The following is a 115,343-nucleotide window of genomic DNA, read 5'->3' as shown; positions in this document are numbered from 1 at the left end:
GATAACCGGTTGTGAAGATGCAAAAACAGTTACGGTCTGTAGTGTAAAGCATTTTCCAGTTTTCAGTTTCACCCAGTATACCCCGATTCCTACATTGCTGATGGTTTGCGTAGTGGCACCGGTGCTCCATTCGTATCCATCAAATCCAGGTCCTGCATCTAATGTTGTTTTAGCTTCGGCACAGATCGTTTTGTCTTTTAGAACTGCAGATTTTACAGGTGGAAGAACTCTTAATGTGATTTTGGCAATATCATAACACTGATTAGCGTTGGTCACTCTTACATAAACTTCAGTACTTGTTGTAATGTAAGCATCCGGATTCGCAATAGGATTCGTTTCGGCTTTGGCATCGTTTAGTGTTTTATAGAATTTACTTGTTTGTCCTGCTATTGAACCTACGTTAACTTTTGTAAGGTCAAATTTAGCCTGCAGGATGTCGTTTTCTATATAACATTCTTCAACCAGTACATCTCTTAGCGTGACTACCGGATGGAATGATAATGTAATATTTCCTACAGCAGTACATCCAAAAGCAGAAGTTACTTTTGCATAAACCGTCTTCTGAGCAGAAATATAATTGGTAGGACTGGTGATCTCGTTGGTATCAGCATTCAGATCAGCCATGGTCGGATAGTATTTTTTTGTACCGCCGGTGAATACATCTGCCGTGGTAAGGTCAAACTTTCCGGTTCCCTCACCGTCATTATTACAGGCAAAAATTGTAGCATTCCTAGCCGTGATGCTGGCATTTACAAATTTAAACTTCCCACTGATGAAGCATTTATTGACCACATTGTTAGGGTCGTCGGGATCCAGATATCGGATTCTGTAGTAATAATCGGTTGTTGCATTTACCGTTGCAGTCGTTAGAGGATTATTCCCTGTTACCACATCATTGGTGTCGTTATGGTAAGTAACTTTAAAGTTAGGGCTGTTTCCATTGATGATACCTGCAGTAAGGGTATTAAAATTAAATTGTGAAGGAAGTCCGCATACCATCACCGTTGTAGGATCGGTTGGGGTAGCTCCCGGAATTCCTGGTGGAATAAATGGATTAGGAGCCAGAGTTGGATTGTTAAATGCAGAGCTCAAGGTAGCAGTACCACCCCAGATTAACCTAAACCCATCATCAGAATTTCTGTGATTGTCTATAATAAGATAATAGGTTTGTCCTGCGAGTACGTTCATGTACGGGCTCCATTCTCCCTGGTTGCCTCCGGTTCCGTTTCCATTGGGAGTTGCAGGTGGTGGCACGGTCAGGCTTAGTCCGGTATTTCCACTGGCAACAGTACCCGTATAGTTACATCTAAGGGGTGTTACAAAAGCGTTGCCGGATTGTAGCGAGGTGCATCCGTTGGAAGTTGGGCCGTATACTGCAAAATCGTAGTCGTCAGAATTCACGTTGGCATCAATCACAAATGTTAATGTTCCAGGTGTTGCTATCGTAAAAGTATACCATACTGAGCGATTTTCATTGATGGCCAGACATCCGTTTGCCGACAGATTTTCAGCAATATTTCCATGATCCAATGGGGTATAGTTGATGTCCGAGTTTCCACAGAGCGGAATAGCTGTAACGCAGTCGGACTGTGCATAAAACACCTGCGCTACAAATAGAATTAAAAGAAGTAATGTTTTTTTCATGTTTAAAATGATTTTTGTGAAACAAGATTTGAGAAAAATATAGTTATCAGCATTTATGTTGAAAAAAAACCGCCCCGTAGAGCGGTTTTCTGTTTTTTATAATGATTATTCTCTGTTTTTTACCATTACCCATCCTGAAAACTTGAATGGTGTATTCTTTTTATCATTTTCATTCCACGTTACAGAGTACCAGTAAGTTCCGGTAGGAATCTTTTTCCCGGCTACGGTTCCGTCCCACTTATATCCGTTAGACTTATCCGCCTGATGGATTTTTGTACCATATCTGTCAAAGATACTCAACACAAGACTTTGTTTTCCTGATAATGCTGAATAATCTATCACATCGTTTACGCCATCTCCGTTTGGAGTAATCACGTTGATAAGGTTTGGAACCAGAACTGTAATATCAATCGGCTCGCAGTCATAAGCATCTTTTACATATACTTTGTGGTCACCTCTTGAAATATTGGTGAATACATTAGAGTCTTGCCAGTTGATATTATCCATAGAATATTTATAATCTGGAGTTCCTCCTATAACATTCACTGTGATTGTAGTGTTTGAAATATCAATGCTTGATACCACAGGTTGCTCAGAAGCATATATTTTTACTTTCTGCAGTGTGATACAGTTTCCGGTTTTTAATTTAACCCAGTAAGTTCCTACAGCTGCATTATTAATAGCCTGTGTAGTAGCTCCCGTGCTCCATTCGTAACCGCTGAATCCAGGTCCTGCATCCAGTGTCGTTTTATCCTCGATACAGATGATTTTATCCTTTAAAACGCTTGAATAAACTGGACCCATTACAGTCAGTGTTATTTTTGCAATATTATAACATCCCTGTGCGTTAAATACCTTCGCATACACTACGCCTGTAGGAGCTGTATAGGTAAGGAAGTTTAAAATTTCGTTCGTTCCGCTTACGGCATCTGCTACAGACGGGTAATATTTTTTCGTTGCTGTTCCTGCAGTTACCGGCGCGTTGTTAAGGTTAAATACGCCCAGTGAATGATTGGCTTCAATGAAACACTCTCTTAAAGAAGCATCAGTTACCGCTACCAACGGATGGAATTTCAGGGTGATTTCAGCAGTTGCCGTACATCCGAATTCATTGGTGGCTTTTACAAATATTTTTCCTTCCGCAGATACAAACTGGTATATAGTAGGGCTTGTAATTTCATTCGTTCCTGCATTTAGGTCGAACATCGTAGGATAATACTTTAACGTATGGCTGGGTAAAGCGCCAATCGTAGCAGTCGTAAGATCATACATTGCTGTTCCTGAGTTATTATTACTGCAACTTGTAAGCGTAGCATTGTTTAAAGTAAAGCTTCCGTCCTTGAATTTGAATTTGCCTGTAATAAAACAGCCGTTCATAGGATTTGTAGGATTCGTCGGATCCTGATAGGCAATCCTGTAAAGGTAAGTGGATGTAAAGTTGACGATCTCCGAAGTAACAGGGTTTGCTCCTGTAATCACATCATTGGTTGTTTTATGATAGCTTACTTTGAAGTTGGCGCTGTTACCGTTAATAATTCCGGCGCTAAGTGCCGTAAAGTTGAAAGGGGTAGCCAGTGAACATACTGCAATTTCATTCGGGTTAGCAGGGTTTGCTGCAGGCTGTCCTGGTGTTACAAACGGAAACGGAGCTAAAGCCGGATCGTTGAATGCAGAGCTTAAGCTTGCAGTACCTGTCCATGTCAGTGAGAATCCATCCGGTGAACTTCTGAAGTTATCTACGACAAGGTAGTAGGTCTCGCCGGCCTGTACAACCATATGAGGGCTCCATTCCAGCTGGTTTCCTGCGCTACCATTGGTGTTGGGAGGTGGCGGAGGAGGTATCGTTAGAAGTAAGCCTGTGTTTCCCTGAGAGGCACCTGTACCATTGTAATTACACCTTAAAGGCGTTACGAAAACGTTAGCGTTGTTCAAAGAAGTACAACCGTTTGTCGTGGGGCCATAAACCGCAAAGTCATAATCATCGGTGTCTATGTTAGGGTTAATGACAAACGCTAGCGTTCCTGAAGTTGCTGCTGTAAATGAATACCATACTGAAAAGTGTTCATTTTCAGTGTCATTCAAACATGAGTTGGCACCAATACCTTCGAGGATAAGTCCAGGTCCGGAAGGGGTATATGATATGTCTGAGTTTCCGCAGACAGATATTGCACTAATACAATCTGACTGAGCATATAAGATGCGCGAGCAGATGATTAGAAAAACGAGTAATGCTTTTTTCATAAAGGGGGATTTAAAAAAGACAAATATAAAAAATTATTAAAGTTAATTTAAAGATTTTGTGATATATTTAATAGAATGAGCATATTATTGCCTAATAATTCATTTTCCTCAGCTTGGGATTGGTACTTGCTACTAAGAGTGCTACGAGTACCGTCATGCTTCCCCCGAACACTACAGACCGCACTACGCCTAGTAACTTTGCCATCAGCCCACTTTCGAATTGCCCCATTTCATTACTGGACATGATGAATATAGAATTTACGCTCAGTACACGGCCTCTGATGTGATCCGGAGTTTTCAGCTGGACAATAGTTCCTCTGATGACCACCGAAATTCCGTCCAGCATTCCGCTCATCACAAGAAATATAAATGAAAGCCAGTACAGCTTTGATAATCCGAAGCCAATGATGCAGAGCCCGAATCCGGCTACAACAACCAGAAGGATTTTCCCCTGGTTTTTTCTTAACGGAACCACAGCCAGAAGAGTGATAATACACATAGAACCTATATCGGAAGCTGCATTCAGAAGCCCGAAACCTTCCGCTCCGGCATCCAGAATGTCTGTGGCAAATACCGGAATCATGGCAACAGCTCCTCCGAAAAGAACAGCAAACATATCCAGACATAGAGCACCCAGAATTTCTTTCGTCTTAAAAATATAGGAAATACCCTCACGCATACTTTCAACCACATTCACTTCCTCTTTCTTATACTCCGAATGTTGCTGTTTCAGCTGCCAGAAGAATAAAGAAGCGACAAATATTAATGAAATAATAACGATCAGTGTCCATTTTACTCCAAAGAACCCGATAAGAAGTCCGCCAGCAGCATGTCCGCATACCGAAGAAATAAGAAAGGTAGCCTGGTTCAGCGTAACCGCATTGGGAAGATTTTCTTTCTTTACGATTTTTGGAATCATCGAAGGGACGATTGGGCCGATAAATGCCCGGGCAATTCCTGTGAAAAATATGACTCCATATATAAAATAGGTGATCTCGTGTCCGTTGAAGTGCATTTCTACATTGAAAAATGCAGGAATCAGCAGCAGACCGATTAGAAAAATATAAGCATAATTACAGATTAAGAGTAGTCTCTTTTTTTCGTTCATATCGATCACATGGCCCGCATAAAGGGCACAGCTTACCGCCGGAATGACTTCCGAGAGACCGATTAGGCCTATTGAAAACGGATCTTTTGTTAATTGATACACCCACCATCCTAATAAAGTAGCAAGCATTCTGAAGGCTAAAACAATAAAAAATCTTCCGGTAAGAAGATTCCTGAATTCAACATTTTGCAATGTTTTTAACGGCGTAAAGGAAATCATGCACAAAAATAGCCCTAAATATTTATTTAAGGCTGTTTATATGCTGTTTTTTTAAATGATAAATCAAATAGGTTCCGAAAGATAAAATCTATTTTAGTCCGCTCTCAGTGAACTGATCACGATCGCTGCAACACCAGCCGCTCCAATGACGGTAGCACCCGCTGTAACTCTTGCTTTGCTTCTGTCTTTTACCGCAGCAACGTTGGATTTAGGAATGATTACCTCTGTACTGTCTTTTTTACCGGCAGTTCCGATAAGGTTTTCAGCATCCGTGTTTCGGAAAAGCATCTTCTGTTTTTTGGAACCATCTTTCATGGTAACTACGTAAACCTTTCCGGCTTGAAGATTAGAATAATTGTTTTTTGAAATGTCATCGCTGTACTTGGTCGTCGCGCAGGATGAAATCACAAATAAAGATGTTAGTAAAGATGATTTTAAAAGTACAGATGCTCTCATTATTATTTTTTATTTTTCCAAATTTATAATTTTTTTCGAATATATGTTTTTTGAATTGAAAAAATATCTTTAAAGTTTGTAAATTTCTAATAGATCTGCAATTTTTCTGTCATTCGCAAGTCTTGGTGTTTTGTTCTGTCCACCCAGTTTACCCTGAGATTTTGCATACTCATGAAACGCATTCTTTTTCAGCGGACTGATATGAAGCGGCTGAAGAATATTTCCCGTAATGAGATCATCATAGTACGTATTTCTCTTGCGGAGTTCAGTGTCCAGCTCATTTCTGAAGGATTCTAAATTTTCAGGTTCCTTTTCAAATTCTATCAGCCATTCATGATACGGAAGTCCCTCAGCCGGGTTCACCTGCGGGGCAAGATGAAATTCTGTAATTTGGGCGGGATGTTTTTCCAGAGCAGCTTTCATCGCTTCTTCCACTTCGAAAGCAATCACATGTTCTCCGAAAGCAGACGTGAAATGCTTCGTTCTTCCACTTACCAGAATTCTGTACGGATTTTTATCAATAAAACGTACGACATCACCTATTGAATAAGCCCATAAACCTGAATTGGTTGTAAGAAGCAAGGCGTAGTCTTTATTAAGTTCCACCTCTTTTATCGTTAATCTTCTGGCTTCCGGGTTCCCATATTCTTCTAACGGAATAAACTCATAGAAAATTCCATGATTCGTTAAAAGAAGCAGCCCTTCTTTGGTATAGTCGTCCTGAAAGGCGAAAAAACCTTCAGATGCAGGAAAGGTCTGGATAATATCAACTTTTCCACCCAAAAGATCCTCCATTTTATCGCGGTAAGGTTCGTAATTAACACCTCCAGTTACCAAAAGCTGGAGATTCGGGAAAAGCTGTTTGATCTTTTTACCATGTTTTTCTGTAAGTTTTTCAAAATACATGATCAGCCATGGCGGAATTCCCGAGATCAGGGTCATATTTTCATGTTCCGTTTCTTCAATGATCTTGTCCACTTTGGCCTCCCAGTCTTCCATGATATTGGTCTTCCAGCTTGGAAGTCGGTTTTTCTGAAGATAAGCAGGAATGTGATGGGCGACAATGCCTGAAAGTCTTCCGGTTTTGATGCCGAAAACTTCTTCCATTTCCGGACTTCCCTGAAGAAAAATCATTTTTCCGTTCACAAAATCGGCATTGTCTTTTTGCGCGATATAATGGAACAGCGCGCTTTGAGCACCGGCAATCTGAAAAGGCATTCCTTCTTTTGAAATGGGAATGTATTTTGAGCCTGAGGTGGTTCCCGAAGTTTTGGCGAAATATTCCGGAGTGTCTGTCCATAGAATATTGGCCTGTCCTTTTTTTACCCTTTCGATGTATGGTTTCAGATCTTCATAGTCGGCGACAGGAACTTTTTCCTGAAATTCCCGGATGGAATGAATGTTCTCAAAATTGTGCTCCCTTCCGAAAAGAGTTTTCTGAGCCGTCTTTACAAGAGACAGTAAAAGGGCTTCCTGATTTTTCTCTGAGTTTTTTTTGAATTCCCCGGTTTTCTGAACATGTTTTTTTGCCCAGACCAGTGCCGCGTTTTTCTTGAAGAAATTTAACATGCCTCAAATTTATAAATAAGTAAGTTCAGTCTCAAAACTTTGGGAATAAAATAAAAAATAAATACAAGTGAATCTATAAGGTTTCGCTGTCTTAAATATGTCTTCAGATTTTTTTAAGCAACAAAAGAATGTTTATAATAATGACTTCTCGCAAATGCTAAGGATAAAGCAGATGAGTAAAAGTAAAAATCTGCATCATCTGGTTAATCTGCGTGAAATTTTAAAATCATGTGATCTGGGATTAATCTCAAAACTTTGGGAGTAAAATAAATACAATCAAACCTATAATAGTTTGTTTAAAATTGACCTTAATTTTCTTAACTTCAATAAACTTTAGTTCATTTTGATCCGGATATAGCATAAAAAAAACCGGCGAATGAGTTTCACCGGTTCTTCGAAATTTGATTATGAAAATAACAACTATATGTTAAAGTTTACTTGTTGGCTTTGTACCTCTTGTCTGGAGTACCGTCTTTTTTAAGATTTTTGTTTTCTTTATACCTTTTGTCCGGTGTTCCGTCTTTTTTCATTTTGACTGCAGGTTGAGCAGGTTGGGCTGGTTTAGCCGTTGCTGCTGGCTGAGCCGTTTTAGCGGCCGGAGCTTTTACTGTTTTTGGCGCGTGATGAGGAGCTGCGGTAGTTGCCGGAGCAGTTTGCTGTGCAGTTGCAAATCCTAGTCCTAATGCTAGTGACATTGCTGTTAATAATTTTTTCATGAGGGTGTATTGTTTATTTTTTCTTGAGTAAAGATATACAAAAAGCGGGCTGAAAAACTGAGATTTAGAACCTTAACTAAAGTTTATTACTGCTTAAAAAAAACTTAAAGCAAACGTTTTGAAAAAAAAATAAGCCTGCTTTCATAATGAAAACAGGCTCAATTGTAAATATGAATGTTGATTTATCGTGTACAGTTTGCAGTCCACGTTTTGCCATCCTTGATGTATAAGATTTTTAATTCATTATTGTCAATTCTTATATATGATGTAGCACTGGCGCCGATCATCACAAGGGTATGGTCACCTGACTGCTGAAATTCCACTCCGTTAAGATCCGGAATACCATTCGAGAAAGCGAAATTATATTTCGTTCCACTGGCGATTTTTGTTACAAAAACACTTCCGTTATCTGTACTGTTGTTGGTAGATCCGTCATTGTAAGAGATGCTTCCTTTGTAGGTTCCTGCGAAGAAATCATTGTTTACAGGATCATCGTCGTTACTGCATGAGGCGAAAGATAATGTGGCCACAAATACCAGCATAAGTACGCCTAAGATTCTGATTGCTTTTTTCATAATACTATTTCTTTAAAAGTTTGATGAGAGTAAAAGGCCAAACACTATGCCATGCAATAAAATGAGAATTTTTTTAACTTTTTATTAGATAAGTTTGTAAAAAATTAAGATTTGGGTATGTATTTAGTTGTTTTGTGTATGTTTTGGTAAAATAAGACTTATCCTGTGAAGAAAAAATTATCCTTACCTTTGTTGAGCATCAACGGTTTCGGAACACTCCCGAAATCGCTTTTGTCGTTTTATACCATTACTATTTATGCAGCTAAAACCTATTCACGAAAAGTTTCTTCCCGATCTTCTTCAGAAAGAATTTGGAAAGGAAATCTTTACTCAGTTAGAAAGCAGCCAGCATATTTCCGTGAAGGGAAGTGCAGGTTCATCGGTTTCCATCTTTGTTGCCGAACTTTTTTTAACGCAGAAAAAAACTGTTCTTTATCTGGTAGATGACAAGGAAGACGCCCTGTACGCCAATACAGAAATGGAAGATTTGCTTGGAAAAGAAAAGGTTTTGTATTTTCCGGCCACACATCTTGAACCCTATCAAGTGGAGAAAACTCAAAATGCCAACCTCGTACTGAGAACGGAGGTTTTAAATAAAATCAATTCCGGGAAGTCACCTAAAGTGATTGTGGCGTATGCAGGAGCATTATCTGAAAAGGTATTAAAGAAAGAAGACTTTAAAGCGATCTCCCATCATATAAAAGTAGGCGACCAGCTGGATTTTGATTTTGTTGATGAATTGCTGAATCATTATAACTTCCAGCAGGCAGATTTCGTTTCAGAACCTGGAGAATTTTCCGTGAGAGGAGGAATCGTTGATGTATTCTCTTACTCTTATGAAAAGCCGTACCGTCTTACGTTCTTTGGAAATGAAGTGGAAAATATCAAAACTTTTGATATTGAAACCCAGCTGTCCATAGACAAAGTAAAAGATTTCCAGTTGGTTTCCAATATGAATTTTTCGGTAACCGGAACACGTGTTTCTCTGCTTCAGCTCCTGCCTAAAGAAAGTTTTGTAGTTTCAAGAAATGGAGCTGTCGGGATGCAGAAGATCAGATCATTTTACGAAAGATCTCTGGAGAAATACGAAACATTAAATAAAGATATTGCCCACAGAAGGCCTCAGGAGCTTTTTATTTCAGATCAGGAATTTCTGTTTGATTTTAAAAAGTTTAAAACCGTTGATTTTGCAGGCACTTCCATGGAAGGGCTTAAAGAACTCACTGAGATCAAAGTGGAGCAGCTTCCACAGCCTTCCTTCCATAAAAACTTTGAACTGCTGATTGAGGACTTGGAAGAAAAGCAGAACGAAGGTTTTGATACCTGGATCTCTTTTTCTACAGAAAAACAGAAAGAAAGATTGGAATCCATATTCGAAGAGCTTGAAAATGAGCTTCCTTTTAAAAGTTTCAGATCTGAGCTGCATGAAGGTTTTGTAGATCATGTACACAAAATTCTGGTCTATACCGATCACCAGATTTTTGACCGTTACCAGAGGTATAAAGCCAAAAATACCTTTGCAAAATCTGAACAGCTTACTCTGAAAGATCTGATGTCTCTGAAAATTGGAGACTACATCGCCCACATCGATCATGGAATCGGGAAATTCATGGGACTGGTTAAAGTAAATAATGACGGGAAAATCCAGGAATGTTTTAAGTTAACCTATAAAAATGGAGACTTGTTATATGTAAGTATCCATTCACTTCATAAGATTTCAAAATATAACGGCCCGGACGGAAAAGAAATTGTATTAAGTAAACTCGGTTCCCCGGCCTGGAAATCATTAAAACAGAAAACAAAAGCGAAAGTAAAACAGATTGCTTTTGACTTGATAAGATTATACGCCGAAAGAAAAACGGCAAAAGGGTTTTCATTTACACCGGATTCTTACCTGCAGAACGAACTGGAAGCAAGCTTTATATATGAAGATACTCCGGATCAGGAAAAAGCAACCATTGATGTAAAAAGAGATATGGAAGCAGATACTGTGATGGACAGGCTTGTTTGCGGAGACGTAGGTTTCGGTAAAACGGAGGTGGCCATTCGTGCAGCATTTAAAGCGGCAACAGACGGAAAACAGGTTGCTGTATTGGTTCCAACAACGATTCTTGCATTTCAGCATTTCAGAAGTTTTAAAGAAAGACTGAAAGATTTTCCGGTGACTGTTTCTTATGTCAACAGATTCAGAACAGCCAAACAGAAAGCAGAAGCGCTGGACGGACTTAAAAACGGAAAAGTAGATATTATTATAGGAACCCATCAGTTAGTAAGCAGCTCGGTTAAGTTCAAAGATCTTGGCCTGCTGATCATTGATGAGGAACATAAATTCGGTGTATCCGTAAAAGATAAACTGAAAACCCTGAAAAATAATGTAGACACACTTACCTTAACCGCGACTCCAATTCCGAGAACGCTTCAGTTTTCACTAATGGCAGCGAGAGACCTTTCGGTGATCAAAACCCCACCGCCGAACAGACAGCCCGTGGATACCCAGCTGATAGGGTTCAGCGAAGAAATTCTTAGAGATGCTGTTTCTTATGAGCTTCAGAGAGACGGGCAGGTTTATTTTATCAATAACAGGGTGGAAAACCTTAAAGATATTGCAGGATTGATCCAGAGACTGGTTCCTGATGCGAGAGTTATTACAGGACACGGACAAATGGAAGGCAAGCAGCTGGAAAAGAATGTCCTTGATTTTATGGAAGGGAAATATGACGTTCTGGTTGCGACCACCATTGTTGAAAGTGGAGTAGATGTTCCCAATGCCAATACCATCTTCATCAATGATGCCCAAAGATTCGGGATGGCAGATCTTCACCAGATGAGAGGAAGGGTAGGACGAAGCAACAGGAAAGCATTTTGCTACCTGATCACACCTCCCTATGACATGATTACTTCTGATGCGAGAAAGCGTCTTGAAGCCATCGAGCAATTCTCAGATTTGGGAAGTGGTTTCCAGATTGCGATGAAGGATCTTGAAATCCGTGGTGCCGGAGATCTTCTGGGTGCGGAACAAAGTGGATTTATCAATGAAATGGGCTTTGAAACCTATCAGAAACTGATGCAGGAAGCTTTGGAAGAATTAAAAGATGACGCAGACTTTGAAAACCTGTTCGATAATGAAGAGGACAGACAAAAGCTGTTTAAATCTGTAAAAGACGTCAATATTGATACTGATCTGGAACTGATGCTTCCCGATTTCTATATCTCAAACACGGAAGAACGACTTTTACTGTACCAGAAAATTGCTGAAATTGATAATGAAAAAGATCTTTATCAGTTTGAACTTGAACTCATCGACCGTTTTGGAGAACTGCCGAAAGAAGCTGTCAATTTATTGAAAAGTGTTGCGCTGAAATGGCTGGCGGCTGATATAGGATTTGAGAAGATCGTTATGAAGAACGGAGTGTTTTTAGGATATTTTCCGGCTAACCCTCAGGATAAATTTTATCAGACAGACAGATTCAGACATATCATCAGTTATTTAACACAAAATCCTGCAGAAGCCCAATTGAAAGAAAAGATCGGGAAAGAGGGAAATCTGCTGATGATGAGAAAAGAAAAGGTGAAAAATGTAGATGAGGTGAATATACTTCTGAAGACTATTATAGGACATAATTAGAACAAACGTACCACATTTTTGTGCTGATAAATTAAAAAGAGATCTGAATTTAAGTTTTCAGGTCTCTTTTTTCGTTAAAAAAGTTTGACTTAAAAATCAAAAAAATGTGGTACTACGCAGGTTTTAACGTGTTTTAAAATCACAGTATAATGATAAAAAATAGTGCTGTATCTACCATTATTAAGGAGTTTGGAGACTGTCGGTCTTTTTAAACGTGAAAAAAAGTAAAGGTTTGTAGTAATAATTCTACTTTTTTGTACAATTAATTCTACACTGTAATCACTTTATTTCTACGTGTTTAAAGGCTTATAAATGGTTTTTTATGAATAAAATCCATACCTTTGCAGCCCTTATTATGAAAAAAATTATCTATTGTTGCGCGACCGGTTTTTTATCGCTTTGCGCCAACGCGCAGGTGGGAATTGGGACAGCTTCTCCTAAATCTACTCTCGATGTCAACGGGAAAATCACCTTAAGAAAAGAACTTAGAGTAGGCGGTACTTCAGATCAGGCAGGAAATGCAGGACTGAACGGCCAGGTTTTGGTTTCACAGGGAGAAGGTTTGCCTCCTGTCTGGAAATCATTGAATGTTTCCTTTATGGAAGAGGGGCAGTACAAATTGATCAATTCGTACCTGTCATCAGATCAGGCAGGTATTACAGACCTTTCAAACGGTATACAGGCAGACAATATTTATAAAAATAATGTAGGTGATGATATTACAGATGTGACAAAAGGAAAGTGGTCTAAAATAGCCGGTCTTGCCAATAATTTTGTCATCAAGAATGGTAAAAACAGACTGACGTATCAGTTTCAGACGGGTATAGAGATGAAGGCTCCGAATTCAGGAACGTCTCAGTCTGTCACCTTTACCTGTGGTGTTTTCAGAAACGGAAAACTGGTAGCAGTACGTCCTGATAAGGTGGTTTCCAATAACAATACTGAGAAATCCGGTATTCAGGATTATATTTTCACCCTGAACTATACAGAGCAGAATGTTCCTGTAGGAACTCAGAAACTTGAAGTGGCGTGTAGAAAAATCAATACTTCCAATCTCAATTCACAGTTTACGGTCGGACGTAATGTTTCCGATACCAATACGGTTTCCAATGCATTTACCCTTGAGTCTATCATGAAAATAGATGTTATTGAATACGTAACTTATAAAAGCAATTAATTGATGAAAAATAGTATATCAATCCTGTTGGTCATGGCAGGACTGTCTCTTTCTGCTCAGGTGGGAATCAATACAGGTTCACCGAAAGCAAAGATGGATGTCAATGGTGATGTCAATTTAAGAAATAAAATCGTTGTTCTGAACGCTCAGGACAATACCCTTTCTCAAGGGAATAATGATCAGATCCTTGTTTCTCAGGGAGTAGGTTATGCACCCATCTGGAAAAGTCTTCGTATTCCGGAATATGAACCGAACAAGTTTTATCTGATATTCAATAACTCCTTTTCAGACAGAGTAGGAGTGAAATTTACCAGCGGAGAACAGTCTACGATCACTGCAAAAAATACAGCTTTTACTAAAGGTGCTGATATTTCCAGTCTTCCCGGATTTAAGAAAATCGCTGGTCTGTCACAGCCTATAAGTGTATTCAGTACAGACAGTAAGACGTATTTTCAGTTTGAAACGGTGGTACAGGCCAATCTTCCGGCCAATGGAACGACGGATATTTCTATAGATTATGCATGTGGTATTTTTGTGGATGACAAACTGGTGAACCTTAGACAGAGAAACTTAAAAGCCAGTAGCGCAACCAGTACTTTCATCACGCATAATCAAATCGGGGTTGTAGCCAATTTGTCTAAAGGACAGCACACGGTAAGTGTTGCCTGCTCAAGGCTGGCCTCTTACAGAACGGACAATGATGTGGTGCTGGCGGTGGGAATCAATGCGGATACCAATATCAACAGCTTTATCGCCCAGTCTTCCCTCAAAGTGGATGTGTATGAGATTCCTCAGGTATTTAACCCAATTATAAATTAATCCAGGCATGAAAAAAATTATTATCATACAATCTTTGTTATGGGCTGTAGTGGCCACTGCGCAGGTGGGAGTCAATACGCCCAATCCTGTTAATATGCTGGATGTAAACGGGGATATCAATGTAAGAAAAGAAGTAAGAACAGGAGGAACAAATCTGTTGAAAGGATCAGCCGGAGCTGCCGGAACTATTCTTCACAACAATTCTGAAATGAATACCAATGACTGGAAAAGTATTAAAATAGCAGACGGGCAGGGGAGTATGTCTGTATTTTCACTGAATACGGTGGCAGATCAGACCGGAGCGGTGTTTTCTTCTCCGAACGGGGTTACCACTCCTTATACGGAGGGTGCGGCTCTTACCAGTGCATGGACGGTTCTGCCCGGAACAAATGATACTTTCTCTATTACGAATGGTGTAAATAAAGTGGTTTTTACTTTCCAGACGACAGCGCAGAAAACAGGGAACAATAATTCATCTTCAGGTTTTGCCTGCGGTGTTTTTGTAGATAACACCCTGAGAGCAGTGAGAACAGATGTATTAATCGGTTCCGAGGGAAGCTACAAGATCTTTAATCTTAATGCTACCCTGACTAATCTTACCCCAAAGAACAATTATACTGTAAAAGTGGCCTGTACCAAGAGAAACCTGAACTCAGGAACATTGGGGATAGGAACAGCAGTCAATGATGAATTTCTGAATAATGAAATGTCACAGTCTGTTTTAACGACTTCAGTATTGCAGCCTTATTAATTTCATAATACAACCTATATAAAAACCTAAAAGCATCATGTTTTTAGGTTTTTTTTGAAAAAAGATATAGATTATTACGAATTTGTTGAATAAGTAAATGTTTTCATCGAAAAAATGAATTATATTTGTAAACTCACTAAAATATTTTTTCATGGGAAAAAACTATCTTTTTAAAGTCATGACCGGAGTGTTTTTCGGACTTCTGGTTTCTTGTGACAATTCTTCTTCAGACCAATTCGAGCCTAGTGCCAATGATGGCGGAAACAATGGAAACACAACACCTCCGCCTGCCAGAGTTCTGGAAAAGATCACTTTAAATTCCAACATTCAGGAGGAATATACCGTTAGCGGATCCGTTTTTCAAAAGGGAATGTTAAAAGATGGTACGACCAATAACTATTATACAGGTACTGCTACGTATATCAATAATAAAATCGGGAAAATAAAATTTGTCGGAAGCCTTACCGGCAGTACGGTTTACGATTTCAGTGTAAGTGAAAACAGCAACGGCTATGTATACAGTGCAACATGTACTGCGACAGCTGCTGTGGCACTGGATTCTTTTGTAAGCGACTATGTTTTCACCTATGATACGGCGGGCAAAAAGCTTGTGAAAATCATGGAAAAAAGAAAGGTAGCTGGAAATACGGCATACAGCCTGTTTACAGAAAGTACCTTTACTTATATGGGAGATAATATCTTCAAGGCAGAATGTCTTAAAGGAACCCTTACAGGAACTGGAGATCCTAATATGGCAACCGCTAAGAAAACGGTTTACAGCTATCAAAACTATGATTCAAAGATCAGCCCGTTCTCTACGCTTCCCAAGTCTTTCTTTACAGCGTGGAGTCTTCTGCGTCCTGAGAATTTCTACAGAATCTCACCGAACAATCCTACATCGGTATTTGTAATGCCTCCATCTCCGGCACCGGGTGTGGATACTCCGATGACGTATCTGTATGATGCCTATAATTATCCTGTCTCTGATAAGAACCAGGCACTTAAATATGTTTACAGAACTTTATAAGCGGATTTGATTATCGGTTTTACTTGAATATAAATAAAAACATAACTTTTATTCAGAAAAAAGTTATATTTGTCAAAAAATAAACAATTACCTGGAAATGAAACGACTTTTCTACTTTATTTTATTAATAGCAGGGTTTTCTTCAATACATTCCTGCAAAGACATGTTAGACGAAGACGGGGATCCATTATTGGATCTGAATGATACTGGAGGATTGAACGGTCCAAGAGGTTTATACAGAGAAATTACAAATAAAGATACGTTAGCAGAATATCACTACAGTGGGCTTTTGGTAACAAGAGTGATCACAGACAGTGCTTCTATTACAGATATTGCTTACAGTGGAAACAAAATTAGCCAGGTTACTTTCAACGGATTTTTAGATCTTGACGGTAACGGGAAACTGGATAAAGACAGTGTTTCTTACAGTCAGTTGTTTACTTATGGACCTAACGACAGACTGGTAACCGTTTCTGAGAACCGTTCTGTTTTCAGAAGACCTCCGCCTGTACCACCGGCAACCAATCCGGGGCCTCAGACCCTTTTAAGAAAGGCAAAGACACTTTATGATGTAAAGTATAATGCTTCTACGGCCAAGATGGATTCTATCATCATGAAAACCGGCCCGGATGTTTCAGGAACTACTTTTGCCTTTACAAATTATTCCAGAACAGGTTATACATATCTAGGAGACAATGTTTCTAAAGTGGTAAGACATTATGGACCTGCAACAGGACCTGTGACGGCACCGGTATTCGGAAGACCTACTACTAAATTTGCCTATGAATTCTTTAATTACGATACCGAGATCAGTCCATTTACACTGCTTCCTTCAGTATATAAAATTTCAAGACTTTTATCTACGGAAATTAATGACAGGGAAAGTCACATCCTTTCTCCGAACAATCCTAAGAAAGCTTCTGTAACAGATCTTTTACCTCCGATACCTTCACCGGTGATCAGAACAACCAACTACAACTACGATCCTCAGACCTATATGACAAGAGGGTTTGGTGTAAACTACATTTATAAGCCTTTCTAAAAAGAATCTTTATAATATACAGGCCCAATCTTCATAAGATTGGGCTTTTTTATTTTTTATCTCTTAATTTTGCAAAAAATTTCTCAATGAAATATTTAGTAGTCGGTCTTGGAAACAAAGGCCCGGAATATGAAAATACACGCCACAATATAGGATTCAAAGTTGCAGAGAAAATCGCGGAAACGCTTGATGCTTCATTTAATACCACCAATTTCGGATGGATGGCGGAAGGAAAGTACAAAGGAAGAAAAGTATTCGTTCTGAAGCCTGACACCTATATGAATCTTTCCGGAAATGCAGTGAGATTCTGGATGCAGAAAGAGAATATCCCTTTGGAAAATGTGCTGATCATTACCGATGATCTTGCCCTTCCGTTTGGTACCCTGAGAATGAAAATGAAAGGTTCCGATGCCGGTCACAACGGACTGAAAAGCATCAATGAAATGTTGCAGACCCAGAATTATGCAAGACTTCGTTTCGGAATTTCTGCAGATTTTTCAGAAGGCCGCCAGGTAGATTATGTTCTGGGAACATGGACAGAGGAAGAAAATGAAAAGCTTGGTGAAAGAATTGAAAAATTCTCTAAAGCCAGTCTGTCCTTTGTTTTCGCAGGAATCGGGAATACCATGTCTGCATTTAACGGGAAGTAATTAAGGCTGGAAGCTGGAAGAAGGAGGCTGGAAGTTCCTACACATCAATATAAAAACAAAGACCACCGAATACCGGTGGTCTTTTTGTGCTTAAAAAATCAATTTCCAATCTAACTATAACATGATTTTTTAGGTATGTGTAATAAAAAAATGCGCAAATTTTTATGTCTTACAACCAGGTTACAACTCCGGTTTCAACATCATAGTTCGCTCCAACTATTTTAATCTTACCTTCATCTTCAAGGTTTTTAAGGGTTGAACTTTGGGTACGAATATCTTCGATTGCGCTTTTTACATTTTGCTGATTCAGCCTTTCCAAAAGCGAAGCGTTTTTTGATGAACGGTCTTCACCCTCTTCAATGATTTCATTGATGATCGGGTCGAAATGATTGATCAGGTGGTTCAGGTTATCCATTCCCATTCCCTGGATTTGTGCTGCATCCAAACCTCCTTTTAAGGCACCGCACTTCGTATGTCCTAAAACGACAACAAGCTTGGAACCGGCAACGTTACAGCCAAATTCCATGGAGCCTAAAATATCCTGATTGATAAAATTACCTGCAATTCTGATACTGAAAACATCGCCTAATCCCTGATCAAAGATCAATTCTGCAGAAGTACGGCTGTCTATACAGCTTAAAACAACTGCAAAAGGCCATTGTCCTTCACGTGTTGCATTCACCTGTTCTAAAAGATCTCTGTTTGCCTTTAAATTATTGACAAATCTCTGGTTTCCATCTTTTAGGAAATTCAGTGCTTTTTCAGGTGTAATTGTAGATTGAGTTTCAGAAGTATGTGCTTTCATATGATTGGTTTGTTCTTGTTAAAATTAATAAAATTATTGGAATGTGAGCTTACATTGCTCTTTTGTGTGTGATTAAGATGTGAGAATCTTCATCGGTTTCATAATCTTTGTATGACGTTTTGAAACCTAATAGTTCCACATTAATGTCTTCTTCTTTTGCCCTGATATTGGCGAAATCCTGGATCATTTCCAGTACGTCGGTCGCAATATATGAGGTTCCTCTTGCGTCAATGGTTACCGTAGAATTAGATTTAATGTTTTTTAATGTCTTTTTGATTGCTGCCTTATTTAAGAAAGAAACTTCTTCGGCAAGCTTGATATTAATTCCGTCTGCATCATCCAGCTTTTCTCTGCTCAGATAATAAGCACGCTTCATATTTCCCTGAAGGATATAGAATACGGAGATCGCCAGACCGATACCTACCCCTTTCAGAAGGTCAGTTGCCACTACAGCTACTACGGTCGCTACGAACGGAATGAACTGGAATTTACCCAAATGCCAGAAATGTTTGAAGGTCGCTGGTTTTGCCAGTTTATATCCTACAAGAATCAGTACTGCGGCAAGGGTAGCCAGCGGTATAAGGTTAAGAATAAACGGAATGGTCAATACGCATACCAGTAGAAGTACACCATGGATCATTGCAGAAAGCTTTGAAGTAGCTCCCGCATTGGCATTGGCAGAACTTCTTACCACTACAGAAGTCATAGGCAGTCCTCCGATGAATGAGCTGATCAGGTTACCGATTCCCTGTGCCTTAAGCTCAAGGTTGGTATCCGTAATTCTTCTCTGCTTATCCAGTCGGTCAGAAGCTTCGATACAAAGCAGGGTTTCAATAGAAGCTACAATGGCAATCGTTGCTCCTACTATCCATACCTTAGGATTGGTGAATCCTCCAAAATCAGGCATCGTAACAAGATTTTTGAAGTCATCCAATGACTTGGGAACGGGTAGTGAAACCAGATGCTGTGTACCAATAGCTAATGAACTTCCGGACAGTTTGAACAGTTCGTTAAGAAGTATTCCTGCCACTACTGCTACCAGTGCTCCCGGAAGCATTTTCATTCTTTTTAAAGCCGGAATTTTATCCCAGGCGATAAGAATACCTACCGAAAACAAGGTTACTACAATAGCGCCCATGTGTATGGCTCCGAATAATTCTGTGAAATATCCGAAATTCAGACCGTTGTCAAATATAGATTCATGCCCTTCGTAATCCTTGTCGAACCCCATGGCATGAGGAATTTGTTTTAAAATAATGATGATCCCAATGGCGGCAAGCATTCCCTCGATAACATTGTTCGGGAAATAATTGGATATACTTCCGGCTCTGATAAATCCTAAAATTAGCTGGAGAAGTCCCGCAATGATTCCTGCGCAAAGGAAAAGTTCGAAAGCGCCAAGATCTGTGATCGCTGTTAAAACAATCGCGGTAAGACCGGCTGCCGGACCTGATACCGATATATTGGAGTTACTTAGAAATCCTACGACTAATCCTCCTACAATACCGGAAATGACTCCGGATAAGGGTGGTGCTCCTGATGCTAAAGCGATTCCGAGACATAATGGAAGCGCTACTAAGAATACAACGAGTCCGGAAGGGAAATTCTCCTTGATTCCTCCTATGAATGATGTTTTTTTCATAATGTTTCTTGAAAAATACTATAACCGACTGATCTATACGCAGATGATCAGTTATAAAAGATTGGAAATTTAAATTTAAAAAGCACACGTATCCTATATCAGTTTCTGATATGAATACTATTAAAAAAAATCTAACTATACTTTAAATTTAGGCTTCCGGAGGCGGAGAAAATATGGTAAGTAAAGGTGACAGATGAAAGGAATCATCTATCAGCACAAAAGAAACGCCCTGAAGGTCAGGCTCGGAAAACTTCACATAATCGAATACGTCCAAGGTTTTCGGAAGCGTTTTTTCATAAACAATAAAAGAGGATGGGTGAGAATGCGGCTCTTCTTCATTGATGATCACATTGGTCCTTGCGATATCCCAGCCAGCTATCGCAGCAATGCCAGGCAGTGCTGTGAAGTTGAGAAAGAAGGTCAATACAATAATACTCCAGAATTTCATCTTACATTCATTTTTAGAAAAACTACGTCGTTTTTCTGCTCATTACCCAATCAGAACTTGTAAGGTTATATATTTTTTGGATGTCTTTCAGGATTTTCTCGAAATCGATATCCAAATCTATGATTTTACCCGTTCTAAGGTCAAAAACCCAGCCGTGAACAGTAGGATATTCTTCTAATATATATCTTTCCTGTACGCAGGCCATTTTGATCACGTTGATGCACTGCTCCTGAACATTAAGCTCAACAAGTCGGTCATAACGTTTTCCCTGATCTTCAATAGAATCTAATTCTGTCTGGTGAATTCTGTAAACATCACGAATGTTTCTCAACCATGGATTCAGTAACCCTAAATCCTGAGGAGTCATCGCTGCTTTTACGCCACCGCAGTTGTAATGTCCGCATACGATAATGTGTTTTACCTTAAGATGTTCTACGGCATATTGAATAACCGCTGTGGAACTCATGTCTAAAGTGTTGACTACATTAGCAATATTTCTGTGAACAAAAACATCTCCCGGTTTTGCTCCCATGATTTCTTCCGCTGTCACCCTGCTGTCCGAGCATCCTATGTACAGATAATCGGGGTTTTGGGTTTTGGCTAGCTCATGGAAAAATTCAGGATCTTTTGAAATTTTAGATTCTACCCATTGTCTGTTGTTTTCGAAAATATCTTTATACGATTGTGACATAATTTTAAATACTAAAGGTTTACAATTATTTATTTCGTTTAAATTATTTTCAAATTCAATAGATCAAATCAATAATTATGCAAAAATATAATTTTTGCGGAAAATGCAATCACTTTTAACAATATTTAATATTAAAATATGCTTAAAATCATGTTTAAAATCACTGATAGATACAGTTTCCGGATGAATTGACCTTAAAAATTAATAATCCAAACTCAAAAAAGCTATCTAAATTTACAAACTATAAACGATAAAATTAAAAATAGAGATTAAAATATTATTAATTCTACAAAAAAACCGCCTCAAAAATTGAGACGGTTCAAATTTTACTTTGTTTTAGTATTATTTCTTGATAATTTTCACTATCGTTTCAGAATTGTTGATTCTTACTAGATAAGCGCCCGATATCAAAGAAGAGAGATCCGTACGGTCATTTTCAAACTTCCCGGATTTCACAAGCTGGCCGGAAAGGTTATAAATCTGATAGTAATAGTCTTTTGCTCTGTCGTTTCCTTTGATGTACAATACACTTTTCACAGGATTAGGGAAGAACTGAAGCTTATTCTGAGCTACTTTTTCCTCAATCACTGATTTTGCAAGGATATCTTTTGCTTTAGCCAAAGCATTTTTAGGAACCGGAATCGCGAAAGGTTCATATCTTCCGATTTCGTTTCCATTGGTGTCATACTTGATTTCTGCACAACGGCATGACATCGCGGCCTGCGGACGGAAACCAAATGTTGGTGTTAAATAATACAGTTTATCCGTAGCTCCAACAGTTTGGGTGATGACCGCATTAAACAACATTCCCAGAGAAGAACCGGCACCACCCTGATTGGCGGCTGTCCAGATTCCTGACTTCATAAAGGTATCAGGATTTCCTCCCAGTTTGGAAGCGTCTAATGCATTTCCTCCATTGAATCCTCTTATTCCGTTGTTCGGGAATGTTCCGATATTGTATTCAGGTCTGTTTAAAATGAATCCATATCTGAATGAACCCGTACCTGCTGCATTTCCATATACAAAGCCACCCAGATAGTTCATTTTGTTGATGTCATATGCTTCATTGCTTACATAGGTGTTGTCTTTACCTGGATCAATTCCGTAAGAATTTGTGAATTTTGCATTGTAGAACCATGGCGTATTTCCTTTTGAGATAAGGTTTCCAAGGATAACACCGGTAGACACACTTTCCATATCCACAATTCTCCAGCCTGCCGGACAAGGGTCGTAAGCCGATTTTTCAGTGGCATGTCCCCATCTTTCAGGCATATTGCCGTTTTCGTCCGAAACCCAGTCCAGTTTTGTAGCATCAGACTGATACAGATAACTTAAAGGATTGGTAGCGGAATACTTCACTACTTTCTTCAGTTTATCAGCTTTAGAATCAGATGGTGAAACATTCGCTGTTGCAGAATAAGTGGTGTAAGGCTGGGTATAGCTCGTTAAATATTCAGGCTCCAGCATATTGTTCGCATACGGAATAGCTCCTGTAGTGGCATTGGCATGGTTATTCTGTCTGTACACAAAATAGTCATTGAATGGTCTTTTACCGCTCACAAAATGATTATAAAACATTCCCGGATTGTAAAATACAGGCAACGGATCTTTTCTTCCCCACTGGAAATGAAGACCGCCGCTGTCATGCATTTGGTCCAATCTGGCCACTGCAGTAGGATTATTGTTGTTATAAGAACCTAACGGTCCTGTGTAAGCAGCGGTATTGTATCCGTAAATATGTTCGCTGATGAAAGGGAGTTTTGCTCCTAAATCCCTGTCCATAAAGGTAGTTTTCATAGGAACGCCCGCACTGGTCATTGGGTCTACAAACTGATCGTTAGCAGGAATAACTCCACCATTGGCCGCGTTTTCCGGATCAAATGTGTAGGTTTCAATAACAGATCTTGGCGCCCAGATATGCCAGCTCCATAATACCGGATCATTGTGCTTGTTGGCTGTCCATGTACCGCTTCCTACGTGAAGGGCAACCACGGCATTCCCTGTAGCATTAGGATTTAAAGTAACCTTTAAGATGGCAGTCTCTATCGGGCCATCTACAATTTCCATCTTTTGGATCAGGCTCGTATTGTTGGTCCATACCACGGAAGAAGACTTTGTACTTTCTGCCGGGAAAGAAAAATCTGTACTTAAATGCAGCTTGTGCATCGCGTAGGCTTTTCTTATTGGAATTTCAATGATCCTGTCATTATCCTTATTGGGATCTACTTTGTTTCCATTCGGATTAGGAGTTACCAAAGCAGGATTGGTGTATTCTACATAACTGTTGGGCAGTTTAGTCCATGATTTTACAGTTTCCGTAGAATAGGTTTCCGTAGTTGAAGCCACGAATTCCGTTTCAAAAGCTGCCGGCATAAAGGCACTGTTAGGATCGTATATACAACGAACACCACCACTGCTGCTGTAAGCACTTGTTGAGAATCTGTGCCATCCCGGTCTTGGTTTGGAACCGCTTAACGGATCTGAAATTAAAGTTAAACCTGCAGCTCCAAATGAAGGATATCTTACCTGATTTATTACTTCAGTTGCCGTCATAAATGTTGCTGTTAATAAACCACCATCTGCACTCTGATCCTGGAAATTAACCACCGGAGTGATCCATCCTGTTCCGTATTTTAAAGAACTGGTACCGTTTGGATAGTTTTCATAATTTCCGTTGATAGGGAATTTACCCAGATTCATTCCGGAAACGCCTGAAAAGTCAAATCCGAACTGAGGATAAACTTTGATACCCGGATAATCCGCATTTAAAGCCGTAGCATTGAATTCAGGATCAACCGTATTTCCGGTATGTTTTCCCCAAGGGCTGTATCTGTTTTCATTTGGCATTGGAGTACCGGAATTTCTTCCTCCTGAAAAGTAACTTGAAGGAACTCTCCAGTTACAAGGACAAGGGTCATATGGTGATTTCAGCGCGTATCTTGAACTGGCTTCTCCCACCGAGGCATCATCAATATCTGAATAATTCCCCTGGCGGGTATCTCCCCAAAGATCCCATGCAGCTATATTTTCGCGGTAAGGAGGAAGGTATTTTTTGTATTTCTCCTTTGAAAACCACGTGGTGATGCCGACCTGTGTCCAGCTGTTATTGTCATTCTGTTTTAGGAAATCTTCACCGTCGTTTAATAGAGCTTCCCCTTTTTTAGCGACAAACACCGGTGTTGCGATAAAACTTATCGGGTTTTGTATAGAAAATCTGATATTTCCGTTAGGCGTATCTGTTCCCGTATTGATCTGGGTAGTATATTTACTTCCCCTTACTTTTATGAATTTAGACTGAAAAGCAGGATCTGTATAAGATAAATTGATCTCCCCATTGATCGGGTAGAGGCTTAAATCCTTAAGACCAAATGATGGGAATGGGTCTTTTCTTCCCCACTGATATTGCAGCCCGGCAGATTTATGCCAGTCGTTGCCTACAAAATTCGCGCTGGTGGCACCTAAGTTTCTGTCCATCCACTTCCAGTTGGTAACAGGATTACCATCTTTGTCTTTTTCGAAACCGTGATGGTAAGTGCTTCCGTTTACAGAAGGATCGTCCGTTGCCCATACGTGCCATGTCCAGTAGATCTGGTCATTCACTTTGTAAGATACGACAGCGTTACCTTCTTTTATTTTATTGATCAGAACTTTGATCTTAGCATTTTCTCCTGTTCCTTCCAGGGTAACAGATTTGATAAGTCCCGGTTCATCTTCCCAGTATAATCCTGCTTTAGCGATGCCATCAGGGATTTTGGTGTAGACTCCGTTGTCGTTCTTCATGAAATCGCCGCCTTTAGCCCACATTTCGTATGCTTTTTTAACGGGGATATACAAACCGTCTACCTGACTTCCGTTTTTATCCTTTCCTGTGAAGACATAACTGTTGGGAGCTTTCGTCCAGTCTGTAACAAGCGTTGGCTGTGCTCCCGGATTAATGGTGTAACAGTTAACAGAACATTCCGATGCTTCATTTTTATACGCAGCAGTATTTCCAAAAATACCGGTATACTTAATGAACTTGGAAATCTCCCTTTCTATATCCTGTAATGATCTTTTGGTCTGATAGGACGTATTTACATCATTTCTCAGTGCTCCTACACCGTAGAGAGTCATTTCATAGGTATCGGAAATCAATAAATTTTCAGATCCGGGTCCTCTTCGAATTCCCAGTCCGTTGGTATACCCAAAATAAGGACCGCCGTAATTACTGGTTGTATTCGGATTTAAGTCAATATAAGTTCCATCATTTTTATAAACTCTTAAACCTGTTGCAAGACTGGATACAATCACTACAGGCTGCTGATCAGGAATGATTTCAGATAAATTTTTCCATGTTCTGTTATAGAGATTGAAATATCTGCTTTCCAAACGGGTCGGATCCTTGAAATTGAAATATCCCGGACCGTCAGGTTCTCCCGGCCACTGACTGAACTTCATGAAAAATCCATTGGCTGAAAATTTACCGGCAAAAATATATACCGGATCATCGTAGCTGTACAGATACGGAATAGGGTGTCCGGCTGCTTCATTGTATATAAATTCAGGAGTTGATCCGAGTGCGTTCGTAATGGCTTCCGTATTAATCAGTTTTACAGATTTGGTATCATTCGGTTCTGTTATAATGTCTGATGGGTTGGTTGGTGAAAAAACGACATCGTTTTTTTTATTATCCATTAAAACATTACTCAGTTTGTTCCAGGAATAGGCTGAAGTTACCCTGTCTTTGATTCCTGTAGCTTTTCCATTAGCATCTGTGATCAGTGTACCTGCTTTTTTAGGGGTTAAAAGCATGGTGTATTCATTTTCATCCAGTTCACAGTTGCCGATAGCATAATCTCCCTGTTTGTAATGGTTTACCGTTTTCCCCCAGACTACACTGCTGAAATTGGCAGTACCAGAATCGGAGCTTAGTTCAACTTTTACATTGTGATTGGGATTTACAGAGGCGGGCAATTCAAAAGTTGCTTTTAAATTTTCGTTATACTGATTGTACGAGTATAAGGTTTTACACCAGCCGGTTACCCATTCTCCCTGAGCATTCTGATACTTAATGGAAAGCAGAATATTGCTGTCGGTAAAGGGTTTGGAGAGTTGACCGTTCATAACGACCAGTCCTTTTTCATTCACATTTTGTGAAATGATTAGAAGAGGATCCAGATCATAAACGCCGGGTGGTGTTGGCGTTTTAAGTCTGGACCCACTGGGTTTCTCATCTGGTTTCAGGATAGGAATGGTCCCCGAAAATGCATGAGACGCTGCCATACAAAAGACTGCAGCAAAAATCTTTAATGTTGATTTTTTTTTCATACGTATTAAAATTAAAAGTGTTTTTACGGAAAGTAAGGCGCTGTAAATGGTTAACAATCAGCAGATAAAAAGTAGTGAAAATCTCTATAATCAATGCTGGTTTTAATCCCAACCTGAGTAATAGAAGATGGAAATTTTACAACTGAAAGCTATTGCTGTTTATTAATTTAAAATAGATCAGTGACTTGATGGGATTTCTGAAGCAGTGCTGCTTTCAAAAGTGAAGAAAATACAGCATCATAGAAGAATGCATGATCCTTAGGAAGTAATCTTTTTTTCATGGGGTGTGTTTTTAAGTTATTGTGTTTTGTTTTTTTTGAATGATTAAAAATTTTAACCAGAAAGTTTAGTTTTCAAAAATTCTCTAACAAAAATCGACAAAAAAACTTTTTCCCACAATAGGGACATGGATTTTTTCAAGGAAAAATTTCCAATATCGATATAAATCTATGGATAGATTTCTTACACCTTATGGTTGATGTAAGCTTCTGTAGCTCTTTCGTTTGGGTAAATGGTTCCCGGATTTCCCATGACTACAGAATTGGGAGGGACATCAAAATTAACATATGAATTGGGAGCAATCAGTACATTGTTTCCCACTGTAATTCCGCCAACAATAACGGCATTGGCTCCGATCCAGACTTCATCACTGATGGTAGGAAACCCCTGAAGTTTACCACGGTTCTGTTGCCCGATAGTCACCCCTTGCGCAATATTGCAGTTTTTCCCGATTTTAACCTTAGGATTAATGACCAAACTTCCCCAATGGCCCAGATAAAAACCTTCCCCGATTTCAGTTTCAGGATAAATCTGATACCCATATTTGATCTGATAATGTCTGAGAACAAATTTCCAGAATACTCCCAGAATAGGCTTGTTGCGGTGCTTCTGGGCTTTTCTTAAAACATAAATAAAATGCAGATTGGGATTGATACATTTTTTCCAGATCTCAAATGAAGAGAGCCATTGTCCGCTTTCCCGGTAAAAATCTTTTTGTATAAGTGTATAACCCATTCTTAAACTATTTATAATTCATCGATGATTTCCTGAAGCTGTGCCACAGACTTCTCCAGTACAAAAGGCAGATCTGCTGCTTTAATTTCGTTTTCGTAACGGCTGACAAGCTCCCTGTCGGTAAGGAATTTCTTCATTCCTTCGTAGATTCCGTCTTCAGAATTGGGCATAATCAGTCCTAATTTTCCATCCTGCAGAAGATCTTTGATTCCGGAAACATCGGTAGATACCACCGGTTTATTCAGGATCAGTGCTTCGGCGATAATGGTTGGGAAACCTTCATGTCTGGAGGACATCACATAAAAATCAGCCTTTTTTAAATATGGATAAGGATTGCTTCTGAAGCCTAGCATTTTTACAGTTTCCTGAAGTCCAAGCTCATTGAGTTGGGTTTGGGTTTTCTCAAATTCAAAACCGTCACCAATGATGATAATCTGATGTTTCAGTCCTTCATCAATCAGTTTTTTATGAACATCCAGAAGCCTGTCGTAGCCTTTCTGTCGATAAACCGTTCCGATGGTAATAAACGTGGGAATGTCATTGGAAAAAGGATAATCATCAATGGCTGTGTTCGCCTTTTTTAACGTGTCCTGTTTATCAATAGGATTGAAAATTTTCACCACTGCTTGTTTCTCCCTGTCGTTTTGTGCAACTTTCTGCATTTCTTCTTTCAACTTATTGGAAATAACCAGTATTCTGTCGAATTGGAAAAGCTGTCGGATGACATCCTGTGTATATTCTTTAAGGTTGAAAATATCATTCTGAATCCAGATGATTTTCTTTGAATCCTTTTGCGGGCTGGATAACAGTTCTCTGTACATCCCATGGATGGCACCTATTTCTACGTCGTATTTTTTATCTTTTAAAACAAATTTATAAAGCAGGGAAGGGAACCAGAGAAACATTTTCTGATACAGCACCCTGAATGCTTTCACCGGAATTTCATGAGGTTTGTTCGTGGTGATCATCTCTCCCTTCAGAAGATAATGAAGTTTCACCCATGACGGAACTTCTTTGATGTACATACCTGTATAAAGGTTGATGAGTAAATCAACTTCGTATTTGTCTTCCGGAAGGTTTTTGAGAAAATTGATCAAAACTTTTTCTGCACCACCATGTCGGAGTGAACCGATGCGTATCAGGATTTTCTTTTTTGCAGCCATTATCTTACAGGTTTATAACTGTGTGGAAGGTGTTCTTTGATATACGCTTCTAATTTTGGACGATCTAATTCAAGTTCCCGTGGATACATGACATTATTTTTAAGGGCTTTGTCTCCATATTCCTCAATGGTACAGATGAATTTGGCAGGAACACCGGCAAAAACACTGCCCGCAGGCATAGAAGTCGTCAGGATAGATCCTGCTCCTAAAACACAGTTATTACCCATTTCCACGCCCAGCATAATCGTAGTATCTGCCCCGATTAAGCATTGTTTGCCAATTTTTATTCTTCCGAATGCTCTTACATCTTTATATTTTTCAAAGAAATGTAGGGCATTATAGCCTCCGTCATGATTAATAAATCTCACATTATTTGAAAAGGTAGTTTCGTCACCTATTTCAATTAAAAAAGGTTCCGTTCCGAATTCAGGAACATCTACGAAACGTACATTTTTTCCTACTTTCAATCCTTTTGCAATATTGACTTTAAGGTAGATTTTTTGTATCATCAGCTGATAAGTAGTGTGGATTTTTAATATAATCCGGAATAGGAAAATCATCATTTGAGTAATCTGCTTTTTTGTTTTACTTTTACAAAGAAAAAGAATTTCTATGATAAAAGTTTCCAAAATAGAATATTATTTGCCGGGCCATGTTCTCACCAATGAGGATCTTGAAAAAGAATTTCCGGAATGGAGCTCCGATAGAATTCACGAGAAAATAGGGATTAAACAGCGCCATATTTCCTCAGACAGCGAGACCGTACTGGAGCTTGCCGTAAAGTCCTCCGAAAAGCTTTTCGAAAATTACGACAGGAACAAAGTAGATTTTATTCTGTTCTGTACCCAAAGTCCGGATTATTTCCTTCCTACGACGGCCTGTATTCTTCAGGACCGGTTGGGGCTCAGAAGGAATATAGGAGCTACAGATTTTAATTTGGGATGTTCTGGATTTATTTATGGACTGGCTTTTGCTAAAGGATTAATCATGTCCGGGATTGCGAAGAGTATTTTACTGATCACCTCAGAAACGTATTCGAAGCATATCAACCCGAAAGATAAAGCCAACCGAAGTATATTTGGGGATGCATCAGCCTCTGTGATTATAGAGAAAGATGAAAATGCAAAGGACTTTCAATTCAGTCTGGGAACAGACGGAAGTGGTGCAGAGAATCTTATTGTAAAGAAGGGAGCTTTCAAAACGGATTTTGAACTGAATCCTGACAATGAGTTTGAGCCTGAAAATCTGTACATGAACGGACCTGAAATTTTTAATTTCACGATTGAAAATATTCCGGGGCTGGTAAAAGAAACTCTGGAAAAGAATGGGTTGACCATGGAAGATATTGATCATTTTGTGTTTCATCAGGCTAATTCTTTTATGCTGAATTATTTAAGGAAAAAGATTAAAATTCCGGCAGAAAAGTTTTATATTGATATGGAAAACACAGGAAATACGGTATCTGCAACCATTCCAATTGCGTTGAAGAATATGCTGGATCAGGGAATGCTGAAAAAAGGAGACCGTGTATTAATGGCAGGTTTTGGAGTAGGATATTCATGGGGAGCAACCGTACTGGACATTTAAAAAGTATAAAAGCCATAAAATAAAAGATATATGAAGACATCCGTTTTTTTAGAGAAATTACAGGAAGAATTAGAAGAAGATGAAACGCTTACAGTGGACACCAATTTAAAGAGTCTGGAAAGCTATGACTCCATCAGTCTGCTTTCAGTGATTGCATTTGTTGATGAAAATTTTGATAAGAAAGTTGATACAAGGCACTTTAAAGATGTAGAAACCGTTTCTGATCTTATGAATGTAATTGGTAAAGAAAACTTCGAGGATTAATGAATCAGTTTTCTTTAAAAGATAAAATAATTCTTATTACAGGGGCTTCTTCCGGCATCGGGAGAAGCTGTTCTGTAGAATGCAGCAGGAGTGGAGCTAGTCTTATTCTTATCGCAAGAAACGGAGAAGAGCTTCAGAAAACAGTTTCTATGCTGAATCCTGATACCAAGGCAGAAACCATTATTGCAGATATCACCACGGCAGAAAACCTTGAAGAGCTGATTGCAGAAAAAGTGCCTGTTTTAGGGAAAATCTCAGGGTTTATTCACTGCGCAGGCATTGAAAAAACGCTACCCTTGAAAAAGCATACTCCTCAATTATACAACGATATTTTCGCCGTCAATGTGATCTCCGGTTTTGAAATTGCCAAGATTTTATCCCTTAAAAAATATAAAACCGAAAACTCTAGTTTTGTCTTCATTTCCTCAGTGGCAGGAATGGTGGGCGAAATAGGAAAAACAGCTTATTCAGCGAGTAAAGGAGCTGTAATTTCAGGTGCACGTTCTCTGGCGATGGAACTTTCAAGAAGTGGCATCAGGGTTAACAGTGTGAGTCCGGCTATGGTCAATACACCCATACTGGAAAAAATGTTCGAAAACATTGGAGAAGAAGCTGCCGAAGAAATCCTTAAAAAACATCCACTCGGAATAGGGCAGCCTGAAGATGTCGCCAATGCCTGTATTTTCCTGCTTTCAGATGGAGCAAAGTGGATTACAGGATCTAATCTTGTGGTAGACGGAGGATATTCCGCTCATTAATTCTTTTGGTAAAGGTCTTCAAGAATTCCTTCTACTGCATCAAAAATTTTCTGATTGTCAAACTGGTCCTCTATGGTTTCCAGGTTTTTTCTGATTCTGGCAGTCAGCTCAGGATCCGTTAGAAAAGTCTTCATAGCATAATACATTTCCTCCGTTTCATAATTGATAAGGTAGCCGGTTTCACGGTCTTTGATCATCATCGCGACATCTCCTGTATCGGTAGCAATAATAGGCTTCTGAAGGATTAATGCTTCAGCAATGACCAGGGGCCAGGCCTCAGATTCAGAAGGAAGAATGAAATAATCTGCATTTTTAACATACGGATAGGGGTTCATTTTGTTACCTGCTAGAATAAAAGTCTCCTGAACATTGTTATGACGGATTTGTTCGGTAAGGTTTTTCTGTTCTTCGCCGCTTCCTAAAATCATAATCGTATGATGGAAACCTTCATCGATCAGTTTTTTGTGGGCATCAATCAGTTTATGATAGCCTTTTCTGTCGTGAAGACGTCCCACAGAAACAAAAAGAGGTCCTTCGGGAAGAGTTTCTATTTTTTCTTCCGCTTTTCTTTTGATTTCGTCAATAGGAATAGCGTTGATTACTACACTTTCGTGCGGATATTTCAAATCCGGGTAATACAAATGCATCATATCTTTGATCTTCTGAGAACAGTAAATCATATGATCGAATTGCGGGAAGTTTTTAAGGATATCAGGAACCAGTGGCTGTAATTTAGGGACATTGATTTCAGAGTGAAACCAGCCCAGTTTTCTGGAAGCAGCGTTGCTTGAATTGATAACAGATGAAAATGTAGAATAACTGGGGGCGATCTCGATATCGAATTTTTTATTTCCTAAAAGACGGTCAGAAATCTTATGATCTTTCTGAGAACGGGAAAGCTTCAGCCTTCTTCGGAACAGCTGCAGTTTATGGATCAGCGGATTTTTAGAAAAATCTTCTTTGCCATCCGTGATGTATACTTTTTTAACATGTTTGGGAAATTCATCTCTCAGTTCGCCCTGGTTCAGATTCAGGCAGACTGTGATATCAAATTTTTCAGGATTGAGATTATTGAGGATACTGAGAATCACTTTTTCCACGCCGCCCATCTCCATGGAACGGTGTCTGAAAAGGACCTTGATTTTATTATTCTTCATCATGAACTAAAGATTTGTTGTGCAAATATTTTTAGCTTTTTCTTTATTCTAAAACTTATGGAGCTTTGATATTCCAATAAACTATAAATTTCGGCTGAGTTGTTATATTCATTCGGAACAGGCTTACCATTGACTGTTTTAAGATTTCTCCGATGCATGGCATTGAAAATCACCTTTGCAAAATACTCGCGGGACTTCGGTCTGTTATCATTCTGAGAAATCCCTCCGGAATGGGTTCTGTAAAGATAGTTGGCTTCATTGATAAACTGTACTTTTCCTTTTTCGTACATCTTTAAGTACAGATCCTGATCTTCGGCAATTTTCATCACGGTATTGATCTTTTCCGTCTGCTCATAAACACTTTTTCTGAAGCTGACAAAGTGAACAATATGAACCGGACAATTAAAAAAATATGGATCATGGTTCGGAACACTCATCGTCAACTTGGGAATTTCTATCGGATCAAGGTTTTCGTCACATTTTACGAATTTAGAATAGGTAAGGACTACTTCTTTATTTTTTGTGAAAATCTCAACGCTTGAAAGCAACGCGTTGGGTGTAATGGCATCATCAGGATCTACAAAACCGCAGATGTCTCCGGTTGAGAACTCAATAAGTTTACTTTTTGTAACTCCTACACCGCTGTTTTCTGCGTTCTCATACAGTTTGAAGCGAGAATCATTTCCTATGATCTTTTTGATGACTTCCAAAGAATCGTCGGTAGAGGAATCATCCAGAATGACAGCTTCCCAGTTATCATAAGTTTGCGCAATAATGGAATCGTAACAGGTCTTGAAAAATTTACCATTATTGTAATTGGCAATCAGGATAGAAAACTTCATTGGACATCTTGGTGTTTTTGATAAATAAATTTTCACAAAGATAAAAATTAAACATTACAGAAAAATAATTATTTTTGTGGACTAAACTTTAACACAGTGAGTGAAATAGCAAGAGTTCTCAAAACTTTTATCGGATATCTGAAAAGGCCCGATCTCTATCCGGAATTGGGCCGGAAAATTATCAAAAATACAATAAACAGAAGCAATTCTTTTAAAGGTAAAGATAAAACCAAATCATGGGCTGCAGCAAGGTCTGTTTCCCAAAAAGAAGCCGTTTCAAAGCTGTTTGGCCTTGAAATAGAGGAGTTCCGAAAGGACTATGCAGATGTTCTGAAAACTTCTGAACAAAAGGAAAAAGCATGTCCTGTAAAAATGGGCGGTCCCGGAGCACTGGAACTGATGTATTATGCATGTGAATTTACCAATGCACAGAACGTGGTGGAAACCGGTGTGGCATACGGATGGTCTTCCCTGGCTTCCCTGTTGTCTCTGGCAAAAAGAAACGGAACGCTGTACAGTTCAGATATGCCATATCTGGCACAGGACGGTGATCAGTATGTAGGTTATGTAGTGCCGGAAAGTCTGAAACCCAATTGGAAATTATTCCGTTTTGCGGATAAAGAATCTTTGCCGAAGATTTTTGCTGAAAATTCAGTTTTTGATGTTCTGCATTATGATTCGGATAAGAGCTACAATGGAAGGATGTGGGCATACAATGAGCTGTACAAACATCTGAAAAAAGGAGGCGTATTCATCAGTGACGATATTGGTGATAATTCCGCTTATCAGGATTTCTGTGAAAAAAATACTATAGAAACAACAGTAGTGGAGTATGAAGGAAAATACATTGGAGTTTTTATAAAGTAATTTCTGTACTTATTACATTAAAGAAAACTCTATGCTCTTTAATTCTATTGCCTTTCTCATTTTTCTACCCATCATTTTTATTTTATACTGGTGTGTATTTAATAAGAACTATAAATTCCAGAATATGCTTTTGCTGGCAGCCAGTTTTTACTTTTACGGCTGTTGGGACTGGCGCTTTCTGTTTCTTCTCGTGTTTTCCATTTTGCTGGATTATTTTTCAGGGATTCAGATTGAAAACAGTAAAACGAAAAGGCAGGCTACTTTCTGGCTTGTTTTAAGTATCGGGATCAATCTCGGATTTCTGGGTTTCTTTAAATATTACAATTTCTTCATCGAGAATTTTGCTGAATTATTGAAAACATTCGGGTTTGGGGTCAATATGTGGTTGCTGAAAGTAATTTTGCCGGTGGGTATTTCATTCTATACGTTCCACGGATTGTCTTACGTTATCGATGTGTATAAAAAAAGAATTCCTGCAGAGAGAAACTATGTAGATTATGCCGTTTTTGTGAGCTATTTTCCGTTATTGGTTGCAGGGCCTATTGAAAGGGCAACCCACCTTCTTCCGCAGATCCAGTTTAAAAGATCTTTTGATTATGAAAAAGCAAAAGACGGAATGGCGCAGATCCTTTGGGGATTCTTTAAAAAGATGGTGATTGCCGACAACTGTGCCCCGATCGTCAATGAAATATTCACCAATTACCATACGGAAAGTGCCAGCAATCTTATGCTGGGAGCTATTCTTTTTGCATTCCAGATTTATGGGGATTTCTCAGGATATTCCGACATTGCGTTGGGAACATCCAGATTATTTGGTATCGAATTATTAAAAAACTTTTCCTATCCGTATTTTTCAAGAGACATTGCGGAGTTCTGGAGAAGATGGCATATTTCACTTTCTTCATGGTTCAGAGATTATCTGTATATCCCTTTAGGAGGAAGCAAGGGCGGATTGTGGATGAAGATCAGGAATACTTTTATCATCTTCCTTGTAAGCGGTTTCTGGCATGGTGCCAACTGGACTTTCATCATTTGGGGCGGTCTGAACGCTGTGTTTTTCCTTCCATTGCTGATTGCTGAAAAAAACAGACATCATCTGGAAGTCGTAGCGATGGGGAAAATCATTCCTTCGTTCAGAGAAGTTTTCAGCATTCTGCTCACTTTTGCACTGACCTGTTTTGCCTGGATTTTTTTCCGTGCAGCGAGTGTTTCGGATGCAATAGGATATATCAAAGGAATTTTCAGCAAAAGTTTATTTTCATTTCCCACAGCATTTCACCCAGTCTTAGCAGGATTGATTATTTTCATGCTGGGAATGGAATGGATGAACCGTACCCATGATTACGGATTGAAAATTCAGGAAAGGAAATGGTGGATACAGGCAGTTATCTATATTGTGGTAGCCTATCTTATCCTGAATTTTGCGAATTTCGGGAGTAATGAATTTATATATTTTCAGTTTTAAATGAAAAGATTTCTTTCCATATTGTCTCTGTTTGTAGCCGTAATGTTTGGTATTGGCCTGATCAAGCTTGCGCTGAGCCCGAACAGCAATTATTCCTATCCGTTTTTAAACGCGAAAAAAGAATATTTAAAAAAACATCCGGAATACAATCTTTATTTCATCGGCAGCTCAAAGATCAATAACCAGATCGACTGTCAGCTGATTGATGGGCATATTCCCGGTTTAAAATCGTACAATCTGGGAGCCAATGCAAGTTTCAATCTGGAAAACTTCCAAACCCTTGCATCCGTACTTGAAGACCCTTCTTTCCAACCGAAATATATTGTTCTTGAACTTCAGGATAAAATCAATATCACCAGGCTGAATCTGAAAACAGAACGGAGTTTTGGTGCTTTTAATTATGAAAATACCTTGTTTGCAACACACTTCCAGATAGACAATGGTAATTATAAACAGGTAGGTCTGTCGTGGGCTTCATTTGTTCTGAATGTTTTTCGTTTTAATAAGCACTGCGATGAAAAAGCGGTTACAGAGAATTATAATAGTTTTGTCTATAAAAATCAGGGATTTTCACCACTGGAATACAGTAAGGTTCCAAGAACGGAGGAAAAGACACTGAAGAACGTTATTAAAGACAGATTGGACCGTTATCATGCAGATCATGAAAAACACAATCCCAATAAAGCTTTGGTTGAAAAAATCAATGAACTTGCCGATCAGTGTAAAAAAAGAAATATTGAACTGATCATGTTGATTCCAGGTCCTGCGGAACCTGATGCGAAAAAGCTTCTGGCCTATCAAAATGCATTCAAAGTGCCAGTCATAAGTCTTGTCAATCCCGAAGAATATCCTGAATTTTATCAGTATGAAAACCGATGGGATTACGGACATTTAAATGAAAAGGGCTCAAAAATCCTTTCAAAGAAATTAGCACCTCTCTTGAAAAATATTTTGGATAAAAAGTAGAAGCTCAAACGATATAAATGCTGTTGAACAGCTTTGATGAATGAAGATCAACCAGATTACCTTTACCCGATTTCTTGCCGCCATCGCCATTGTTATTTCTCATTTTAACAAAGATATGTTCGTTTATAAAACAGACTATATCGCGGATATTTTTTTGAAAGCGAATGTGGGGGTGAGCTATTTTTTTATCCTTTCCGGGTTTATCATGATCGTGGCTTATCATAAGAAAGAAAAGATTGGTTACCTTGAGTACTACAGGAACAGATTTGCGCGGATTTATCCGCTCTATGTGGTGGGATTACTGCTTTATCTTGTGACGAGATATTCAAACTTCAGCATTGGCAAAGCTTTTCTGTATCTGTTCGGCCTGCAGAGCTGGATTCCCGGGAAAGCGATGATCTTAAATTTTCCGGGATGGTCTATTTCCGTAGAATTTCTGTTTTATCTGATCTTCCCGATGCTTTATAATTATTTTTACTCTAAAAAGAATAAAAGCATCTGGGTAATAGGCATCGTTTTATGGATTCTCACTCAGGTGTTTTCCCATCTTTATGTGGGTTCGCCTTCTTATAAAGGACCGCACACAGAAAGCCATGAGTTTCTGTATTACTTTCCGCTGATGCATGTCAGTGAATTTTTAGTAGGAAACCTTACCGGACTATTTTTTGTCAGTCATTTTAAACAGAAAAACTACGATATCCCTGTGATTCTGATCTTTGCCGCCATTATGCTGGCGTTAATCTTTGTTCCTCTTTTTTATCACAACGGGTTGATGGCAGTGCTCTTTATTCCGCTTATTATTTTACTCTCATGGAATAACGGATTTGTCAGTAGGCTGTTTTCATTAAAACCTCTGGAATATCTCGGCGAAGCGAGCTATGCGGTTTATATTACCCATATACCTGTTCTTTATATCCTGAGAGAAATACTTAAAGGACAGGATTATAAGTTGGATATTAACAGCGTATTCTGGATTTATCTGGCCGTTTTGATCATTGCTTCGATGGTGTTTTATCAATTTATCGAAAAACCACTCAGAGATTATCTTAAAAAAGTAAATATCAGATAAAATCTTTATTTTTGTAACCAAACAACACAAAGAAAAAATGACAAACACTCCCATTACCTATCTGCACAGCGAAAATTCCGGCCTTCGGGAGACCTGTAAAACGAACAATAAACAACAGACAGAATTGTGAGCCGGTACATTCATATTTTAATACAATAAAAGAATCTATGTACAAAACGTTTTCAGAACTGAAAAAAGAACTCCGCAGAGAAATCCCTCAGCTTAAGAAGATCAAAATCGCATTACTGGGAGACACCGCCACACAGTTTCTCAATGTAGCTTTGAAAGGCACCGCTGTGAATGAAGGCTTTGAATTTGAAATTTTCGAGGCAGATTTCGGACAGATTTCAAGACAAATCCTGGATCCTTCTTCAGAGTATTATGAGTTTAATGCAGATTACACCATCATCTTTGAGTCTACCCATAAATTATTAAGCCAGTATTATAAATCATACGATTCACAGATTGCTTTCGCAGAACAGAAAATCTCCTATATTGAGGATTTGTACCGCACGATTCAAAGCAGAACCAAAAGCAGGGTGATCTACTGTAATTTTCCGGGAATAGACAATCAGGTCTTTGGAAACTTTGCCGGTAAAGTAGAATCTTCCTTTGTTTTTCAGCTGAATAAACTTAACTATCTGCTGGCTGCACAGATTGCTATGCACCATGATAATTTCTTTATTGCTGATCTTCTTTCAATCCAGAATAAATGGGGGAGAGACTTTATGTTCTCACCAAGTATTTATGTGAACACCGAAATGGTGCTTTCACTCGATGCGCTGCCCATTGTAGCTCATCATATCACCGGAATTATTTCCTCTCTTGAAGGGAAGTTTAAGAAATGTCTGATCCTCGATCTGGACAATACGACCTGGGGAGGAATCATCGGAGATGACGGACTGGAAAAAATACAGATCGGAAGTCTGGGGATTGGAAAAGCATTTACTGAGTTTCAGTACTGGATCAAGGCCCTTCAGAGAAGAGGTGTGATCCTTGCGGTGTGTAGCAAGAATGATGAAGATAAGGCCAGAGAGCCTTTCGAAAAACATCCGGATATGGTCCTTAAAATGGAAGATATTGCTGTTTTCGTAGCCAATTGGGATAACAAAGCGGATAACATCAGAAAGATCCAGAGCATCCTGAATATCGGATTCGATTCTATGGTTTTTCTGGATGACAATCCGTTTGAAAGAAATATTGTTAGAGAAAACCTTCCCGAGGTCTGCGTTCCGGAATTACCGGAAGATCCTGCAGGGTATCTCGAGTATTTATATGGCCTGAATCTTTTTGAAACGGCGAGTTTCTCAGAAAATGATTCCGAAAGAACAAAACAGTATCAGGTAGAAGCGCAAAGAGCAGTGGATCTGGATAGTTTTACCAATGTGGAAGATTTTCTGAAGAGCATGGATATGACCTCTGATGTAAGAGCATTTGACAGTTTTTCAAAACCAAGAGTTTCCCAGCTGACCCAACGTTCCAATCAGTTTAATCTGAGGACGGTAAGGTATACGGAACAGGATGTAGACCTTCTGATTAAATCTGATGATCATTACACCCTATCATTCAATCTGAAAGATAAATATGGAGACAATGGCTTGATCTGCGTGATCGTTCTGGAAAAGAAAAGTCCGGAAACCCTGTTTATCAATACATGGCTGATGAGCTGCCGGGTCCTGAAAAGAGGAATGGAAGACTTCACCCTGAACACCATCGTAGAAACGGCAAGAAAAAACGGATATCAATATGTAGTAGGAGAATATCTCCCGACGGCTAAAAACCAGATGGTCAAAGACCATTATGAAAGACTTGGGTTTTTAGCGAAGGAAGATCAATGGATTTTAAACGTAAATGACTATCAAAATAAAGAAGTTTTTATACATCCCAACCTATGAAAATAGAACAACTCATTGAAGGAATTGCAGCTAAAAATACCATTCATGGTAAAAAGCTTCAAAAGAATTTTTCTTTACTGAAAGAGGAAGAAAATTATATATCCGATTATACTGTTTTTATCAATAAGTATAAAGGAATTCTTGAAAAAGAAAACCTCACATTTGATGACTCTATCAATTATTATCTTAAAATGATTGGTGATTTTAATGAGGAAATGCTGGATTTCGTGAGAACCGGAAAATACAGAAATACTTCATTCGATGATGTGAACAGGGCGATGTACAACAATCCTGATGTGATGGTTTCTCATATGCACGGCTTATTACTTTCACAGTTTCTTTGGAAACATCATTATTCTGTTTATCAGTATTTTAAAAACAATATTCAAAAGTATACACCCATAAAAACGTATCTCGAAATCGGTGCCGGACACGGTTTGTATTTTGAGGCTGCGATGGAAAAAATTGGGGACGACTGTACTTTTGAGGCCCTGGATATCAGTGAATCTTCATTGGAGCTTACCAAGAGCCTTATAAAAAGCGATAAAGTTCTTTATCATCTTAAAAATGTATTCGATTACGGTGATGATGAAAAGAAAGATTTTATTACCATGGGTGAGGTTCTGGAACATGTGGAAGATCCTTTATCGTTATTAAAGAAAATCAAAAATTTAATAAAACCGGAAGGAACCATCTTTATTACAACGCCTACGAATGCACCTTCAATGGATCATATTTATCTTTTTAATACCGTTCAGGAAATCAGAGATCTGATTGATGAGGCAGGTTTAGAGATCGTGAGTGAAAGCTATTTTGTAAGTGAAGATGTCGATCTGGAAAAAGCAGAAAAAAGAAAGATTGCTACATTGTATGCATCATTTTTAAAAATAAAAAATATTTAAGCACTATGAATAAGAACGAAATTTTATCAAAACTGTCAGAAATTTTCCGTGAAGAATTAGACAACGAAGAAATTACTTTAACCGCTGAAACTACGGCAAACGATGTAGAAGAATGGGATTCTCTTTCTCATATCCAATTAATCGTGGCAGTGGAAAGAGCATTTGGAATTCGCTTCACCTCTTCAGAGATCCAGACCTGGAATAATGTAGGAGAAATGGCAGACTCTGTTTCTGCAAAGCTGTAATGAAGTTTCACCACATAGGAGTTGCCTGTAAGGATTTACAGGCAGAACTCCAGAATATCAGAAAGCTGCACACCATCATAGAAGAAACTCCCGTTGTTTTTGATCCGAAACAGGAAGCAGAATTATGCATGATTACGGTTGAAGACGGTCTTAATATTGAACTTGTTTCCGGAAAACCGGTAGAAAATCTTTTGAAAAAAAGAATTTCATACTACCACATCTGCTATGAAGTGGAAGATATTGAAGCCACGATAGAAGACCTTACGGAAAAAGGAGGAATGCTGATCTCACCGCCAAAAGAAGCCATACTTTTCAATAACAGGAAGGTCGCTTTTTTAATGCTTTCTTATGGAATTGTTGAACTTTTAAACAGTAACTGACAATGCAGTTTACCTCATTAATATTTGTGCTCTTCTTTTCCGTTTTTTTTGCCATGTATTGGTGGGTTTTAGGGAAAAATCTTAAAGCACAAAATATATTTCTGCTACTGGCAAGCTATATCTTTTATGCGTATTGGGACTGGAGATTTCTCACACTTCTGATAGGAAGTTCTGCTATCGTTTATTTTCTGGGCTTAAAAATTGCTGAAAAGGGACCTAAGACAAAGCTTTGGGTCAACCTCGGCTTAATCTTTTCTATCGGAACATTGTTATATTTTAAATATTTCAATTTCTTTATTGAATCTTTTACCGACCTGTTTGGAATTAAAAATGATCTGACCTTAAAAATCATTCTCCCGCTTGGGATCAGTTTTTATACTTTTAGAATGATCAGTTATCTGATCGACATCAAGAATAATAAACTGAAAGCTGAGACCGATGCTTTGGCCTTCTTTAATTATATTTCTTTTTTTCCAAGCATGACTTCCGGACCTATTGATAAAGGTGGATTATTGCTTCCTCAGCTTAAAAAAGAAAGAGTTTTCACGTTAGAAAATGGCTCGGATGCCGCAAGACAGATTTTATTCGGGGCCTTTAAAAAATTAGTGGTTTCCAATACCATTGCTCCTATAACCCAGAATATTTTTGCCAATTACGAACATCTTTCAGGAAGTACCGTTGCTTTCGGGGCTATACTTTTCCTTTTTCAGATGTATGCGGATTTTTCTGGGTATTCAGATATGGCCATAGGTTTTGCTAAACTTTTAGGCTTCAAAACAACCAAAAACTTCGCCTTTCCTCTTTTCGCTCAGAATATTGCGGATTACTGGAGAAAATGGCACATTTCTCTGACCTCATGGCTTACAGAATATGTTTTTACCCCTTTGGTCATTGCGTTTCGTGATTATGATAAAAAGGGATTGCTGCTCGCTGTATTTCTCAATTTTGTCATCATAGGTTTCTGGCATGGTGCGAATTGGACGTTTATCTGCTATGGCGCACTGCAAGGACTGTATTATATTCCTTTGGTGGTTAATAATCAGATTAACAAGAAGAAAAAGTTGTCTAAAAACTTTCCTACATTTAAAGAATTAGGGAATATTTTTTATACTATGGCTTTAGTTTGTTTCGCCTTAATTTTATTTGTGGCTCCAAATTTAAGTGAAGCTTTTGGGATGTACGGAAAGATCTTCAGCTTATCGCTTTTTTCGATCCCTCAGTTTATTAAAATAAAAATTTTAGCTTTAATAGCCATCGTCGTTTTAATTGACTGGATCAATAAAGATCAGGAACATGGGCTTGATATCAAAAGGCTGAATCCTTTGGCAAGAAGAGCCATGTATGTTTTTCTGATCTTCATTATCATGTATTACGGAGTATTTTCCAACGGTAGCTTTATTTACGAACAGTTTTAATATGGGAAAATTTTTATTTAAAATATCATTCTATATCATCGGAATTATTGCGGTGCTGATGCTTCTGGCTTCTTATGCAGACGGTAATACAGATGACAATTATATGCACTTTGCAGTGGAGAGACCGAAGAATATTATTTTAGGAGATTCCAGAAGTGTGCAGGGAATTGTGCCTGAGGTTTTGAAAGATAAATTGTCCACTCCTTTTGATAATTTCTCGCTGAACATTGCCCAGTCTCCTTATGGCGAGATCTATCTCAATGCTTTAAAAAGAAAACTGGATCCGGATACCAAAAACGGAATTTTTATTGTCACCGTCAATCCATGGAACCTGTCGTTGAAAAATGATGTATTCACGAAAGCAGATTATCCTGAAGAGAAATCACCGTTTAAAAACATGTATTTTTATAACATGTCACCCAATTATGAATACCTTCTTAAAAATTTAAATAAGAGTTGGTTCAGAATATACCTGGACAGGGAAGCCGTCGTAAAGTCCAATACATTCCTTCATAAAGACGGATGGATGGAAGTAAATATTGATATGAATAAGGATTCTGTAAACGCAAGAATAGCTAAGAAAACACAGGAATATCAACTGATGCTGAAGGATTACAAACTGTCTGAGGTAAGGATGAAAGCGCTTAATGAAATCATAGACTATTTGCAGCCTAAAGGAACCGTCTATCTGGTTCGGATTCCTGCTAATCAAAGCATTATGAATCTTGAAAACAAGAGATTCCCTGAATTTAGCGGACTGATGAGAGATCTTTCAAAGAAAAAGAATATTAAATTTTACGACTTTTCCGGACACTGTAATGATTTTGTGTATACAGACGGAAATCATATGTACAAAGAATCCAGTAAGGTGCTTACTGCACAGATCGCAGATTCTGTAAAGGCAGACCGGAGGTAATTAAAATAAAGCGGGTTATAAGTTTTTGAATTTTGAATTATGAGTTATGAATTTCTGGTTTAAACCACGAAACCCTAATCCTGAAACGTAATGAACTGTTCCAATTCCTGGAAAAAATCTCAAATTTCATATCTGAAATCTGATATCTAAAAAAATTCTTAACCCGAACTCACGTTAAAATAAGCGGTCCCTGAAATTAATGTTATAAAGTCCTGAGCGAATGCTTTTATAATCTGTTACCAGATATTTCAGGATCATTCCCCATTTATTCACTGTGGATGCATTGGCAATCTGAAAACTTCGGTGCATTCTGCTGATGTGCTGTTTGACATCGTCCGGCATTTTTTTCTCATCATCGGCCCAGTTTTCAACTTCTTTCCATAATAGAACCCTTGTGCTTGCTGGGTTTATTTTCTTTGAGTCTACCAGGGTGATGCGGTTATTTTCATGTACACCTCTTACGGCTACAGCTTCATCCAGAATTCCCGGATAAAGATCAAGGTAGAAAGAAAGGCGGAAAAGAAAATCTGTGTCCTGGTGAAGTCTTAAACTGGTCCTGAACAGGACTTTCATTTTTTTCATCATCGGCTCTCTGCGGATGGTAAGAGCATCAATGCTGAAAAGGCCAAAGCTTCCCAACATATGAATCTGGCCGAGAAAGACATCTTTCGGGCTGTATCTTTTGTAAACTGTGGTAAGCTTATCTTCAAACAAAGAATAATACTGTTCTTTAGCTTTTTCCGTATAGTAATGTACCCCGAGAGCGCCATATACACCTTCTACATCAGGATTTTTGAAAAGTTCTCTTTCCGCATCAAATCTATTGGGAAGGTAGTAATCATCGGCATCCAGAAAAGCAATAAAATCTCCCGCAGACTTCTCTATTCCCAGATTTCTGCTGGGTCCAGCTCCGTGGTTGCCTTTGTCCGGATGCTGATAGAGCCGTACCCGGTCATATTTTTCAGCAAGCTGCTGACACACTTCTAAAGCGTTATCAGGAGATTTGTCCTCTATCAGAATCACTTCGTAAACATCATCAAACTGAAGCGCAGATTCTACGGCCTGAGAAACAAATCTTTCAGCATTGTATATGGGAATTATTACTGATATTTTCATGTTTTTGTTAAAATAATTAACTACAAATATAGTGAAGCATAAAACTTTATAGGTGTTTAGTTTCATGCAGTTATAGATTTTTTATTATGTTAACCTGAGCTAGGAATAAGAACTGTTTTTTTTTAATACGGTGAGGAAGTGTGAAGCTATTAAAATATAAGTGATTCACCCTATCAAGATTTTGAACTTTGACATGGTTAGCCGAAATTTCCATCAGCCTTTTCTCATTTGTATCATCCAAATTTTCTTACCCCGGTCTAAGGTCTGGTATCTTTATTTTTACCCTTTAAAAAATTAAAGAATGTTTAAAGTTGATATTATATAACCCTGACCGGATACTTCTGTAATCCGTAAACAGATATTTGGCCACCATTCCCCATTTTTTTAATTTGGGAGCTTTGGCTATTTCAAAGCTGCGGGACATTCTTTTGATATGAAGCTTTACTATTTCAGGCATTCTATCTTCTGTTTGGGCCCAATCATTGACTTCTCTCCACAATAGAGCTCTGGAAATCGCCGGATTTATTACGCGGGTATCTACTTTAGTGATTCTGTTATGCTCATGCACACCCCGGATGGCAACTGCTTGATCAGTGCTGCCGGCATACAGGTTAAGATAGTATGACAGGCGGAAAAGAAACTCGGTATCTTCGTGAAGCCTTAAATGAGTCTTGAAGAACACTTCCATTTTTTGCATAAAAGGTTTTCTGCGGAGTGTCAGGGTATCAATGCTGAACAGGCCAAAAGCTCCCAGCATATGGATTTGTCCGAAAAAAACATCTTCAGGACGGTGTTTTTTGTATACGGTGGTAAGTCTTTCCTTGAATATACTGTAATATTGCTCTTTAGCTTTTTCAGAATAATAATGCACTCCAAGTGCACCGTAAACGCCTTCCACTTCAGGGTTTTTGAAAAGTTCTTTTTCTGCATCGAAACGGTTGGGAAGATAATAATCATCGGCATCCAAAAAAGCAATAAAATCTCCGGAAGCTTTTTCTATCCCTAAATTTCTGCTGCCTGAAGCACCATGATTACCTTTGTCCGGATGTTGATAAAGCTTCACTCTTTCGTGTTTTTCAGCCAGCAGCTGGCATATCTGAAGCGCGTTGTCCGGAGATTGGTCCTCAATCAGAATGACTTCATCAACCTCGTCAAACTGAAGTGCCGATTCTACGGCATGAGATACAAATTTCTCCGCATTGTAAACGGGAATGATTACTGATATTTTCATCTTTGGGAACGGTTAAAAAAATATTTGTGTTTTATTTTATACTGTCGTATTCTAAGCTTTTAATTTCAACTTTAAATACCCAGTTATTTTTTTCTCTACAAAATAATATAAAAATGCGGCAAGGCCAATGACTATAATTAATTTTAATATGAAGTAGGGGATATTGAGATATCCTTCTACCTTAAATCGTCTGAAAAACAGCTCTACAAAGGGGTGTGAAAGATACAGTGAATAGGAAATATCACCTAGAAAAATAAGCAGTCTGTTCCCTTTGAAATGGAGCGTGTAATCCAACAGTAAAAACGATAACACGAATAAAGATACAACAAATAATACCAATACACTGTCTGATATGGCTATAAAATTAAAGAAGAAAGCTGAAAATAATAGGATGCCGGCGGTACACAATACCAGAGCCCACTTTTTGCTGATAGAAATTTTGTCCAATAAAAGAGCAAAAAGAATTCCCACCACAAAATATAAGTTGAGGTGACTGGAAACCATTTTCAGATAAGCATTTTCCGTTGGAAATAAAAGTCCAGCTATATACGTAGCGATGAAAAATACAGAAATAAAAATATACCGTCTTTTTTTGAAGAACAGAGACAAACCGAATATCAGGTAAAAAAACATTTCGTAATTAAGGGACCAGCCAAGATAAAGCACGGGGAATGAGTCCTTTTGGGGAAGAAATAAAACGGAATAGATGAACCTTTTTAAGCCTTCACCATGAAAATAGTACATCAGCGTTCCGCCAATCACCATCCATCCTGCGGAAAGCAAAAAATAAAGTGGTACAATCCTGATGATTCTCCGTTTGTAGAATAGCTTGATTTCCTTAGACGTATTCATACTGAAGTCTTTTTTTAAAGTCGTGAACGCCATGATAAATCCGCTGATCACAAAAAATATACTCACCCCAATGCTTCCTTTTCTAAACAGAATATCACCAATGGGAAAATCTTCAAAATTGATATACTCTCTGAAGTGAAAACAGCAAACCAGCACAGCGGATATACCTCTTAATATTTGTAAATTATTGAGTTTCATGATGGGTGTACGTAAATCTGTATTTGGTTTTTAGAATATTGGGATCTTTAAGAATAGCGGCAAAAAAAGTCTTCGCTTTGGGAAATCCTTTTTTTACAGAAAGTTCAAAAGCTTTTTTCTGCAGACTGATATGCTGCTTTGCATCCTGGTCCAGTATATGGTTCTGAGACCATTGATAAAGCGAGTTCCAAAAAAGAAACTGCCTTTGATTATACAGTGTAGAATATTTTTTGATCTTGGTGATCCTGTTATCATCATGAATACCTCTTATAGCAACAGCTTCATCTATGATTCCGGCTTTGAGATAACAGTGATACGCCAGTTTGATAATAAAATCGGAGTCCTGATGAACCCGTAAATCTTCGTTGAATGTTAAACGGCTTTTCTCAAGAGCTGATGTTCTCACGGTAAGTGCATCCAGTGTGAAAAATGTACCGAAAACTTTTGAGGTCTGCCCCAGTAATCCTTTAAAAACATCAGTTCCTTCCGCGGGATAGTTGACGGTCAAAAGATAATCATCAGCAATATGAGATAGAAACTCTTCTTTTCCTTTTTCCGTTAAAAATTCAGTGCCTATAGCATTGAATACACCATCTACTTTGGGATCGTTAAAAAGTGTTTTTTCTGCATTGAATCTGTTCGGAAGGAAATAATCATCGGCATCCAGAAATGCAATGAAATCAGCTGTAGATTTTTCAATACCCAAATTTCTGCTGGCTCCTGCACCATGGTTACCTTTGTCCGGATGCTGGAAAAGTTTTACCCTTTCATCTTGTAAAGCAAGCTGCTGACATATTTCTAAGGCATTATCAGGAGACTGGTCCTCTATGAGGATCACTTCCTTTACTTCCTCTAGCTGTAAGGCAGACTCTACTGCTTTGGAAATGTATTTTTCCGCGTTGTATACAGGAATGATTACTGAGATTTCCATGATTATCTGTTGTAGTAAGTAAAGCGGTATTTCGTCTTTAGTATATCCGGGTTTTTCAATATTTCCAGAAAAATACTTCCATATTTGGCCAGTCCACTTTTTAAAGACAGGTCAAATGATTTGTAAATTAAATAAATTCTCTTCCTGTATTCGGGAGCGATCTGCTGAGCAACAGCCCAGTCATTCATAGATTTCCAGAAAAGAAACTGCCTCTGGTTATATTGAGGAGTATATTTTATGATTTTTGTAATTCTGTTGTCATCATGAATTCCCCTTATCGCAATCGCTTTGTCGATAATCCCGGTTTTCAGGTGGCAATGATAAGCCAGCCTGATGATCAGTTCAGAATCCTGATGAACACGGAGCGTTTCATTGAAACGGATATGGTTACGCCTCAGAGAATCCCTTCTTACCGTAAGTGAATTCAGGTGAAATGATGTACCGAAAGTTTTAGGGGTTAAACTTAAAAGCCCTCTGAAAACTTCTTCTCCTTCCGCAGGATATTCAACTGTACTCAAAGACATCTCCTTGAATTTAGACTGAAATTCTTGCTTTCCTTTTTCGGTTAAATATTCTGTACCGATCGCGCCAAAGATACCTTCAGTTTTTGGATCTTTGAAAAGCTCTTTTTCCGCATCAAATCTATTGGGAAGGTAATAGTCATCGGCATCGAGAAATGCTATAAATTCAGAGGTTGCATGGTCGATACCCAGATTTCTTGAGGCTCCGGCACCGCGGTTTTCTCCATTCGGATGCTGAAACAGTTTTACCTTAGATATTTCTGCAGCCAGCTTTCTGCAGATTTCCAGGGAATCATCGGTAGATTGGTCTTCCGCCAGAATGATTTCTTTTACTTCGTCAAATTGTGCCGCAGAATGAACTGCTTTTTCAAGAAAATCAGCGGCATTGTAAACGGGTATGATAACAGAGATTTCAATCATTACAGAATATTATAATACAGATTGATTATTATCCGCCCAAAGGGCCAGCTGTAACAGGTTCCAGTGTTTTTCATCCTTATTCAGGAACTGCTGGGTTGCTTTATAATCAATGAAATTAAACACTTTATGATTAGGGTTATTAAGCAAATCATTCGAAAGATTCATCAGGTTTTCTTCTGCAAACCAGTTTTTCACTCCTAGACCGAATCCCTGCTTATGACGTTGTCTGATGGTTTCCGTCCAGTACGATCCCATAGCTTCACGAAGGATGATCTTATCGTTTTTCTCATCCAGTTTAAGCTGATCCGGGAGCTGGATACAGAATTCTGCAAAATCAAGGTCGAGGAACGGTGTCCGTACTTCCAGTGAATTGGCCATAGCCATTCTGTCTGATTTTACCATCATATTGGCGGGAACATAATTTTCCAGATCCACTCTCATAATGTCATTAAGAGAATCAGGATCAGGGGTAAAACTATAATCCTGAAGATAATGGGCTGTAACACCCAGAAGACTTCGTTCTTTTTTGTTGAATGCATTTCTCACCTCATTCAGGTGGAAATCCATGATGGAGGAATGTTCTAGGTTTTTCTGTGTGAGATAAGATGTAGGTCTTATTTTCTGATAAAGGTTCAGACCAAACTGGGCCACTATATTTTTATAGCTGAAATGTTTTTTTAATTTATTTTCAACGGTATAGAAATGGTATCCGCCGAAAAGTTCATCTCCCACATCTCCCGATAATACAACGGTCAGATTTTGTCGGGCATATTTGCAGATCTCATAATGCGGGATAAATGAGGCATCGGCGAAAGGTTCATCAAAAAACGGAGTAATCTTCAGCAAAGAGGCAACGAGGTCTTCTTTTTTTTCGTGAACTTCTATATGGTTGGTGTTATATTTATCGGCAATTTCTTTGGCATATTTCAGCTCATTGTCTTTATGGTCATACCCGAAACTGATGGTCGTCTGATGAGGCAGAAATTCGTCTACCAAAGCGACTATGGATGAAGAATCAAGGCCTCCGCTCAGGAAACTCCCAACCTGTACATCTGCAATAAGCTGTTTTTTTACTGCATTTTTCAGCAGATACAGAAATTCTTCCTTAGCATCAGAGAGGCTTAAGGTTCTGTCTTTTGCCGGAAGGCTGTAGTAACGGGAAACCGTAATTTTTCCGTCTTTCCAGATCAGCTGATGAGCGGGTGGAAGGGTGAAAATATTACTGTAGATACTTTGGTAAGTGCTTACATATCCGTACTGAAGATAATGGGAGAGAGCTTCAGAACTTACTTTAGGCTGTATCAGTCCGGAGGCTAAAATAGCTTTGATTTCTGATGCAAAAATAAATTCATTGTTGTTTCCTATCGCGTAGTAAAACGGTTTTTCCCCGAATCTGTCTCTGGCGCAGAACAGCTGCTGTTGCTGATCGTCCCAGATGGCGAAAGCAAACATCCCGGGAAGATCATGGATGAGGTTTTCTTTTTTTCTCTGGTACATCGCCAGAATAACTTCCGTATCTGAACCTCCGTGAAAAGGGTATTCTCCGTATTTTTTCTTAATATCCTGATAGCCGTAGATCTCACCGTTCAGGACAATACATTCGTTTTTGGTACTTGAGAACATGGGCTGTTTTCCATTTTCAGACAGATCGATAATGGAAAGCCTGCGGTGGCCCAGAGCCGCATGGTCATAAAATTCATAATGCGAAGAATCCGGGCCGCGGTGTATCATAGAATCCGTCATTTTCCGGATTTCCTCCTGATAGTTTCTGGCATTGCTGCTTATGATTCCTGCTATTCCACACATAATATTGTATTTTTCATCATTTATTTTTCGTTTATGTTCAGGCTAATTTACGACAGATTAAGAAAAGCCGGACCTTTCTGCATCACCTGATTTCTGAAACTGCTTAATTTTGCACTGTCTGAAGAGATTTTCTTATACTTTTTTGACAACTTTTGATAGGTGTCAAAGTTTCCGGTAATGATATTTTTAAACATGCTCTGTATAAGAGATTTTTTTTCAAGCTGAAGACCATTGGGAAGGTTGGGATTCATCGCGTTGATCTCTATTCTTACATCTTCATACTTTGTAAAATCTATTTTATGAAGCAGCTGAACACCGTCATGTACCACTTTACTCCCCGGAACCAGGATCACTTTCATGTTGTGGAAATGCACGCGGTTGACATATTCATCATCTTCTCCGTAATGGAAAAAATAGGGATTGAACCCGCCTACAGATTCTATTGTTTTTCTCGGGAGAAGCCAGTGGGCGGCATTAATAAAATTGATCTCATACCAAGGCTTCAGCGTTTGAAAATACAGATCTGAAATCATCCTGGTCTTTTCGTAGTTCTTGGCAATATACTGATCCAGGAAAATGTCCATGTACTTTTCTGTGCCGTCAATATGGATGGGGCTTATGATTCCCACTTCTTCCTGACGGGGATGGTTGTGGAATACTTCCAGCATTTTTTCCATGCTGTCTTCATACAGCCATGCATCCTGATTCATCAGGTAAAAGAAATCTGCTCCGTTTTTATATGCTTTTTCGATGCCTATATTATTGGCTTTTCCAAAACCCAGATTGGTTTCAGACTGGGTAAAATCTACTTCAGGAAAGTTATTTCGGATGTATTCCTGCGTGCCGTCCACAGATCCGTTATCTACCACGATGCACTTCACAGGAACCGAAGATTTTCTCAGGCTTGTAAAGCAGCGTTCTGCCCATTTCATGGCATTGTAAGTGACGATTATGATATGGATTTCGGGTATTTTCATGCAGGCATTAATTGATCAATATATTATGAATTTTGTAGTAAATAAAATAATATACTTTCTTAAGTAAAGAATCAAGAGCCGGGAAAGTTAGGAAGCCTTCCGTCTTCAGCATCATCGTCCACGAAAGATTAAACAGGATCAATAGAAACGTCATGATTTCCTGTCTTCTGGTAAGGATGGATTTCTGGTCGGTGACAATAAATATAGTCAGAAGAGAAAAGAAAATGTTGATCCATCTTCCCCAATCCAAAGCCAGATAAAATAAAGGAATTAAAAAAGCAGTCTGTACCACCAAAAAAAGGGCATTGATTTTCACTTTATTCAATTTACAATAGAAGTAAAAGGTAAGGGCACCAATCAGTATGCTAATGATATAAGTTTGATAACTGTATAAATTTTGTTTGTAAAAAGCCAAGACATTGTAGTTAGGGTCATATTCATAAATTCCCAGTTCATCCAATATCAATCCATGGTTCTTTAAAAATAATACGGAATTCTCTGTATTGATGCTAATCCCGAATTTATAAAGAATCAGCATAACAATGGTAGCGGGAATCAGTTGATAAATGGTTATTTTTTTTACTTTATCCAATAATGAACCATCATTTTTCACAAAATACGTGAAGCTTACAAATGGAATATAAAAGTAGGCTGCTTCATGGGTTAAAATAGCAATAAGAATGAACAGGGTGATGACAAAATCCTTCACAACGATTTTGGATCGAAGGCAAAGGATATACATCAGGTAGAAAAGGAAGAATATAATTTCTTTTTTTGATGCAATGGAAGGATCTTTTACCATCATCCCGAAACCTGCCGGCAGCAGGACAAGCGCAAGAACCAGAAGATTGTTTTTTTCCTTCCAGAACAGCTTGACCAATAAATAAAAGAATAGCGTATACACTATAAACAGAAAGGCGAATATGATGTACTCCAGATTTATTTTAGAGATCTCATTAATCGCAATAAACAGGGTGCCGAAAAAGCCTCTCCGTTTGAAGCCTCCGTCCTGATAGTTGATCAGCCATTCTCCAAGATACCATCCTCCTTTATTCTCTACGATAAGCGAATAGGTGGTTTTTATACTAACAAAATAATAAATTGCTAGCACGATGCTGATTATATAAGTAACTGGTTTTGGTTTCATCCGTGAAATAGATTAAAATATAAAAAATAGTACACTTTCTTTATCATGACATCAAGCAGCGTAAAGCTTGAGAACCCCTGATAAAAGGCCATCATTGTCCAAAAAGAATTAAAGATAATTAATAATATTGCAATACCATCTTTTTTGAGATTGCTTACCAATTGCTTTTCCCCAATGATAAAAAGGGTCAGCAAAGAAAAGAAAATATTAATCCATCTGCCCCAATCAAAGCCCTTAATAAATAATGGAATCAGGAAAATAACCTGTATGATGAGAAAAATTGGATTGATTTTAATCTTATTCAGTTTACAGTAAATGAATACAGTAAGGGCACCCAGAAATAGACTGATGCTGTAGGTCACATAGCCATACAGATAGGTTTTATAGATGCTGGACACATCAAAATCAGATTGATAATAATCGTATATGTTTAATTCTTTTAACAGATAACCATGATCTTTAAAAAATAATACGGTGTTTTCCGTTTTGATGCTGATCCCGAATTTATAGAAGAACAGCATGACGAGAGTAGCCGGAAGTAACTGATACAGAAGTATTTTCTTTATTTTATAAGTCGTTGGTTCACTGTTTTTTACAAAATAGGCAAGGCTCACGAAAGGCAGATAAAAAAATGCAGCTTCGTGGATGAGCATAGCTATGAGTATAAACAAAGTGACCACATAATCTTTGATCACTATTTTAGACCGCAGACATAGAAGATACACAAGATAAAAGAGAAAGAATATAATCTCTTTTTTAGGGATAATGGTGTGATCTTTTAAAACCATTCCCAGACCTGCGGGGAGCAGCAAAAGACTTATGGTTAAAAGGGTATTCTTATTCGGCCAAATGAATTTTATTAAAAGGATAAAGAAAAGCGTGTAAATGATGAACAGGAAAACAAAAACTATATTGGCCAGATGAACTCCGGTTAGCTCATTGATGAAGACAAATAAACTTCCGAGAAGCCCTCTTCGTTTAAATCCTCCATCCTGATAATTGATCAGCCATTCTCCAAGATGCCAGTCATTTTTATTAACGACCAGCTGCAAATAAGTATTCTGCAGATATACGCAATAATAAATGGCTAATAATAAACCAATTAAATAGTTAATTATTTTCGTTTTCATACATTAATCAATAAAAACCTCCTTAAAGGTATCCATCACAGGATGCGGCAGGAATTTCCGGAATAATTCTTCTGCGGACCGACTCAGATCTGCATCCAAAAGAATATCTCTAAGTTCTTTTTCATTATGGTAATAATAGGCCTGATCTCCCAAATGGCTGATATGTGCTTTCTCAGGAGGATCTGCAAAAGCGACCACCGGTTTTCCTTTAATGGCAAATTCTGCCACCGTAATTCCGAAAGTTTCTCCTCTTTCACGGGCATGAAGCAAAGCATTACAGGTATTGATGAATTTTTGTTTCATGATAATATCCGAGCTTGGCGGCAGGAAAATAATATTGGAAGGAGCAGATTTCCACCATCTTTTTTTCACAAAAGAATCTACGCCCATAAAAATAAAGTAAACATCTTTATATTTTGAAGCTATTTTTTCGATGGTCTGCTGCGCAAATAGGATGTTAAAGCTGGCATGACCGCCATAGTAACCAAACACTTTTGCATGCGGAGGAATATTAAGGTCTTTTCTGAGATCCTGATTGGTTCCTTCTTCAAAATTAACCATGTGCGGAACAAAAGGATATTTTGAACCTGTCATTTCATGGCTCAGCCACTCGGAAACGTAGGCGTACACATCTCCGTGAGGTTCAAAATGCTTGAAGACACTGTGGATGCATGTTTTGCATTCTTTGGTTTCTATATGATCGATATCGCCGTTTTTAATGGCATAAAACAGGTCTATATTATTTTTACTGATGAGGTCATCCACTTCTTTAAAGTCAGAATAGCCAATCACATTAAAGCGTTTGGCAAATTTCTCGATACCCAGCGGGTGGTTGGTTGTCGAAGTTTTATCATATACAATCAATGATTCGTTTCCCAGATATCGTTCATTGAAATCTGCATAATCATATAATGCGATGGAAGTCCCTCTGTAGTTGAGTTCGTTCTCATGGAAAAGAATTTTCATTCTGTACGGTTTATTTAAATTTATTTTTCAATTTACTAAGTATTTTCCGAATGATGCTTTTCTTCGGGTACTTGGTAAGATCATTGTGTTTGAAAAGACCTTCGCCCTGTGCAATTTTGAAATCCTGCTTCACCCACCACGCGGCAATATTTCTTTCAAGTGATGCCGTTTCCCCTGAAAAAGGAATGATGGTACCCAACAGAAAATCCTTTCGGACAAGATAAGGGTTATTCGTCCAGTTGGCCCAGCGGGAAGTGGTTACAAAATAGTCACCCTGCTTCTGTATTTTGTCCGGAAATTCTTTCGCAGGATCCAGCCAGTGCAGAGATTCCAGAAGGTGTGGCGAGGTACATTCATGCCAGTCGTCATAATAATCAAGCTCGTTGCCTTTATGTCTGATGGAGATCAGCGGATATCCGGGAGTCTTCCTGTTCCGGTAGCGTATAACATCAAATCCCTGATCGAGAAGTTCCATGCCGCTTTTAAGCTGTGAAAGGGTAGCTGTCTGATCTTCAATAAGCTCCCAGTCGTGTTCCAGGAAAAGAATGTTTTCAGATGAGGCGTTTTCAGCCAGCAATTTCATTCCTTTTCCGATTCCGATATTTTCATCCAGTCCTATGTATCGGATTCCATACTTTCCGGCCGTCTTTTTATCCTGCTCACTTACTTCCTGAAAAAGAATGACAATATCATCCGTCATCTCAAGAAGACCGTGTTTTTTATAGGATTTTAACGTGTTGTTCAGCGTTTCTCCGGTTTTCCAGGAGAGAATGCAGATGCTTATTGGTAATTTTTCCATAGGAATTCCTTAAAGATTGAGAAAAGGATGTTGGCCTGTCATTGAAATCTTTCTTGCCGCTTCGATCTCTTTAAATTTCTTTGAAAAGTACTGATACTGTTCCAGATAAAATTTTGATTCGTTGATATTTCCTTTAGCACTTAATTTTAAAATATAGGAAAGGATCGCCGTTTTTTCTCTTTTGACATTATAATCATAATTAGGGTCAAGATACTTGGTTTCCCGCTGCATTCTCATCGAAAGACGGGTGTTGGCCAGTAATTCAGCTTTGTCTTTCGGTTGTTTTTTATGGAAGGACTGTACGGCATCATGCACGACTTTACTTTTTGTGCAGACCAATATCTTTAATCCGAAATAGGTAATTCTATTGACATATTCATAGTCTTCAGCACCATAGAAGAAGTAAGGATTAAATCCCCCTACTTTTTCAATGATATTTCTGGGAATAAACCAATGAGCCGCATTCACAAAACTGATTTCATAAGACGGTTTGGCCTCTCCGAAATAAACATCGGAAAACATTCTGTTGTTTCTCACATCTTTGGCCAGATAATTCTCAAAATGGATGTCAAATTTTTTCTCGCTGCCATCCAGATGCATTGGGCTTAAAATTCCAATCTTGCTTTTATCCGGAGCATTGTTGTACACATCCAGCATATGCTGGAAACTGTCCGGAAAAATCCAGGCATCCTGATTCATCAGATAAAAGAAATCTGCTCCTTCCTGATAAGCTTTTTCTATTCCTAAATTATTGGCTTTTCCAAAACCCAGATTTTCGGCAGATTCTATGAGGTCAATTTCAGGAAAATGGGTTTTAATGTATTCCTGACTTCCGTCCGTAGATCCGTTGTCGATTACAATACACTTTACAGGAACTGAAGAATGTCTTAAACTGGTAAAACATCTTTCCGCCCATTTCATAGCATTGTAAGTGACGATGATAACGTGAATAGCAGACATTTTCATCTTAAATATACTTTTGGGTTAAGGTTTTCAAATAATCTTCCGGTTGTATTCCGGCAAAAAAAGTTTCTATGGATTCATCAAAGCCGACCTTATAAAAGTCGCCTTCTTCCACTTCAGAAAAACAGGCCTTCATCCTGGTTTTGTCTTCAATGGCATTAATGATTTCTTTCAAATCATAATAGTATGGGAAAGCCAGATTAAGGGTTTTGTTTTCCATATCCAGGCAGTGTGAGCTCAGAAATTTTGAAATGTCATCAATATCCAAAAGCAGTCTTCTTGCCTTTAAATGAAGGGTAAATTCACTGTTTCCGGAGATCTGGGCCGTAAGGAAATTAAAAAGCGTATTGGGATTTCCTCCTTTTCCCACGATATTGCCTATCCGCAGAATAAGAAAATGATCACATCCGTTTTTGATATGATCTTCAATAGCCTTTTTATGCAGCACGTACGGGCTGTTCTGTTTAGATTGGTCATGAATGCTCAGTGTAGAAAAATAGACCAGTTTTCTTCCTTTATTTTCTTCAATCATGGTTTTCAAAAGAGAAAATTCCCTTTCGAATTCTGAATTCCTGGTTTCGAGGGAGTTTGAAACACCGGAAGCAAAGAATAATAAGTCTTCTGAATCTATATTTTTTAATGAGTTTGCGATAAGACCGTTTCCTACAATCATTTGTGTTATTTTGTAGTGTTTAGCTTTTTATTAATGTCTGAAGAATACCTCAGATAATGATAATACTTTTTAGCAATTAAAAAATGATCTTTAAAATTAATCCTTTTAAACGGATAAAATTTCATCGTAAAGAGGATATTTCTTTTATCAACGGGATAATACTGAAAGTAATTATATAAAAAGCCTAAAAATATTTTTTTTTCTGTTTCGGGGTCCGGTATTTTCTGAAAATCCGAACCTTGTTTTTGTTTAATGAGAATGTTGGCATCAAGCCATTTCTTATCTAAATTTCCCTGTGAAAAATGTTCTATTAGGATATCATCAATAATATAGTTTTGGAATTTTCTCGAAACTCTTAAACTGAAATCAAGATCATACCCGTGAAACCCTCTGAGAAGCTCTTCATTAAATTTAAATGCATTGAAGACTTCTTTTTTCACAGCGATAAAAACGCCGTCTACGGCATATACTTTATGGAGGTGTCCTTTGGTAGTATTGATAAGAGTGGATGCCGATTTTTCTTTATTTCCCTGAAGAATATGTACAAAATTGTATTTCTCGGAAACCGTCCAGCTGCTGGGTGCCACAGGAACGTAAGATGATCCCGCCAAACCGATAATTCCGGCATTGGGCTGGTTGAGATGAGCCACTAGTTTTTCTCCCCAACCGTTGGTATGAAACAGAATATCCTCATGAATGAATAAAAGATTTTCATAAACGGATTGTTCTGCTCCCTGATTGTAGGCTTTTGTAATTCCCATCAGATTAGGATTCCATATCTGAATAATCTCATACTGAAAACCATCACCGATTGTCTCACTAATATTCTTAACGAGATCATCATAGTAGGTTTGCTGGTAGGATGAAATTATAATGGACAGCATTTTACGACAGTTTGGAAATTAATTTAAATAAAAATTTGGTAACCCCATTTTTATGAATGGCTTCATTGTAAAAATTAAGATTGACGCCCAATTTTTTTTGCTGATGATAATATTCAATAGCATTCAACTCCCTGGGAATGTATTTATTCAAATGTTTTTTATAGATGTAATTTAAGGAAAAATCTTTTTTAGCCTTGTTCTGATTGATCTCAACATCCATAGATTCTAATTTTCTACGGTAAAAGAATCCTAAATAATCCAAACGGTGAACCTTCTTTTTTTCATCTAATATGGATAACCAGAAATCCCAGTCTTCTTTACCGTGAATTAAGTTGACATCATATCCTGAAACTTTTTCCCACTCACTTTTTTCAAAGAATGCTGAGCAGAAAATAAGGTTTTCTACCAATAGCTGTTCGTAATTATAATCATTCAGATTCCAAGGTTCTATAGTTGTCCCGAAGAATTCTGCTTTACAGTAAATGACCGTATACCCGTCATTGAATTTTTCTTCAGCAAGTTTCAGATATTCATCACCGATCCTGTCATCACAATCCAAAGGCAATATCCATTGTCCCCTGGCATTTTCTATTCCGGTGTTTCTTGCAGCAGACAAACCTCCGTTTTTCTTATCAATATAAATAAAACGTTCATCTTTTTCAGTCCATTGCAGGGCGATTTCCCCGGTATGGTCTGTAGAACCGTCGTTGACAATAATACATTCCCAGTTTGGGTACGTCTGATTCAGGACAGATCCAAGACATTCCTCAAGATAAACGGCTTGATTGTAGCAGGGTACGATGATGGAAATTTTGGGATTCATCTTAAATGATTTTATTTAAAAGTTTGTACAGGACGACAGGCAGCCTTTTATTGAGGGCAAAGCTTAATCTTTTAATATGAAAAGGATATTTGCTGTAGACCTCACGATATTCCGGCGGCAGCGTTTTTCCTGTCAGGTAAAATTTCTGAGTCTGTCCGTTGATTCTTTCTTTTGCAACGCCTTCTTTATCAAACATCATTTGAAGAAGGATGGTTTCTATGTGTATTTTTTCCTCTTTTACTTTTGAAATATTTTCTGGATGTAAACGGTAATAGGCCAGTTTTTCAGGAACATAAGCGGTCAGATACTTCTCGTTGATCTTCAGCCAGCGGTAATAATCTTCTACTGTCAATCGGGAATCGTAGGCTCCGGTTTCTCTTAAAACATCGGTTCTCTGTAAAACCGTCAAAGCAGCAATCCGGTTTCCTTTGATAAGCTCTTTTCTGAACACATAAGGATCTATATTACCTAAAGCATCATAATCAGCCATATCTTCCATGATCTGACTGTCGTTATTGATGGTATAAGTGTGGGTAAAAACCATTCCGTATGAATCGCCTGAACTTTCCAGCTTAGAAACGGATTTTTCAATAGCTTCAGGATGGAGAAAATCATCTGCTGCGATGAGCTTGATATATTTTCCTTTTGCAAGAGCAATACATTCATTGAGCATGGTAGCCAGGCCTGTATTTTGGGCATGGAAGTTTTTTTCTGCAGAATAATTGTTTTCTGTCAGCCATTGATCCATAACATCCGCCGAATTATCGGGAGAAGCATCATCGCCTACAATCAACTGGATGTTGCTGTAGGTCTGATTTTTTATGCTGTCCAGATTTTCCTTAACAAACTTTGAGTGGTTATAGGAAACGACAACGACTGTTACTAACGGTTGCTCCATTATTATTGCACACTATTTATTCTAACTGTTCTTTCGATCCTTCAATACCTAGAAGGCCCTGTACTTTTTCCCCCTGTTCATCCATGGAATAGATCATCTCGCGCACGCCGTCTTTTACCAGATAAATTTCGGATGGAACGATGTTGGAGTTGATAATATGCTCAGGAATCACGAGATCCAGAGTATAACCATCAAGGAATTTTTCATTAAGAAAATCCGGCTGGATATGAAGCGTGGGATTAAGGCTGTCTACAGAAACCCTGTTCAGCTTGGTAGCCAGTAACTGTGAGCGTATAGGACTCATTCCGATACGGAAAAGCTTGCGGTATCTGATATAGCTGAAACCTCTGTCTTCAAGGGTAACCGGGTTGTGATAACTCAGTGGCTTCAGGTGTTTAAGGAGTCCTTCAGAATGATAAATGGTACCATCTACAGCAAAAGGATAAGACCAGTGATGCACCTCGGTATCAGTATAATAATCCCATTGATAGTAATCTCCTTTTTTCTCCAGATAGTCAGGATATCCTTCAAGATTGTCTCCTACATAAAGCCTGTAAGAAGCATTTTCAGGATTGTTTCTTATGACATCCAGCACTTCATCCGGGATATGAACATCCTTAAAGAAAATACTGTCGTCCGTACAGAACATGACGAATTCACAGCCACTGTTTTTGATGATTTTCTGAAGAGCTCCCTTAAAGTTATCTCCGTTTTTCTTGAACAGATTTTTTTCTTTAAAAAATTCCCAGTCTCTTTCCGTATTCAGCGCATGAATGTACGAGAAGTCAAAAAAGACATGTTTTCTTTCAACGAAAGATATATGTTGATATCCGGCGTATTTTTTTTTCAACAGTTCATAGCCCTGTTGATGAACGCCGGTAGTATGGTATAAGATTACAAGCTTAGCATCTGCTTTAAAATGTTTCAGAGAAGACTGAAGCAGATAGTCCAGCTGTACAGCGCGGTTGTAAGAAAATATTACATTAAGTATCATATGTGATAAGCGTTTAAGATGGATATATAGATAATGGCAGCAGGAAAAATTACTACAATTTCTCTATTGAATGGGTAATTTTCGGAAACAGAATACCCGGAGATTTTACAATTTCTCCGAATTCATTTTGTATTCCGTGGATCTCAAAACCAAATGCTTCTGTTCTGTATGCCACATTAGTTCTGTTGATTCCCCAAAACAAATCGAAATAATAAGAGTCTTCATTAATCGTATAAGGCGGAATTTCGAAGCTTGCCGTATAGTCCCTTTTTTCTATGTTTTTATCCTCGCTGATCATCATTCCGGTACTCATGATCGTAAGATCGTGGCTGTTTCTGAGATAGAATGACATATCGAGATCTACCCCAACCATTTTGGATGTAAAAGTTACTGTTACCCGAATACCTGATTTCACGGTGATGATATCTCCGTTTATCGGTTCGGCTTTGTAGGATTTTATCAGGATATTTTCATTTTCAAATACTGTGGGATCATCCATGTAGTTGTAAAACAATTTTGTATCAGCGTTTTTCTGATAGTCGATGATGCATTTGTTCACATCACCCTGAGTGACCAGTCTTCCCTTATCCAATAATAATCCAGTATTACATAATTCTTTGATGGCAGTGATGTTATGGCTTACAAAAAGAACGGTTCGTCCTTCTCCTTTGGTCACATTGCCCATTTTTCCAAGGCATTTCTTCTGAAATTCTGCATCTCCTACTGCAAGCACTTCATCTATGATAAGGATTTCAGATTCCAGATGGGCTGCTACAGCAAATGCAAGACGTACATACATTCCTGAGGAATATCTTTTCACAGGAGTGTCAATGTATCTTTCTACCCCTGAAAAATCTACTATTTCATCAAATTTTCTTGTGATTTCTTTTCTTGTCATCCCCAGGATCGCTCCGTTGAGGTAGACATTTTCCCGTCCCGTCATTTCAGGATGGAAGCCTGTTCCCACCTCCAGCAGGGATGCAATTCTTCCGTTGGTGTGAATTTTACCGGTGGTAGGTTTTGTAACTTTGCTTAAAAGCTTAAGCAGTGTAGATTTTCCAGCCCCGTTTCTTCCTATAATTCCCATTGCATCTCCCTGAGCAATCTCGAAATTGATGTCCTGTAGTGACCATACATATTCCGATTCGCCTTTTGTGGTTCTGTCATTGGATTCTCCTATTTTGAGATAAGGGTCTTCTTTTCCTCTTACTTTATACCAGAATCTATTTAAATCATGGGTAAGAGTTCCTGTTCCCACTTGTCCTAAGCGGTATTGTTTTGATATATTTTCTCCTTTTAAAGCCAGCATTTTTTTAAGTTTAAATTATACAGTATCCATAAATGTTTTTTCAACTTTATTGAAAATAACAAGGCCTATTGCGAAAAGTACAAGAATAATCGCAGTGCTTATCCCCAGCATCAGCGGAGAGAAATCTCCGGAGCCAAGCCATCCGTATTTGAAGCATTCAAATATACCGGTTAAGGGATTGTAGTAAGCAAGCTTTTTGAAAGGGCCTACCAACGCGGATACGGGATAAATAACCGGCGTAGCATACATATATAAACTTATACCAAAGCCTAACAGCATTCCAAGGTCTTTATATTTTGTGGTCAGGGAGGAAAAAATCATTCCTACCCCTAAAGCAAAAATAACCATAAGGATAATGAGCAAAGGAGTAGCGAGGACCCATATATTCGGATGAATTTCGCCTTTTGCCAGATAGTACGTCCAGACTATGATAAATAATAAAATCTGTACGCCGAGACGCATTAAATTGGATATGACAATGGAAATAGGAGTGACAAGTCTCGGAAAATAGACCTTTCCAAATATACTGGCATTCCCTACAAAAGTATTGGAGGTTGCGGTAAGTGAGCCTGAAAAATAATTCCAGAGGGTAACTCCTAAAAGATAAAACAGAATAGGAGGGGCTCCGTCTGTAGGAAGTTTGGCTATTTGACCAAATACAACGAGGTATACAATTGTCGTAAAAATCGGATTGATGAAAAACCAGACAGGACCTAAAATAGTTTGCTTAAAACTTGAGATAAAGTCTCTTTTTACAAACATATATATTAAATCCTTGTATCTCCATACTTCTTTAAGTCTTAAATCAAATAAAGAATGGTCGGCCTCAATCGTTTCTGTCCACTTCTGTTGTGGTTCATTCATTTGTGTGGGTTTTTGCAAATTTAAAATATTTAATTCTTATCCAGCTTTCCTGATAAGTGAATAATCATTCACATAAAACGGAAAATAATAACTAATATATTACTATTTGTTAGTATGAGCAAAGAACTATCGGCTATAAAGCCAATAGCTCTTAAATTTTACAATAATAATTCTTATTTAATAACGGGGAGTTAATGGCATTGGGCATAGCTGTTTTCCGATAGTGGAACATGGGATTTCAGCCGGCTTATTTCATTTTTTTTAACTAAAACCCGTTTACAGCATCGATGATCGCCTGAATTTCTTCTTCTTCCAAAACTGAAGAGATCGGGAGACTCAGGACTTCTTCATGCATTTTTTCGGTGATAGGGAAAGTAAGGTCATTGTACTCCTTATATGCTTCCTGCTTATGGGGCGGGATAGGATAGTGGATGATGGTACTGATCCCTTTTTCTGTTAAATAGGCCTGAAGTTCATCTCTTTTCTCCGTGCGGATTACAAAAACGTGCCATACATGCTCATTTTCGTCAGCCGGATTTTCAGGAAGGATGACCTTTGGATTGTTGATCTCCGAGATAAACCTTTTAGCAATTTCTCTTCTTGTTCCGTTTTCGTGACCGATGTATTTAAGTTTTACATCTAGAACGGCAGCCTGAATTTCATCCAGTCTTGAATTTAATCCTTTATAAATGTTGACATATTTCTGGTTAGAACCGTAATTGGCTATAGCACGGATAGCTTCAAAGACTTCTTTGTCATTAGTGGTTACAGCTCCTGCATCACCTAATGCACCCAGGTTTTTACCCGGATAAAAACTGAAACCTGAAGCATCACCCAGATTTCCGGATTTGATGCCGTTCCATTCTGCACCGATGGCCTGTGCGTTGTCTTCTACAATTTTCAGATTATGCTTTTTCGCTATATTTTTAAGCTCTTCGGAAAAAACAATTCTTCCCTGAAGGTGAACGATCAGGATAGCCTTTGTTTTTGGGCTTATTTTTTCTTCAATTTTGGCGATGTCAATATTATAGGTATTGGCATCCGGTTCTACAAATACAGGAACCAGTCCGTTGTCTGACAAAGCCAGAACGGAAGCGATATACGTATTGGCTGGAACAAGAACCTCGTCTCCGGCTTTCATGAAACCTAATTCAATGTAGGCGCGGAAGATCAGACGCAGCGCATCCAGTCCGTTGGCTACGCCCAGAGCATATTCTGAACCGATGTATGATGCCAGGTTGGTCTCGAAGTTTTTAAGCTCGCTGCCCTGCAGATACCATCCACTTCGGAAAACACTGACAAGTTTGTTTTCAATTTCCTCCTGATACTGTAAATTGACCTTTTGAAGATCAAGAAATTTTATCATAATACTATTATTTTAAACGCTCAATTATTTTTTTCTTAAACAGACTGCTCCCCAGGAATAGCCTACACCAAAACCAACAAGCATCACATTTTTGGAATCTCTTGTTGCAAATGAATTTTTAAAGGCAATAGGAATGGTAGAGGATACGGTATTCCCATAATCTAACATATCGATGACGAAATTTTCCTGTGGAATATTGATTCTTTTTCTTAAGAAATCGAGCATGAAGGTGTTGGCCTGATGAAAGATATAGGTGTCGATGTCACTTTTTTCAAAGCCGTTTATTTTCAGGTTTTCTTCTACAAGTCCGGGAATTGCTTTTGAGGTGAAATCAAAAATTTTCGGACCGTTCATATGAAGATAGTTGTCTTTGTCTTCTGTACTGTCTGTTTTTTTATTTCTTACAGCACCGTTTTTAACGATAAGGTTTTTCGCGCCTTCTCCGTCTGTACCTACAGAAAACTTCAGGATTTCATAATCACCGTCTTCAGAGATCAGCGTTGCCGCTGCGGCATCTCCGAAAAGACTGATGTTTCCTTTATCGTTCTCGTGAATATGTTTTGAATACGTTTCCGCTGTGATCAAAACAACATTCTTCATCATTTTAGAATCAATAAGGGCATTGGCCAGAGATAATCCATAAATATAGCCCGAACATCCCTGATTGATATCTATAGCTCCGCAACTGGTATTTAAACCGGCTTGCGACTGAACGAGGCAGGCTGTTGCAGGAAGGAAGTAATCAGGACTTTGGGTACAGACGATCAGATAATCTATCGTAGATTTATCGATCTGATATTCTTCAACGAGTTTATTGAGTGCTTTTACAGCAATATCTGATGTAAACTCATCTTCTCCGGTAATATTCCTGTTTCTGATCCCTATTTTTTCAAGAATCTTGTCACTTTCCCAGTCCGGAAACTTTTTTGAAATCTCCTCATTGGAAATAACGTTCTCAGGAATGTAGGTTGAAATATGTTTTATAAAAGCCATTGTTTAATATTTACTGTTTTTTCTCAACAATAAAAGAATAAAGTTCGTTGATATCTTTGAACGAAGTAATCTGCTCCGGCTCGATATCTACACCATATTCATCTTCGATCATTACTTTGATCACCATAGCGGTAAGTGAATCCCAGTAGCTTTCCTGGCTGTATGCAGTTTCAGGTTCTACTACCGTATCCGTGTTTTCAAGTTGACCCTGAAAATTTTTGATAAATTCATTGATTGACATAAGCTTATATTTTAAATTTTTTGAGAATATCCGGAAGTACCGAATTAAAGGTGTCTTTTGTTAATAGATAATAGTTGTTTTCCTCGTCGCTTCTGATGAGCTCGGGCTTAAACATTTTGTGATAGCTGTTTACGGATGTATTCTGTTTTCTTACCTCAAACTGAATGGTGTCGAAATTCAATTCGTTCAGAACGAAATCTTTGACAGCCATATCCACTTTTACTGAGTTTTTGACGTTCGAATACTCAGGTTTGGAAACCCAGCTTCCTATTTCAGGAAGTCCGGAATCTATTTTGTAAACTCTGTACGTGGCAAAGTCTTCATTGTTTTCATCAAAGGCAATAAAATAATATTCTTTCTGTTGCTGTTCCCGTTCTTTATAGCTTTGTATCCATTGCTTTTGGGCGTCTACATCAGGAGAAGTTTTTGAAATAAACCTGGACTTTTTTTCATTATTTCTGATCGATACTATAAATGAAGCATCATCGGTTTCAACGAATCTCAGTTTAATTCCTTTGTATTCAATTATCATCTTTTGTTATTTATATTAATACCTTCATCACCAAAGAAAATTCAATGGTGAAAATTTATTTTTTGTCGATTGCTTCTTTAAAACTTTCAAAATCTCTGAAATAGTCTTCCTCATCATATATTTCAGACGCCAGACAAAGCAATACCGCATTGTGGGAAAACTGAATGTCTCTCCATACCAGTTTAGGAATATATAAACCTTTTGTAGGATGATCCAGGGTGAAAGTTTCTTTATTACCGTCTTTGTCTTCCGTATTAAAGATAATGGTTCCTGAGACAGCAAATATGATCTGCTGCAGTTCTTTATGGGCATGTCCGCCTCTTGTTACATCATGAGGCGTGTAGTAGGTCCAGTAGACACGCTGTATCTCAAAAGGAACATTTTTCTGGGTTTCTGCTATGGTGATATACCCCAGCTGTGATGATCCTATCTTATCGAATGTGATGATTTGTGGTTTATTGTATTCCATTAATGTTTCTAAATAGTTCTTTAAAGTCCTCAAAGTTAATTATAAAATTACTATCGGAAAGAAGCCTGTTATTATTATGTAACTGCAAATAAAAATCTGCATCCAATTATATACTTCAGGTTGAGGAAAAGGACCAGATGGTTTTATATTAAAAAAACTATTGGCACGAAAGCCAATAGTTATATCATTTACATTAATATATGATTACTTTTTTACAAGCTGCTTCAGGTATTCACCGTAGCCGCTTTTACCGTATTTTTCTGCCGTTTCAAGAAGTTTTTCTTCGTTGATGAATTTATTTCTGAACGCAATTTCCTCAATACATCCAATCTTAAAGCCCTGTCTTTTTTCGATAACACTTACAAATTCGGAAGCGTCATTCAGAGAATCAAAAGTTCCTGTATCAAGCCACGCTGTGCCTCTGTCCAGAACGCCTACTTCAAGTTTTCCTTTGCTTAAATAAACGTTGTTGACATCCGTAATTTCAAGTTCTCCTCTTGCAGAAGGCTGGATGTTCTTGGCAATATTCACGACTTCATTGTCATAAAAATAAAGTCCTGGAACCGCATAATTCGATTTCGGTTTTAAAGGTTTCTCTTCAATGGAAACGGCTTTAAAATCATCATCAAATTCTACAACACCATATCGTTCCGGGTCTGAAACGTGATAAGCGAAAACAACTCCGCCATCCGGATTGGTTTTGTTTTTCAGTAAGGTCCCCATTTCGGAGCCATAGAAAATATTATCTCCTAGGACTAATGCAACGGGATCGCTGCCAATAAAGGCATCTCCTAAAATAAAGGCCTGCGCCAGTCCGTCCGGGCTTGGCTGTACCACATACTCGATGTTACATCCGATTTGTGAACCGTCACCTAAAAGTTTGATGAATCCAGGCTGGTCGTGGGGTGTTGTGATGATCAGGATGTCTTTGATTCCTGCCAGAAGCAGTGTCGAAAGAGGGTAGTAGATCATAGGTTTGTCGTAAACAGGCATCAGCTGCTTGCTTACGGCGATTGTAAGAGGGTAAAGTCTTGTTCCGGATCCTCCGGCCAATATAATTCCTTTCATCGGTTATTTTTTTATGTTTTCTATGGCGTAATCTATTTGATTTTTGATATTAAGATCAATAGTCGGAGTCATTAAAAGAGTAGAGTTTCCTCTGGACAGACTGCCTCCGATCGTCTTATGAAATTGAATCAGTTCTTTTAAGTTTTCTTCCGGGATTAAAGAAAACGAACTGTACATTGAAACTTTAAAGCCGTCAAAATCAAAATTCTTAATGATGCTTCTGGCCTGATCTTTAGTCAGTAGTTCCTTGGGAGGATCTACATTATAATCAAACATTTTAAGTTCAATATATTCTTTGGCATAATTGATCAGTGCTTCCTTGTAATGTGAAACTTTTATAAATTCGTCGATAAGACGTTTTTGGGCTACATTGGCCATAGCCGAAGGTGGAAGGAGAGTCTGAGCTCCTGCCAGAGAAGAAATCACAAGGGAAAACAAAAGAATAATTGACTTCATGATGGGTTTAGTCATACTGTTTTTCGTAATACTTCTGGTAGTCTCCACTGGTGACATTCTCAAGCCATTCTTTGTTCTCAAGATACCAGTCGATGGTTTTACCCAGGCCTTCCTCGAAAGTTACAGACGGTTTCCAGCCTAAGTTTTTATTCAGCTTGTCAGCATCGATAGCATAGCGCTTGTCGTGTCCCGGTCTGTCTTTTACGAAGGTGATCAGTTTTTCAGAATAGCCTTCCGGTTTCCCGAGTTTAGCATCCATCTGTTTGATCAGTTCTTTCACAAGATCAATATTCTGCCACTCGTTGAAACCTCCGATGTTGTATGTTTCTCCGGTTTTAGCTTCATTGAAAATCTGGTGGATTGCTCTGGCGTGGTCTATTACATACAGCCAGTCCCGGGTATATTTTCCGTCACCGTAAATGGGTAATGGTCTTTCGTTGATGATATTTGAAATGCAAAGCGGGATCAGTTTCTCAGGGAAATGGTTCGGACCGTAGTTGTTGGAACAGTTAGATACGATGAATGGCATTCCGTAAGTGTTTCCGTATGCTCTCACCAGGTGGTCTGAAGCTGCTTTTGAGGCGGAATATGGAGATTGCGGATCGTAAGCCGTTGTTTCCAGGAAGAATCCGGTTTCACCAAGACTTCCGTACACTTCGTCTGTAGAAACGTGGTAGAATAAATGAGTTCTTTTTTCGTCCGGGAACCTTCCGTGGGTGTGATCTGGATTCAGGGTCCAGAATTCTTTACATAAATTAAGAAGATTGGCCGTTCCGTTGACATTGGTATTGATGAATGCCATCGGATCGGTAATACTTCTGTCTACGTGGCTTTCTGCCGCCAGATGCACGATGGCATCAGGATTATATTTTTCGAAGATCTTTCTCAGTTCTTCCGGTTTTGTAATATCTGCTTTTTCGAAAACATAATTAGGCTCATTTTCAATGTCCTTCAGGTTTTCCAGATTTCCTGCGTAAGTAAGGGCGTCAAGATTAATGATCGTAGCATCCGGATTGTTTTTCACGAATTCTCTAACGACATGAGAACCTATAAATCCAGCTCCCCCGGTAATAATTATATTTTTCATCTATTTATTTTCTATGGTCTTTCTACCTATACTTTTATAATGGAATCCATTCTGTTCAGGGATTTCCAGTGGATACATATTTCTTCCGTCAAAAATGACTTTGTTTTTCATTTTCTTAGCCATCAGTTCAAAATTAGGATTTTTAAACTCAGGCCATTCTGTAGCGATGAATAGAGCATCTGCACCTTCAAGGGCATCATACATTCCTTTGGCGTACTGTATTTTGTCACCAAGAAGTTTCTGCACATTACTTTCTGCTACCGCGTCATAGGCAGCAATTTCTGCGCCTTTCTCCAATAACAAAGCGATATTGTCCAAAGATGATGCTTCACGGATGTCATCTGTGTTGGCTTTAAAAGCAAGGCCCCACATCGCAATCTTCTTGCCTTTGATGTCTCCTCCGAAGTATTTCTCAATCTCTGAAACCAGAATTACTTTCTGAGTGGTATTTACTTTTTCTGTCGCTTCAAGGATCTGGAAATTGAAATCCTCCTGAATTCCGGATTTGATAAGCGCTTTTACATCTTTCGGGAAACAGCTTCCACCATACCCGATTCCAGGGAATAAAAATCGGTGCCCGATTCTGTCATCGCTACCCATTCCAAGTCTTACTTTGTCTACGTCTGCGCCTACTTTTTCACAGTAATTGGCGATCTCATTCATAAACGTAATCTTTACGGCAAGGAATGAATTGGCTGCATATTTTGTAAGTTCGGATGATTTCTCATCCATAAAGATGATCGGGATTCCGGTATTGGTAAATGGCTGATAAATTTTAGCCATAATATTCTGTGCTTTCTCTGAACTGGCACCTACCACCACTCTTGAAGGATTCATGGAATCTTCCACCGCAAAACCTTCTCTTAAGAATTCCGGATTGGAAACCACATCAAAAGGGATGTCTGTTTTAGAGGCAATCACTTCTCTTACTTTGTCAGCAGTACCTACGGGAACGGTACTTTTATTGACGATGACCTTATATTCAGTCATCATTTCTCCAATATGGTTGGCTACCTGAATGACATAGGAAAGATCTGCGGAACCGTCTTCACCCGGGGGTGTAGGCAGTGCCAGATAGATCACTTCACTTTTGTCTAAAGCTTCTTTCAGATTGGTGGTGAAAAATAATCTCTCGGATTGAATGTTTCTTAAGAACATCTCTTCAAGGTTCGGCTCATAGATGGGAACTACGCCGTTTTTCATACCTTCTACTTTTTTTTCATCAATGTCAACACAGTATACTGAATTGCCAAGTTCTGCCAGGGTAGTACCTGTAACCAGCCCTACATAACCCGTTCCTACAATTGTTATATTCAAAATGTCTGTTTTTAAATTTTAAGACAAAAATAATAAAAATACTTTCACCTGCTTGTTTAATTTACTTTAACGTGAGATTGAGATTTAAAAAAGGTGAAGGGTGAATTTTGCTTCGCAAGTGAATGGTAAATTTTGGATAGATTTCAGGATAAGGCTGAGGCAGAGATTCAGGTTTAGGTTAAGATGATTATTTGAGAACAATCAAACCCTCCAACGCTTCAACTAGTATTCTGTACTGCGAATTCCTTATGCCAACCTCAAAAACCCTTTACTCTCAAACTCTTAAACTCTCAAACACATAAACCCACACCCCGAATCCCGAAACCCTGAAACTCTCTGACGCTCCAACTCTCCAACCCATATTCCGTAACTTTAACGAAAAATTGTAAGGTATTTACTTGATAACTAAGTAGATTTTGCTTTTTTAGAAAAAATGCGTATATTTGCAGTGGATTTACAGGAAAAAATGGGAAGGCTTCGGAAGAAAGCCTTTTTTCGTACTGGTAAATCAAGATATTTAATGTATGGAGTTTAGAAAAAGAATTGAAGAATTATTAAACGAATTCCTTGATAGCAGGGAGGATTTGTTTCTTGTGGATCTTAAATTTTCTACAGGAGATGACATTACTGTAATCCTGGATGGTGATAATGGAGTGACTCTTCAGGATTGCCTTGATGCAAGCCGTGCGATAGAGTTTAATATGGACCGTGAAGAGCATGACTTCAGCCTTCAGGTAATGTCTGCCGGACTGAGCGAGCCACTTTCGGCTCCCAGACAGTTCAAGAAAAATTTTGGAAGAGAGATCGAGGTATTGCTGAATGATGCTACCAAAATAGAAGGTGAACTGGCCAAAGTAGATGATGAGAAGATCACACTTATTTTACGCTACCGAAAACCGAAAGAAGTCGGAAAAGGGAAAGTGGATGTGGAGGAGGAAAAAGAAATTCCTTACTCTGAGATAAAAAAAGCGTTAGTAGTAATTAAATTTTAAAAGAAAAAAGAATAGATGGATAATATAGCGTTGATTGAATCCTTTGGTGATTTTAAAGACGAAAAAGGGATCAGTAAGATTGATCTTATGGCAATTATTGAAGATTCACTGAAGACCCTTTTGAGAAAAAGATTTGATTCAGATGATCATTTTGATGTAATTGTGAACCCTGATAAAGGAGATTTTCAGATATTTTTAAATAAAACGATTGTAGAGGACGAGATGTCTGAAGATGATGATCTGGAAATCGAACTTTCTGAAGCTAAAAAAATTGACCCTACTTTTGAAGTGGGTGAAGATTTTACCATGGAAATTCCTGTTGCCCAATTGGGAAGAAGAAATATCCTTACCTTAAAGCAGATCCTGGCTACAAAACTTCAGGAGCATAATAATGCAATGCTTTATGAGCAGTTCAGAGACAAGATCGGGGAGATTGTAATTGGAGAAATTCACCACATCCGTCACAAGCACGTGATCCTATTGGATGATGAAGGGAATGAATTCATTTTGCCAAAAGAAAACCAGATCCCGTCCGACTTCTTTAAAAAGGGCGAAAATATCAGAGCTATTGTTGAAACAGTAGATTTTAAAGGTTCAAAACCACAGATTATTATTTCCAGAACTGCACCTAAATTCTTAGAGAAGTTATTAGAGCTGGAAATTCCTGAAATCCAGGACGGAACGATTATGCTTAAAAAAGTAGTAAGAATTCCTGGTGAGAAGGCGAAGATTGCAGTAGATGCTTACGATGACAGAATAGATCCTGTAGGAGCCTGTGTGGGTGTGAAGGGATCAAGAATTCACGGAGTGGTAAGAGAGTTGAGAAATGAAAACATCGATGTTATTCAGTGGTCTAAAAACGCTGAAATTTTGGTAAAGAGAGCTTTAGGAAATGTTACCATCAACAAAATTGACATCAACGAGGATTCAAACTATGCTTTAGTTTATACACCAGTTGAAGAGATTTCTAAAGTAATCGGGAAACAAGGTCAGAATATCAGACTGGCTTCTTGGTTGACAGGATATGAAATTGATGTATATAGAGAAGCTAGCGAGGATGACGACGTTGATTTGAGAGAATTTAACGATGACATCGAGCAGTGGATTTTGGATGAATTTAAGAAAGTAGGTCTTACTACTGCGAAATCAGTACTGGATAAGGATACAGAAAGTCTTTTAAATATGGTGGATCTTGAAGAGGAAACTATTGAAGATGTTAAACGTATTCTAAGAGAAGAATTTGAAGATTAAGATTTTTAAATAAATTTTAATAAACAGTAAAAAAGAAATACTTTAATTTTAAGAATTAAAAAAAATAGTAAATAATATAGATGCCAAAAATAAGATTAAATAAAGCGGTTAAGGAATTCAACATTTCGATGTCCAGATTAGTAGAATTTTTACAGTCAAAGGATTTCGAGGTTGAAAACAATCCTAACGCTCAATTAGAAGAAGCGGCATATTCTGCATTGGAGGCTGAGTTTGCCAAAGACGGTGAACAAAGAAAAGCTTCCCATGAGGTGGTGATCACCAAAGTTCCGGAAGAAAAACTGGAAATTGAGGAAAAGAAAACCCCTGAAGTAATAAGAGCTAAAGCAAACAAACCAGAAACTAAGATTTTAGGTAAAATAGATCTTGAACCTAAAGCCCCTGAAGTGGAAGAAGTGCCTGTTGCACCCGTAGCAGCACCTGTACCTGTGGCAGCACCGGTAGAAGAAAAGAAGAAAGAAGAAGTTGTGGCTGAACCGGAAGTAAAAGCTGCTCCTGAAAAGCAGGAATTCAAAGTTCTGGATAAAATTGATCTGTCCCAAATAGAATCTAGAAATAGACCTGTAAAAAAAGATAAACCCAAAATGGAGGAGAAAAAAGAAGAGGAAAAACCGGCAGAACCTGTGAAAGAAACTCCAAAGCAGCCAGAGCCTGCTGCTGAAAAGAAAGCAGAGCCTCAAAAACCAGCTGAGCCTGAATCTCAGGAACCTCAGAAAATAGAAACCGTTTATCAGAAACTTGATGGTCCTAAGATCGTAGGTGAAAAGATAGACTTAACGCAATTTGCACCAAAACCTGGTTCAGGCGCTAAAAAGAAAAGAAAGAGAATTGAAAAACCGGGAGGCCCGAATCAACAAGGCCAGGGGAATAATCAAAACTCAGGAAATAATAACAATAACCAGGGAGGTCAGGGTAACAACCGTCCTCAAGGTCAGGGAGGCCCAGGAGGAAACCGTCCGCCAGGACAAGGTGGCCCGGGAGGTAACCGTCCACCAGGACAGGGAGGCCCAGGAGGAAACCGTTTTGGAAATAACCAGGGAAATCGTCCACCAGGTCAGGGAGGCGGATTCAAGAAAGGTCCAGGCGGAGGAAACAACAACAGACCAGGGCAAAGAACCATGCCTGTTGAGCTTACCGACGAGCAGGTTAAAAACCAGATCAAGGAAACTCTTGAAAAACTAACCAACAAAGGAGGTAAATCTAAATCTGCTAAACACAGAAAAGATAAGAGAACGTACCGTAGAGAACAGGACGAACGTCAGCAGGAGATTGATGCTCAGGACAGAACATTAAAAGTAACCGAATTCATCACAGTAGGTGAATTGGCAAGTTTAATGAACGTTTCTCCTACAGAAGTTATCTCTGCTTGTTTCTCCCTTGGAGTAATGGTAACCATGAACCAAAGACTGGAAGCGGATACCTTATTATTGGTAGCTGATGAATTTGGTTTCAAAATTGAATTCTCAGATGCTGACTTAGAAGAAGTAGAGTCTGAAGAAGATATGGATACTGAGGAAGATCTTTCTTCCAGAGCACCAATTGTAACCGTAATGGGTCACGTTGACCACGGTAAAACGTCCCTACTTGACTACATCAGAAAGACCAACGTTATCGCTGGTGAATCAGGAGGTATTACACAGCACATTGGAGCATACAACGTAAAATTAGAAAACGGACAGAGAATTACATTCTTAGATACACCGGGTCACGAAGCGTTTACCGCGATGAGAGCCAGAGGTGCTCAGATCACCGATATTGCCATTATTGTAATTGCAGCGGATGATGATGTAATGCCACAAACGAGAGAAGCAATTTCTCACGCACAGGCTGCAGGAGTACCAATGATCATTGCATTGAACAAAGTGGACAGACCAAGTGCTAATCCTGATAATATCCGTCAGCAGCTTTCCGGGATGAATATCCTTGTAGAAGAGTGGGGTGGAAACGTTCAGGCGCAGGAAATTTCTGCGAAGTTTGGTAACAATATGGATGTTCTATTGGAGAAGGTATTACTTCAGGCAGAGATGCTTGATCTTAAAGCTAATCCGGATAGAGCCGCTCAGGGTGTTGTGATTGAAGCTTCATTAGATAAAGGAAGAGGATATGTAGCGACCATGTTGGTACAGACAGGAACTTTAAGAGTAGGAGACTATGTAGTTGCCGGTAAGAACCACGGTAAGGTAAAAGCAATGCTTGATGAAAGAGGTAGAAACCTTAAAGAAGCCGGTCCTTCAATTCCTGTTACTATTCTAGGTTTAGATGGGGCACCTACAGCAGGTGATAAGTTCAAAGTATATGCAGATGAAAGTGAGGCTAAAACTATTGCCAACAAGAGAGAGCAGTTACAGAGAGAACTTTCTATCAGAACTAAGAAGCATACTACGCTTGAAGAACTTGGAAGAAGAATTGCCTTAGGAGAATTCAAAGAATTGAATATTATCCTTAAAGGTGACGTGGATGGTTCAGTAGAAGCATTGTCTGACCAGTTACAGAGATTGTCTACAGCAGAGATCAATGTGAACATCCTTCACAAAGGAGTTGGACAGATCACTGAATCTGACGTTAACTTAGCAACTGCTTCTGATGCCATTATCATCGGATTTAACGTAAGAGCTGGTGCCAATGCTAAAGAATTAGCAGATAAAGAAGAAATCGAGATCAGAACATACTCAGTAATTTATGCTGCAATTGATGAGGTGAAAGAAGCCATGGAAGGTATGCTTTCTCCGGAAATCAAAGAACAGGTAATGGGTAACGTTGAGATCAGAGAAGTATTCAAAATCTCTAAAGTTGGTACAATCGCAGGTTGTATGGTTCTTTCAGGAAAAGTAACGAGAAGCTCTAAAGTAAGAGTACTGAGAGACGGTATCGTGAAATTCGACGGAGAGCTGGAAAGCTTGAAGCGTTTCAAAGATGACGTAAGAGAAGTAACAAAAGGTTACGAATGTGGTCTGAACCTGAAGGGATACAACGATATTGAAGTTGGAGATATTCTTGAAGTTTACGAACAGGTAGCCGTTAAGAAGAAGCTGAAATAACAGTTTTCTAACTATAAATATAAAACCACTTTCTTAGGAAGGTGGTTTTTTTGTTTCCTGTTATTTATTTAATTTTTATCAATACTATATCTTGTTTTTGATATTGATAATTTGAGACAATAATGAGTGATTAATTTCTGCAACTTAAATGTTAAAATATGAGAAACTGATAAGCAAAATGACTCAACTGAAAGGGGACAGGTTTTTTTTAAAGAAACAACCTATAATAAATGTTTTCCGAAACAAACCGTATGTTGGGGCAAATCTAAATGATCTGTACTTATATTGAAGGCAGATATCAGGAATAAGATGATAGAAAACCAATTGTACAAAAGAAATTAGAATAATGACGGATTAGTGATAAATACATGAGAACCACTTTTTTATAGTATCAATTTAATGTTAAAAAACATTTTAATTTAATTTATATTGATTCTAAATAATATTCTTAATAGTGACAATAATTTGTTAAAAAAAATAACTATAGTGAAAAAAAAATATTTATACAAATAAAGCTGGATATTATTGCTTAATCTTTATTATTTCACGGAATCGTTAAAAACAATATATAAAAAAAACAATCTGCTTACAGAAGTGTAATACTTGTGGATGTTAATATTTATTAACATATTTGCGAATTAAATATATTAAAATTTGTTAATATGAATGTTAAACTACGTGTATTAAGTGTTGGGGCATTGTTCTTCTTAGGACAAGTTGCTTCTGCGCAAAAGACGAAAAAAGACACAGCTACTACAGAGATTGAAGAAGTAGTAATGGTTGGATTCGGACAAAAGAAGACAGTGCAGGAATTAACCGGATCTGTAGGTACAATGAAGAGTGACGCAATCAAGGATGTTCCTGTAGCGTCAGTTGATAAAATGCTTCAAGGTAGGGTTTCTGGTGTTCAGACAGGTAATGCTTCCGGGCAGCCTGGAGGTTTTGCATCAGTTCGTGTAAGAGGTATCACTTCTGTAAATGGTGGTGTGAACCCTATTTATGTGGTTGACGGTATTAGAGTACAGAGTGGGGATTTAACAAGTGGAGCTACTACTGCAAACATCCTTGCCAACCTTAACAGTGATGATATTGAAAGTGTAACAGTTCTTAAGGATGCTGCTTCAACAGCAGTATATGGAGCGGATGCAGGTGCTGGGGTAATTGTGATTACCACAAAATCAGGAAAAAAAGGTAAACCAAAAATTTCATTAAACTTCGAATCGGGGACAAACTCCCGTGCTATTGAAGGAATGAAAGGCTTAAATACAGAGCAGTATAGACATATATTATCTTATGCTTTTGCTAATGCAGATCCTACAACAACTCCTGAGGGGGTATATGCAGATATGATAGCTGGTTTATACGGAGCTGCACCAAAGCAGATATTTACTACAACTAATAATACAAACTGGAGAGATGTAACCAGCAGAAGCGGGTATCAGAATTCAGTAAATGCATCTATCAGCGGTGGAAATGATAAAATTACTTATTATAACTCTGCTAACTATTTCCTTCAGGAAAGTGAATTGAAAGGATCTGACTTCAAACGTTTAGGTTTTACCACAAAAGTAGACGTTAAAGCTACAGATAAATTCAAGTTTGGTACAGATGTTCAGCTTTCATACAGTAGAATCAATACCCTTCCAAACGGAGGTGGATTTGCAAACCCAATCTTATTTGAATTATTTGCAAGACCTACAGACCAGGCTTACAATCCGGACGGAACTTATTACCTGGGTAACAGCGGAAGATTAAGTAACAACTTATTCAACTCTGGTTATGTACAGGATAATAACTACTTCAGAGCTTCTACGGCAAGAGTATTCGGTAACGTATATGGAGAATATCAGATCTTAAAGAACTTATCATACAGAGTAGTTTTCGGAGCTGAATATAACAACATCGAAAATGATACGTATTATAACCCGGTTCATGGTGACGGATACCAGGTAAATGGTAGAAAAACTGAAACTACTGCAAGATACTTCAACTGGAACTTACAGAACATTGTTAACTATAACTTTAAGTTAGGAGACAAAAACAGATTCAATATCTCGGCTATTCAGGAAGCTTACCAAAGAAATTACAGAGCTGTTGCAGGACAAGGCGTGAACGTAGGTTCTCCAAACCTTGAAACATTAAGTAACTTCATTAAGCCGATCTATGCAACAGGTGATAGATCTGTAAGTTCAAGAAACGGTTATGCCGGTGTATTGAACTATGACTATGATAAATTGATCTTAATTGATGCTTCCGTTAGAAGAGATGCATTATCAAACTTTACACCGGGGCAGAAATGGGGAACTTTCTATTCAGTAGGTGCCGGAGTTGATTTGGCAAGACTGCAGTTTGTTAAAGACTGGGACAAAATTTCTCAATTTAAATTCAGAGGATCTTATGGTAAAGTAGGTAATAGTATTACCAGTATTCCTTACTCTTTATTCCAGTATACAGGAAACTATAATGACCAGCCTGCCGGAGCTCCAAGATATACTTTTAACCGTGAGCTAAAATGGGAAACTGTAAAACCTTTGAGTTTTGGTCTTGATATGGGCTTCTTCAAAAACAGACTTACCGTTACGGCTGAATATTATAACAAGAAGACTGAAGACTTAGTATTCAGTGTGCCTTTACAGTTATCTCAGGGATTACCTGCTGAAACTACTCCAACATATCCTTTCAAAGATATCAACGTAGGATCATTGGTAAACAAAGGATTTGAATTTACTGTGAACTATGATGTAATCAGAAAAGACGATTTCAGCCTTAGCATTGGTGGTAACTTAAGTACCCTGAAAAACGAAATTACATCACTATATGGTGGTCAGGACGTGATTTCAGGCGCTACTATCCTTAGAGAAGGTGAAGGAATCGGTACTTTCTATATCAGAAAATGGGCAGGAGTAGATCCTACAAACGGAGATCCATTATGGTATAAAAACGGTATGGATGGAGAAACTACCAACAAATATGCAGATGCAGCACTTGCCGTACAGGGAAGATCTTATTCAAATGTATTTGGAGGGGTAAACCTTAATGTAGCATACAAAAACTTTACGCTATCTGCTTTAGGAACATTCGGATTTGGTGGTAGAGTACTAAACGATTGGGGATCTTATACTCAGTCTGATGGTCAGTATACTTATTCTTATCCTGGTTCTACAGATGCACTTGATTTCTGGACTCCTTCCAATCCAAACGCTGCGAATCCAAGACCGATATATAATAACGCAACGAACTCAAACAGAACTTCAACAAGGTTCTTGGCGAAAACAGATTATTTAAGACTAAGCAACATCAGAGTTGGATATAAATTTGATGCTAAGATGTTAAAAGGAACAGGGCTTCAAGGTTTTGAAGTATATGCTCAAGGGAACAATATCCTGACACACCGTTATGATAAGAACCTTAAGTTTGACCCTGAAAACAACTTGAACTCAACCAATAACCTTAACTTGCCGGTTCAAAAAACTTATTCACTAGGGTTTAATATTCAATTTTAATTAGTAAAAAATGAAAAAATATATTTTAAAATATGGAATGTTAGCAGTTATATCAACTGCAACATTAACGTCATGTAGTGATGACTTCATTGAAACTGAATTCTTTCAGCAGGTTCAACAGTCACCATTAAATACCATTGAAGAATTAGATGCTTTTGTTAAAGGACAGTATTTGTCTATGAGAAATGCTTCTTACTATGGATGTGATTTCACAATGATCGGAGAATTGAGAAGTAATAATATGTATTCTGACTTTGCTAATGGTGCAGGTTATTACCAGACCGTTGCTTCCTATTCTATGACAGCAGCAGATCAGTATTCTTCCGGACCGTATGCAGAAATGTATAAAGTGATTGCAAAGGCTAATATTGTAATTAATAATGTGCCTTCAGGACAGTTAACATGGAAGCAGTCTCAGGATCCTGCTGTGATTCAGGCAAGAGCTAACTACTTAATGGGGCAGTCTTATGCTTCAAGAGCTTTAGCTTTATTTGACTTATTGAGAATGTTTGGACAGGAGTATGCTGGAGGTACTACAGGAGTAGTGGTTCCTACAGTTTTCAACGCAGAAGCTAAACAAGCCCGTTCTACTGTAGCAGAAACAAGAGCTCAGATCGAAGCGGATTTTGATAAGGCACTTTCCTTAATGGGAACTCCAACAACCAGTATACATACGAATAGAGCAGAAATTAACCAGTTTGGTGTGAAGGCATTAATGACCAGATACTATCTATACAAAGGTGATTACGCTAAAGTGAGAACGCTGGTTGCTGAAATTGTTGCTTCAGGCAGATATTCTGTTGTTCCTGCAGCTGATTTTTCTTCTAGTTTCTCAAAAGCAAACTCTGCTGTGAATTCAATTTTTGAAGTTGTAGTTGGTTCTACTAATGACTTGGGAACAACGTCTACTTCTAATAAATTAAACCTTGCTCCAAACGGATACGGAAACATGAAAGTTGTTCCTGCTTTAAGACTTTCTTATATTGCAGATGACGTGAGAGGAACCGTGATTTCAACAGCAAACGTTCTTAACGGTAAATATGTAAACAGTTTTGACAATATTCACGTTGTGAGATACGAAGAAGTATTATTAAACGGTGCTGAAGCTGAACTTCAGGCTGGAGGAACTCCTGCAACTGCAATAGGTTATTACAACTTGATTCAGGCTAGACGTGGAAGAGCTACAGGAGCTTTAGCACCTGCAGTGACACTTACATTAGACAATGTTTATACTGAAAGACAGAAAGAACTTGTAGGAGAAGGATTTGGATATTGGGATTTATTAAGAAGAAATCAACCGGTTATTCAAAGAAGCTCTAGCGGTGCTGCTGGTACTGTAAGAAATGTAGGAAACCCATTATTAACATTCCCTATTCCTAGAAACGAAATTAACGTTCCTGGAACATTGGTAACGCCTAACCCTGGGTTTGGTGCTTAATAATAGATAAACTAAATAATAAAAAAGCCGCTCTAAGCGGCTTTTTTAATCTTAAGACCAATATTAATATGAAAAAAATACTTTTTATTACTGGAATACTCGTATCACAAAGCCTTTTTTCCCAGGAAACCGATATCCTTAATGTAGTAACTACACCAGACGGCTTCTACAGCAAACCCGGAAGAGTTCGTAAAGAGGATCATAAAATTGATGGTTCCCCATATGTAAATGGCGATAAATTTGAAAAAGTAACGATAAAAGATTACAGTAAAAATGTTCAGGATCTGCGATACAACGCTTACCGAGATGAAATGGAATTCAAAATAGGAGACGAACTGTACAACGCCAATAAAACAGAAGGACTTAAAGTCAGCTTTCCGTCACTGAAAAAAACATATGAATCTATTAATTATTCATATGACAGCAAAACAAAGTCAGGGTATCTGGTATTGCTCGTAGACAGTCCAAAATTTTCTTTGTATAAAAGAGAAAAAATGGAACTGATGACAGGAACCAAAAGTAACAATGGCTTTACACAGGATGCCAACGATTACTACGAAAGAGATAAGGATCTCTATCTGATAGCCAAAGACAAAAAGTTTTCAAAATTTCCAAAGAATGTTTCAGAAGCATCAGGAATTTTTTCAATAGACAAAAAGGAGCTTGAAACCTTTGTGAAATCCAATAAAATCAATTTCAACAAAGAACCGGATATGATAAAACTGGTAGAATTTGTAAACAAGTAAACACCATATATAAACCCCTGCGAATGGCAGGGGTTTTTGTTTCCTTTTATTTCTTATTTTTGCTGTACAAAAATCAATAATGGAACTTTAAGGTTTCATGTTACTTTTGAACAATATAAATAAACGCATGAAGTACATCCTTTTTATCATAATCTTCTTCGGTTTTGTCTCGAAGGCTCAAGTTGTTAATAAAACAGATATCAAGAGCCCGCAGAAAGAAGAAGACACCCTTGTTGTAGATAACGGGAAAAAAGATTCCCTGAAAATTTTTAAACCTACCATTAATGATTATCTGTATCAGACCCAATTTTCTGAAAAGAAGATTTTTGATACCGTGATGACTTTTGACAAAACGCATATTTATTCACAATATAATAATACAGACAACTTCGGGAAAGCCCAGGTTGCCAATATAGGAGCCGGATTCAATCCTTTGGTGTATGAAGTAAATCCGGAGCAGAACCTGTCTCTGCTGCCTTCCAACAAATCGTACATGATCATCAGTGCCGATGATGTGAAGTACTATGATGTAAAAACACCTACAGCCACTTTCGTCTATCATACCGCGATGAAAAACGGAGCAGCTTTGAATTCTACGTATACCCAGAATATCGGAAAAAGATTCAACTTTGCCATCAACTATATGGGGCTTCGTTCTCAGGGGTTTTACAGGAATTCATTAGCGTCCAATAACAATACTTTGTTTTCAGGACACTATACTTCCAAGAGCGGGAATTATGAATTGTTTGCCCATTATCTACATCAGAACGTCAACAACCAGGAAAGTGGAGGAATCACAGAAGATGATCTGTTCCAAAGTGGAGACAGTAATTACAAAAATAGACAGAATGCCCAGGTTAATCTGGCATCATCAAGTTCTCAGTATTCATACAGAAGATATTATCTGAGCCATCAGTTTACGCCATTTAATGCAGAGAAATTTCCTTTCAGCATCAGGCATACCTTATCTCATCAGGGGAATAAGTATTTTTATAACCAGGGAGGTGTAGAATCGTATTGGTATGATAATGTTTCAGAACTGACGAACGGTTTCCCGCTGACCACAAAAAAATATTCAGATAACTTCAGCAATACGGTAAGTTTGGTTTTTAACAATGAAAAATTCAAGCTTGATGGGGGAGTACGTTATCAAATGATTAAATTTGGAGTGAGAGATCTTGCTACCGTCAATGGAACAGCGCTTCCGGGTGAACTTAAAGAAAACAGAATCGGAGCTGTTGGAAACTTGCAGATTAAACTTTGGGACAAGTTCCAGCTGAAATCATTTTTAGAATTTTCAAATGGAAGCCAGTTCGGAAGTTATCTTAGAACTACCAACAATATCAAGTTTGAGCCAATCAAAGATTATTTCGTGAATGCGAAAGTAAATTTCCAGAGTGCATACCCTTCATTTAACTACCTTTTAAATACATCCGTTTACAACAAATACAACTACTATCTGGAAAACGCGAAAAATCAGACGGTAACGGAAATCGGAGGAAGTGTAAATCTAAAATGGTTCAAAACCGAAATTTTCGCTAATTATTTTAGAATAGACAACTACACGTATTTCAATGCAGACGGAGCTCCGCAACAGAGCAGCAGCTCACTGAATATTTCTCAGATTGGAGGTGATGCTACATTCAGTTTCGGAAAATTCCATCTTAATACAAGACTTCATTTCCAGAATGCATTAACAAATAAAGAACTTCTGCCCATGCCAAGTTTCATCGGAAGAGCCAACTTCTTCTTCCAGAGCAAAGCCTTTAAAGATGCGGCCGAGGTTCAAATGGGAGTGAAAGTCTATTATTTCTCAAAATTTGCATCAAGAGATTACTTCCCGATCCTTAATGAATATATCTTGCCTCGTGCAGATTCATTCTCTATCGGAGGACAGCCTATTGCCGATCTTTATATCAATATGAAGGTTAAAAAAATGTTTTTCTACGTAGAAGGACAACAAATAGGAACACTCATCTCCAATAATAAAGCATATGCATTTCCACATTATCCGGTTTATGATTTTAGATTAAACATCGGAATTGTGTGGTATTTGTTCAACTAAAAGCCAAACCAAGTTGAAAACAATAAATAAAATATCATTTAACGATATAGAAAGCATTCCTCAGCTGGTAAAAGATTTTCTGAACCAAAAGATTGAGGGCTTTGAAAACAATACCTTTTCTTTAGATCACTTTAAAGATCAGATCCATCTCAAACAGAATTCATTTACACCGGATCAGAGACAGATCTTGTCTGATGTGCTGGAAAAACAACTTTCAGACCTTACGCTTTCCTCAAAGCAGAAAGAGAACCTGGAAAACCTGAGACAACCCAATACCTTTACCATAACGACCGGACACCAGCTGAACCTGTTCTCCGGACCTGTTTTCTTTGTCTATAAAATTTTACAGACCATTAAAAGCTGTACTTATCTGAAGGAAAACTTTCCGGATTTTAATTTCGTTCCGGTATACTGGATGGCATCAGAAGATCATGATTTTGCAGAGATCAATCATTTTAAGACGGAAAACAATTATTATGAGATCAATGAAAAGTCAGGCGGTCCGGTGGGAAGAATTACCATCAGCGATACTTTTTTCATCTCAGAATTTGAAAAGGAATTTAAAGATTCCGTATTCGGGACAGAGCTGATCCTGATGATGAAGGAAGCGTATAAAGTAGGAAATACATTGACGGAGGCCATCAAAACCTTAGTGAACAGACTGTTCTCTGAATTTGGGCTTTTGATCATGGATGGCGACTCCACAGAGCTTAAAAACCAGATCAAAGATATTTTCAGAGACGAATTGCTTTATTTCAGTTTACAGAAAAACTCAAAAGAAAAAGTAGATTTTCTGACCAAGAAATATGGAAAAGTTCAGGTGAATCCAAGAGATATCAACCTTTTCTATCTTTCGGAAACCAGAGACAGAATCGACTTTGACGGTGAAAAATATATTGCAGTAGATACAGACAAAAAATTTACGCAGGAAGAAATCCTTCAGGAGCTGGACAGTCATCCCGAAAGATTCAGTCCGAATGCTTTGATGCGTCCTGTGTATCAGGAAAAAGTACTTCCTAATTTGGCGTACATCGGAGGAAATGCAGAAATCATGTATTGGCTGGAGCTTAAAGATTATTTTGCAGCAGTCAATATTCCGTTCCCTGTTTTGATTCCGAGAAACTCTATGCTTTTCATTAAAGAAAAAACAGTAGGTAAAATTGAAAAATTGGATTTGAGTATTGAAGATTTCTTTGGAAACTTTACAGCCATTACCAATCAGAAAATTTTAAAAGACAGCAGTGTATTGTCATTGCTTGAAGAAAAAGAAATACTTTTGGAGAAAAGCTTCTCCGAACTGAAAACGATAGCAGAAACTACCGAACTTTCTTTCGGAAATATGGTGAAGGCAGAAGAAGTCAGACAGCTGAAATCATTTAAAAGAATGAAAAAGCGCTTGCTGCACGCCGAAAAAATAAAACAGGGTGAATTGCTCGAAAGGCTGGAGAGATTGTTTCTAGATGTTCACCCCTCCAAAACCTGGCAGGAAAGAGTCTATAACTTCAGTGTATTCTTTTCCGATTACGGCTATTCATGGCTTGAAAATTGTTGGGAAGAAATGATGGTTCAAGAATCCAAATTAATAATTGTTGCCATTTAATTTTAAAGAAGTATTTTTGTAAATTATAATTACCGAGTATGATAAAGAGGTTTTTTATTTTGTCCAGTTTATGTATGGTTTTGGGAGTATCTGCCCAGAACTCGCACACCGTTGTGAAAGGAGACAATCCTTACAATATTGCTAAGAAATACGGGATAACTGTAGATGAATTGTTAAAGCTGAACCCAAAATTCAAAGACGGTAAGCTGGCTATTGGAGATGTTGTGACAGTGAAAGCTGAAAAACAGACCGCTTCGGTGTCTAAGCCTGCAGTGGTTGAAAAAGCAAAACCAAGTCATTCAAATGGGCAGGTTGGAAAAATTATCCTGCAACCTAAACAGACGGTGTACGGAATTACAAAACAGTACCGTATCTCTGAAGCAGACCTGAGAAAACTGAATCCTGAGCTCGATACCCATATGAAAATAGGAGATGAGATCACTTTGCCGCTAGACAGCATCAAGAAATATGGCGGAGACCAGCAGACGGCTCCTGTAGCCGTAACCCCTAAACAGGTGGAAACTCATGCTGAGACTCCTAAAACAGCAGTTAAAGAAGGGGAATCTTATGTCATTCAGGCCAAAGATAATTATTACAGAATTACAAAACAGTTTGGAATCAGCCAGCAGGAACTCTATACCTTAAATCCTGGATTGGAGGAAAAAGGACTGAAGCCGGGCGAAACCATTATCGTAAAAAAATCAAAAACGGATACCACTTCAGTCACTGAGCCGGTAAATCCTAAAACCAAAATAGATTCAGGTAACGAAAAATCTACTTCAACTGCAACTCCTGCAGCCACTGATGATGATTACGTAACCTACACCGTTCAGCAGGGAGACACTGTGTTCTCCATCGTTAATAAATTCGGAATCTCGATTGATGAACTGATCGCTCTGAACCCGGATCTTTCAAAAGGGCTGAAATCAGGAATGGTCCTGAAGATCAAAAAACAGGATCCGGCTTATGTAAAGAAAAGCGGTGATGCATTGAGCGTTGTTTTAATGCTTCCTTTCGGATACAGTACCAACGAAACTCAGTACAGAGGAATGGCACTGGATTTCCTTACCGGAGCTAAATTAGCCATCGAAAGAAATGCAAGAGGCGGGCAGAAACTGGATATCAAAATTGTAGATTCAGGAAACGAAGCTTCATTTAAAAACTCAATGGCACAGATCAATCCTGAAAATACGGATCTGATCATTGGCCCATTCTTCAAATCAAACGTTATTGATGTTCTTGATTTTACCAAGAATCAGAAAATCCCGGTTGTGGCACCTTTCGCTAACTCTCCGGAACTGTACAATTACAGCAACCTGATCATCGTGGAAACCAATGACCAGACTTATGCAGATAAAATTGTTGAAGAAGTAAAAGGCGTATATTCAGATCAGAAAATCTATGTGGTAGCAGACAGCAAAAAAGAAATTGCAGGCTACATCAAAGGCGGTCTGGAGAAAGCAGTTAAAAATCCAAACATTATTATCGTCAACTCTCCTGCAGAAATTCAGCTGGATCAGAATATGATGACTGGGCAGTCTGCTCCGGTTATTGCTATTCTTGCCAGCGACAATGATGCTGCCGGTGAAGCTTTCGCCAATAAAATGATAGCCCTTTCCAAAGACGTTCAGGGTGTAAAAGCCTTCAGTATGTACTATTCTCCAACTTTTGAGAAAAAAGTAGATGAACTGAGCCAGGCAAGCCTTGTGTATCTGATGGACAGAAAGATCAATGCAGATGGTAATTTTGAAAAAGAGATCTTGGCAGCCTATAAAAACAAATACTGCAAAACACCTCCTAAATATGCCATCGTTGGCTTTGATGTCGTAAACGATATGCTGACCAGAGAAAACAGAAAAGGAGAGATCTTTAAGCAGATGAACAAAGTACAGACACAGCTTGCCACCAAGTTTGAGTTTGTAAAATCAAAAGCAAACGGAGCGTATGTAAACACCGGATACCGCGTGATTAGATTAGTTCCTTAACCGATTTATGCCTTTTTAAAGGAATATTTTTAACATTATCTTTATATTTGCATAATATTTAATTCATTACATGAAAGCACTTGTATTTCCTGGGCAGGGTTCTCAGTTCGTAGGAATGGGAAAAGAATTGTACGATTCTAGAAAAGACATTAAGGACTTAATGGAATCTGCCAATGAAATTTTAGGTTTCGATATTCTTTCGTTGATGTTCAACGGGACGGATGGAGATCTTAAGAAAACAGAGGTTACCCAGCCTTCTATATTTATACACTCGGTAGCTGCCTTAAAAGCAGTGAACGGTCTTGGAGCTGAAATGGTTGCAGGACATTCTTTAGGAGAATTTTCAGCTTTGGTTGCCAATGGAGTTTTATCCTTTGACGACGGTCTGAAATTAGTATCCGAAAGAGCAAAAGCAATGCAGGAAGCCTGTGATGCCAATCCAAGCTCTATGGCTGCAATTTTAGGTCTTGAAGACGCAAAAGTTGAAGAAATCTGTGCACAGATCAGCGGTATCGTGGTACCGGCTAACTACAACTGTCCTGGCCAATTGGTTATTTCAGGAGAAACAGCTGCAGTAGAAGAAGCTTGCGTAAAGCTTAAAGAAGCGGGAGCAAAAAGAGCGTTATTACTTCCGGTAAACGGAGCGTTCCACTCACCTTTGATGGAACCTGCACAGGTAAGACTGGCGGCTGCGATTGAAAATACAAAATTCAGAAAAGCAACTATTCCGGTATACCAGAATATCACCACTACAGCAGTGACTAATCCTGAAGAGATCAAACAAAACCTGATCGCTCAGCTTACAGGTCCTGTAAAATGGACACAGTCTGTTCAGAATATGATCAAAGACGGAGCGTTTAATTTCGTAGAAGTAGGTCCTGGAAAAACACTTCAGGGATTGATCAAGAAAATTGATCCTTCTGTGGAAGTTGCTTCAGCTATTTAATAAAAAATATGAGCGGAATATTTTCACCGGGAAAGCTTATGCTTACTTCTGAATATTTCGCGATAGACGGAGCTCTTGTCCTGGCGGTACCTACCAAGCTTGGACAAGAGTTTTTTTTTGAAGAAAAAGAAGATGGAAAATCCCTGATCTTTTGGGAAGCCTTTCATCAAAACAAATTATGGTTTAAGGCTGTCATAGACTATAAAAACTGGCAGATCTTGGAAACCAATATTCCTTCAAGCGCTGAATTTATTCTCAAAACCTTACAAAACGTTCAGCAGCTTTCTAAAATTAAATTCAAAAAGAATTCTACTTATTATCTGAAGACCAATCTTCAGTTTCCTGCAGATTATGGACTCGGCAGCAGTTCAACGCTGATGAACAATCTTGCGGAGTGGGCAGCTATTGATCCTTTTCATTTAAACAGTATCAGTTTAGGCGGAAGCGGGTACGATATTGCCGTTGCCAAAGAGAAATCAGCCATCCTGTTCAGAAGTAAGCCGGAAATCTTTTATGAAAGGGCAGATTTCAATCCTCCGTTCAAAAATGAACTGATCTTTATTCACTTAAATCAGAAACAGGACAGCAGGGAAGGAATCAACTTTTACAAGTCAAAACCGAAGTCTCAAATACTCGTTGACGAATTTTCGGATATCACAAAAAAAGTTTTGTTATGCAATGAATTGGAAAGTTTTTCCGAACTGATGATGATTCATGAACAAAAAATTTCGAAATTCCTTGAAATTCCCACAGTTAAAGAGAAATTTTTCAAAGACTGTCCGGTTTTTGTCAAAAGTTTGGGGGCCTGGGGCGGAGATTTTGTGATGAGTGCTAAATTTGACGGCTATGAGGACTATTTTTGGGGAAAAGGTTTTAATACCGTTTTTCAATGGTCCGATATAATTAATTTATAATCAATAATTTACAATCCTTTTTTTTTATTTGTCATTCTGACTTATATCATTATATTTAAACCACCTTTAACAAATAATTAATATTAATTTTGTTGAACCCAATAAAGAAATAGAAAATATAAGTAAAATGAAACACGCTAAAATCATCCAGGATTTAGAAAAATTAGGGATTAAAGGAAATTATGAAGTAGTCTATAACCCGTCTTACGAAGAGTTATACCAGGCTGAAGTGGCTCCTGATAATCAAGGCTTTGAGCAAGCTGAACTTACGGAATCCGGTGCAGTATCAGTAAAAACTGGAATTTTCACAGGTCGTTCACCTAAAGACAGATACATAGTTCAGGATGATGTTACAAGAGATACAATTTTCTGGGATGGGAAAGTAAACCTTCCTACTACAGCGGAAAATTTTGATTCTTGTAAAGGATTAGTGCTGAACCAGCTTTCTGAGGCTAAGAAAATTTATGTAGTGGATGCTTTTTGTGGTACCAATACAGATACCAGGCTAAAAGTAAGGTTCATCGTTGAGGTAGCGTGGCAGGCGCATTTCGTTACTAATATGTTTATCCGTCCGTCTCACTACGAGCTTGAAAACTTCGGGGAGCCGGATTTCACAGTGATCAACGGTTCTAAAACTACGAACCCGAACTGGGAAGCTCAGGGATTAAACTCTGAGAACTTCATCATGTTCAATCTTACTGAAAAACTACAGATCATCGGAGGTACGTGGTACGGAGGTGAAATGAAAAAAGGAATGTTTGCCATGATGAACTATTACCTTCCATTGAAGGGAATGGCTTCTATGCACTGTTCTGCAAACGTAGGTGAAGAAGGAGATGTTGCTCTTTTCTTCGGTCTTTCAGGAACTGGAAAAACAACTTTATCTGCAGATCCTAAAAGATTCCTGATCGGTGACGATGAGCACGGTTGGGACAACAATGGTGTATTCAACTACGAAGGTGGATGTTACGCTAAAGTGATTGACCTTTCTGAAGAGAAAGAACCGGATATTTTCAGAGCGATCAAAAGAGATGCGCTTCTTGAAAATGTAGTCGTAAACAACGGAGTTGCTGACTATACAGACGGATCTATCACTGAAAATACAAGAGTATCTTACCCAATTTATCATATCAACAAGATTGTTCTTCCATCTAAGGCAGGACATGCTAAGAAGATCGTTTATCTTTCTGCTGATGCATTCGGAGTATTGCCTCCGGTTTCTATCTTGGATGAAAACCAGGCTCAGTACCACTTCCTTTGCGGATATACTTCCAAACTGGCAGGTACCGAAAGAGGAATTACAGAACCGGAACCATCTTTCTCTCCTGCATTCGGAGAAGCTTTCCTTACCCTTCACCCAACCATGTATTCTAAAACACTGATTGGAAAAATGAAGGAGCACGGAGCTAAAGCTTATCTTGTCAATACAGGTTGGAACGGAACAGGAAAGAGAATCTCTCTGAAAGATACAAGAGCGATTATCGATGCCATCATTGACGGTTCTATCGAAAATGCTCCTAAAACTCAGGTTCCAATCATGAACCTTGAAATTCCAACTCAGCTTCCAAATGTTTCTGAAGGTATCCTTGATCCTAGAGAAACATACAGCAATGCTGCAGAATGGGAAGAAAAAGCAAAAGATCTTGCCGCAAGATATATCAAAAACTTTGAACAGTACTGCGATACTGAAGAAGGAAGGAAGTTAATCGCTTCCGGACCTCAGCTTCAACAGCAGACTACTTAATACCACAAAAGCCTCATCATCGATGAGGCTTTTTTTTATGATCTTTTTCTGTGTCTGTTTAAAATTGGTTTTAATTTCCTTAATCTGAATAAACTTTAGTTTATTTCTTATTTAAGCATTAAGGATTTAAGCAATGCGCTTATCGTTATAAATGAAGAAATCAATAAATTGATTTTTTAAGTTCTTTAAGCACGTAATCTCTTAAGATCTTAATTTCTTAATATTAAAAAAAACAGTTAGAATGCTATAGTGTTTATTTCATTAAACTGATTTCTCTTTCAAATAAAACGCAGTCATCCGTGTAAATCTGTGTAGTCAGTGGTTAATAAACTTTTATTTTAAGCTCAATAAAGCCAATCTGTATCCATCCATTCCAAAACCGGATAATACCGCATCGGTATTCGCGGCTGTTACAGATTTCTGACGGAATTCTTCCCTTTTGTAAATATTACTGATGTGAACCTCGATTTTAGGTTTCCTGATATTCTTTAAACAGTCTGCAATAGCATACGAATAATGCGTATACGCTCCGGGATTAATCACCAGTGCATCAAAATTATCCTCCTGAAGCCTGTTAATAATCTCCCCTTCAATATTAGACTGATAGTAGTCCAGTTCATCAGATGTAAATTCAGATCTCAATGTTTCCATGTATGATTCCATAGAAGTACTGCCGTAGATCTCGGGTTCTCTTGTGCCCAAAAGATTCAGATTGGGGCCGTTTACAATTAAAACTTTCATTCTATAAATTTAAATAGTTTCGTTCTATTTTCGCGCTTTTTTTTACAGTTTTGGTGAATTACATTATGTGTAATGATATTTGTCATGTTTGGTTATTCCGCAATCGTGTAACTGTTTACTGTAGCGGTGTTTGATTAATAATTAAGTTAATTTTTGAAAATATTTCATAATAAATTTTAAAGTCTACTTGTTTTGTAGACTAATTGTTTTTAGATTTGCAGACATATTTCGATCGGCTTATAAAGAAAGATGGAGGGAACTGACCCTGTGAAATCTTGACAACCTGCCCATGTGCAAGGTGTTACATTCAGCCTATAAAGGAAAAATAAGCATTTGGTTAATCGTATTTATCGATGCCCTTTGCTGACTTTTCTGCAAAGGGCTAAATTTTAATATATGATAAATAAAATTGGTTATGATTAGTAAAAGTTTAATTAATTCTAAAGTTTGGATTCCATCTGTTGCTGTATTTTTCTTAGGAATGATGAGTGTGCAGGCTCAGGAAGCTAAACCTAAAAAAGATACGATCAGGGAAAAGGAAATTGATGAAGTAGTAGTGATCGCTTACGGTAAGGCTAAGAGAACAAGCTATACCGGTTCAGTAGCTACCATCTCCAGCGATAAAATCAATAACAGAGCGGTTACCAATATTACAAAAGCTCTGGAAGGGCAGGTGCCGGGAGTTCAGGCAGTAAGTGCATCAGGACAGCCGGGTTCTACCGCTTCTGTAAGGATAAGAGGAGTTGGCTCTATCAGTGCTTCCAGCGATCCTCTGTATGTGGTAGACGGAATTCCTTTTGACGGAAATATCAATTCCATCAGCCCCAATGACATTGAGTCCATCAGTGTTTTAAAAGATGCTACGGCAAGTTCATTATACGGATCAAGAGGGGCTAACGGAATCATCATCATTACAACGAAATCCGGAAAAAAAGGAGAGTCAAGGGTGAATTTTAACATCAGCCAGGGATTTTCCAGCAGAGCGGTAAAAGATTATAAGCAGGTAAGTACAGATCAGTATTTCCAGCTGTATTGGGAAGCATTGAGAAACGGATACAAATCCGGTCAGATTTCTTCGCAACAGGCAGGTCAAATGGCCAGTGACAACCTTGTGACTGCCCTTGGAATCAACCCTTACGGAGCCGGATATCCACAGCCTGTAGGACCGGACGGAAAACTTCTTCCGGGAGCAAAACCTTTATGGAATGACGACTGGAGAGATATTCTTCAAAGAACAGCATCCAGAAGTCAGGTGGATTTTGATATAAGCGGAGGCAGTGAGAAAAGCAATTATTTCTTTTCATTAGGGTATCTGGATGATAAAGGAATTGCCATCGAATCAGGTTTTCAAAAATTTGCCACCAGACTGAAGGTGAATACTGAAGTGAAGAAATGGCTGAATGCAGGGGTGAACTTAAGTTACACCAACAGTATACAGAATGCGCCGCCATCTTCAGATTCAAGACAGGACAATATCATCCAGGCAGCGAGAGCAGTTCCGTCTTTCTACCCTTATTACGAGAGAAATGCCGATGGAAGCTACAGGCTTGACGCCGATGGAAACAGAATCTATGATTTTGGTAAATACAGACCAACGAATGCATTGCAGAATCAAAATGCTGCAGCGACGTTACCTTTAGATAAAAATGAAAATAAAGAAGATAACTTCTCCGGAAAAGGATTTTTAGAATTTACTTTCCTTCCTGAACTGAAATTTAAGAGCAGCTTTTCTGTTGATTTAGTGAATTACAACGGACATTATTATTCGAATCCGCTTATCGGGGAAGGAAGTGAAATTGGTGGTTCTGTAACGAGATCGAACAGCAGAACGCTTTCTTATACCACGAGTAATATTCTGACATATGATAAAAAATTCGGGAAACATCACATCAATGTTTTAGGAGGTCAGGAATTTTATAAATACGATTACCAGACGATTTCAGGTTCCAGAAGCCAGTTTTCACTTCCTTATTATTATGAACCGGATGCAGCCGCTTTGCTGGGAAGTTTCAGTGGAAACAGTGATAAATTCTCACTGTTGAGTTTTCTGGGAAGAGCGGAGTATGATTTTAACAATACTTACTTCTTATCCGTTTCAGGAAGAGCAGACGGTTCTTCAAGATTCTTTGCGGATAACCGATGGGGTAAATTCTGGTCAGTTGGAGGTTCATGGAAAGTATCAAATGAAAACTTTATTAAAGATCTGAACTTCTTCAACCAGTTGACACTTCGTGCAAGTTACGGTGGACAGGGGAATGATAAACTAAGGAGACCTAGTGGATCTTCGCTTTATTACGCTTATCAGGAATTATACAAATTTTATAATAACCTTGGCGAGCCGGGAACTGTTCTTGAGAAAGTACAGACCAATGATGTGAAATGGGAAACCAATCTTAATTTAAATGTAGGTTTAGAATTCGCTATTCTTAATAACAGGGTTAAAGGTAACGTAGAATATTTTAAACGTAAAAGTCAAGATCTTCTGTTTAATATGCCCGTTGCGCCATCCCTTGGAATCAGTGATTTTCCTTTTAATGTCGGAACATTACAGAATACCGGTTTTGAATTCTCCTTATTCACAACGCCCATCAAGAATGATAATTTCCAGTGGAATGTGGATGTGAACCTGAGTACTTTACAGAACAAAATTACAAAGCTGCCGAAAGGAGCTGTGGTAACTTCCACAAAACGTATGGAAGTAGGAGGTTCCGTTTATGATTTTTATCTTCAGGAATGGAAAGGAGTCGATCCTTCGAACGGAAAACCTTTGTGGAGGTATATCTATCAGGATGCCAATGGAAATACCGTTGACGGAACTACTTCCGAATATTCAAAAGCGACGAGAACCCTTCAGGGATCCGCATTGCCTAAAGTAACCGGTGGAATCAGCACAAGTGTGGCTTATAAAAATTTCGACTTTTCAGGGTTGCTGACCTTCAGTATCGGAGGAAAAATCCTGGATACGGATTATACTTCATTAATGTCCAGCGGAAGTTCTGCAGGACGTGCATGGAGTGCAGAAATGCTGAACAGGTGGACTCCGGACAACCCTAATACGGATGTTCCTGCATTGAACACCACAACAAATAACTGGAACGCTTCTTCTTCAAGATTTTTATATTCCGGAACCTATGCAAGGCTTAAAAATGTAAGTCTGGGATATACGCTGCCTTCGGATTATTTTGAAAAACTGGGACTTAAGAAATTCAGAATTTATATTCAGGCTGAAAACCTTCTGACGTTTTACAAACATAAAGGAATGGATCCGGAACAGGCTCTGGACGGAACTACGTATTACAGATATCCGGCGATGAGAACAATCACTTTCGGTCTTCAGGCGACTCTTTAAACTTTTAAAATCGAAACAATGAAAAAATTAAAATATATATCTTTTGCCGTGATTGCTTTATGGTCGCTGACAAGCTGTGAAAGCGAGCTGGAAACGGCTCCTACCGATCAGGCCAACGGTGCAGAGGTTTTTAAAACAGCGGAAAGTGCAGAAACCGTGATTAATGGAGCCTGGGCTAAACTTAATGATGACGGACCAAACTACGCGAATAGCGGATATTCAACCGTTTTGAGAACGAGTGATGCGATGGGAAGTGATGTGGCGGTTCTTACGAATAAGTATGGTTTTCCGTCGGCATATGCTTTTACCGAGATGATCAATAATACACTTTCACGACCGCAGTTTATATGGACTACGCTTTATTCCACGATCAATAATATGAATAATGTGATTGCCCGTATTGACCAGACAGAAGGAAGTCAGGCGAAAAAAGATCAGGTTAAAGGTCAGGCTAAAGCATTGCGTGCTTTCTGTTATTTGAACCTAGCGAGTTTTTACCAGTTCAGCTATCTGAAAGACAAAACGGCACTTACCGCTCCAATTTACACGGAACCCTCAACAATCAGTTCTGTACCGAAGAAAAAAGCGAGTCTTGAAGAAATTTATACTCTGATCAAAAGTGATCTTACGGAAGCAGATAATCTTTTGACCAATTATACGAGAAATAATAAAGACAAGATCAACAAAGCTGTTGTCAACGGACTTTTAGCGAGAACCTACCTGAATACCGGTGAATGGACCAAAGCGGCGGCAGCGGCTAAAATAGCCAGAACAGGATATCCGTTAATGATTGCTGAAAAATATAAAGAAGGTTTCAATGACATCAATAACGGTGAATGGATCTGGGGTCACGGACAAACTCAGGAACAGTCGGGAGCGAGCTATGCCTTCCATTTTCTGGATGTATCTTCTTCGGGAAGTTATTACTACAGTTTTATGGCGGACCCGTTTTTCAAAAACCTGTTTGATACCAATGACATCAGGTCTCAGCTGTTTCAGTGGGATGGCCTGCCGGGAAGAGAAGGTCTGCTAAGGTATTCCAAGTTTAAATTTAAAACCGGACTTATCGCCGATATCGTATTCATGAGAGCCGCAGAAATGTACCTGATCGAAGCTGAAGCTGAAGCCAGAAACGGAAATGTCGCCAATGCGGTTACAGCATTAAACCAATTGAAAGCGGCCAGAAATGCCAGTCCTTACACAGGATCTCTTGCTCAGACTGATGTCATCACGGAAATTCTGCTTGAAAGAAGAAAAGAACTTTTCGGGGAAGGATTCTCCCTTTCAGATATTATCAGAACGCAGGGAACCGTGGTAAGAAAACCATTCGTAGATGGCAGCGGCCAACCTATAAAAGTTCAGGTAACCACTCCTGACGGAACCGTAAAAACAGTGAACGGAAGAGGACATACAGTTTTCTCATTCCCGGAACAGGTACCTTTTGCACCCAACAACAAGTATTTGTTATTCAGTATTCCTCAGAAGGAGCTGGATAATAATCCGAACCTGTAATTTTATTTAGATTTGATTTTTTTTAGCCATCGTGTAGTGCGTTGGCTTTTTTGTTGAAAAAGAGACTAGAGAATATTTTGAACTATCGGTTGATTTTATAAAAAAAATATGACCTATTATTGTGGCTGTATTTTTTTCATTAGAGGATTTGTTTTGCTTGCAAGGGTAATATTATAGCGTTTTTTTTGCACGTAGATGTAATGTGGGTTTCTGCAACAGTTCGGAGCGTTGTACAAGAAAAAGTCCCGAACTGTTTGTTCAGGACTTTAATTCAACGGGACTTAAAGTGTTTTATAATCAAATAACTTCCGGGAATACACATTAATAAAAAAAATATGTAGAACCCAACTCCTAAATCCAAAATAGCAGAAATTATTAAACTTAAAGAAGGAAGAGTCAAAAGCAAGATTCCATGTACTAAATAATTTGTTTTTTTTATAAAAAAAGGTGTTTTATTTCTAAATCTATATTCATCACTATACTTGCGGGAATGCCAATCCTCAAAATCATCTATGAAATTATTCTCTTTTTTTTTGTTTTCTTCAAAATCTTTTTTACTCATTTGATAATTTTTTAGCAATTGTGTTGGAAAAAAGAAGTATACAGCATTTCCATACCATTCAGTTCTGAATAAAATTCTACAAAGTCTTCAGGTAAATGGATGTTATTGCTTTTCTGAATTTCATCAATCTATTGTTTTGAGTTTGAGAAGGTCAGAATACCTTGTTTTCACCAAAATTTAATTAATTCGGTCAACATTTGTTTTAAATTATTTTTCTCCATACGTATATTTACTCCTCAATTTTAAACTGCTTCTTCTCTGGCGGAACTACTTTTATAACAACCTGTTGCCGATCTTTTAATTCTCCTTTTTTATATTCATCAGAACCAAACGCATGCTGAGGACCGAAAGTCATAAAACTATACCTCTCATTCTTATCAAGATTTATGGATACCGTTCCCAAACTATCTGTAAAATATTGTCCCACTTCTACATATCTTCTGGTTGGAAATCCCCATTTCCCGATTCTAATCTCAACTCTGTCATTTACTCTGGGTTTCTGAGTATAGGAATCAACAACTTTGATGGTGACTTTAATTTCATTTTCTTTTGTAGAATTGTTACAACCCATTAACAGGGTGCAAAAAAATATTTGTAAGATTATTTTTACGACCATACACTTCATGTTCTTTTATATTTATCTCTTCTGAACAAAATAAACAACCTTCTCACTTTTATTTCGGTCTTTAAAACCAATCTTTATGCTGTCCAGACTTTCTCTTTTACTGATGTCATCATAGTAGAGCACAAGATTATCATTGTTAATGCCTCCGCAGAAATCACAATGAAAATTAAGAAACTGACTATGATCACTGTCTTCAGGAGAAAGACCTATCTCACCTGTTTTAAGATTTTTGATCCTTACACTGAAGGCAAAAAAATTTTTATTGATCGTCGGATCATTTTTTGAATTGAATTTAAAGGTGGTAAATGCTTCCATAATCTCATATTCTCCCTGATTGATCATCACCTTATTTTCCGTAGGACGATATTCTTTGATTAAAAGTTTTCTACTTTTCGATTCTGAAACAGTTTGGGGCAGAAATTCTGTATCAGAACCTATACAGGCGGACAGAGTTAAAAATAAAGGAATTAAAAATAGTTTTTTCATAAGCTGTGTCAGGCAGATCTTACTCCAAAAATAAAGAAAATATACCGCCCTTTCAAAAAACACTGCAATGTCAGGAATATATTAAATGCCCCATATAAATCTCCCGTTTTAGAAAAAATCTTTACCTTTGTCCATATGAACCTGTTAAGATGGATACTTGCATTCTATTTCATGGCATTGTCACTGATGCCTTGCGAAGATGTGCACCGTCCTGCAGGGCCTTCAGAAATTAAACTATCATTCAATATTCAAGAATCCCATTCGAAAGACAAAGGAGATATCTGCTCACCGCTGTGTACATGCAGCTGCTGCCAGATGACTGTATCTTCTTTCAAAATGGATCCTTTATTTGAAATTCCGAGCCATGTTCAGGCTTACTTTTCAAAGAAAATTCTTTTCCAGAAAAACAACTTCGCTTACCAGATGTACGATCATATCTGGCAACCCCCTAAGATTTAATTTTTATTGATGAGTAGAAAGTTAAGCTTTCTATCTATTGAACTTTGCAATACCATTGCAGAGGTCTTCGTGATATTTTTGCAACGGCATTATCGCCGTATGCAGTTATTACCAATAAAAAATTAAATACAGATCGTGTTAGATAAAATCATAAAATTCAGTATCAAAAACAAGGTGGTCGTTGGTATCATGACCCTGCTTCTCATCATCTGGGGCGTATGGAGTGCTACAAAACTTCCCATAGATGCTGTTCCTGATATTACCAACAATCAGGTGCAGATCATCACGGCGTGTCCTACACTTGCAGGACAGGAAGTAGAGCAGCTTGTTACCTTTCCCATAGAGCAGAGTATTGCCAATGTTCCGGATATCCAGGAAACCAGAAGTATTTCAAGATTCGGACTTTCCGTGATCACTGTGGTATTCAAAGAAAATGTAGACGTTTATTTCGCCAGACAGCTGATCAATGAACAGTTGAAGCTGGCTGTTGAAGAAATCCCCAAAGGAGTGGGAACTCCCGAACTTGCCCCTGTAAGTACAGGTCTTGGGGAAGTATATCAGTATATTCTACACCCGAAAAAAGGCAGTGAAAAGAAATATTCAGCCAAAGAACTCCGCACCATGCAGGACTGGATTGTCCGCAGACAGCTGAACGGTACGCCGGGTGTAGCAGAAATCAACAGCTTCGGAGGTGAATTGAAACAGTATGAAGTAGGAGTAAGTCCAGACCGCCTCAAAGCGATGGGCGTAAGCATTTCCGATATTTTTACAGCCTTAGAAAAAAACAACCAGAATACAGGTGGAGCTTATATAGACAAAAAACCCAATGCCTATTTCATCCGTGGAATTGGCTTTGTCACCTCATTGGAAGACATTAAAAATATTTCCGTTAAAAACGAAACAGGAAGCGTTCCCATTTTTATAAAAGACGTTGCAGATGTACGTCTCGGAAGTGCAGTACGTTACGGAGCACTGACCTACAACGGAAAAGTAGATGCCGTAGGCGGTGTCGTCATGATGCTGAAAGGAGCCAATAGTAACGACGTTGTCAACCTGATTAAAGCTAAAATCCCAACCATTCAGAAATCCCTTCCCGATGATGTGGTGATAGAACCTTTCCTGGATAGAACAGATCTTGTCGGAAGAGCTATCAATACCGTTGAAAAGAACCTGATAGAAGGTGCCCTGATCGTTATTTTCGTATTGGTGGTTTTCCTTGGAAACCTCAGAGCCGGACTTATCGTAGCTTCAGCCATTCCATTATCCCTGCTTTTTGCTTTGGGAATGATGAATGTTTTCGGAGTCAGTGCCAATTTAATGAGCCTTGGAGCCATAGATTTCGGATTGATTGTGGATGGCGCCGTGATCATTGTTGAAGCCACCTTGCATCATTTAGGCGTAAGGAAATCGGTACGGAATCTTACCCAAAGCGAAATGGACGAGGAGGTTTTCCTTTCTGCCTCAAAAATCAGAAGCAGCGCGGCTTTCGGAGAAATCATTATCCTTATCGTTTACATCCCGATTCTTACATTGGCCGGAGTAGAAGGGAAAATGTTTACGCCAATGGCTAAGACAGTAGGATTTGCCATTTTAGGAGCATTGATCCTTTCCCTGACCTATATTCCGATGATGAGCGCCTTATTCCTGTCCAAAAAGATTTCGCATAAAGAAACTTTTTCAGATAAGATGATGAACTTCCTGCAGAAGATCTATCAGCCGATGTTGCATAAAGCTGTTAAAGTAAAATACATCATTGTTTCGGCCACTATTTTTATTTTCGTCATCAGTGCCTTTATTTTCAAAAATATGGGTGGTGAATTTATTCCGCAGTTACAGGAAGGAGATTATGCATTCCACTGTATTCTGCCGCAGGGAAGTTCACTCAGTCAGAGTATCGAAACCTCCATGCAGGCTTCAAGAATTATCAAACAGTTTGATGAGGTGAAAATGGTCGTAGGAAAAACCGGTTCCGCTGAGGTTCCTACCGATCCGATGCCTCCTGAAGCCACCGACCTGATTGTCGTTTTAAAACCACAAAGCGAATGGAAATCAAAAAAATCTTATACAGAACTCGCCGATGAGATCAGTGAAAAACTGGAAACCATTCCCGGTGTGTTTTTTGAAAAGAATCAGCCGATTCAGATGCGTTTCAATGAGCTGATGACTGGGATCAGACAGGATGTTGCCGTTAAGATTTTCGGGGAGAATCTGGATTCACTGTCTATTTATGCAGATAAAGTAGGAAAGATCATCCAGACCGTGGATGGTGCAACGCCTCCTCAGATCGAAAGGATAAGCGGACTTCCCCAGATCAACGTAGAATACGACAGAACAAGAATGGCCAATTATGGTTTAAATATAGAAGATGTAAACAATGCCGTAAGTACAGCCTTTGCCGGAAAAGCAGCCGGTCAGGTTTTTGAAAACGAAAGACGTTTTGATCTTGTAGTCCGTCTCGACAGCCTTCACAGAACGAATATCGATGATGTGAATAATTTAATGATCTCGACCGGGACAGGGGCTCAGATTCCGCTTTCGCAGGTAGCCAATGTCAGCTATAAACTGGGTCCTGCACAGATCAGCCGTGAAGAAGGAAAAAGAAGAATCGTAATCGGATTCAATGTAAAAGGTCGTGACGTGCAAAGTGTGGTAAAAGATATTCAGGCGAAACTGGATCAACAAATCAAGTTACCTTCCGGATACTATTTTACTTATGGCGGCCAGTTTGAAAATCTGCAGGAAGCCAGCAAGCGTCTGATGATCGCAGTTCCGGTTTCCCTGTTTTTGATTTTTATGTTGCTTTATTTCACCTTCCACTCATTTAAGCAGGCTGCATTGATCTTTACAGCCATTCCGATGAGTGCCATCGGAGGTGTATTTGCCCTTCTTTTAAGAGATATGCCGTTCAGTATCAGTGCCGGAATCGGGTTTATTGCGCTTTTTGGAGTCGCAGTTCTTAACGGAATTGTTTTGATCGGAACCTTTAACCAACTTGAAAAAGAGGGCGAGACGGATGTATTGAAGAGGGTATATGAAGGAACGAAAACCAGATTAAGACCCGTTCTGATGACCGCAACGGTAGCTTCCTTAGGATTTTTACCGATGGCGATTTCTACTGGAGCGGGAGCTGAGGTACAGAAACCATTGGCAACCGTAGTCATCGGAGGATTGGTGACCGCTACATTCCTTACCTTATTTGTTCTGCCGATGCTCTATATTATTTTTAATTCAAAGATTCCACGAAACATGAATAGAATTAAGCCCATAATAACAGTTATTGTTCTTGGATTTCTGATGTTCGGACAGACGTTCAATGCGCAGACCAGACCAATTTCCGTAGATCAGGCAGTAGAAATGGCCGCCGAAAACAATTTGGTTTTAAAATCAAAAGATCTGAATATAAAATCAGCAGAAGCTTTGAAAGGGACCGCAAAAGAACTTCCCAAATTAAATTTTGAAGCACAGCTTGGGCAATACAACAGTCCGAAATTCGACCAGTCATTTGCCATTTCGCAGAGTATTCCTTTTCCTACGCTGTTCAAAGCAAGGAGAGAATTGATCACTGAAAATATAAAAACCAGACAGATCGATAAAGAAGTTTCGGCGAATGAACTTACAAAACAGGTAAGAACCTATTATTATCAGATCGAATATCTTCAGTACAATAAGTTTAAACTGAAAGATCTTGACAGCCTTTATCAGGATTTTATCAGGATTGCAACGGTAAGATTTAAAGCAGGAGATATCAAGAAGATTGAAATTAATACAGCAGAAACCCAAAAAGGAGAAATCAATCTGCTGCTGAAACAGAATGAAGTGTATTTAAACAATGCCTATAAAAATTTAAAGACATTACTGAATACCTCCGAGAATTTCGAAGTTCCGTTTAAAAGCGATTATGAACCTTTGAAGACCGAAAATATTCTGGACAGTTCATCAGTCGCCAATAATCCTACGGTTAAAGCTTTTTATCATGAAATGGAAATTGCCGAAAAGAATAAAAATGTGGAAAAATCACAGGGACTTCCTGAATTCAGCCTTGGTCTGACAAGTCAGTCATTGATTGGTTTGCATACCAAAAACGGGCAGGAGAAATTTTATAATGCCGGAGACCGTTTCAATTCGTTTTCTGTAGGCGTTGCCATTCCGTTGACGTTTGGAGCAACAAAAGCGAGAATGCAGTCTTTGGAATATGAAAAATATGCCGCTGAAACCAATGCGAAGATGCAGCAGAAACAACTTTCGACGCAGCTTGAAAACGCTTTCGGGCAATATCAGCAGGATACACAGCAGTATGAATATTATGTAAGTCAGGCCATCCCGAATGCGGAAAAAATTGTCAAAGCAGCTCAGTTAGGCTACAAAACAGGAGAAATCTCTTATGTAGAATATCTTTTTGCCCTGCAGACCGCTACCAATATTCAGTTAAAATACTTAGAATCCATTCAGCAGGTCAACCAATCTGTAGTTACCATTAATTCAATCATCAATAAATAACATGAAAATAAAGCACAATATCATATCTCTGACCGTCACGGCACTTTTACTTTTAAGCTGCGGAAAAAAAGAAACGCCTGCACAAAAACCAGAAGTGAAGACAGAAAAAGCTGAAGCCGGTCATGAAGAAGCACCCCAGACTATTGCTTCACTAACGGAAGATCAGATCAAATCCGTCGGGATATCTTTAGGTCCCATCGAGATGAAGGAACTTACTTCCACCGTAAAAGCCAACGGACTTCTGAGAGTTCCCAATAATAATAAAGCGACTATCACCTCTCTGTACGGAGGAGTGATCAAAACGCTGAATGTACAGGTAGGAAGCATTGTAAAAAAAGGGCAGGTGATTGCCACTATTGCGAATCCTGAATTTATCCAGTTACAGGAAGAATATCTGACGACGAACAGCAGAATTACCTATGCAGAGCAGGAATACAGAAGACAGCGTGAGCTTTTTGATAATGATGCAGGCGCCAAGAAAAATCTGCAGAGTTCAGATGCAGAGCTTAAAACCCTGAGAACGAAAAAAGCTTCCCTTCTGAGACAGCTTCAGATGATGGGAATCAGTCCGGGGAAAGTAAATAATGGCAATATGAGATCAGGATTGGTGATTACCGCACCAATTAGCGGAACCGTAAGCAGTATTTCAGCGCAGATCGGAAGTTATGTAGATGTTTCGTCACCTGTAGCGGAGGTCATCGATAATAATTCTATTCACCTTGATCTGCAGGTTTTTGAAAAAGACCTTCCTAAAATGAGAGTAGGGCAGATCGTCCATTTCAAACTGACCAATAATCCTGAAACTGAATATGATGCTATGGTGTACAGTGTAGGATCTTCTTTTGAAAACGAAAGCAAAACCGTTTCGGTACACGGCACAGTAACCGGAAATAAAGCAGGCCTCATCGATGGAATGAATATCACCGGGATTGTCAGCCTGGATAAAAACACAACACCTGCCGTTCCTAATGAAGCCATCGTAGAAGCAGACGGAAAATACTACGTCTTCATCCGTACCGATAAAAAACCGGAGGAGCATGAAGAGGAAGAAGGTGGAGACGATCACAAAAATGAAAAAGGAGAAGCTGCCGAACATAAAAAGACTTTGAATTTTGAAAAAGTAGAAGTGATAAAAGGGACATCAGATATGGGCTATACAGCCATTACGCCTGTCAAAGGAATTCCTGCTGATGCCAGAATTTTGGTGAAAGGAGCCTTTTTCGTTAATGCCAAGCTCTCTAATTCCGGCGGCCATGAGCATTAAAATAAGGAAATGATAATCGATTTATAGAAACAGGCCGGAAGAACTACCGATTTTTATGCCTAAATTAGAGGTGTTTACGGTACATTTTCAGAGTCAGAATATAAGAAACATTCTAATACATCATTCAGTTATGCTGTTAAACAAGAAAATATCCATCTGGTATTTCATCCGTGAAATAAAAACCCAGATCCTGTATATGGGAATATTTGCTGTATCCATAGGATTATTAGACCTTCTCCCATGGTTCCGGAAAATTTCACTTCCCCTTAATATTCCTGCTCTTTTGGGAACAGCCGTATCATTGCTGCTGGCGTTCCGTACTTCCCAATCCTACGAAAGATGGTGGGAAGCCAGAACCGTCTGGGGTGCGATAGTGAATGATTCAAGAACGCTGATGAGATTGGTTATCCAGTTTTTTCCGGCGGGAGAAGATAAGATCATCAAGGAATTTGCAGAAAGACAGATTATCTGGACCTACGCACTTGGTGAATCTCTGAGAAGGCAGCCTTTTTCAGATCGGGTTCAGAACTATCTGGATCAACATCAGATCAAAGCGGCCAATGTTCCGAATGCACTTCTGGATGCCCATTCCCAACAGCTCAGAGAGACAGCTTCTTCAAAAGGCTTAACGGATTTTCAACAGATGCAGCTAAATGACATCATCACCAGACTCTGCGACAGTATGGGGAAATGTGAAAGGCTGAAGAATACAGTATTCCCAAGATCGTACAGTATTTTGCTGCATACCTTAATCTATGTTTTTGCAGCTATCCTTCCTTTTGGACTGGATGATGCACAGCTGGCTGTTGAAATTATCATTACGTTCCTGATTCCGGTTATGTTTCTTGCCATAGAGAAAACCTCCATTATCATGCAGGATCCTTTTGAAAACGGACCTGTAGACACACCTGTGACCTCATTGGCACAGACCATCGAAATTAATATTAAACAGATGACAGGAGATCAGAATGTTCCCGTCAAAAAAGATAATTCTTTGTATTACGAAATGTGATCAATTAAAATTTCAGAAAAACATGGAAGAAATAAAAACACAAATAGGTTCACCGGCCAGCAGACATAAAAAGAATCTGCTTTTTGTCCTGTTGCTGAGCGGAACCTATATGATCGCTGAGGTAATCGGCGGTCTCGTTACCCAAAGTCTTGCGCTAATGGCGGATGCTGCACATATGTTGACCGATGTGGTAGGATTGTTTTTGGCATTTATCGCCATCAAAATAGGCGAACGAAAAGCAGATGCTTCTAAAACATTTGGATATTACCGGACAGAGATATTGGCAGCCGTAATCAACGCTGTCGTATTACTGGGTATTTCCCTGTATGTATTGTACGAAGCTTACCAAAGGTTTCAGAATCCTCCCGCAGTCCAGAGTAAAACAATGTTGATTGTAGCCGGAATAGGACTTGTCGTCAACATCATCGGAATGATGATCCTTAGAAAAGATTCAGAAGGAAGCCTGAATATGAAAGGTGCTTATTTTGAAGTGCTTTCGGATATGCTTACTTCCATCGGAGTCATGATCGCCGGAGTTATTATGTTGACAACAGGTTGGTATTATGCTGATCCAATTATTTCTGCATTGATTGGTCTTTTGATTTTCCCCAGAACCTGGCGTTTGCTGAAAGAGGCCGTTAATGTATTATTGGAAGGAACTCCGAAAGATGTAGATATTCACAAGCTTCGTCAATCACTGGAAGAAGTTCCGGGAGTGAAAGATGTTCATGATCTTCATGTGTGGTCATTGACATCAAGCGTCAATGCCATGAGCGCACATATTGTCAGAGATACCGGAACAGCTCAGAATCCATTGCTGAAAACTTTGACGGAAGTTACTACAGCGAATTTTAAAATCAGTCATACGACCTTTCAGATTGAAGAGGAAGGCTATGAAGAACAGGAAATGCATCTTTAAAAATTAATTGTAAAAATGAAAAAAGATATAGAAAACAAACTCATCGATAAAAATACCAAGCCTACCAGCATGCGGATTCTGGTGTATGATTTTTTGAGTACCCAGGAAGCTGCACTGTCCCTTTCGGAAGTGGAAAATCATTTTGACAATGCAGACAGAACGACGATTTACCGGACACTGAAAACGTTCGAAGAAAAAGGAATTGTCCACAGCATACAGGAAAACACCACCACAAAATATAAATTATGTGATGACGGCTGCGATGAGAAAACCCACAAAGACTGGCATCTGCATTTTTACTGCAAAATATGCAAACAGACCACCTGCAGAGAAGATATTTCCTTCCCGGAAAATGTTCAGACCCATTTCAGAATAGATGAAATAAGACTTTTTGCCAAAGGAATCTGCGAAAACTGTCTTGAAAGTTTGCAATAGTATTGCATCGTGTATAACCCTAATTTTACATCAAAATAGTATTTATGGAAGAATGTTGCAGTACAAAACCGAAAAAGAAAGAACAGCATACGCATGATCATTCAGAAGGAGACGGGCATGACCACTCTCACGATACAGGAGACAAAACACCTTTCCAGATGTTTCTTCCTGCCATCATCTCTTTTGTGCTGTTGCTGATAGGAATAGCATTAGACAATTATATAAAAACAGAATGGTTCAAAGGTTGGGTACGTTTAGTCTGGTATCTGGCAGCTTATGCTCCCGTAGGTCTTCCGGTTTTAAAGGAAGCCTATGAAAGCATCATCAAGGGAGATGTATTCTCCGAATTTTTCCTGATGGGAATCGCTACAGTAGGTGCATTTGTAATAGGGGAATATCCCGAAGGTGTTGCCGTAATGCTTTTCTATTCCGTAGGAGAAGTATTCCAAGGAATGGCGGTTTCAAGGGCTAAAGGAAATATAAAGGCCTTATTGGATCAGCGACCTGATGAGGTGACGATCATTGAAGCCAGTCAGCCAAAGACCATTAAAGCCAAAGAAACCAAAATAGGAGATATCATCCAACTGAAACCCGGAGAAAAATTGGCCCTTGACGGTGAGTTGATGACTGAATCAGCTTCATTCAATACCGCAGCGCTCACCGGTGAAAGTAAACCGGACACTAAGACAAAAGGGGAAGCCGTATTGGCAGGGATGATCAATATGAACAGTATTGCTCTCGTAAAAGTAAATACCGCTTACGAAGACAGCAAACTGAGTAAAATTCTGGAACTGGTTCAAAACGCCACCGCGCAGAAGGCCCCGACCGAATTGTTCATCAGAAAATTCGCAAAAGTATACACCCCGATTGTTGTATTTCTGGCCATAGGAATCTGTCTTCTGCCGTATTTCTTTGTTGATGATTATCAGTTCAGAGACTGGCTTTACAGAGCCTTGATCTTCCTGGTGATCTCATGCCCTTGTGCATTGGTGATCTCCATTCCTTTAGGATATTTCGGGGGAATTGGAGCAGCGAGCAGAAATGGAATTCTGTTTAAAGGAAGTAATTTCTTAGACAGTATCGCAGAAATTCAGAATGTGGTGATGGATAAAACCGGAACCATGACGGAGGGCGTATTCAAAGTACAGGAAGTAAGCATCAATCCAGAATTCAATAAAGACGAAATCCTGAAACTGGTCAATGTACTGGAAAGCAAAAGTACACACCCGGTAGCCACAGCAATCCATCATTACGCAGGAGAGATTGATCATGCTATTCCTCTGGAAAATGTGGAAGAAATTGCAGGGCATGGTTTAAAAGCTTCAGTCAATGGAAAAGAATTACTGGTTGGTAATTTCAAGCTGATGGATAAATTCAATATCAGCTACGATACCAACCACGCCAATATTGTCTACACACTTATTGCCATAGCTTATGATAAAAAGTTTGCAGGATACATCACCATTGCAGACAGTATAAAAAGTGATGCCAAAGAAACCGTTGACAACCTGCACAGAATGGGCGTAAAAGCCACCATGCTGAGCGGTGATAAAAGTACCGTTGTTAAATATGTAGCAGACCAACTGGGCATCGACAGTGCTTTTGGAGATCTCTTACCGGAAGACAAAGTCAATAAAGTAAAAGAAATCAAAGCAAAAAATCAAACCGTAGCTTTTGTCGGCGATGGTGTGAATGATGCCCCTGTAGTGGCACTCAGCGACGTAGGAATTGCCATGGGAGGACTCGGAAGCGATGCCACGATTGAAACCGCAGATGTCGTTATCCAGGATGATAAACCAAGCAAAATACCAATGGCGATCAATATCGGTAAACAAACCAAAAAGATCGTTTGGCAGAATATTGTTCTTGCCTTTGCAGTAAAAGCTGTAGTCTTAGCGCTCGGAGCCGGAGGTCTGGCAACGATGTGGGAAGCTGTATTCGCAGATGTAGGAGTAGCAATGCTGGCGATTTTAAATGCGGTGAGGATTCAGAGGATGAAGTTTAATTAGGGATAAGGGATAAGGGATAAGGGATAAGGGATAAGGGAGTAGATGGTAGGTCGCAGGAATAAGGTGACAGTTGTCAAATAATAGGTTTTAGATTGCCCCTTTATTAGAGGTCTCAAATTTTATCGGAGATAATAAAAATAAAAACACCCAAACCTATAAGGTTTTTTTACACAAAAACAATAAAACTGAATAATAATAAAAGCTGATAGATAGCAGGCAGGTGCCAACAATAGCTTTTAGGATGAAGCGACCCATTATTAGGATTATAAAATTTTATCGGAGATAAAATCCTAGCGCCTTAAAGCATCCTTTTGTCATATTCTTCGCGCCTTTGCTATTAAAAAACACAACATCATCTATTTAAAAATAAAAACACCCAAACCTTATAGATTTCCAAAATCTATAAGGTTTTTTCATACACAAAAAAGAATCTGCAAAATCACCACTATCTGCGCGAAAAAGAATAATCACATTAAACGTTTATTCCATAACTCAAAACCCCGCATCCCGAAACCCGTATCCGCTCACCGAAAAATAATCAATGACATTCATCATAAATAATCTATAAACCCAATTTGAGTAGTATATTTGTACAACAGAACTGATCATTGAGACTTTTTATATCCATATTCATCATTTTTACCATTGCATTACGTCCCGTTTTGCCATTGGTGAACTATGCCGTGAACTATGATTATATTGTAAAAAACCTCTGTGAGAACAGAAATGTTCCTCAGTCAACGTGTAAAGGGAAATGCTATGTCAGCAAAGAATTGGCGAAAACGGAAAAACAGTCCAACAATTCCCAGGTCATCAAAATATCCGTCCTGGATGTTTTTGTTTCCCACGATACCCTTTCATTTTTAGGCCTGAAAGAATCTGAGCCTGAAGATGAGGCTATACATTCGGATTATAGTCTTGATCATCATTCAGAATATTTTTCCAGAATATTCCATCCTCCTTTAGCTTAACTATTCAACTATTCTTTTAGTTTTTTCTCAAAGTGTCTTCGTTTTTTACAACCTGATGTTGTAAAAGCGGTGCTGATCTTTGCATTAAAAATTAATTCACACATTCATAATACTATCAATTTCAATTGACCATTAAAATGAAATCAAAAATTATTTTGACTGCACTATTGTCAGTTTCATTATTCGCCTGTGGCCAGGAAACCCCTAAAGTAAAGCATAAAAAGAGCACTTCCTCTTCAAAATCGCCGGTTAAAAAAGTAAAATTTGCCAATGCGGAAGATCCTATCTGTCACATGAAAACAGAAGATGATATGAAAGATACGGCGGTCTATAAAAATAAAACGTACGGTTTTTGCAGTAGCTTATGCAAGGACGAGTTCAAAAAAAATCCTGAGAAATATGTCCAAAAATAATAAGACCAAAAACGGAGCAAAGAGAAAGGTGATCATTCCGATTGCGATTTTCGCTCTGCTGTTTCTGGGAATAGGTGTTGGAATGGGATATTTCAAGAAGAACCTGTACACTGTAATGAAGGTTCCCGATTTTGAACTCACCGACCAGAATAATAAAAAAATCACCAATAAAGATATGCTGGGAAAGGTATATCTGGTAGAGTTTTTCTTTAGCAGATGTCCTACGATTTGTCCTGTGATGAACCGGAATATGAGATTTATTGAAGATGAGGTGAACAGCCCTGAATTCGGGATCATTTCAATAAGTATAGATCCGGAAAATGATACACCTGCTGCGTTGAAAGAACATGCTAAAAGTGTCGGAGCAAAATCCCCGGACTGGCATTTTCTTACCGGAGACAGGGAGTATATCGGAAAGCTGGCAGATCAGTTTAATATCTATGTAGGGGATAAGGAAGACGACAGTGAAAGCCTCAACCACAGCGGAATGATTGCTTTGGTAGATAAAGAAGGAAATATCCGTTGCAGATACAATAAAGATAATATGCCTATCCTGTATTACTCAGGATTGAATTATGAAGATCCGGAAGGGAAAACTGCTAAACTTAACGGCAAGTATCATCCAGACCGGGAAATATTGATCGAGGATATTAAGAAATTATTGAAATAGAGTAGGGAAAGGAAGATGGAAGAATGAAGCTGGAAGTTAATGATGAGGATAATGATGAATGATTAAAAGACCAATGAAGTTGACATCATGGAGTAGAGGAGTGCTCATGCAGAAGCTAATGACAGGGATAATGATGGCTGGAAATCATGAATGCAGAGGATTAAAAAGATGAGATGAAGAAATATCAATGAAGGAGAGTCATCTTCAGACAGAAATGTCGTCGTACTTCCATCATCCTGCTTCCCTTCTATAAGTATAAAAATATTGTTAAACCATAAAAACAAAACGTTATGAAGATTTTGAAAATAGCAGCTGTAAGTGCCGTATTTGCCGCACAGTTCGCTTTTGCGCAGTTTAAGCAGACACCGCTTCCGTATGCATACAATGCACTGGAAGGTTCGGTAGATGCACAGACGATGGAAATTCACTATTCAAAGCATGCTGCTGCGTATGTTGCCAATTTGAATAAAGCGATTGCCGGAACACCACAGGAAAAACAAACGCTTTTCCAGATCCTTTCAGGAGTTTCTAAGCTTACTCCGGCGGTAAGAAATAATGCAGGCGGACATTACAACCACGAGCTTTTCTGGACGGTTCTTACACCCGTAAAAAACACGCAGCCTTCTGAGAAACTGGCTAAAGCGATTACGGAAACTTTCGGAAGCATGGATGCGTTCAAAGAAAAAATCAGCAAAGCAGGGGCAGACCGTTTCGGTTCAGGATGGGCATGGCTTTCTGTAGATAAGAGCGGAAAACTATTCGTGTCTTCTACAGCCAATCAGGATAACCCTTTGATGGATGTAGTGGAAGAAAAAGGAACTCCAATCTTAGGAATTGATGTTTGGGAACACGCTTATTACCTGAAATACCAGAACAAGAGAGCAGATTATCTTACTGCCATCTGGAATGTGCTGAACTGGAAAGAGGTTAGCAGAAGATATGAAGAAGCCGTAAGCAAGAAATAACAGATGAATTTAATTTGCAGCATATTCCTTACTCTTTATATGGTGTTCAGGCCTCTGATCCCACTGATGGAGTATGCTGTAAATTATGATTATATCTCCACCACTCTCTGTATCAATAAAAGCAAACCGGAACTTCACTGTAATGGTAAATGCTACCTGAGCAAAGAACTCGCAAAAACAAATGATTCCGATTCTTCACCTTTAAACAAAACCAAAAATTCAGGACAAAAAGTTCTTGATATCTGTACCCTTCCCGAAATTACAGGAATCAATAAAGCAGAAAGTTTTCTTTCTGTACACTTCAATTTTCTCTACGAAACAGCCTATTCTTTTCTGTTTCTCAAACACATTTTCAAACCACCGGTTTTTTAAGTTCAATTTTAATCTTTACCGACCACAAAGACCATAAAGAATTTTCTTAAGCATTTCGTCATACATACTATTTTAAGGTTAGTATGAAAAATCGAAGATTTTAAAAAGCTTAAGTGTTCTTCTATGCAGTTTTTCAATTCACTTTAAACAACTGAAGTGTTAAAAATTTTTGTGTCTTTTGCTGCTATTTTTCACCACAGATTGCACAGATTTTCACAGATGTTTATGCATGTTTTTCAAAATGAAGAACTTTGATTTTATTAAGCTTAAGTGATCTTCTTATTCAAAAGCATTTCAACTTCAGATAACTTAAGTGTCAAAAAACTTTTGTGCCTTTTGTGGTTAAAAAAAATGAATGTTCACCCATTCAAAAACATTTCTATTTTAAAAATTCAACTTAAAAAATCAAAATGAAAATTTATAAATTTTTATCATTACTCTTTATTGCCCTTAATTTATTCACTTTATCATCATGTCGAAACAGCGATGACGATGATCCGCAGGATACTTCTACAGGAAACCTTCAGATCAAATTTGAAAACGGATTCAATAATCTTGGCGATATTGTATTAAACCAAACTGTTCAGACTTCTGCGGCAGGGCAAAAACATAATTTCTCCGCTCTAAAATATGTGGTAAGCAATATCACACTGATTGATGAAGGTGGAAACGAATTCAAATACAATGAAAATAACCCGGATAAAGGAGCTTTTATCATAGACCAGGCAGATGCCGTTGCAGGAGTGGTCTATATTGATCTGAAAGGTATTCCGAAAAATAATTATAAAAAAGTAAAATTCGGACTGGGGATCAGCCAGAAGGCTTACCTGCTGGGACAAAACGGTCAGGCAGAGTTCTGGAATAAAGCTAAACAGAAAGGGATGTCCTGGTCATGGGCAGGCGGCTATATTTTTGTAAAACTGGAAGGGAAATACGGAATATCCTCTGCAGATACAGAATTCATGAACCATACCGGAAATATGGGAAACATAACAGCCAATGATATGCCCGATCTTTACCGGGAAATTACGTTGAATCTTCCGACTACAGCCAGAGTAACAACTCAGGTAAGACCTTCCATCCACATTCTTGCAGATCTGAATCAGTTTCTGAGCGGCAGCAAAACGCTTTCTTTAACGACAGGAAATAACATGATGATGGGTTCCGGTCCGCATCTTTTGGATGTGACGAATAACCTTACTGCAATGTTTAAAGTAGATCATGTTCATAATGATTAGGATTTTATTAAAAACAATATTGCTGGTCATTACATTTCTGAGCTGTTGGTCCTGTTCAGATGAGGTAATGCAGCCGCTGGAAAAGGATGAGGCTTATTCATTGCAGTTTCCATCATACTTTCCGAAAATGACTTTCGATGCATCCGGGAATCCGGTGACGAAAAATGGACTAGAGCTGGGTAGAAAATTATTTTACGAAGGCAGGCTTTCCAGAAATAATACCATATCGTGCGGTTTCTGCCATATCCAGGAAAATGCTTTTACGCACCATGGTCATAATGTGAGTCATGGCGTAGATGACAGAATTGGAATCCGTAATGCACCACCCATTCAAAATATGGCATTCCTGAAAAGATATATGTGGGACGGTGTGATCCATAATCTGAATGAACAGCCCATCATTCCGATCACAGATGCCAATGAAATGGACAGTTCAATGCCGGAAGTGCTTTCTAAATTAAAAGATGATCCGATGTATAAAAAACTCTTCATGGCAGCTTATGGTGACGAAAGTATAACCGGTGAAAGAGTCTTAAAAGCGCTGTCGCAGTTTATGGTCAGCATGATTTCCGCAGATTCGAAATATGACAGGGTTAAGCAGGGAAAAGAAAATTTCACCTCTGAGGAATCTCAGGGATTGGCTCTTTTTACCCAGAAATGTGCTTCCTGCCACAGCGGAGAATTATTTACCGATGAGAGTTTTAGGAATACGGGAATGTATTACAATAATCAGTTCAAAGATGCGGGCCGTCATCGCGTGACCCTTGATCAGAATGACTGGATGAAATTCCGTGTACCAAGTCTCAGAAATGTAGAATATACCGCACCGTATATGCATGACGGAAGATTTTACACGCTCAGCGCAGTTCTTAATTTTTATTCAGATAGCGTGGAAGACAATCCCAATCTGGATCCGCAGCTGAAACAGAACGGGCATATCGGAATTGCGATGAATACTCAGGAAAAGCAGTTTATCATCGCCTTTTTGAAAACCTTATCCGACAAAAACTTTATTTCTAATCCAAAATTTGCAGAATGAGCATCATGAACATGAAAAACATAATTTTTATACTGAGCCTGACATTATCATTAGTCTGTCAGGCTAAAACAGTCAACGATAGTCTGTTTATCGCAGATCCTATGAACAGCATTGTGCTGGATGACTGTGATGCGTGCGGCTGTGCGGCAGGAAACGGATCTTCCGGTTTTGAGTCTTTACTGAATCCTCAATTTATCGGGATCAAATATTTTGCCCAGCATTATAAAGCCAAAGAAAACCTTTTTGTAAAAGATCTTACACAGGACCAGTATTTTAATACCCTGCAGGTTTGGGGGAAAATTCCATTGACACAAAAGCTGAGTGTATACGCCAGCCTGCCCTTTCATTTTCATGAGAAGAGAACCATGCAGGGCGATATCAACATTAATGGTATCGGAGATCTGAACCTGATGGGAATCTATAGGATCATCAGCTCCAAAGACAATTTTCATCAGCTCAACGGTGGTTTGGGGGTGAAAATTCCTTTGGGAAAATTTGATGAAAAAGGTGCTTCCGGCGTCAACCCAAGTTTTCAATTGGGAACCGGAAGCTGGGATTATCAGGTCGCTTTGAACTATAAGTTTCAAAAGAATAAACTGGCTGTGCTGGTCAATACAGATTATACGGTAAAAACTGAAAACAAAAAGAACTACCGTTTCGGAAACCAATGGAATTACGCCGCAACAGGTTTTTATCAACTTGCAGGAAATGAAAAAACTATTTTCTCTGCCAAAGCCGGACTTCAGGGCGAAGTCTATGATAAAAACAAACAGTTTGATGAAGTATTGCCCAAAACAGCTGGAAGCGCTTTATATGGAAAACTCGGTTTTGAGGCTTCCTATAAAAAGTTCAGTCTGGGTGGGGAAGTTATGCTGCCTGCTTATTCCAATCTGGCAAGCGGTGACATTGAAGCAAAATCAAGGTTCAGTGTTTTTATCAATTTTGGAATTTAATCTTATGATAATCGGAATCTTGGTGGCTAAGAACCTTGAAGCCGCCATGTTATTTCATGTATTATAATTCTAAAACCCCGGTGGCTTCGAGATCCTCCTTTAGATTAGCAGAGGATAAAGTTATTAACTTTAGAGAAAGAGAAAGCATTTAATTAAACTAAGAG

98 protein-coding genes and 1 riboswitch (1 of these 99 running past the window's edge) are annotated in these 115,343 nt (G+C 38.6%); of the genes, 49 read left to right on the top strand and 49 right to left on the bottom strand.

Annotated elements, in window-relative coordinates:
* The 7 genes from IW22_RS02770 to IW22_RS02740 all read right to left on the bottom strand — a co-directional run.
* Positions 1–1,644, bottom strand: the 5' portion of a protein-coding gene (locus IW22_RS02770) for a T9SS type B sorting domain-containing protein (protein WP_034723998.1). 474 nt of this gene lie to the left of the window's left edge; 1,644 of the gene's 2,118 nt are visible here — the first part of the coding sequence; the start codon lies at positions 1,642–1,644; the stop codon falls past the left edge of the window.
* Positions 1,645–1,749: 105 nt separating this feature from the next.
* Positions 1,750–3,885, bottom strand: coding sequence for a T9SS type B sorting domain-containing protein (locus IW22_RS02765; RefSeq protein WP_034723997.1), 2,136 nt, complete (start codon positions 3,883–3,885; stop codon positions 1,750–1,752).
* A gap of 91 nt (positions 3,886–3,976) precedes the next feature.
* The gene (locus IW22_RS02760) at positions 3,977–5,212 is read right to left on the bottom strand and encodes an MFS transporter (protein ID WP_034723996.1); all 1,236 of its coding nucleotides are present in this window, start codon (positions 5,210–5,212) and stop codon (positions 3,977–3,979) included.
* A gap of 93 nt (positions 5,213–5,305) precedes the next feature.
* The gene (locus IW22_RS02755; protein WP_034723995.1) at positions 5,306–5,668 is read right to left on the bottom strand and encodes a hypothetical protein; all 363 of its coding nucleotides are present in this window, start codon (positions 5,666–5,668) and stop codon (positions 5,306–5,308) included.
* A 69-nt stretch (positions 5,669–5,737) separates the two neighbouring features.
* The gene (locus tag IW22_RS02750) at positions 5,738–7,237 is read right to left on the bottom strand and encodes a GH3 auxin-responsive promoter family protein (protein WP_034723994.1); all 1,500 of its coding nucleotides are present in this window, start codon (positions 7,235–7,237) and stop codon (positions 5,738–5,740) included.
* 434 nt (positions 7,238–7,671) lie between these two features.
* A complete protein-coding gene (locus IW22_RS02745; protein ID WP_034723993.1) occupies positions 7,672–7,953 on the bottom strand; it encodes a hypothetical protein in 282 nt (93 codons plus the stop codon).
* Between the two features lie 182 nt (positions 7,954–8,135).
* Positions 8,136–8,528: a hypothetical protein gene (locus IW22_RS02740; protein ID WP_034723991.1), complete on the bottom strand. Its 393-nt coding sequence runs from the start codon at positions 8,526–8,528 to the stop codon at positions 8,136–8,138.
* 256 nt (positions 8,529–8,784) lie between these two features.
* On the opposite strand from IW22_RS02740, the gene mfd reads away from it, so the two are divergent.
* The 7 genes from mfd to pth all read left to right on the top strand — a co-directional run bounded on the left by mfd (position 8,785) and on the right by pth (position 17,619).
* On the top strand, positions 8,785–12,153 hold the full coding sequence (gene mfd, locus IW22_RS02735; protein WP_034723990.1) for a transcription-repair coupling factor: 3,369 nt from the start codon (positions 8,785–8,787) through the stop codon (positions 12,151–12,153).
* Between the two features lie 322 nt (positions 12,154–12,475).
* Positions 12,476–13,330 (top strand): hypothetical protein, encoded by an 855-nt coding sequence (locus IW22_RS02730; protein WP_228383982.1) that lies wholly within the window; start codon positions 12,476–12,478, stop codon positions 13,328–13,330.
* A 3-nt stretch (positions 13,331–13,333) separates the two neighbouring features.
* Positions 13,334–14,149, top strand: a complete 816-nt coding sequence (locus IW22_RS02725; RefSeq protein ID WP_034723988.1) for a hypothetical protein — start codon at positions 13,334–13,336, stop codon at positions 14,147–14,149.
* A gap of 7 nt (positions 14,150–14,156) precedes the next feature.
* Positions 14,157–14,900 (top strand): hypothetical protein, encoded by a 744-nt coding sequence (locus tag IW22_RS02720; RefSeq protein ID WP_034723986.1) that lies wholly within the window; start codon positions 14,157–14,159, stop codon positions 14,898–14,900.
* Between the two features lie 151 nt (positions 14,901–15,051).
* Positions 15,052–15,927 (top strand): hypothetical protein, encoded by an 876-nt coding sequence (locus IW22_RS02715; protein ID WP_034723984.1) that lies wholly within the window; start codon positions 15,052–15,054, stop codon positions 15,925–15,927.
* Positions 15,928–16,024: 97 nt separating this feature from the next.
* Positions 16,025–16,969: a hypothetical protein gene (locus IW22_RS02710; protein WP_034723983.1), complete on the top strand. Its 945-nt coding sequence runs from the start codon at positions 16,025–16,027 to the stop codon at positions 16,967–16,969.
* A gap of 86 nt (positions 16,970–17,055) precedes the next feature.
* Complete coding sequence (pth, locus tag IW22_RS02705) at positions 17,056–17,619, top strand: aminoacyl-tRNA hydrolase (protein WP_034723982.1); 564 nt, start codon at positions 17,056–17,058, stop codon at positions 17,617–17,619.
* A gap of 169 nt (positions 17,620–17,788) precedes the next feature.
* Here the strand turns inward: pth and IW22_RS02700 are convergent, their stop codons facing one another.
* From IW22_RS02700 to IW22_RS02665, 8 genes are all read right to left on the bottom strand, one after another.
* Positions 17,789–18,424: a carbonic anhydrase gene (locus IW22_RS02700; protein WP_034723981.1), complete on the bottom strand. Its 636-nt coding sequence runs from the start codon at positions 18,422–18,424 to the stop codon at positions 17,789–17,791.
* 49 nt (positions 18,425–18,473) lie between these two features.
* The gene (locus IW22_RS02695) at positions 18,474–20,066 is read right to left on the bottom strand and encodes a SulP family inorganic anion transporter (protein WP_034723980.1); all 1,593 of its coding nucleotides are present in this window, start codon (positions 20,064–20,066) and stop codon (positions 18,474–18,476) included.
* A 148-nt stretch (positions 20,067–20,214) separates the two neighbouring features.
* A complete protein-coding gene (locus tag IW22_RS02690) occupies positions 20,215–20,514 on the bottom strand; it encodes a hypothetical protein (protein ID WP_034723978.1) in 300 nt (99 codons plus the stop codon).
* A 22-nt stretch (positions 20,515–20,536) separates the two neighbouring features.
* Complete coding sequence (locus IW22_RS02685; RefSeq protein ID WP_034723977.1) at positions 20,537–21,205, bottom strand: carbonic anhydrase; 669 nt, start codon at positions 21,203–21,205, stop codon at positions 20,537–20,539.
* Positions 21,206–21,547: 342 nt separating this feature from the next.
* The gene (locus IW22_RS02680; RefSeq protein ID WP_081873874.1) at positions 21,548–26,512 is read right to left on the bottom strand and encodes a T9SS type A sorting domain-containing protein; all 4,965 of its coding nucleotides are present in this window, start codon (positions 26,510–26,512) and stop codon (positions 21,548–21,550) included.
* Positions 26,513–26,974: 462 nt separating this feature from the next.
* A complete protein-coding gene (locus tag IW22_RS02675; RefSeq protein ID WP_034723975.1) occupies positions 26,975–27,526 on the bottom strand; it encodes a serine acetyltransferase in 552 nt (183 codons plus the stop codon).
* Positions 27,527–27,537: 11 nt separating this feature from the next.
* Positions 27,538–28,689 (bottom strand): glycosyltransferase, encoded by a 1,152-nt coding sequence (locus tag IW22_RS02670; RefSeq protein WP_034723974.1) that lies wholly within the window; start codon positions 28,687–28,689, stop codon positions 27,538–27,540.
* Positions 28,689–29,252, bottom strand: coding sequence for an acyltransferase (locus tag IW22_RS02665; RefSeq protein ID WP_228383981.1), 564 nt, complete (start codon positions 29,250–29,252; stop codon positions 28,689–28,691). The genes IW22_RS02670 and IW22_RS02665 overlap by 1 nt, the downstream gene beginning before the upstream one ends.
* Positions 29,253–29,301: 49 nt before the next feature.
* Between IW22_RS02665 and IW22_RS02660 the strand changes: the two genes are divergently transcribed.
* Genes IW22_RS02660 through IW22_RS02650 form a run of 3 tightly spaced genes read left to right on the top strand, consistent with a single transcriptional unit; the run spans position 29,302 to position 31,298 of the window.
* Positions 29,302–30,276 carry a ketoacyl-ACP synthase III gene (locus IW22_RS02660; RefSeq protein ID WP_034723973.1) on the top strand — a complete coding sequence of 325 codons (975 nt, stop codon included), beginning with the start codon at positions 29,302–29,304 and terminating at the stop codon, positions 30,274–30,276.
* 30 nt (positions 30,277–30,306) lie between these two features.
* Positions 30,307–30,540 carry a phosphopantetheine-binding protein gene (locus IW22_RS02655; RefSeq protein ID WP_034723971.1) on the top strand — a complete coding sequence of 78 codons (234 nt, stop codon included), beginning with the start codon at positions 30,307–30,309 and terminating at the stop codon, positions 30,538–30,540.
* Positions 30,540–31,298 (top strand): SDR family NAD(P)-dependent oxidoreductase, encoded by a 759-nt coding sequence (locus IW22_RS02650; RefSeq protein ID WP_034723969.1) that lies wholly within the window; start codon positions 30,540–30,542, stop codon positions 31,296–31,298. Before IW22_RS02655 ends, IW22_RS02650 begins: the two co-directional genes overlap by 1 nt.
* Here IW22_RS02650 and IW22_RS02645 read toward each other — a convergent pair.
* Complete coding sequence (locus IW22_RS02645) at positions 31,295–32,458, bottom strand: glycosyltransferase (protein WP_051890968.1); 1,164 nt, start codon at positions 32,456–32,458, stop codon at positions 31,295–31,297. The two genes, IW22_RS02650 and IW22_RS02645, sit on opposite strands and share 4 nt — an antisense overlap.
* The gene (locus IW22_RS02640) at positions 32,455–33,297 is read right to left on the bottom strand and encodes a glycosyltransferase family 2 protein (protein ID WP_034723967.1); all 843 of its coding nucleotides are present in this window, start codon (positions 33,295–33,297) and stop codon (positions 32,455–32,457) included. Before IW22_RS02640 ends, IW22_RS02645 begins: the two co-directional genes overlap by 4 nt.
* Before the next feature lie 96 nt (positions 33,298–33,393).
* Here IW22_RS02640 and IW22_RS02635 point away from each other — a divergent pair, with 96 nt between their 5' ends.
* The 10 genes from IW22_RS02635 (at position 33,394) to IW22_RS02590 (ending at position 43,417) form a co-directional block, all read left to right on the top strand.
* The gene (locus IW22_RS02635) at positions 33,394–34,164 is read left to right on the top strand and encodes a class I SAM-dependent methyltransferase (protein ID WP_034723964.1); all 771 of its coding nucleotides are present in this window, start codon (positions 33,394–33,396) and stop codon (positions 34,162–34,164) included.
* A gap of 31 nt (positions 34,165–34,195) precedes the next feature.
* The gene (locus IW22_RS02630; protein WP_034723962.1) at positions 34,196–35,629 is read left to right on the top strand and encodes an MBOAT family O-acyltransferase; all 1,434 of its coding nucleotides are present in this window, start codon (positions 34,196–34,198) and stop codon (positions 35,627–35,629) included.
* Positions 35,630–36,595: a hypothetical protein gene (locus IW22_RS02625; RefSeq protein ID WP_034723961.1), complete on the top strand. Its 966-nt coding sequence runs from the start codon at positions 35,630–35,632 to the stop codon at positions 36,593–36,595. It abuts the gene before it with no gap.
* 40 nt (positions 36,596–36,635) lie between these two features.
* Positions 36,636–37,664 carry an acyltransferase family protein gene (locus IW22_RS02620; RefSeq protein ID WP_034723959.1) on the top strand — a complete coding sequence of 343 codons (1,029 nt, stop codon included), beginning with the start codon at positions 36,636–36,638 and terminating at the stop codon, positions 37,662–37,664.
* Positions 37,665–37,831: 167 nt separating this feature from the next.
* Positions 37,832–39,559 carry an HAD-IIIC family phosphatase gene (locus tag IW22_RS02615; protein WP_034723957.1) on the top strand — a complete coding sequence of 576 codons (1,728 nt, stop codon included), beginning with the start codon at positions 37,832–37,834 and terminating at the stop codon, positions 39,557–39,559.
* The gene (locus tag IW22_RS02610) at positions 39,556–40,461 is read left to right on the top strand and encodes a class I SAM-dependent methyltransferase (RefSeq protein WP_051890966.1); all 906 of its coding nucleotides are present in this window, start codon (positions 39,556–39,558) and stop codon (positions 40,459–40,461) included. The genes IW22_RS02615 and IW22_RS02610 overlap by 4 nt, the downstream gene beginning before the upstream one ends.
* A gap of 5 nt (positions 40,462–40,466) precedes the next feature.
* Positions 40,467–40,706: an acyl carrier protein gene (locus tag IW22_RS02605; protein ID WP_034723955.1), complete on the top strand. Its 240-nt coding sequence runs from the start codon at positions 40,467–40,469 to the stop codon at positions 40,704–40,706.
* Positions 40,706–41,086, top strand: a complete 381-nt coding sequence (locus IW22_RS02600) for a VOC family protein (protein WP_034723954.1) — start codon at positions 40,706–40,708, stop codon at positions 41,084–41,086. Before IW22_RS02605 ends, IW22_RS02600 begins: the two co-directional genes overlap by 1 nt.
* 2 nt (positions 41,087–41,088) lie before the next feature.
* Complete coding sequence (locus IW22_RS02595) at positions 41,089–42,501, top strand: MBOAT family O-acyltransferase (RefSeq protein ID WP_034723953.1); 1,413 nt, start codon at positions 41,089–41,091, stop codon at positions 42,499–42,501.
* Position 42,502: 1 nt separating this feature from the next.
* On the top strand, positions 42,503–43,417 hold the full coding sequence (locus IW22_RS02590; protein ID WP_228383980.1) for a hypothetical protein: 915 nt from the start codon (positions 42,503–42,505) through the stop codon (positions 43,415–43,417).
* 174 nt (positions 43,418–43,591) lie between these two features.
* Here the strand turns inward: IW22_RS02590 and IW22_RS02585 are convergent, their stop codons facing one another.
* The 28 genes from IW22_RS02585 to IW22_RS02450 form a co-directional block, all read right to left on the bottom strand.
* Complete coding sequence (locus IW22_RS02585; RefSeq protein WP_034723952.1) at positions 43,592–44,533, bottom strand: glycosyltransferase family 2 protein; 942 nt, start codon at positions 44,531–44,533, stop codon at positions 43,592–43,594.
* A gap of 286 nt (positions 44,534–44,819) precedes the next feature.
* The gene (locus tag IW22_RS02580; protein ID WP_034723951.1) at positions 44,820–45,764 is read right to left on the bottom strand and encodes a glycosyltransferase family 2 protein; all 945 of its coding nucleotides are present in this window, start codon (positions 45,762–45,764) and stop codon (positions 44,820–44,822) included.
* Between the two features lie 51 nt (positions 45,765–45,815).
* A complete protein-coding gene (locus IW22_RS02575; protein WP_034723950.1) occupies positions 45,816–46,814 on the bottom strand; it encodes an acyltransferase family protein in 999 nt (332 codons plus the stop codon).
* Positions 46,801–47,745, bottom strand: coding sequence for a glycosyltransferase family 2 protein (locus IW22_RS02570; RefSeq protein WP_228383979.1), 945 nt, complete (start codon positions 47,743–47,745; stop codon positions 46,801–46,803). The genes IW22_RS02575 and IW22_RS02570 overlap by 14 nt, the downstream gene beginning before the upstream one ends.
* A gap of 2 nt (positions 47,746–47,747) precedes the next feature.
* On the bottom strand, positions 47,748–48,686 hold the full coding sequence (locus IW22_RS02565) for a glycosyltransferase family 2 protein (RefSeq protein ID WP_034723949.1): 939 nt from the start codon (positions 48,684–48,686) through the stop codon (positions 47,748–47,750).
* 9 nt (positions 48,687–48,695) lie between these two features.
* Positions 48,696–50,492, bottom strand: a complete 1,797-nt coding sequence (asnB, locus tag IW22_RS02560) for an asparagine synthase (glutamine-hydrolyzing) (RefSeq protein ID WP_034723948.1) — start codon at positions 50,490–50,492, stop codon at positions 48,696–48,698.
* A gap of 47 nt (positions 50,493–50,539) precedes the next feature.
* Entirely contained in the window at positions 50,540–51,469 is a 930-nt protein-coding gene (locus IW22_RS02555) for a glycosyltransferase family 2 protein (protein WP_034723947.1), read from the bottom strand.
* Between the two features lie 7 nt (positions 51,470–51,476).
* On the bottom strand, positions 51,477–52,580 hold the full coding sequence (locus tag IW22_RS02550) for a hypothetical protein (protein WP_131401678.1): 1,104 nt from the start codon (positions 52,578–52,580) through the stop codon (positions 51,477–51,479).
* Between the two features lie 32 nt (positions 52,581–52,612).
* Positions 52,613–53,746 (bottom strand): hypothetical protein, encoded by a 1,134-nt coding sequence (locus tag IW22_RS02545; RefSeq protein WP_034723945.1) that lies wholly within the window; start codon positions 53,744–53,746, stop codon positions 52,613–52,615.
* A 3-nt stretch (positions 53,747–53,749) separates the two neighbouring features.
* A complete protein-coding gene (locus IW22_RS02540) occupies positions 53,750–54,712 on the bottom strand; it encodes a hypothetical protein (protein ID WP_051890961.1) in 963 nt (320 codons plus the stop codon).
* A gap of 10 nt (positions 54,713–54,722) precedes the next feature.
* Entirely contained in the window at positions 54,723–55,511 is a 789-nt protein-coding gene (locus IW22_RS02535; RefSeq protein WP_034723944.1) for a glycosyltransferase family 2 protein, read from the bottom strand.
* A gap of 9 nt (positions 55,512–55,520) precedes the next feature.
* Positions 55,521–56,477, bottom strand: coding sequence for a glycosyltransferase family 2 protein (locus IW22_RS02530; RefSeq protein ID WP_228383978.1), 957 nt, complete (start codon positions 56,475–56,477; stop codon positions 55,521–55,523).
* Between the two features lies 1 nt (position 56,478).
* Positions 56,479–57,147 (bottom strand): NAD(P)-dependent oxidoreductase, encoded by a 669-nt coding sequence (locus IW22_RS02525; RefSeq protein WP_034723943.1) that lies wholly within the window; start codon positions 57,145–57,147, stop codon positions 56,479–56,481.
* 5 nt (positions 57,148–57,152) lie between these two features.
* The gene (locus IW22_RS02520) at positions 57,153–58,031 is read right to left on the bottom strand and encodes a glycosyltransferase (RefSeq protein ID WP_034723942.1); all 879 of its coding nucleotides are present in this window, start codon (positions 58,029–58,031) and stop codon (positions 57,153–57,155) included.
* Position 58,032: 1 nt separating this feature from the next.
* Positions 58,033–58,854, bottom strand: a complete 822-nt coding sequence (locus tag IW22_RS02515) for a glycosyltransferase family 2 protein (protein ID WP_051890959.1) — start codon at positions 58,852–58,854, stop codon at positions 58,033–58,035.
* A gap of 1 nt (position 58,855) precedes the next feature.
* Positions 58,856–59,752 (bottom strand): glycosyltransferase family 2 protein, encoded by an 897-nt coding sequence (locus IW22_RS23485; RefSeq protein WP_051890957.1) that lies wholly within the window; start codon positions 59,750–59,752, stop codon positions 58,856–58,858.
* 16 nt (positions 59,753–59,768) lie between these two features.
* Positions 59,769–60,746, bottom strand: coding sequence for a hypothetical protein (locus IW22_RS02505; RefSeq protein ID WP_034723941.1), 978 nt, complete (start codon positions 60,744–60,746; stop codon positions 59,769–59,771).
* Positions 60,747–60,798: 52 nt separating this feature from the next.
* On the bottom strand, positions 60,799–62,055 hold the full coding sequence (locus tag IW22_RS02500) for an ABC transporter ATP-binding protein (protein ID WP_034723940.1): 1,257 nt from the start codon (positions 62,053–62,055) through the stop codon (positions 60,799–60,801).
* A 15-nt stretch (positions 62,056–62,070) separates the two neighbouring features.
* Positions 62,071–62,919, bottom strand: coding sequence for an ABC transporter permease (locus IW22_RS02495; protein WP_034723939.1), 849 nt, complete (start codon positions 62,917–62,919; stop codon positions 62,071–62,073).
* 265 nt (positions 62,920–63,184) lie between these two features.
* Positions 63,185–64,285, bottom strand: a complete 1,101-nt coding sequence (locus tag IW22_RS02490; RefSeq protein ID WP_034723938.1) for a DegT/DnrJ/EryC1/StrS family aminotransferase — start codon at positions 64,283–64,285, stop codon at positions 63,185–63,187.
* Positions 64,286–64,309: 24 nt separating this feature from the next.
* A complete protein-coding gene (locus tag IW22_RS02485) occupies positions 64,310–65,278 on the bottom strand; it encodes a 3-oxoacyl-ACP synthase III family protein (protein ID WP_034723937.1) in 969 nt (322 codons plus the stop codon).
* A gap of 10 nt (positions 65,279–65,288) precedes the next feature.
* Positions 65,289–65,519, bottom strand: a complete 231-nt coding sequence (locus IW22_RS02480; protein WP_034723936.1) for an acyl carrier protein — start codon at positions 65,517–65,519, stop codon at positions 65,289–65,291.
* A 4-nt stretch (positions 65,520–65,523) separates the two neighbouring features.
* Positions 65,524–66,051: a GNAT family N-acetyltransferase gene (locus IW22_RS02475; protein WP_034723934.1), complete on the bottom strand. Its 528-nt coding sequence runs from the start codon at positions 66,049–66,051 to the stop codon at positions 65,524–65,526.
* 55 nt (positions 66,052–66,106) lie between these two features.
* A complete protein-coding gene (locus IW22_RS02470; protein ID WP_034723933.1) occupies positions 66,107–66,520 on the bottom strand; it encodes a sugar 3,4-ketoisomerase in 414 nt (137 codons plus the stop codon).
* A 204-nt stretch (positions 66,521–66,724) separates the two neighbouring features.
* Positions 66,725–67,588: a glucose-1-phosphate thymidylyltransferase RfbA gene (rfbA, locus tag IW22_RS02465; protein ID WP_034723931.1), complete on the bottom strand. Its 864-nt coding sequence runs from the start codon at positions 67,586–67,588 to the stop codon at positions 66,725–66,727.
* A 3-nt stretch (positions 67,589–67,591) separates the two neighbouring features.
* A complete protein-coding gene (locus IW22_RS02460) occupies positions 67,592–68,059 on the bottom strand; it encodes a hypothetical protein (protein WP_228383977.1) in 468 nt (155 codons plus the stop codon).
* Positions 68,052–69,131, bottom strand: coding sequence for a dTDP-glucose 4,6-dehydratase (gene rfbB, locus IW22_RS02455; protein ID WP_034723929.1), 1,080 nt, complete (start codon positions 69,129–69,131; stop codon positions 68,052–68,054). Before rfbB ends, IW22_RS02460 begins: the two co-directional genes overlap by 8 nt.
* Positions 69,132–70,448, bottom strand: coding sequence for a UDP-glucose dehydrogenase family protein (locus IW22_RS02450; RefSeq protein ID WP_034723927.1), 1,317 nt, complete (start codon positions 70,446–70,448; stop codon positions 69,132–69,134).
* Positions 70,449–70,972: 524 nt separating this feature from the next.
* Here IW22_RS02450 and rimP point away from each other — a divergent pair.
* From rimP to pckA, 12 genes are all read left to right on the top strand, one after another.
* Entirely contained in the window at positions 70,973–71,440 is a 468-nt protein-coding gene (gene rimP / locus IW22_RS02440) for a ribosome assembly cofactor RimP (RefSeq protein WP_034723924.1), read from the top strand.
* A gap of 15 nt (positions 71,441–71,455) precedes the next feature.
* Positions 71,456–72,691, top strand: coding sequence for a transcription termination factor NusA (gene nusA / locus IW22_RS02435; RefSeq protein WP_034723922.1), 1,236 nt, complete (start codon positions 71,456–71,458; stop codon positions 72,689–72,691).
* 80 nt (positions 72,692–72,771) lie between these two features.
* Positions 72,772–75,747, top strand: coding sequence for a translation initiation factor IF-2 (gene infB, locus IW22_RS02430; protein ID WP_034723919.1), 2,976 nt, complete (start codon positions 72,772–72,774; stop codon positions 75,745–75,747).
* Between the two features lie 662 nt (positions 75,748–76,409).
* Positions 76,410–79,250, top strand: a complete 2,841-nt coding sequence (locus tag IW22_RS02425; RefSeq protein ID WP_034723918.1) for a SusC/RagA family TonB-linked outer membrane protein — start codon at positions 76,410–76,412, stop codon at positions 79,248–79,250.
* A 10-nt stretch (positions 79,251–79,260) separates the two neighbouring features.
* Entirely contained in the window at positions 79,261–80,688 is a 1,428-nt protein-coding gene (locus IW22_RS02420; RefSeq protein ID WP_034723916.1) for a RagB/SusD family nutrient uptake outer membrane protein, read from the top strand.
* 68 nt (positions 80,689–80,756) lie between these two features.
* Positions 80,757–81,434 (top strand): hypothetical protein, encoded by a 678-nt coding sequence (locus IW22_RS02415; RefSeq protein ID WP_051890955.1) that lies wholly within the window; start codon positions 80,757–80,759, stop codon positions 81,432–81,434.
* Between the two features lie 127 nt (positions 81,435–81,561).
* Positions 81,562–83,499: a putative porin gene (locus IW22_RS02410; protein ID WP_034723914.1), complete on the top strand. Its 1,938-nt coding sequence runs from the start codon at positions 81,562–81,564 to the stop codon at positions 83,497–83,499.
* 13 nt (positions 83,500–83,512) lie between these two features.
* Entirely contained in the window at positions 83,513–85,099 is a 1,587-nt protein-coding gene (bshC, locus tag IW22_RS02405; protein ID WP_034723912.1) for a bacillithiol biosynthesis cysteine-adding enzyme BshC, read from the top strand.
* 38 nt (positions 85,100–85,137) lie between these two features.
* Positions 85,138–87,084 carry a LysM peptidoglycan-binding domain-containing protein gene (locus IW22_RS02400; protein WP_051890954.1) on the top strand — a complete coding sequence of 649 codons (1,947 nt, stop codon included), beginning with the start codon at positions 85,138–85,140 and terminating at the stop codon, positions 87,082–87,084.
* Positions 87,085–87,154: 70 nt separating this feature from the next.
* Entirely contained in the window at positions 87,155–88,030 is an 876-nt protein-coding gene (gene fabD, locus IW22_RS02395; RefSeq protein ID WP_034723909.1) for an ACP S-malonyltransferase, read from the top strand.
* Between the two features lie 8 nt (positions 88,031–88,038).
* Positions 88,039–88,944, top strand: coding sequence for a GYDIA family GHMP kinase (locus tag IW22_RS02390; protein ID WP_034723908.1), 906 nt, complete (start codon positions 88,039–88,041; stop codon positions 88,942–88,944).
* A gap of 127 nt (positions 88,945–89,071) precedes the next feature.
* Positions 89,072–90,688 (top strand): phosphoenolpyruvate carboxykinase (ATP), encoded by a 1,617-nt coding sequence (pckA, locus tag IW22_RS02385; protein ID WP_034723906.1) that lies wholly within the window; start codon positions 89,072–89,074, stop codon positions 90,686–90,688.
* 333 nt (positions 90,689–91,021) lie between these two features.
* On the opposite strand, the gene IW22_RS02380 is transcribed toward pckA, so the two are convergent.
* Positions 91,022–91,429 (bottom strand): type II 3-dehydroquinate dehydratase, encoded by a 408-nt coding sequence (locus tag IW22_RS02380; RefSeq protein WP_034723904.1) that lies wholly within the window; start codon positions 91,427–91,429, stop codon positions 91,022–91,024.
* Between the two features lie 234 nt (positions 91,430–91,663).
* Positions 91,664–91,761: riboswitch (SAM riboswitch) on the top strand.
* A gap of 83 nt (positions 91,762–91,844) precedes the next feature.
* Between IW22_RS02380 and IW22_RS02375 the strand changes: the two genes are divergently transcribed.
* Positions 91,845–94,778, top strand: coding sequence for a SusC/RagA family TonB-linked outer membrane protein (locus tag IW22_RS02375; protein WP_034723902.1), 2,934 nt, complete (start codon positions 91,845–91,847; stop codon positions 94,776–94,778).
* Between the two features lie 18 nt (positions 94,779–94,796).
* Positions 94,797–96,290, top strand: coding sequence for a RagB/SusD family nutrient uptake outer membrane protein (locus IW22_RS02370; protein ID WP_034723900.1), 1,494 nt, complete (start codon positions 94,797–94,799; stop codon positions 96,288–96,290).
* A 271-nt stretch (positions 96,291–96,561) separates the two neighbouring features.
* Here IW22_RS02370 and IW22_RS02365 read toward each other — a convergent pair whose 3' ends face one another.
* The 3 genes from IW22_RS02365 to IW22_RS02355 all read right to left on the bottom strand — a co-directional run bounded on the left by IW22_RS02365 (position 96,562) and on the right by IW22_RS02355 (position 97,963).
* The gene (locus tag IW22_RS02365; protein ID WP_034723898.1) at positions 96,562–96,852 is read right to left on the bottom strand and encodes a hypothetical protein; all 291 of its coding nucleotides are present in this window, start codon (positions 96,850–96,852) and stop codon (positions 96,562–96,564) included.
* Positions 96,853–97,081: 229 nt separating this feature from the next.
* Positions 97,082–97,423 carry a hypothetical protein gene (locus IW22_RS02360; RefSeq protein WP_131401677.1) on the bottom strand — a complete coding sequence of 114 codons (342 nt, stop codon included), beginning with the start codon at positions 97,421–97,423 and terminating at the stop codon, positions 97,082–97,084.
* Positions 97,424–97,489: 66 nt separating this feature from the next.
* On the bottom strand, positions 97,490–97,963 hold the full coding sequence (locus IW22_RS02355) for a hypothetical protein (protein ID WP_131401676.1): 474 nt from the start codon (positions 97,961–97,963) through the stop codon (positions 97,490–97,492).
* 135 nt (positions 97,964–98,098) lie between these two features.
* On the opposite strand from IW22_RS02355, the gene IW22_RS02350 reads away from it, so the two are divergent.
* The 15 genes from IW22_RS02350 (at position 98,099) to IW22_RS02280 (ending at position 115,179) form a co-directional block, all read left to right on the top strand.
* Positions 98,099–98,422 carry a DUF6660 family protein gene (locus IW22_RS02350; protein WP_034723892.1) on the top strand — a complete coding sequence of 108 codons (324 nt, stop codon included), beginning with the start codon at positions 98,099–98,101 and terminating at the stop codon, positions 98,420–98,422.
* A 135-nt stretch (positions 98,423–98,557) separates the two neighbouring features.
* On the top strand, positions 98,558–102,919 hold the full coding sequence (locus tag IW22_RS02345; RefSeq protein WP_081873873.1) for a CusA/CzcA family heavy metal efflux RND transporter: 4,362 nt from the start codon (positions 98,558–98,560) through the stop codon (positions 102,917–102,919).
* 1 nt (position 102,920) lies between these two features.
* The gene (locus IW22_RS02340; protein ID WP_034723890.1) at positions 102,921–104,183 is read left to right on the top strand and encodes an efflux RND transporter periplasmic adaptor subunit; all 1,263 of its coding nucleotides are present in this window, start codon (positions 102,921–102,923) and stop codon (positions 104,181–104,183) included.
* 130 nt (positions 104,184–104,313) lie between these two features.
* A complete protein-coding gene (locus IW22_RS02335) occupies positions 104,314–105,195 on the top strand; it encodes a bestrophin family protein (RefSeq protein ID WP_034724649.1) in 882 nt (293 codons plus the stop codon).
* A 22-nt stretch (positions 105,196–105,217) separates the two neighbouring features.
* The gene (locus IW22_RS02330) at positions 105,218–106,114 is read left to right on the top strand and encodes a cation diffusion facilitator family transporter (RefSeq protein WP_034724648.1); all 897 of its coding nucleotides are present in this window, start codon (positions 105,218–105,220) and stop codon (positions 106,112–106,114) included.
* Between the two features lie 15 nt (positions 106,115–106,129).
* Positions 106,130–106,549: a Fur family transcriptional regulator gene (locus tag IW22_RS02325; protein ID WP_034723888.1), complete on the top strand. Its 420-nt coding sequence runs from the start codon at positions 106,130–106,132 to the stop codon at positions 106,547–106,549.
* A gap of 44 nt (positions 106,550–106,593) precedes the next feature.
* Positions 106,594–108,558, top strand: a complete 1,965-nt coding sequence (locus IW22_RS02320; protein ID WP_034723887.1) for a heavy metal translocating P-type ATPase — start codon at positions 106,594–106,596, stop codon at positions 108,556–108,558.
* Positions 108,559–109,166: 608 nt separating this feature from the next.
* Positions 109,167–109,529 carry a hypothetical protein gene (locus IW22_RS02315; protein ID WP_034723885.1) on the top strand — a complete coding sequence of 121 codons (363 nt, stop codon included), beginning with the start codon at positions 109,167–109,169 and terminating at the stop codon, positions 109,527–109,529.
* 137 nt (positions 109,530–109,666) lie between these two features.
* Positions 109,667–109,942, top strand: coding sequence for a YHS domain-containing protein (locus IW22_RS02310; RefSeq protein ID WP_034723882.1), 276 nt, complete (start codon positions 109,667–109,669; stop codon positions 109,940–109,942).
* Entirely contained in the window at positions 109,929–110,612 is a 684-nt protein-coding gene (locus tag IW22_RS02305) for an SCO family protein (protein WP_034723881.1), read from the top strand. The genes IW22_RS02310 and IW22_RS02305 overlap by 14 nt, the downstream gene beginning before the upstream one ends.
* Positions 110,613–110,902: 290 nt before the next feature.
* A complete protein-coding gene (locus IW22_RS02300; protein ID WP_034723879.1) occupies positions 110,903–111,577 on the top strand; it encodes a superoxide dismutase in 675 nt (224 codons plus the stop codon).
* Between the two features lie 3 nt (positions 111,578–111,580).
* A complete protein-coding gene (locus tag IW22_RS02295) occupies positions 111,581–111,949 on the top strand; it encodes a hypothetical protein (protein ID WP_051890953.1) in 369 nt (122 codons plus the stop codon).
* Between the two features lie 410 nt (positions 111,950–112,359).
* On the top strand, positions 112,360–113,187 hold the full coding sequence (locus IW22_RS02290; RefSeq protein ID WP_051890951.1) for an MbnP family protein: 828 nt from the start codon (positions 112,360–112,362) through the stop codon (positions 113,185–113,187).
* Positions 113,180–114,226, top strand: coding sequence for a cytochrome-c peroxidase (locus IW22_RS02285; RefSeq protein WP_034723875.1), 1,047 nt, complete (start codon positions 113,180–113,182; stop codon positions 114,224–114,226). Before IW22_RS02290 ends, IW22_RS02285 begins: the two co-directional genes overlap by 8 nt.
* 11 nt (positions 114,227–114,237) lie before the next feature.
* A complete protein-coding gene (locus tag IW22_RS02280) occupies positions 114,238–115,179 on the top strand; it encodes a transporter (RefSeq protein ID WP_034724646.1) in 942 nt (313 codons plus the stop codon).
* Positions 115,180–115,343: the final 164 nt, after the last annotated feature.

This window comes from Chryseobacterium sp. JM1 (assembly GCF_000737715.1).
In the GTDB taxonomy this organism is placed as follows: domain Bacteria; phylum Bacteroidota; class Bacteroidia; order Flavobacteriales; family Weeksellaceae; genus Chryseobacterium.
Note: the sequence above shows the minus strand (reverse complement) of the source record. Positions and strands in the feature narration are given on the sequence as shown.

Excerpts from the sequence above, each read along its gene's own strand:
- IW22_RS02765 (WP_034723997.1), bottom strand. The coding sequence starts at position 3,885 with ATGAAAAAAGCATTACTCGTTTTTCTAATCATCTGCTCGCGCATCTTA.
- IW22_RS02760 (WP_034723996.1), bottom strand. The coding sequence starts at position 5,212 with ATGATTTCCTTTACGCCGTTAAAAACATTGCAAAATGTTGAATTCAGG.
- IW22_RS02755 (WP_034723995.1), bottom strand. The coding sequence starts at position 5,668 with ATGAGAGCATCTGTACTTTTAAAATCATCTTTACTAACATCTTTATTT.
- IW22_RS02750 (WP_034723994.1), bottom strand. The coding sequence starts at position 7,237 with ATGTTAAATTTCTTCAAGAAAAACGCGGCACTGGTCTGGGCAAAAAAA.
- IW22_RS02745 (WP_034723993.1), bottom strand. The coding sequence starts at position 7,953 with ATGAAAAAATTATTAACAGCAATGTCACTAGCATTAGGACTAGGATTT.
- IW22_RS02740 (WP_034723991.1), bottom strand. The coding sequence starts at position 8,528 with ATGAAAAAAGCAATCAGAATCTTAGGCGTACTTATGCTGGTATTTGTG.
- mfd (WP_034723990.1), top strand. The coding sequence starts at position 8,785 with ATGCAGCTAAAACCTATTCACGAAAAGTTTCTTCCCGATCTTCTTCAG.
- IW22_RS02730 (WP_228383982.1), top strand. The coding sequence starts at position 12,476 with ATGAATAAAATCCATACCTTTGCAGCCCTTATTATGAAAAAAATTATC.
- IW22_RS02725 (WP_034723988.1), top strand. The coding sequence starts at position 13,334 with ATGAAAAATAGTATATCAATCCTGTTGGTCATGGCAGGACTGTCTCTT.
- IW22_RS02720 (WP_034723986.1), top strand. The coding sequence starts at position 14,157 with ATGAAAAAAATTATTATCATACAATCTTTGTTATGGGCTGTAGTGGCC.
- IW22_RS02715 (WP_034723984.1), top strand. The coding sequence starts at position 15,052 with ATGGGAAAAAACTATCTTTTTAAAGTCATGACCGGAGTGTTTTTCGGA.
- IW22_RS02710 (WP_034723983.1), top strand. The coding sequence starts at position 16,025 with ATGAAACGACTTTTCTACTTTATTTTATTAATAGCAGGGTTTTCTTCA.
- pth (WP_034723982.1), top strand. The coding sequence starts at position 17,056 with ATGAAATATTTAGTAGTCGGTCTTGGAAACAAAGGCCCGGAATATGAA.
- IW22_RS02700 (WP_034723981.1), bottom strand. The coding sequence starts at position 18,424 with ATGAAAGCACATACTTCTGAAACTCAATCTACAATTACACCTGAAAAA.
- IW22_RS02695 (WP_034723980.1), bottom strand. The coding sequence starts at position 20,066 with ATGAAAAAAACATCATTCATAGGAGGAATCAAGGAGAATTTCCCTTCC.
- IW22_RS02690 (WP_034723978.1), bottom strand. The coding sequence starts at position 20,514 with ATGAAATTCTGGAGTATTATTGTATTGACCTTCTTTCTCAACTTCACA.
- IW22_RS02685 (WP_034723977.1), bottom strand. The coding sequence starts at position 21,205 with ATGTCACAATCGTATAAAGATATTTTCGAAAACAACAGACAATGGGTA.
- IW22_RS02680 (WP_081873874.1), bottom strand. The coding sequence starts at position 26,512 with ATGAAAAAAAAATCAACATTAAAGATTTTTGCTGCAGTCTTTTGTATG.
- IW22_RS02675 (WP_034723975.1), bottom strand. The coding sequence starts at position 27,526 with ATGGGTTATACACTTATACAAAAAGATTTTTACCGGGAAAGCGGACAA.
- IW22_RS02670 (WP_034723974.1), bottom strand. The coding sequence starts at position 28,689 with ATGGCTGCAAAAAAGAAAATCCTGATACGCATCGGTTCACTCCGACAT.
- IW22_RS02665 (WP_228383981.1), bottom strand. The coding sequence starts at position 29,252 with ATGATGATTTTCCTATTCCGGATTATATTAAAAATCCACACTACTTAT.
- IW22_RS02660 (WP_034723973.1), top strand. The coding sequence starts at position 29,302 with ATGATAAAAGTTTCCAAAATAGAATATTATTTGCCGGGCCATGTTCTC.
- IW22_RS02655 (WP_034723971.1), top strand. The coding sequence starts at position 30,307 with ATGAAGACATCCGTTTTTTTAGAGAAATTACAGGAAGAATTAGAAGAA.
- IW22_RS02650 (WP_034723969.1), top strand. The coding sequence starts at position 30,540 with ATGAATCAGTTTTCTTTAAAAGATAAAATAATTCTTATTACAGGGGCT.
- IW22_RS02645 (WP_051890968.1), bottom strand. The coding sequence starts at position 32,458 with ATGATGAAGAATAATAAAATCAAGGTCCTTTTCAGACACCGTTCCATG.
- IW22_RS02640 (WP_034723967.1), bottom strand. The coding sequence starts at position 33,297 with ATGAAGTTTTCTATCCTGATTGCCAATTACAATAATGGTAAATTTTTC.
- IW22_RS02630 (WP_034723962.1), top strand. The coding sequence starts at position 34,196 with ATGCTCTTTAATTCTATTGCCTTTCTCATTTTTCTACCCATCATTTTT.
- IW22_RS02625 (WP_034723961.1), top strand. The coding sequence starts at position 35,630 with ATGAAAAGATTTCTTTCCATATTGTCTCTGTTTGTAGCCGTAATGTTT.
- IW22_RS02620 (WP_034723959.1), top strand. The coding sequence starts at position 36,636 with ATGAAGATCAACCAGATTACCTTTACCCGATTTCTTGCCGCCATCGCC.
- IW22_RS02615 (WP_034723957.1), top strand. The coding sequence starts at position 37,832 with ATGTACAAAACGTTTTCAGAACTGAAAAAAGAACTCCGCAGAGAAATC.
- IW22_RS02610 (WP_051890966.1), top strand. The coding sequence starts at position 39,556 with ATGAAAATAGAACAACTCATTGAAGGAATTGCAGCTAAAAATACCATT.
- IW22_RS02605 (WP_034723955.1), top strand. The coding sequence starts at position 40,467 with ATGAATAAGAACGAAATTTTATCAAAACTGTCAGAAATTTTCCGTGAA.
- IW22_RS02600 (WP_034723954.1), top strand. The coding sequence starts at position 40,706 with ATGAAGTTTCACCACATAGGAGTTGCCTGTAAGGATTTACAGGCAGAA.
- IW22_RS02595 (WP_034723953.1), top strand. The coding sequence starts at position 41,089 with ATGCAGTTTACCTCATTAATATTTGTGCTCTTCTTTTCCGTTTTTTTT.
- IW22_RS02590 (WP_228383980.1), top strand. The coding sequence starts at position 42,503 with ATGGGAAAATTTTTATTTAAAATATCATTCTATATCATCGGAATTATT.
- IW22_RS02585 (WP_034723952.1), bottom strand. The coding sequence starts at position 44,533 with ATGAAAATATCAGTAATAATTCCCATATACAATGCTGAAAGATTTGTT.
- IW22_RS02580 (WP_034723951.1), bottom strand. The coding sequence starts at position 45,764 with ATGAAAATATCAGTAATCATTCCCGTTTACAATGCGGAGAAATTTGTA.
- IW22_RS02575 (WP_034723950.1), bottom strand. The coding sequence starts at position 46,814 with ATGAAACTCAATAATTTACAAATATTAAGAGGTATATCCGCTGTGCTG.
- IW22_RS02570 (WP_228383979.1), bottom strand. The coding sequence starts at position 47,745 with ATGGAAATCTCAGTAATCATTCCTGTATACAACGCGGAAAAATACATT.
- IW22_RS02565 (WP_034723949.1), bottom strand. The coding sequence starts at position 48,686 with ATGATTGAAATCTCTGTTATCATACCCGTTTACAATGCCGCTGATTTT.
- asnB (WP_034723948.1), bottom strand. The coding sequence starts at position 50,492 with ATGTGTGGAATAGCAGGAATCATAAGCAGCAATGCCAGAAACTATCAG.
- IW22_RS02555 (WP_034723947.1), bottom strand. The coding sequence starts at position 51,469 with ATGAAAATACCCGAAATCCATATCATAATCGTCACTTACAATGCCATG.
- IW22_RS02545 (WP_034723945.1), bottom strand. The coding sequence starts at position 53,746 with ATGAAAACGAAAATAATTAACTATTTAATTGGTTTATTATTAGCCATT.
- IW22_RS02540 (WP_051890961.1), bottom strand. The coding sequence starts at position 54,712 with ATGAAAATTCTTTTCCATGAGAACGAACTCAACTACAGAGGGACTTCC.
- IW22_RS02535 (WP_034723944.1), bottom strand. The coding sequence starts at position 55,511 with ATGGAAAAATTACCAATAAGCATCTGCATTCTCTCCTGGAAAACCGGA.
- IW22_RS02530 (WP_228383978.1), bottom strand. The coding sequence starts at position 56,477 with ATGAAAATGTCTGCTATTCACGTTATCATCGTCACTTACAATGCTATG.
- IW22_RS02525 (WP_034723943.1), bottom strand. The coding sequence starts at position 57,147 with ATGATTGTAGGAAACGGTCTTATCGCAAACTCATTAAAAAATATAGAT.
- IW22_RS02520 (WP_034723942.1), bottom strand. The coding sequence starts at position 58,031 with ATGCTGTCCATTATAATTTCATCCTACCAGCAAACCTACTATGATGAT.
- IW22_RS02515 (WP_051890959.1), bottom strand. The coding sequence starts at position 58,854 with ATGAATCCCAAAATTTCCATCATCGTACCCTGCTACAATCAAGCCGTT.
- IW22_RS23485 (WP_051890957.1), bottom strand. The coding sequence starts at position 59,752 with ATGGAGCAACCGTTAGTAACAGTCGTTGTCGTTTCCTATAACCACTCA.
- IW22_RS02505 (WP_034723941.1), bottom strand. The coding sequence starts at position 60,746 with ATGATACTTAATGTAATATTTTCTTACAACCGCGCTGTACAGCTGGAC.
- IW22_RS02500 (WP_034723940.1), bottom strand. The coding sequence starts at position 62,055 with ATGCTGGCTTTAAAAGGAGAAAATATATCAAAACAATACCGCTTAGGA.
- IW22_RS02495 (WP_034723939.1), bottom strand. The coding sequence starts at position 62,919 with ATGAATGAACCACAACAGAAGTGGACAGAAACGATTGAGGCCGACCAT.
- IW22_RS02490 (WP_034723938.1), bottom strand. The coding sequence starts at position 64,285 with ATGATAAAATTTCTTGATCTTCAAAAGGTCAATTTACAGTATCAGGAG.
- IW22_RS02485 (WP_034723937.1), bottom strand. The coding sequence starts at position 65,278 with ATGGCTTTTATAAAACATATTTCAACCTACATTCCTGAGAACGTTATT.
- IW22_RS02480 (WP_034723936.1), bottom strand. The coding sequence starts at position 65,519 with ATGTCAATCAATGAATTTATCAAAAATTTTCAGGGTCAACTTGAAAAC.
- IW22_RS02475 (WP_034723934.1), bottom strand. The coding sequence starts at position 66,051 with ATGATAATTGAATACAAAGGAATTAAACTGAGATTCGTTGAAACCGAT.
- IW22_RS02470 (WP_034723933.1), bottom strand. The coding sequence starts at position 66,520 with ATGGAATACAATAAACCACAAATCATCACATTCGATAAGATAGGATCA.
- rfbA (WP_034723931.1), bottom strand. The coding sequence starts at position 67,588 with ATGAAAGGAATTATATTGGCCGGAGGATCCGGAACAAGACTTTACCCT.
- IW22_RS02460 (WP_228383977.1), bottom strand. The coding sequence starts at position 68,059 with ATGACTAAACCCATCATGAAGTCAATTATTCTTTTGTTTTCCCTTGTG.
- rfbB (WP_034723929.1), bottom strand. The coding sequence starts at position 69,131 with ATGAAAAATATAATTATTACCGGGGGAGCTGGATTTATAGGTTCTCAT.
- rimP (WP_034723924.1), top strand. The coding sequence starts at position 70,973 with ATGGAGTTTAGAAAAAGAATTGAAGAATTATTAAACGAATTCCTTGAT.
- nusA (WP_034723922.1), top strand. The coding sequence starts at position 71,456 with ATGGATAATATAGCGTTGATTGAATCCTTTGGTGATTTTAAAGACGAA.
- infB (WP_034723919.1), top strand. The coding sequence starts at position 72,772 with ATGCCAAAAATAAGATTAAATAAAGCGGTTAAGGAATTCAACATTTCG.
- IW22_RS02425 (WP_034723918.1), top strand. The coding sequence starts at position 76,410 with ATGAATGTTAAACTACGTGTATTAAGTGTTGGGGCATTGTTCTTCTTA.
- IW22_RS02420 (WP_034723916.1), top strand. The coding sequence starts at position 79,261 with ATGAAAAAATATATTTTAAAATATGGAATGTTAGCAGTTATATCAACT.
- IW22_RS02415 (WP_051890955.1), top strand. The coding sequence starts at position 80,757 with ATGAAAAAAATACTTTTTATTACTGGAATACTCGTATCACAAAGCCTT.
- IW22_RS02410 (WP_034723914.1), top strand. The coding sequence starts at position 81,562 with ATGAAGTACATCCTTTTTATCATAATCTTCTTCGGTTTTGTCTCGAAG.
- IW22_RS02400 (WP_051890954.1), top strand. The coding sequence starts at position 85,138 with ATGATAAAGAGGTTTTTTATTTTGTCCAGTTTATGTATGGTTTTGGGA.
- fabD (WP_034723909.1), top strand. The coding sequence starts at position 87,155 with ATGAAAGCACTTGTATTTCCTGGGCAGGGTTCTCAGTTCGTAGGAATG.
- IW22_RS02390 (WP_034723908.1), top strand. The coding sequence starts at position 88,039 with ATGAGCGGAATATTTTCACCGGGAAAGCTTATGCTTACTTCTGAATAT.
- pckA (WP_034723906.1), top strand. The coding sequence starts at position 89,072 with ATGAAACACGCTAAAATCATCCAGGATTTAGAAAAATTAGGGATTAAA.
- IW22_RS02380 (WP_034723904.1), bottom strand. The coding sequence starts at position 91,429 with ATGAAAGTTTTAATTGTAAACGGCCCCAATCTGAATCTTTTGGGCACA.
- IW22_RS02375 (WP_034723902.1), top strand. The coding sequence starts at position 91,845 with ATGATTAGTAAAAGTTTAATTAATTCTAAAGTTTGGATTCCATCTGTT.
- IW22_RS02370 (WP_034723900.1), top strand. The coding sequence starts at position 94,797 with ATGAAAAAATTAAAATATATATCTTTTGCCGTGATTGCTTTATGGTCG.
- IW22_RS02365 (WP_034723898.1), bottom strand. The coding sequence starts at position 96,852 with ATGAGTAAAAAAGATTTTGAAGAAAACAAAAAAAAAGAGAATAATTTC.
- IW22_RS02360 (WP_131401677.1), bottom strand. The coding sequence starts at position 97,423 with ATGGGTTGTAACAATTCTACAAAAGAAAATGAAATTAAAGTCACCATC.
- IW22_RS02355 (WP_131401676.1), bottom strand. The coding sequence starts at position 97,963 with ATGAAAAAACTATTTTTAATTCCTTTATTTTTAACTCTGTCCGCCTGT.
- IW22_RS02350 (WP_034723892.1), top strand. The coding sequence starts at position 98,099 with ATGAACCTGTTAAGATGGATACTTGCATTCTATTTCATGGCATTGTCA.
- IW22_RS02340 (WP_034723890.1), top strand. The coding sequence starts at position 102,921 with ATGAAAATAAAGCACAATATCATATCTCTGACCGTCACGGCACTTTTA.
- IW22_RS02335 (WP_034724649.1), top strand. The coding sequence starts at position 104,314 with ATGCTGTTAAACAAGAAAATATCCATCTGGTATTTCATCCGTGAAATA.
- IW22_RS02330 (WP_034724648.1), top strand. The coding sequence starts at position 105,218 with ATGGAAGAAATAAAAACACAAATAGGTTCACCGGCCAGCAGACATAAA.
- IW22_RS02325 (WP_034723888.1), top strand. The coding sequence starts at position 106,130 with ATGAAAAAAGATATAGAAAACAAACTCATCGATAAAAATACCAAGCCT.
- IW22_RS02320 (WP_034723887.1), top strand. The coding sequence starts at position 106,594 with ATGGAAGAATGTTGCAGTACAAAACCGAAAAAGAAAGAACAGCATACG.
- IW22_RS02310 (WP_034723882.1), top strand. The coding sequence starts at position 109,667 with ATGAAATCAAAAATTATTTTGACTGCACTATTGTCAGTTTCATTATTC.
- IW22_RS02305 (WP_034723881.1), top strand. The coding sequence starts at position 109,929 with ATGTCCAAAAATAATAAGACCAAAAACGGAGCAAAGAGAAAGGTGATC.
- IW22_RS02300 (WP_034723879.1), top strand. The coding sequence starts at position 110,903 with ATGAAGATTTTGAAAATAGCAGCTGTAAGTGCCGTATTTGCCGCACAG.
- IW22_RS02295 (WP_051890953.1), top strand. The coding sequence starts at position 111,581 with ATGAATTTAATTTGCAGCATATTCCTTACTCTTTATATGGTGTTCAGG.
- IW22_RS02290 (WP_051890951.1), top strand. The coding sequence starts at position 112,360 with ATGAAAATTTATAAATTTTTATCATTACTCTTTATTGCCCTTAATTTA.
- IW22_RS02285 (WP_034723875.1), top strand. The coding sequence starts at position 113,180 with ATGATTAGGATTTTATTAAAAACAATATTGCTGGTCATTACATTTCTG.
- IW22_RS02280 (WP_034724646.1), top strand. The coding sequence starts at position 114,238 with ATGAAAAACATAATTTTTATACTGAGCCTGACATTATCATTAGTCTGT.